This is a genomic window from Halomonas sp. N3-2A (assembly GCF_002216165.1).
Taxonomy (GTDB): Bacteria; Pseudomonadota; Gammaproteobacteria; order Pseudomonadales; family Halomonadaceae; genus Vreelandella.
The window spans coordinates 1-104579 of the sequence record NZ_CP022286.1; the positions used below are offsets into that span (position 1 = coordinate 1).

At 51.3% G+C, this 104579-nt stretch carries 99 protein-coding genes, 1 rRNA gene and 12 pseudogenes; 59 read left to right on the forward strand and 53 right to left on the reverse strand.

Going from position 1 to position 104579, the window contains the following annotated elements:
* From rrf to CEK60_RS00015, 3 genes are all read left to right on the forward strand, one after another.
* Nucleotides 1-114, forward strand: a 5S ribosomal RNA gene (gene rrf, locus CEK60_RS00005).
* A 615-nt stretch (nucleotides 115-729) separates the two neighbouring features.
* The gene (locus CEK60_RS00010; protein WP_089037270.1) at nucleotides 730-2265 is read left to right on the forward strand and encodes a class I SAM-dependent methyltransferase; all 1536 of its coding nucleotides are present in this window, start codon (nucleotides 730-732) and stop codon (nucleotides 2263-2265) included.
* A 128-nt stretch (nucleotides 2266-2393) separates the two neighbouring features.
* On the forward strand, nucleotides 2394-3737 hold the full coding sequence (locus CEK60_RS00015; RefSeq protein ID WP_089037271.1) for a deoxyguanosinetriphosphate triphosphohydrolase: 1344 nt from the start codon (nucleotides 2394-2396) through the stop codon (nucleotides 3735-3737).
* 4 nt (nucleotides 3738-3741) lie between these two features.
* Here the strand turns inward: CEK60_RS00015 and CEK60_RS00020 are convergent, their stop codons facing one another.
* The 3 genes from CEK60_RS00020 to CEK60_RS00030 are packed head-to-tail and all read right to left on the reverse strand — an operon-like array spanning nucleotide 3742 to nucleotide 5784.
* Complete coding sequence (locus tag CEK60_RS00020) at nucleotides 3742-4650, reverse strand: nuclease-related domain-containing protein (protein ID WP_089037272.1); 909 nt, start codon at nucleotides 4648-4650, stop codon at nucleotides 3742-3744.
* A 58-nt stretch (nucleotides 4651-4708) separates the two neighbouring features.
* Entirely contained in the window at nucleotides 4709-5083 is a 375-nt protein-coding gene (locus CEK60_RS00025) for a translation initiation factor Sui1 (RefSeq protein WP_089037273.1), read from the reverse strand.
* A 2-nt stretch (nucleotides 5084-5085) separates the two neighbouring features.
* Nucleotides 5086-5784, reverse strand: coding sequence for an HAD family hydrolase (locus CEK60_RS00030; protein WP_089037274.1), 699 nt, complete (start codon nucleotides 5782-5784; stop codon nucleotides 5086-5088).
* Nucleotides 5785-6032: 248 nt separating this feature from the next.
* Between CEK60_RS00030 and CEK60_RS00035 the strand changes: the two genes are divergently transcribed.
* Nucleotides 6033-6383 carry a hypothetical protein gene (locus tag CEK60_RS00035; RefSeq protein ID WP_089037275.1) on the forward strand — a complete coding sequence of 117 codons (351 nt, stop codon included), beginning with the start codon at nucleotides 6033-6035 and terminating at the stop codon, nucleotides 6381-6383.
* Between the two features lie 99 nt (nucleotides 6384-6482).
* Here CEK60_RS00035 and fba read toward each other — a convergent pair whose 3' ends face one another.
* From fba to tkt, 6 genes are all read right to left on the reverse strand, one after another.
* Nucleotides 6483-7547: a class II fructose-bisphosphate aldolase gene (gene fba / locus CEK60_RS00040; RefSeq protein ID WP_038480053.1), complete on the reverse strand. Its 1065-nt coding sequence runs from the start codon at nucleotides 7545-7547 to the stop codon at nucleotides 6483-6485.
* 64 nt (nucleotides 7548-7611) lie between these two features.
* Nucleotides 7612-8781 carry a phosphoglycerate kinase gene (locus CEK60_RS00045; protein WP_089037276.1) on the reverse strand — a complete coding sequence of 390 codons (1170 nt, stop codon included), beginning with the start codon at nucleotides 8779-8781 and terminating at the stop codon, nucleotides 7612-7614.
* 48 nt (nucleotides 8782-8829) lie between these two features.
* Nucleotides 8830-9873, reverse strand: coding sequence for a type I glyceraldehyde-3-phosphate dehydrogenase (locus CEK60_RS00050; RefSeq protein WP_089037277.1), 1044 nt, complete (start codon nucleotides 9871-9873; stop codon nucleotides 8830-8832).
* Nucleotides 9874-9933: 60 nt separating this feature from the next.
* Entirely contained in the window at nucleotides 9934-10653 is a 720-nt protein-coding gene (locus CEK60_RS00055; RefSeq protein WP_089037278.1) for an LrgB family protein, read from the reverse strand.
* Nucleotides 10643-10996, reverse strand: a complete 354-nt coding sequence (locus CEK60_RS00060; RefSeq protein ID WP_089037279.1) for a CidA/LrgA family protein — start codon at nucleotides 10994-10996, stop codon at nucleotides 10643-10645. The genes CEK60_RS00055 and CEK60_RS00060 overlap by 11 nt, the downstream gene beginning before the upstream one ends.
* Before the next feature lie 33 nt (nucleotides 10997-11029).
* Nucleotides 11030-13021 (reverse strand): transketolase, encoded by a 1992-nt coding sequence (gene tkt, locus CEK60_RS00065; protein WP_089037280.1) that lies wholly within the window; start codon nucleotides 13019-13021, stop codon nucleotides 11030-11032.
* A gap of 247 nt (nucleotides 13022-13268) precedes the next feature.
* On the opposite strand from tkt, the gene metK reads away from it, so the two are divergent.
* Nucleotides 13269-14489 carry a methionine adenosyltransferase gene (metK, locus tag CEK60_RS00070; protein WP_089037281.1) on the forward strand — a complete coding sequence of 407 codons (1221 nt, stop codon included), beginning with the start codon at nucleotides 13269-13271 and terminating at the stop codon, nucleotides 14487-14489.
* A gap of 138 nt (nucleotides 14490-14627) precedes the next feature.
* Nucleotides 14628-16313, forward strand: coding sequence for an NAD-dependent DNA ligase LigB (gene ligB, locus CEK60_RS00075; RefSeq protein WP_089037282.1), 1686 nt, complete (start codon nucleotides 14628-14630; stop codon nucleotides 16311-16313).
* A gap of 5 nt (nucleotides 16314-16318) precedes the next feature.
* Here the strand turns inward: ligB and CEK60_RS00080 are convergent, their stop codons facing one another.
* Nucleotides 16319-17257 (reverse strand): AEC family transporter, encoded by a 939-nt coding sequence (locus tag CEK60_RS00080; protein ID WP_089037283.1) that lies wholly within the window; start codon nucleotides 17255-17257, stop codon nucleotides 16319-16321.
* A gap of 178 nt (nucleotides 17258-17435) precedes the next feature.
* Here CEK60_RS00080 and metF point away from each other — a divergent pair, with 178 nt between their 5' ends.
* The gene (gene metF, locus CEK60_RS00085) at nucleotides 17436-18278 is read left to right on the forward strand and encodes a methylenetetrahydrofolate reductase [NAD(P)H] (RefSeq protein ID WP_089037284.1); all 843 of its coding nucleotides are present in this window, start codon (nucleotides 17436-17438) and stop codon (nucleotides 18276-18278) included.
* A gap of 118 nt (nucleotides 18279-18396) precedes the next feature.
* Here the strand turns inward: metF and CEK60_RS00090 are convergent, their stop codons facing one another.
* From CEK60_RS00090 to prlC, 4 genes are all read right to left on the reverse strand, one after another.
* Entirely contained in the window at nucleotides 18397-20595 is a 2199-nt protein-coding gene (locus CEK60_RS00090; protein ID WP_089037285.1) for a TRAP transporter permease, read from the reverse strand.
* A gap of 97 nt (nucleotides 20596-20692) precedes the next feature.
* The gene (locus tag CEK60_RS00095) at nucleotides 20693-21673 is read right to left on the reverse strand and encodes a TAXI family TRAP transporter solute-binding subunit (protein WP_089037286.1); all 981 of its coding nucleotides are present in this window, start codon (nucleotides 21671-21673) and stop codon (nucleotides 20693-20695) included.
* Between the two features lie 354 nt (nucleotides 21674-22027).
* Nucleotides 22028-22279 carry a YheV family putative zinc ribbon protein gene (locus CEK60_RS00105; RefSeq protein WP_089037288.1) on the reverse strand — a complete coding sequence of 84 codons (252 nt, stop codon included), beginning with the start codon at nucleotides 22277-22279 and terminating at the stop codon, nucleotides 22028-22030.
* Nucleotides 22280-22341: 62 nt separating this feature from the next.
* The gene (prlC, locus tag CEK60_RS00110; protein WP_089037289.1) at nucleotides 22342-24390 is read right to left on the reverse strand and encodes an oligopeptidase A; all 2049 of its coding nucleotides are present in this window, start codon (nucleotides 24388-24390) and stop codon (nucleotides 22342-22344) included.
* A gap of 222 nt (nucleotides 24391-24612) precedes the next feature.
* Between prlC and CEK60_RS00115 the strand changes: the two genes are divergently transcribed.
* The 3 genes from CEK60_RS00115 to CEK60_RS00125 all read left to right on the forward strand — a co-directional run bounded on the left by CEK60_RS00115 (nucleotide 24613) and on the right by CEK60_RS00125 (nucleotide 27316).
* On the forward strand, nucleotides 24613-25953 hold the full coding sequence (locus tag CEK60_RS00115; protein ID WP_089037290.1) for a sodium-dependent transporter: 1341 nt from the start codon (nucleotides 24613-24615) through the stop codon (nucleotides 25951-25953).
* A 43-nt stretch (nucleotides 25954-25996) separates the two neighbouring features.
* Nucleotides 25997-26533, forward strand: a complete 537-nt coding sequence (locus CEK60_RS00120) for a gamma carbonic anhydrase family protein (RefSeq protein WP_089037291.1) — start codon at nucleotides 25997-25999, stop codon at nucleotides 26531-26533.
* Between the two features lie 111 nt (nucleotides 26534-26644).
* Nucleotides 26645-27316 carry a metal-dependent hydrolase gene (locus CEK60_RS00125; RefSeq protein ID WP_089037292.1) on the forward strand — a complete coding sequence of 224 codons (672 nt, stop codon included), beginning with the start codon at nucleotides 26645-26647 and terminating at the stop codon, nucleotides 27314-27316.
* On the opposite strand, the gene CEK60_RS00130 is transcribed toward CEK60_RS00125, so the two are convergent.
* The 3 genes from CEK60_RS00130 to CEK60_RS00140 are packed head-to-tail and all read right to left on the reverse strand — an operon-like array spanning nucleotide 27292 to nucleotide 31356.
* On the reverse strand, nucleotides 27292-28674 hold the full coding sequence (locus CEK60_RS00130) for a sigma-54-dependent transcriptional regulator (protein ID WP_089037293.1): 1383 nt from the start codon (nucleotides 28672-28674) through the stop codon (nucleotides 27292-27294). The genes CEK60_RS00125 and CEK60_RS00130 overlap by 25 nt on opposite strands.
* Nucleotides 28667-30586, reverse strand: coding sequence for a sensor histidine kinase (locus CEK60_RS00135; protein ID WP_089037294.1), 1920 nt, complete (start codon nucleotides 30584-30586; stop codon nucleotides 28667-28669). Before CEK60_RS00135 ends, CEK60_RS00130 begins: the two co-directional genes overlap by 8 nt.
* Nucleotides 30583-31356 carry a GntR family transcriptional regulator gene (locus tag CEK60_RS00140; RefSeq protein WP_009724995.1) on the reverse strand — a complete coding sequence of 258 codons (774 nt, stop codon included), beginning with the start codon at nucleotides 31354-31356 and terminating at the stop codon, nucleotides 30583-30585. Before CEK60_RS00140 ends, CEK60_RS00135 begins: the two co-directional genes overlap by 4 nt.
* A 308-nt stretch (nucleotides 31357-31664) precedes the next feature.
* On the opposite strand from CEK60_RS00140, the gene lldD reads away from it, so the two are divergent.
* The 6 genes from lldD (at nucleotide 31665) to CEK60_RS00175 (ending at nucleotide 38439) form a co-directional block, all read left to right on the forward strand.
* The gene (gene lldD / locus CEK60_RS00150) at nucleotides 31665-32819 is read left to right on the forward strand and encodes an FMN-dependent L-lactate dehydrogenase LldD (protein WP_089037296.1); all 1155 of its coding nucleotides are present in this window, start codon (nucleotides 31665-31667) and stop codon (nucleotides 32817-32819) included.
* Between the two features lie 197 nt (nucleotides 32820-33016).
* A complete protein-coding gene (locus CEK60_RS00155) occupies nucleotides 33017-33736 on the forward strand; it encodes an MFS transporter (RefSeq protein WP_089037297.1) in 720 nt (239 codons plus the stop codon).
* Nucleotides 33737-33930: 194 nt separating this feature from the next.
* A complete protein-coding gene (locus CEK60_RS00160) occupies nucleotides 33931-34491 on the forward strand; it encodes a recombinase family protein (RefSeq protein ID WP_089037298.1) in 561 nt (186 codons plus the stop codon).
* A gap of 2 nt (nucleotides 34492-34493) precedes the next feature.
* Nucleotides 34494-37463: a Tn3 family transposase gene (locus CEK60_RS00165; RefSeq protein ID WP_089037299.1), complete on the forward strand. Its 2970-nt coding sequence runs from the start codon at nucleotides 34494-34496 to the stop codon at nucleotides 37461-37463.
* A 47-nt stretch (nucleotides 37464-37510) separates the two neighbouring features.
* On the forward strand, nucleotides 37511-37816 hold the full coding sequence (locus CEK60_RS00170) for a LysR substrate-binding domain-containing protein (protein WP_089037300.1): 306 nt from the start codon (nucleotides 37511-37513) through the stop codon (nucleotides 37814-37816).
* A 332-nt stretch (nucleotides 37817-38148) separates the two neighbouring features.
* On the forward strand, nucleotides 38149-38439 hold the full coding sequence (locus CEK60_RS00175; RefSeq protein WP_198361432.1) for an MbcA/ParS/Xre antitoxin family protein: 291 nt from the start codon (nucleotides 38149-38151) through the stop codon (nucleotides 38437-38439).
* A gap of 690 nt (nucleotides 38440-39129) precedes the next feature.
* Here CEK60_RS00175 and CEK60_RS00180 read toward each other — a convergent pair.
* Nucleotides 39130-39921 (reverse strand): DUF5677 domain-containing protein, encoded by a 792-nt coding sequence (locus CEK60_RS00180; protein WP_198361433.1) that lies wholly within the window; start codon nucleotides 39919-39921, stop codon nucleotides 39130-39132.
* 257 nt (nucleotides 39922-40178) lie between these two features.
* On the opposite strand from CEK60_RS00180, the gene CEK60_RS00185 reads away from it, so the two are divergent.
* A complete protein-coding gene (locus CEK60_RS00185; protein WP_089037302.1) occupies nucleotides 40179-40805 on the forward strand; it encodes a tyrosine-type recombinase/integrase in 627 nt (208 codons plus the stop codon).
* Nucleotides 40806-41522: 717 nt separating this feature from the next.
* Here CEK60_RS00185 and CEK60_RS00195 read toward each other — a convergent pair.
* The 4 genes from CEK60_RS00195 to CEK60_RS00210 all read right to left on the reverse strand — a co-directional run bounded on the left by CEK60_RS00195 (nucleotide 41523) and on the right by CEK60_RS00210 (nucleotide 46977).
* Nucleotides 41523-44462, reverse strand: coding sequence for a DEAD/DEAH box helicase (locus CEK60_RS00195; protein WP_089037304.1), 2940 nt, complete (start codon nucleotides 44460-44462; stop codon nucleotides 41523-41525).
* Between the two features lie 515 nt (nucleotides 44463-44977).
* Nucleotides 44978-45220, reverse strand: coding sequence for a DUF4113 domain-containing protein (locus tag CEK60_RS00200; RefSeq protein ID WP_089037305.1), 243 nt, complete (start codon nucleotides 45218-45220; stop codon nucleotides 44978-44980).
* Nucleotides 45221-45300: 80 nt separating this feature from the next.
* Entirely contained in the window at nucleotides 45301-45888 is a 588-nt protein-coding gene (locus CEK60_RS00205; RefSeq protein ID WP_089037306.1) for a TetR/AcrR family transcriptional regulator, read from the reverse strand.
* Nucleotides 45889-46020: 132 nt separating this feature from the next.
* Nucleotides 46021-46977 (reverse strand): sulfurtransferase, encoded by a 957-nt coding sequence (locus CEK60_RS00210; RefSeq protein ID WP_089037307.1) that lies wholly within the window; start codon nucleotides 46975-46977, stop codon nucleotides 46021-46023.
* 191 nt (nucleotides 46978-47168) lie between these two features.
* Between CEK60_RS00210 and CEK60_RS00215 the strand changes: the two genes are divergently transcribed.
* The 5 genes from CEK60_RS00215 to CEK60_RS00235 all read left to right on the forward strand — a co-directional run bounded on the left by CEK60_RS00215 (nucleotide 47169) and on the right by CEK60_RS00235 (nucleotide 51440).
* Nucleotides 47169-49481, forward strand: a complete 2313-nt coding sequence (locus tag CEK60_RS00215; RefSeq protein ID WP_089037308.1) for a PqqD family peptide modification chaperone — start codon at nucleotides 47169-47171, stop codon at nucleotides 49479-49481.
* Nucleotides 49482-49535: 54 nt separating this feature from the next.
* Complete coding sequence (locus CEK60_RS00220; protein WP_038484122.1) at nucleotides 49536-49784, forward strand: hypothetical protein; 249 nt, start codon at nucleotides 49536-49538, stop codon at nucleotides 49782-49784.
* A 73-nt stretch (nucleotides 49785-49857) separates the two neighbouring features.
* A complete protein-coding gene (locus CEK60_RS00225) occupies nucleotides 49858-50415 on the forward strand; it encodes a DinB family protein (protein ID WP_089037309.1) in 558 nt (185 codons plus the stop codon).
* A gap of 24 nt (nucleotides 50416-50439) precedes the next feature.
* Nucleotides 50440-50964: a DUF302 domain-containing protein gene (locus CEK60_RS00230; protein WP_089037310.1), complete on the forward strand. Its 525-nt coding sequence runs from the start codon at nucleotides 50440-50442 to the stop codon at nucleotides 50962-50964.
* Between the two features lie 11 nt (nucleotides 50965-50975).
* Complete coding sequence (locus tag CEK60_RS00235; protein ID WP_089037311.1) at nucleotides 50976-51440, forward strand: DoxX family membrane protein; 465 nt, start codon at nucleotides 50976-50978, stop codon at nucleotides 51438-51440.
* 64 nt (nucleotides 51441-51504) lie between these two features.
* On the opposite strand, the gene CEK60_RS00240 is transcribed toward CEK60_RS00235, so the two are convergent.
* The 5 genes from CEK60_RS00240 to CEK60_RS00260 form a co-directional block, all read right to left on the reverse strand.
* Nucleotides 51505-52584 (reverse strand): L,D-transpeptidase family protein, encoded by a 1080-nt coding sequence (locus tag CEK60_RS00240; protein WP_089037312.1) that lies wholly within the window; start codon nucleotides 52582-52584, stop codon nucleotides 51505-51507.
* Nucleotides 52581-53378, reverse strand: coding sequence for a prolipoprotein diacylglyceryl transferase (gene lgt, locus CEK60_RS00245; protein ID WP_089037313.1), 798 nt, complete (start codon nucleotides 53376-53378; stop codon nucleotides 52581-52583). Before lgt ends, CEK60_RS00240 begins: the two co-directional genes overlap by 4 nt.
* 87 nt (nucleotides 53379-53465) lie before the next feature.
* Nucleotides 53466-53804 carry a hypothetical protein gene (locus tag CEK60_RS00250; RefSeq protein WP_089037314.1) on the reverse strand — a complete coding sequence of 113 codons (339 nt, stop codon included), beginning with the start codon at nucleotides 53802-53804 and terminating at the stop codon, nucleotides 53466-53468.
* A 175-nt stretch (nucleotides 53805-53979) separates the two neighbouring features.
* Nucleotides 53980-54693: a c-type cytochrome gene (locus CEK60_RS22295; RefSeq protein ID WP_198361434.1), complete on the reverse strand. Its 714-nt coding sequence runs from the start codon at nucleotides 54691-54693 to the stop codon at nucleotides 53980-53982.
* Between the two features lie 144 nt (nucleotides 54694-54837).
* Nucleotides 54838-55617: a YiiX/YebB-like N1pC/P60 family cysteine hydrolase gene (locus tag CEK60_RS00260; protein ID WP_332459879.1), complete on the reverse strand. Its 780-nt coding sequence runs from the start codon at nucleotides 55615-55617 to the stop codon at nucleotides 54838-54840.
* Between the two features lie 228 nt (nucleotides 55618-55845).
* Between CEK60_RS00260 and CEK60_RS00265 the strand changes: the two genes are divergently transcribed.
* From CEK60_RS00265 to CEK60_RS00330, 15 genes are all read left to right on the forward strand, one after another.
* Nucleotides 55846-56403, forward strand: coding sequence for a carboxymuconolactone decarboxylase family protein (locus tag CEK60_RS00265; protein WP_089037316.1), 558 nt, complete (start codon nucleotides 55846-55848; stop codon nucleotides 56401-56403).
* Nucleotides 56404-56464: 61 nt separating this feature from the next.
* Complete coding sequence (locus CEK60_RS00270) at nucleotides 56465-56773, forward strand: EthD family reductase (protein WP_038484095.1); 309 nt, start codon at nucleotides 56465-56467, stop codon at nucleotides 56771-56773.
* Between the two features lie 61 nt (nucleotides 56774-56834).
* Nucleotides 56835-57401: a sigma-70 family RNA polymerase sigma factor gene (locus CEK60_RS00275; RefSeq protein WP_038486750.1), complete on the forward strand. Its 567-nt coding sequence runs from the start codon at nucleotides 56835-56837 to the stop codon at nucleotides 57399-57401.
* A 64-nt stretch (nucleotides 57402-57465) separates the two neighbouring features.
* Complete coding sequence (locus CEK60_RS00280) at nucleotides 57466-57693, forward strand: hypothetical protein (RefSeq protein WP_089037317.1); 228 nt, start codon at nucleotides 57466-57468, stop codon at nucleotides 57691-57693.
* 306 nt (nucleotides 57694-57999) lie between these two features.
* Nucleotides 58000-58209, forward strand: coding sequence for a zf-HC2 domain-containing protein (locus CEK60_RS22855; protein ID WP_332459898.1), 210 nt, complete (start codon nucleotides 58000-58002; stop codon nucleotides 58207-58209).
* Nucleotides 58196-58429, forward strand: a complete 234-nt coding sequence (locus CEK60_RS00290; RefSeq protein WP_232471535.1) for a hypothetical protein — start codon at nucleotides 58196-58198, stop codon at nucleotides 58427-58429. Before CEK60_RS22855 ends, CEK60_RS00290 begins: the two co-directional genes overlap by 14 nt.
* Nucleotides 58413-58490, forward strand: coding sequence for a DUF3047 domain-containing protein (locus tag CEK60_RS22925; protein ID WP_232471508.1), 78 nt, complete (start codon nucleotides 58413-58415; stop codon nucleotides 58488-58490). Before CEK60_RS00290 ends, CEK60_RS22925 begins: the two co-directional genes overlap by 17 nt.
* Nucleotides 58491-58782: 292 nt before the next feature.
* Nucleotides 58783-58965: a hypothetical protein gene (locus tag CEK60_RS00295; RefSeq protein ID WP_089037319.1), complete on the forward strand. Its 183-nt coding sequence runs from the start codon at nucleotides 58783-58785 to the stop codon at nucleotides 58963-58965.
* 365 nt (nucleotides 58966-59330) lie between these two features.
* Nucleotides 59331-59486: a hypothetical protein gene (locus CEK60_RS21930; RefSeq protein WP_157697963.1), complete on the forward strand. Its 156-nt coding sequence runs from the start codon at nucleotides 59331-59333 to the stop codon at nucleotides 59484-59486.
* Nucleotides 59476-59865: a tyrosine-type recombinase/integrase gene (locus CEK60_RS22930; RefSeq protein ID WP_446718657.1), complete on the forward strand. Its 390-nt coding sequence runs from the start codon at nucleotides 59476-59478 to the stop codon at nucleotides 59863-59865. Before CEK60_RS21930 ends, CEK60_RS22930 begins: the two co-directional genes overlap by 11 nt.
* A 177-nt stretch (nucleotides 59866-60042) precedes the next feature.
* Complete coding sequence (locus CEK60_RS00310; protein WP_089037322.1) at nucleotides 60043-60435, forward strand: hypothetical protein; 393 nt, start codon at nucleotides 60043-60045, stop codon at nucleotides 60433-60435.
* A 1525-nt stretch (nucleotides 60436-61960) separates the two neighbouring features.
* On the forward strand, nucleotides 61961-62443 hold the full coding sequence (gene mobI, locus CEK60_RS00315; RefSeq protein ID WP_089037323.1) for a conjugative transfer protein MobI(A/C): 483 nt from the start codon (nucleotides 61961-61963) through the stop codon (nucleotides 62441-62443).
* 1681 nt (nucleotides 62444-64124) lie between these two features.
* Nucleotides 64125-64430 (forward strand): hypothetical protein, encoded by a 306-nt coding sequence (locus CEK60_RS00320; protein WP_089037324.1) that lies wholly within the window; start codon nucleotides 64125-64127, stop codon nucleotides 64428-64430.
* Between the two features lie 13 nt (nucleotides 64431-64443).
* The gene (locus CEK60_RS22935; RefSeq protein WP_089037325.1) at nucleotides 64444-64686 is read left to right on the forward strand and encodes a zinc ribbon domain-containing protein; all 243 of its coding nucleotides are present in this window, start codon (nucleotides 64444-64446) and stop codon (nucleotides 64684-64686) included.
* A gap of 370 nt (nucleotides 64687-65056) precedes the next feature.
* A complete protein-coding gene (locus CEK60_RS00330) occupies nucleotides 65057-65545 on the forward strand; it encodes a hypothetical protein (protein WP_089037326.1) in 489 nt (162 codons plus the stop codon).
* A gap of 3 nt (nucleotides 65546-65548) precedes the next feature.
* On the opposite strand, the pseudogene CEK60_RS00335 reads toward CEK60_RS00330, so the two are convergent.
* Nucleotides 65549-65845 (reverse strand): annotated as a pseudogene (locus tag CEK60_RS00335) (integrase core domain-containing protein); the annotation flags it as partial.
* A 16-nt stretch (nucleotides 65846-65861) separates the two neighbouring features.
* Nucleotides 65862-66482, reverse strand: a pseudogene (locus CEK60_RS00340) (transposase); the annotation flags it as partial.
* Between the two features lie 60 nt (nucleotides 66483-66542).
* Between CEK60_RS00340 and CEK60_RS00345 the strand changes: the two are divergent.
* Nucleotides 66543-67713, forward strand: a pseudogene (locus tag CEK60_RS00345) (IS30 family transposase).
* A 66-nt stretch (nucleotides 67714-67779) separates the two neighbouring features.
* Here CEK60_RS00345 and CEK60_RS00350 read toward each other — a convergent pair.
* The 3 genes and pseudogenes from CEK60_RS00350 to CEK60_RS00365 form a co-directional block, all read right to left on the reverse strand.
* Nucleotides 67780-67996 (reverse strand): annotated as a pseudogene (locus CEK60_RS00350) (transposase); the annotation flags it as partial.
* 415 nt (nucleotides 67997-68411) lie between these two features.
* A complete protein-coding gene (locus tag CEK60_RS00355; RefSeq protein ID WP_089037327.1) occupies nucleotides 68412-68648 on the reverse strand; it encodes a hypothetical protein in 237 nt (78 codons plus the stop codon).
* A 307-nt stretch (nucleotides 68649-68955) separates the two neighbouring features.
* Entirely contained in the window at nucleotides 68956-69150 is a 195-nt protein-coding gene (locus tag CEK60_RS00365; protein WP_089037329.1) for a hypothetical protein, read from the reverse strand.
* A 378-nt stretch (nucleotides 69151-69528) separates the two neighbouring features.
* Between CEK60_RS00365 and CEK60_RS00370 the strand changes: the two genes are divergently transcribed.
* Nucleotides 69529-70101 (forward strand): replication protein RepA, encoded by a 573-nt coding sequence (locus CEK60_RS00370; protein WP_157697965.1) that lies wholly within the window; start codon nucleotides 69529-69531, stop codon nucleotides 70099-70101.
* Nucleotides 70102-70884: 783 nt separating this feature from the next.
* On the opposite strand, the gene CEK60_RS00375 is transcribed toward CEK60_RS00370, so the two are convergent.
* Both CEK60_RS00375 and CEK60_RS00380 read right to left on the reverse strand, forming a co-directional pair.
* Nucleotides 70885-71934 (reverse strand): ParB/RepB/Spo0J family partition protein, encoded by a 1050-nt coding sequence (locus CEK60_RS00375; RefSeq protein ID WP_089037331.1) that lies wholly within the window; start codon nucleotides 71932-71934, stop codon nucleotides 70885-70887.
* Nucleotides 71934-72926 carry a ParA family protein gene (locus CEK60_RS00380; protein ID WP_157697966.1) on the reverse strand — a complete coding sequence of 331 codons (993 nt, stop codon included), beginning with the start codon at nucleotides 72924-72926 and terminating at the stop codon, nucleotides 71934-71936. The genes CEK60_RS00375 and CEK60_RS00380 overlap by 1 nt, the downstream gene beginning before the upstream one ends.
* 1533 nt (nucleotides 72927-74459) lie before the next feature.
* On the opposite strand from CEK60_RS00380, the gene CEK60_RS00385 reads away from it, so the two are divergent.
* The gene (locus tag CEK60_RS00385) at nucleotides 74460-75710 is read left to right on the forward strand and encodes a hypothetical protein (RefSeq protein WP_089037333.1); all 1251 of its coding nucleotides are present in this window, start codon (nucleotides 74460-74462) and stop codon (nucleotides 75708-75710) included.
* A 1120-nt stretch (nucleotides 75711-76830) separates the two neighbouring features.
* Here CEK60_RS00385 and CEK60_RS00390 read toward each other — a convergent pair.
* Nucleotides 76831-77871, reverse strand: coding sequence for a DNA-binding protein (locus CEK60_RS00390; protein WP_157697967.1), 1041 nt, complete (start codon nucleotides 77869-77871; stop codon nucleotides 76831-76833).
* A 1107-nt stretch (nucleotides 77872-78978) separates the two neighbouring features.
* On the opposite strand from CEK60_RS00390, the gene CEK60_RS22515 reads away from it, so the two are divergent.
* Nucleotides 78979-79119, forward strand: coding sequence for a hypothetical protein (locus CEK60_RS22515; RefSeq protein ID WP_232471434.1), 141 nt, complete (start codon nucleotides 78979-78981; stop codon nucleotides 79117-79119).
* A gap of 31 nt (nucleotides 79120-79150) precedes the next feature.
* Here the strand turns inward: CEK60_RS22515 and CEK60_RS22520 are convergent, their stop codons facing one another.
* Entirely contained in the window at nucleotides 79151-79237 is an 87-nt protein-coding gene (locus CEK60_RS22520) for a helix-turn-helix domain-containing protein (protein ID WP_232471509.1), read from the reverse strand.
* Nucleotides 79238-80012: 775 nt separating this feature from the next.
* Here CEK60_RS22520 and CEK60_RS21935 point away from each other — a divergent pair.
* From CEK60_RS21935 to CEK60_RS00410, 4 genes are all read left to right on the forward strand, one after another.
* Nucleotides 80013-80276, forward strand: a complete 264-nt coding sequence (locus CEK60_RS21935) for a hypothetical protein (RefSeq protein ID WP_157697968.1) — start codon at nucleotides 80013-80015, stop codon at nucleotides 80274-80276.
* A gap of 84 nt (nucleotides 80277-80360) precedes the next feature.
* The gene (locus CEK60_RS00400; RefSeq protein ID WP_089037335.1) at nucleotides 80361-80615 is read left to right on the forward strand and encodes a hypothetical protein; all 255 of its coding nucleotides are present in this window, start codon (nucleotides 80361-80363) and stop codon (nucleotides 80613-80615) included.
* Nucleotides 80615-80797 (forward strand): JAB domain-containing protein, encoded by a 183-nt coding sequence (locus CEK60_RS00405; RefSeq protein WP_089037336.1) that lies wholly within the window; start codon nucleotides 80615-80617, stop codon nucleotides 80795-80797. The genes CEK60_RS00400 and CEK60_RS00405 overlap by 1 nt, the downstream gene beginning before the upstream one ends.
* A 369-nt stretch (nucleotides 80798-81166) precedes the next feature.
* Nucleotides 81167-82168 carry an Rpn family recombination-promoting nuclease/putative transposase gene (locus CEK60_RS00410; protein WP_089037337.1) on the forward strand — a complete coding sequence of 334 codons (1002 nt, stop codon included), beginning with the start codon at nucleotides 81167-81169 and terminating at the stop codon, nucleotides 82166-82168.
* Between the two features lie 145 nt (nucleotides 82169-82313).
* On the opposite strand, the pseudogene CEK60_RS00415 reads toward CEK60_RS00410, so the two are convergent.
* Nucleotides 82314-83565: pseudogene (locus CEK60_RS00415) on the reverse strand (ISL3 family transposase).
* 12 nt (nucleotides 83566-83577) lie between these two features.
* Complete coding sequence (locus CEK60_RS00420) at nucleotides 83578-84612, reverse strand: permease (RefSeq protein ID WP_089037338.1); 1035 nt, start codon at nucleotides 84610-84612, stop codon at nucleotides 83578-83580.
* 111 nt (nucleotides 84613-84723) lie between these two features.
* On the opposite strand from CEK60_RS00420, the gene CEK60_RS00425 reads away from it, so the two are divergent.
* Nucleotides 84724-85038 carry an ArsR/SmtB family transcription factor gene (locus tag CEK60_RS00425; protein WP_089037339.1) on the forward strand — a complete coding sequence of 105 codons (315 nt, stop codon included), beginning with the start codon at nucleotides 84724-84726 and terminating at the stop codon, nucleotides 85036-85038.
* A gap of 1549 nt (nucleotides 85039-86587) precedes the next feature.
* On the opposite strand, the gene CEK60_RS21940 is transcribed toward CEK60_RS00425, so the two are convergent.
* Nucleotides 86588-86752 carry a hypothetical protein gene (locus CEK60_RS21940; protein ID WP_157697969.1) on the reverse strand — a complete coding sequence of 55 codons (165 nt, stop codon included), beginning with the start codon at nucleotides 86750-86752 and terminating at the stop codon, nucleotides 86588-86590.
* Between the two features lie 89 nt (nucleotides 86753-86841).
* Entirely contained in the window at nucleotides 86842-86964 is a 123-nt protein-coding gene (locus CEK60_RS22745) for a hypothetical protein (RefSeq protein ID WP_269768684.1), read from the reverse strand.
* A 96-nt stretch (nucleotides 86965-87060) separates the two neighbouring features.
* Here CEK60_RS22745 and CEK60_RS22940 point away from each other — a divergent pair.
* The 10 genes and pseudogenes from CEK60_RS22940 to CEK60_RS00475 all read left to right on the forward strand — a co-directional run.
* Nucleotides 87061-87237 (forward strand): annotated as a pseudogene (locus CEK60_RS22940) (hypothetical protein); the annotation flags it as partial.
* Nucleotides 87238-88114: 877 nt separating this feature from the next.
* Entirely contained in the window at nucleotides 88115-88324 is a 210-nt protein-coding gene (locus CEK60_RS00445) for a hypothetical protein (protein ID WP_089037342.1), read from the forward strand.
* Nucleotides 88321-88866 (forward strand): hypothetical protein, encoded by a 546-nt coding sequence (locus CEK60_RS00450; protein ID WP_089037343.1) that lies wholly within the window; start codon nucleotides 88321-88323, stop codon nucleotides 88864-88866. Before CEK60_RS00445 ends, CEK60_RS00450 begins: the two co-directional genes overlap by 4 nt.
* Nucleotides 88863-90386 (forward strand): DEAD/DEAH box helicase, encoded by a 1524-nt coding sequence (locus CEK60_RS00455; RefSeq protein WP_089037344.1) that lies wholly within the window; start codon nucleotides 88863-88865, stop codon nucleotides 90384-90386. Before CEK60_RS00450 ends, CEK60_RS00455 begins: the two co-directional genes overlap by 4 nt.
* A gap of 310 nt (nucleotides 90387-90696) precedes the next feature.
* Nucleotides 90697-90843 (forward strand): annotated as a pseudogene (locus tag CEK60_RS22525) (YdhR family protein).
* A 498-nt stretch (nucleotides 90844-91341) separates the two neighbouring features.
* Nucleotides 91342-91728 (forward strand): annotated as a pseudogene (locus CEK60_RS22530) (RRXRR domain-containing protein).
* 240 nt (nucleotides 91729-91968) lie between these two features.
* Entirely contained in the window at nucleotides 91969-92151 is a 183-nt protein-coding gene (locus CEK60_RS22535) for a hypothetical protein (RefSeq protein WP_232471435.1), read from the forward strand.
* 180 nt (nucleotides 92152-92331) lie between these two features.
* Complete coding sequence (locus tag CEK60_RS22540) at nucleotides 92332-92550, forward strand: hypothetical protein (protein WP_232471436.1); 219 nt, start codon at nucleotides 92332-92334, stop codon at nucleotides 92548-92550.
* Nucleotides 92551-92622: 72 nt separating this feature from the next.
* On the forward strand, nucleotides 92623-93081 hold the full coding sequence (locus CEK60_RS00470; protein ID WP_089037345.1) for a hypothetical protein: 459 nt from the start codon (nucleotides 92623-92625) through the stop codon (nucleotides 93079-93081).
* 25 nt (nucleotides 93082-93106) lie between these two features.
* Entirely contained in the window at nucleotides 93107-93466 is a 360-nt protein-coding gene (locus CEK60_RS00475) for a hypothetical protein (protein ID WP_089037346.1), read from the forward strand.
* Here the strand turns inward: CEK60_RS00475 and CEK60_RS22945 are convergent.
* From CEK60_RS22945 to CEK60_RS00490, 7 genes and pseudogenes are all read right to left on the reverse strand, one after another.
* Nucleotides 93430-93711 carry a DUF4113 domain-containing protein gene (locus CEK60_RS22945; protein WP_446718658.1) on the reverse strand — a complete coding sequence of 94 codons (282 nt, stop codon included), beginning with the start codon at nucleotides 93709-93711 and terminating at the stop codon, nucleotides 93430-93432. The genes CEK60_RS00475 and CEK60_RS22945 overlap by 37 nt on opposite strands.
* Nucleotides 93712-93726: 15 nt before the next feature.
* Nucleotides 93727-94029: pseudogene (locus CEK60_RS22950) on the reverse strand (DinB/UmuC family translesion DNA polymerase); the annotation flags it as partial.
* Between the two features lie 78 nt (nucleotides 94030-94107).
* A complete protein-coding gene (locus CEK60_RS22555; RefSeq protein ID WP_232471439.1) occupies nucleotides 94108-94263 on the reverse strand; it encodes a hypothetical protein in 156 nt (51 codons plus the stop codon).
* 276 nt (nucleotides 94264-94539) lie between these two features.
* Nucleotides 94540-94734, reverse strand: coding sequence for a Y-family DNA polymerase (locus CEK60_RS22560; protein WP_332459881.1), 195 nt, complete (start codon nucleotides 94732-94734; stop codon nucleotides 94540-94542).
* A gap of 37 nt (nucleotides 94735-94771) precedes the next feature.
* Nucleotides 94772-94852 carry a hypothetical protein gene (locus CEK60_RS22955; protein WP_446718659.1) on the reverse strand — a complete coding sequence of 27 codons (81 nt, stop codon included), beginning with the start codon at nucleotides 94850-94852 and terminating at the stop codon, nucleotides 94772-94774.
* A gap of 5 nt (nucleotides 94853-94857) precedes the next feature.
* A complete protein-coding gene (locus CEK60_RS22960; protein ID WP_446718644.1) occupies nucleotides 94858-95067 on the reverse strand; it encodes a hypothetical protein in 210 nt (69 codons plus the stop codon).
* A gap of 77 nt (nucleotides 95068-95144) precedes the next feature.
* The gene (locus CEK60_RS00490) at nucleotides 95145-95402 is read right to left on the reverse strand and encodes a hypothetical protein (protein ID WP_089037347.1); all 258 of its coding nucleotides are present in this window, start codon (nucleotides 95400-95402) and stop codon (nucleotides 95145-95147) included.
* Nucleotides 95403-95709: 307 nt separating this feature from the next.
* On the opposite strand from CEK60_RS00490, the gene CEK60_RS22750 reads away from it, so the two are divergent.
* Nucleotides 95710-95832, forward strand: coding sequence for a hypothetical protein (locus CEK60_RS22750; RefSeq protein WP_269768685.1), 123 nt, complete (start codon nucleotides 95710-95712; stop codon nucleotides 95830-95832).
* Nucleotides 95833-96195: 363 nt separating this feature from the next.
* Here CEK60_RS22750 and CEK60_RS00495 read toward each other — a convergent pair.
* Nucleotides 96196-97379: pseudogene (locus tag CEK60_RS00495) on the reverse strand (IS256 family transposase).
* Nucleotides 97380-97481: 102 nt separating this feature from the next.
* Nucleotides 97482-98294 (reverse strand): AraC family transcriptional regulator, encoded by an 813-nt coding sequence (locus CEK60_RS00500; protein ID WP_089037348.1) that lies wholly within the window; start codon nucleotides 98292-98294, stop codon nucleotides 97482-97484.
* Nucleotides 98295-98394: 100 nt separating this feature from the next.
* Between CEK60_RS00500 and CEK60_RS00505 the strand changes: the two genes are divergently transcribed.
* Nucleotides 98395-99594: a YbfB/YjiJ family MFS transporter gene (locus tag CEK60_RS00505; protein WP_089037349.1), complete on the forward strand. Its 1200-nt coding sequence runs from the start codon at nucleotides 98395-98397 to the stop codon at nucleotides 99592-99594.
* Between the two features lie 958 nt (nucleotides 99595-100552).
* Here CEK60_RS00505 and CEK60_RS00515 read toward each other — a convergent pair.
* Nucleotides 100553-101128, reverse strand: a complete 576-nt coding sequence (locus CEK60_RS00515) for an HD domain-containing protein (RefSeq protein ID WP_089037351.1) — start codon at nucleotides 101126-101128, stop codon at nucleotides 100553-100555.
* The gene (tmpA, locus tag CEK60_RS00520; RefSeq protein WP_089037352.1) at nucleotides 101125-102273 is read right to left on the reverse strand and encodes a 2-trimethylaminoethylphosphonate dioxygenase; all 1149 of its coding nucleotides are present in this window, start codon (nucleotides 102271-102273) and stop codon (nucleotides 101125-101127) included. Before tmpA ends, CEK60_RS00515 begins: the two co-directional genes overlap by 4 nt.
* Before the next feature lie 98 nt (nucleotides 102274-102371).
* Here tmpA and CEK60_RS00525 point away from each other — a divergent pair, with 98 nt between their 5' ends.
* Nucleotides 102372-103235: a LysR family transcriptional regulator gene (locus CEK60_RS00525; protein WP_089040804.1), complete on the forward strand. Its 864-nt coding sequence runs from the start codon at nucleotides 102372-102374 to the stop codon at nucleotides 103233-103235.
* A 418-nt stretch (nucleotides 103236-103653) separates the two neighbouring features.
* Here CEK60_RS00525 and CEK60_RS00530 read toward each other — a convergent pair.
* A pseudogene (locus CEK60_RS00530) lies at nucleotides 103654-103950 on the reverse strand (IS3 family transposase); the annotation flags it as partial.
* Between the two features lie 16 nt (nucleotides 103951-103966).
* Nucleotides 103967-104579: pseudogene (locus tag CEK60_RS00535) on the reverse strand (transposase); the annotation flags it as partial.

The following is a 104579-nucleotide window of genomic DNA, read 5'->3' on the forward strand; positions in this document are numbered from 1 at the left end:
TGACGACCATAGCACGCGTGAACCACCTGATCCCATGCCGAACTCAGAAGTGAAACCGCTTAGCGCCGATGGTAGTGTGGGGTCTCCCCATGCGAGAGTAGGTCATCGTCAGGCACTTATTTAACAAAGAACCCAGCCAACCGGCTGGGTTTTTTGTTTGCGCGGAAGAAAAAACACTCCCTAGCCCCTATCACAAAGCGGCCACCTTCCGAAGCATGCATCGCCCGTCATTCCCGAATCACCGCACCGTCATTCCCGAGTGGGGTTATCGGGAATCCACCTTGACCTTGGCCTGCAACAGCCCGAAACCCCAATTCAACATGGATTCCCGCTAAGGACCTGCGGGAATGACGAGGCGGCGCGGAGGGCTGGGTGGCGTCATCGCCAGGTACTTATTAAACAAAGAATCCAGCCCATTGGCTGGATTTTTTGTGTGTGAAAGAAAGTCACTTAGCTGGCAGCAAAAAAAATTTACGAATTTATTCAATTATATAGTTAGTGATTGCGTAACAATCCTTCAAACTTCCCATCATCTCTCCAGTAGACCCAGTGGATCAAATACTTCACTATCAAGATTCTAACAACAGTGTTTGTGCCAGGGTTTATGTCACCGAGTGTGTGTCAGAGCTAGCAGAGCGATATGCGTATTTCTATCTGTTTCTCAGACTCTGGTGATAAGTGGCTTCGCTTAACAATTGAATAATGCGCCATTGCTTGGGAGCAGGTGTTATGTCGGATTGGACGTCTGGATACATAGCGGATATTAATTATACTTACGGTTATTACACTGAACTTAATCCTTTGCGAATTGCGCTAGGATTTATCAACGCCGGTATTCGGCCGCCAAACGTTATTAACGCCTGTGAACTAGGGTTTGGTCAGGGCATTAGCACCAACATTCATGCGGCTGCTTCACAAATCAATTGGTACGGGACAGATTTTAATCCCCATCAAGCAGCCTTTGCGCAGGAGTTATCATCTATTAGCGGTGCTAATGCAAAGCTACATGATGATGCATTTGATGAATTTTGCCAGCGTGATGACCTACCTGAATTCGACTATATCGGCCTTCACGGCATATGGAGCTGGATTTCGGATGAAAACCGCGCAGTGATTGTCGATTTTATTCGCCGTAAGTTGAAGGTGGGAGGTGTGCTGTACATTAGCTACAACACACAACCAGGATGGGCAGCCATGGTGCCTATGCGTGACCTATTAGCCGAGCACGCGGACCTTATGAGTGCTCAGGGGGCGGGCACCATTTCGAGAATTGAAGACGCGATCACGTTTGCCGAGCAGTTGGTGGCCGTGAACCCAGAGTACTGTAATGCTAACCCCCAGATTAAGAATCGCTTAGCGAAAATTAAACAAGATAATAAAAATTACATAGCTCATGAATACTTTAACCGCGATTGGGAGCCGATGGCATTTGCTAAAATGGCACGCTGGCTAGAACCCGCCAAGATGGATTGGGCTTGCAGTGCGCGATATGTAGATGCCATTGAAAGTATTCAGTTAACCAATGAGCAACAGGCCTTAATTAATAACATTCCTAACCCGCTATTTCGCCAGTCGGTGCGTGATTTTTGTGAGAACCGTCAGTTTCGTACCGATTACTGGGTCAAAGGGGCGCGCCGCTTAAGTGGGCTTGATAAAGATGAAATGCTAGATGGTCTTCGCGTGATTATGGGAGTGCCACGTAAAGATGTGCAGCTAAAAATCGCAGGGCGACTGGGTAACTTTGACTTGCCTAGCAATATTTATACGCCGCTGCTAGATGCGCTTTCATCCTATCAACCGGTATTTGTATCCGAACTTTGGAAGGTTGCAAAAGAGTATGGAGTAGGGCGTCCTGCATTGAACAGTGCAATTGCCATACTGGCATCAAAGGGTATTATTTTGCCTGCCCAGTCCGACGATGATATTTCTAAAGTAGCGTCCAAGACTGGTCGACTAAATCGTTTTTTAATGAGCCAGTCAAGAAGCACGACTGAGTTGAGTTATCTCGCAAGCCCGGTGACAGGAGGTGGTGTCGCTGTCTCGCTGTTCCATCAGTTTTTCCTGCTTGCCACGTTAGAGGGCGGCGAGGACGCTAAAACGTTGGCTACTTTTGCATGGCGTATTTTGGCGTCTCAAAACAAATGCCTGCTTAAAGAGGGCAAGCCAGTTTCAGATGAAAATGAGAATTTGGCTGAGCTTGAGCGTCAGGCTGGTGATTTTCTAGACGCGCGGTTGCCCCTCTACCGAGCGTTAAAAATTATCTGATCAATGGGGCGTGCCACTGCCATATAACATGTGTGTAGCGACGTTTGCCGCTGCACGCATGTCTTGAGGTTGAAGGCGGTTATCTTGCTTGGATTTATGTCAAAATGTTGCTCTCACGGAGGAACGCTATGACACAGATGCAATGGGACCAGTTATTATCCCCTCAACGCCTTCACGATAAACGCCCTGGCGGTGTACGTGAAGCAACCCACGAAATCGGGCGAAGTCCTTTTCATAAAGATCATGATCGTATCGTTTTCTCGGGCTCCTTTCGGCGTTTGGGTCGGAAAACGCAAGTGCATCCACTGACTGAAAATGATCATATCCATACACGCTTGACCCATTCACTGGAAGTCGGCTGCGTTGGTCGCTCGCTAGGCATGATTGTGGGCGAGTTACTAAGGGACCGCCTGCCTGGCTGGATCACACCCGCTGACTTAGGAGTAATCGTTCAGACAGCGTGCCTAGGACATGATATTGGCAACCCCCCTTTTGGCCATGCCGGTGAATATGCAATTCGTGATTGGTTTCGGCGTGCCCAACAAAGTGGCTTGCTAGATGGCTTGTCTGATGCAGAGCGTGATGACTTACTGACCTACGAAGGCAATGCCCAAGGCTTCCGTGTTATTACCCAAATTGAGTACAACCAGTTTAATGGTGGCATGCGGTTATCAGCCGCTACGTTAGGTACTCTGCTTAAATATCCCTGGACAGTACGCTACAGCGGGCGGGCTGGTAAGTTCGGTTGTTACCAGTCTGAACAGGCGCTGTTAAAAGAAGTGGCTGATGCTGTCGGGCTTCTTCCCCAAGGAGATCAGCGCTGGTGTCGTCACCCGCTTGCCTGGCTTGTCGAAGCGGCTGATGATATCTGCTACGCCCTGCTTGATTTAGAAGATGGCTTAGAGATGGGGATTCTTCGCTATGAGGAAGTGGTCGAGATACTGCGTCAGATCGCGGGCGAATTCCCTCCAGAATACGCTGAGATGGAGAGGCGGAAAGTATCTCAGCGGCGTCGAATTGCGTTACTGCGCGGGGCCGCTATGGAACGCGCGGTGAATGATGTGGGGGCGGTTTTTGTGCAGCATGAGCAAGCGTTGCTCAGCGGAACGTTAGGCCAGGATTTATTGGAGCTGTGTCATCCTGATCTGGGGTGGGGCGTTCAAGCGGCAAAGCAGTTAGCTCGTGAGCGCATTTTTCAAAATGAGCGCAAAGCCAAACTTGAAATTGGTGCCTATACAACGCTAGGGATTTTATTAGAAGCATTTATTGGTGCTGCTAATGAGCTACATCACACAGGGCATAGCTCATTCAAGCACCAGCGCGTGCTGGCGTTGATTGGTGAAAACACGCCATTGCCGTCCTGGACGCTCTACGATAGCTATCGGCGCATGCTGGATTTTATTGGTGGCATGACCGATCACTATGCTGTCGATCTTGCGCAAGAAATGGGAGGGCGCTTGCGCGGTAATTAATCTTCTATACGGAGGGTTGACGCAGGTGTTTGAGCTCCATCAGGCGTGCACGCTCAATGAGTAGATGAATCACTTTATCGTGAATGGCATCGCTCATCTGGCCAGGGGTGAGCTCGGTTAGTTGACGTGATAGCTGCTCACCGCTAACGACTAATATATCGGGGGCAGCTTCGCTAGTATCAACGTCCCAACCCGGCAAAACCAATACACCTTGTACCGGCACAGGAACACCACAACGACGCTCAAGCCATTGCGTCAGCCAACTAACACCCTGACGTGTTTTATGCAGAGGGCGGCGTTCTTGCCAGTGAGGAAAACGTAGCCGCTCACGTTCAACAGCTACGCTATTAAGCTCCTTCCCATTGCTGCCAATCGCTAATGCTCGTGCACGTGTTTCTACCACGAAAACGCCATGTGGTGTGACAACGACATGATCAATAGTAAAGCTATCGGTGGGGACGTCGTGAAACACATAATAAGGGTGGGCTTCTGGCCTCACCATGCGTTCAAGTTCTTGGCCAACGGCTAATTCACAAGCTAAACCGAGTTTAAGACGGCGAATGCGCTGGTAATCGCGCACAAGTAACAGTGAAAAAGCCAGTACTAACAGCGTGCTAAGTAAGCCATATAATGCCCACTCCAACCAGTCTTGCTTCTCCACAAACAGCATACGGCCCATGCCATACACCAGCGGGGCAAGGCTAATAATGGGACCGAGCGCACCATTTAAAAACAGGCTAGAAAAAGCTTGGTCAAGGCGGTGCCGCAGAGCTTGACCGGGTTCACGCAAGGGAGCATTAAAGGGAGACTGAACGCGTGCATCGTGAAGGCTACGCAGCGCCAAGACAATGCCACCCATGGCCGCCATGGGAAACAGAAAAATGAGTGGTAGCAGGTATTCTAACCAATTCATTGCAGTGCCTTGCCCTTTAGTGCTTTGCCTCAAGACAGAGCGCTATCACAGAAGTGTGTCAACCACCTGCTAATTTAACTTGGTAGCCTAACGATGTTAATGCTTGCTGTAACGTTTCCCGGTGATCGCCCTGAATTTCGATAATGCCATCTTTTACAGCACCACCGGTGCCACAGCGTTTCTTCAGTGTCTTAGCAAGCGTTTTCAACTCCGCATTGGAAAGCGGTATGCCGCTAATCGTGGTGACTCCTTTTCCCTTGCGACCACTGGTTTCACGTCGGATTCGCACAATGCCGTCTAAATCAGCAATGCGCGCTTGCTCGCTGGTATCTGCGCAGCGGCATTGGTCGACAGACTCGCGGCAGCTTGGGCAAGTCTTGCCTTGCTCTGTTGAATACACAAGGCCGCCGAGCTGATCACGTAATGAAGCCATACTTATTTCTCTATTGAATGTTGAGGCACTGGCATCTGCCACTTTTCATGAGTAAGGCGCTCAACGACTGCAGGTAGCTGATACATGTTGCTGATCATAATAGCGCCTTCAGGCGTAGTTTCAGCGTCTGGGTAACGATTCAAGTGAATGACGGTCATGCCAGCTTGTAGAGCGGCCCTTACGCCAACGAGTGCGTCATCGATGGCAATACAATCACTTGCTGAAAAACCCATGATACTAGCTGCATGAAGGTGAAGACAGGGCTCTGGTTTCCAGCAGTTAGCCGTATAACCGCTGAACAAACGCTTCCCAAAGTAGCTGGCTAGGCCGGTTGCTTGTAAAGCAGTATGAATTTTGCTTTCTGGGCCATTAGATACAACCGCACTCGGGTAATTACTCAATACTTCAAGTGATTCATGGACGCCAGGAATTGCCTTCAGCTCGCTTGATAAACGATTAGCTAAGTTGGTTCGCATCGCCTGCTCCATGCTAGCTAATTGAGCTTCATCGACACTACCGTAACGCTGCTGTAACTCTGCCACAATTCGTCGAAAACGGGCACCTCGAAACTCGCCGAGATAATCGGTGGATTTAAAGGGTAAGCCTACCGAATTTAGACCGATAGCCATTTCTTCCGCTAGAAGTGGCTCGCTATCAACGAGGGTGCCATCACAGTCAAACAGCAAAAGTGGAAGCGGCATTGTCATTCCTTGCAACGTCTTTCGCGCTGCCCGTGTTAGTTTAAGCCGACCATACTGCTATTGAACGGGATTTTTAGCTCTTTGTGAACACTGTTTGATAATTTTTTACAGGTTTATATCTAGGGGCCCAAGGAAAGGGCTGAGTGATAGCCTCATTGCTGGGGCAGGAAGGGCTTTTTAAAGCAACAGCACTGATGGGTAGCCATGTTTAGACTAAGCTTTGATAACCACAAAAAAGGAGAGCTTCGATGCGATTTACACCTTGGGTGTTTTCAATTGCTTTCTGTACATCCCTACTGATGGCAGGGCAAGCGCAAGCCGAAACGTCAGATTCAGATAATACGCAGCACGACGCATTAGGCGATGCGGCATTAGAGGAGAAGTACGGTATCAAGGCAGGAGCAGTTCAGCGAGATGAGCCCACTTCCAACGACGCTGAGGAAACCAGCGGCGATGAAAGTAACCATGCTGATAATGCAGAAGATACAGAAGATACAGAAGATACAGAAGATACAGAGGGAGGCACGGGAGGTACTGGTAGTGCCGAGGATGCAATCGAAAGCGGTGAGGGTGAGCAGAGCAACGACGATAATAAGTAGTGCTTTTAGCGTGTTAAGCGTCGCGAATTAGCACTACACTGCGCTGCAATAAATAAGGCGACCAATCGGCCGCCTTAAGGGGGATACGTGAAGAGAAAGTTACTTCACTTTAGGTGCCAGCTCGCCGCGCTCGTAGCGCTGGAACATTACTTCTAAGTTGACGGGTTTAATTTTGCTCGCATTACCAGCAGTGCCGAAAGCTTCATAGCGTGCAATACACAGGTCACGCATGGCGGTCACGGTTTCTTTAAGGAATTTACGCGGGTCGAACTCGGAAGGGTTCTGGGCCATAAAGCGGCGGACTGCACCCGTAGAAGCAAGACGTAAATCGGTGTCGATGTTGACTTTACGAACACCGTGTTTAATGCCTTCGATGATCTCTTCGACCGGTACACCATACGTTTCCGGAATTTGACCACCATACTGGTTAATCACTTCCAGCCACTCTTGTGGCACGGATGATGAACCGTGCATTACCAGATGCGTGTCGGGAATGCGCGCATGGATCTCTTTAATGCGTTGGATCGACAGGGTGTCGCCAGTGGGTGGCTTGGTAAATTTATAAGCCCCGTGGCTGGTACCAATGGCGATAGCCAGCGCATCTACGTGGGTTGCTTTGACAAACTCAGCGGCTTCTTCAGGGTCGGTGAGCATCTGTTCCATGTCCAGCTTGCCCTCGGCACCAATGCCGTCTTCTTCGCCAGCCATGCCCGTCTCTAAGCTGCCTAGGCAGCCTAGCTCGCCTTCAACGGAGACACCACAAGCATGCGCCATTTCTACGGCACGGCGAGTGACATCGACGTTGTAGTCATAGTCCATCGGTGTTTTACCGTCTTCACCCAAAGAGCCGTCCATCATTACTGAGGAGAAGCCGAGTTGAATGGAGCGCTGGCAAACAGCAGGGCTAGTACCGTGGTCCTGATGCATCACGACTGGAATATGCGGGAACTCTTCAACTGCTGCCAAGATCAGGTGGCGCAGGAAGGGGGCACCAGCATATTTCCGCGCGCCAGCAGAGGCTTGCACGATAACCGGCGAGTCAGTGGCGTCAGCAGCTTCCATGATGGCGCGCATCTGCTCAAGGTTATTAACGTTGAATGCTGGAATACCGTAGCCATATTCGGCTGCGTGGTCGAGCATTTGGCGCATGCTGATCAAAGCCATGGGATCACCTTAGTTGGGTTGTATGTATGTACAAAGGCAGTGAGCGTGCCATTTGTTTAAAGATTTAACCGCGCTGAGCGGCAGCCTCGAGTGCGGCGACGGCAGGCAACTGCTTGCCTTCAACGTACTCAAGAAATGCGCCACCGCCAGTAGAGATATAGGAAACGCGGTCAGCAATGGCATATTTATCAATCGCTGCTAACGTATCACCGCCCCCAGCAATTGAGAAAGCGCTACTGTCGGCAATCGCCTGAGAAAGCACTTCGGTTCCTTTACCAAACTGATCAATTTCAAATACACCGACAGGGCCATTCCACAAAATAGTGCCTGCATTTTTCAGTAAGCTGGCTAAGTGGCTAGCGGTGTCGGGACCGATATCCAGAATCATTTCGTTATCGGCGACCTGATCAACTGGCTTGATGACAGCTTCTGCGGAATCAGAAAACTCAGTGGCAACGACGACATCCGTCGGTAACGGAATGGCTACTTTTTCCATGAGTGCTTTTGCCTGGCCGATTAAATCTGCCTCAAAGAGCGATTTGCCAACATTATAGCCTGCCGCAGCGATAAACGTGTTGGCGATACCACCACCAACAATCAGTTGGTCGCATTTGTCTGAAAGGGCGGTGAGTACGTCTAACTTGGTGGATACTTTAGAGCCGCCTACAATGGCTGTCATGGGGCGCGCCGGGTTTGCCAACGCTTTTTCAAGCGCATCAAGCTCTTGGGCAAGCAGCGGTCCTGCGCACGCCTGTGGCGCAAAGCGCGCCACGCCGTGAGTAGAGGCCTGCGCACGATGAGCCGTACCGAAGGCATCCATTACAAAAACGTCGCATAACGCTGCGTATTGCTTGGAAAGCTGTTCGTCGTCTTTTTTCTCACCGTTGTTAAAGCGCACGTTCTCTAGCAGCACAACATCGCCGTTAGCCAATGTTGGCGCTGTCTTGAGATAATCGCTGATCAGCGTAACGGGGCGGCTAAGCAACTCGCCTAAGCGCTCAGCGACGGGTGCGAGTGAAAATTCTTCAGCAGGCTCACCTTCAGTAGGACGGCCTAAGTGACTCATTAGCATCACTTTTGCACCTGCTTGAGCTGCTGCCTGAATGGTTGGCAGCGCCGCGCGAAGACGAGCGTCACTGGAAACACGGCCATGCTTGATCGGTACGTTAAGGTCTTCACGAATCAGCACGCGCTGCCCTTCCAGGGGCAGGTCGGTCATTTTTTGCACGTTCATGTGAGCGGTTTCCTCGTGTTCAAGCAGATGAAAAGACATGATGCAGGCCTAGCGAGCGTTGCTTTTGGAAAGCGATGCCAGCCGCTGGGTGATATCCAGCATACGATTGGCAAAGCCCCATTCATTATCAAACCAACACAGCAGCTTAATTAAGCGTGTCCCCGCGACCCGTGTTTGCGTGGCGTCTAGGATGCCAGAGCGTGGATCATGATTAAAATCTATCGATGCCATGGGGGCTTCGGTATAGCCTAATACGCCAGCTAAGCGCTGCTGACTGGCGGATCGTAGTAAGTCGTTAACGTGCTCGGCGCTCGTATCACGACGCACAGTCAATGCGGCATCCATCGCAGAGACATTAATGGTGGGTACGCGCACGTGCAGGCATTCAAAACGACCGGACAGACTTGGCATCAGGCGACTGATCCCGACGGCCAACCCCGTGTCTACGGGGACAATTGACTGCATGGCCGAGCGTGTCAGGCGCAGATCCGTTTGATGATAAGCATCAATGACGGGCTGGTCGTTCATGGCCGAGTGAATAGTGGTGGTAACGCCGTGTTCAAGCCCTAGTGCTTCGTCCAGTACGGTGAGTAACGGGACAAGGCAGTTGGTGGTGCATGAGGCTGCTGAGAGAATGCGCTGGGAGAGTGTGAGCTCATGTTCGTTGATGCCCCACACAATCGTCGTATCCACATCGCTTTCGGCGGGTTGAGAAAACAGCAGTCGCTTAGCGCCAGCGGCTAAATGCTGCTCCGCTGTCGCACGATCCTTGAAACTACCAGAGCATTCCAGAACTAAATCAATGTCTAGTGCTGCCCAGGGCAGAGCCTGCGGATCACGCTCGCAAAGAACGTGTATGCGCTGGCCATTGATAAGCAGGCATTCACCGTCATTATCTACTTCGCCTGGGAAACGCCCATGGGTCGTATCGTAGCGAGTAAGGTAGGTAATCGTCGCAAGATCAGATAGCTCATTGATGGCGACCACTTCAATTTCTGGGTGGTTGCGCTCAACCAATGCTCTTAACACGCATTGGCCAATGCGTCCGTAACCATTAATGGCAATTCGATATGTCGAGTTTGCATTAGCCATGTCGCGAAGCGGCTCTCAAAAAATTGCTCAATGATAGCGTATTTCAACTGAGTTTGTTTTTCAGCTGACCGTGCCGATCAGCCGCCAGGCGAGTGGCAGCAACAGGGCGGTAAAAATACCGGTTAAACTCATGCCTAACGAGGCAAACGCGCCGGCCGTTGGGCTCAGTTCAAATGCTCGCACAGTGCCAATGGCATGGCCATTGAGACCCAGTGCGAAGCCAATAATGCGTTCATCGTTAATTTTAAGCAGCCGAGCAACGACACTCACGAAGGGAATAGTAACGACCCCTGTCATTAACAGCGCCCCCATGAGTAACGCTACGTTGCCGCCGAGCTGTTCAGTAATGCCGATGGCGATTGGTGCGGTGACTGATTTGGCGGCGAGTGACGCCAAAATAGTTGGGCTAGCCCCCATCAGCCAAGCAATGCCTATTGCGTAGCAAGCCGCTAGTGCGGCGGCGACTGGTAAGCAAAGTGTCAGCGGTTGCCAAAGCTCACGAATGCGCGGCAACTGTTGATAGAGTGGCATGCCTAAGGCAACGGTCGCCGGCCCTAACAAAATGGTGAGCCATGAGGCCCCTTGTTGGTAAAGCGAATAAGGCAGCCCTATCGCGACGAGTGCCGCTGCTAATAGCAACGCAGCGATTAGAATAGCGGGTAGCCAAGAAGGGTTACGCAAGCGCTTAAAGATCAGGTTGCCGAGCAAATAGGCTGCAAGGGTAAGTCCTACAGCAAACAGCGGTGTGGCTGTTAGGGTGGACAACATATCAGTGGGCATCTGATCGCCCAATTAGCCGTTGTAATAACCATAACGTGGTAATCACGCTTAATAACGTCCCTAGCAATAGCGCAATAAGTATGGCGAACCACTGACCTGCGAGTTCATCCAGAATAAAGAACACGCCAACGACGCCTGGCATAATCAACATGGCCAGAAGCGCGATTAACGGTTGTGCTGCGGCCGCTAAACTTGAAGGCACGCGCCCTAAGACACCAAGGGTGGCACATAGCAACAGCATGCCCACCACCCCTGAAGAAAAAGGCAAACCGGAGAAGTGGATGACCACTTCCCCAATTAACCAATAGCTAATTAGCCATAGCAGACCATTTAGCGCGGGCATGGCAGAACCCGCGCTAGATCAGCCTGCATGGCGTTAGCCCAGTAGCTCATTGGCCTGTTTAACAATATTTTCAACCGTAAAGCCGAAATGTTTGAACAGTTCGCCCGCAGGTGCAGATTCACCGTAGGTGGTCATACCGATAACACGACCATCCAGGCCAACGTACTTGTACCAGTAGTCGGCATGGCCCGCTTCGATCGCAATCCGCTTGGTGACTGCCTTGGGCAGTACACTTTCACGGTATTCCGCGTCTTGGCCATTAAAACAGTAGGTTGACGGCATGGAAACCACGCGTACCGCTTTACCTTGCTGTTCTAGTTCTGCTGCGGCGTCCATGGCAAGCGATACTTCAGAGCCGGTAGCAATCAAAATCAGCTCGGGCGTACCGTCACTGTCTTTCAAAATGTAACCACCACGCTGAATGGCCGCTAGTTGCGCCTTAGTGCGCTGCTGATGAGGCAGGTTCTGGCGCGAGAGCACCAGCGCGGTGGGGCCGGCGTGACGCTTCACCGCTGCATCCCAGGAAGCCGCTGTTTCAACCGCGTCACAGGGGCGCCATGTGTTCAGGTTAGGCGTTGTGCGCAGGCTGGTCAGCTGCTCAATCGGCTGGTGGGTGGGACCGTCTTCGCCCAGGCCAATAGAGTCATGGGTAAATACATAAATGGCTTGTTGGCCCATCAGCGCGGCCATCCGCACGGCGTTACGCATGTATTCCATGAAAATCAGGAAGGTCGCGCCATAAGGTACGAAACCACCGTGAAGGGCGATACCATTCATCACCGCACCCATGCCGAACTCACGTACCCCGTAGTGCAGGTAATTGCCGCTAGCGTCTTCCGGCGTGATGGCTTTGGCGCCCTTCCAGAAGGTCAAGTTAGACGGCGCAAGATCGGCGCTACCGCCGAGCAGCTCGGGCATTTGCGGGCCGATAACATTCAACGCTTCAAAAGAGGCCTTGCGAGAGGCAATGCTTTCACCTTTCTCTTGCGCCTGCTCAATGAGCGCAGCGGTTGAAAGTTCTGCCGGTAGCTGCGCCTTCATGCGGCGCTCAAACTCTTTGGCTTCGGCTGGGAATGCTTCGGCATAACGGGCGAAGCGGGCATCCCACTCCTGCTGGCGGGTTTTGCCAGCGTTACGGGCATCCCAAGCAGAGTACACGGGCTCGGGGATATGGAACGGTGCGTGTTCCCAGCCGAGTTGCTTACGGGCGAGGGCCACTTCGTCGTCACCTAAGGGTGCACCGTGTGCCTCTTCTTTACCCTGTTTGTTAGGTGCGCCAAAGCCAATGATTGTTTTGCAGATAATCAGGCTCGGCTTATCGTCGTGGCTCTTGGCTAATTCAATGGCCGCTTTGATCTCTTCCGGCTTATGGCCGTCGACGTTTGGCACCACGTGCCAGCCGTACGCTTCAAAGCGCTTAGCGGTGTCGTCGGTAAACCAGCCTTCAACCTCGCCATCAATAGAGATGCCGTTGTCGTCATACAGGGCAATCAGCTTGCCAAGCTGCTGAGTACCTGCCAGCGATGCGGCTTCATGGGAGATGCCTTCCATTAAGCAGCCGTCACCCAGGAAGCACCACGTATGATGATCAACAATGTTGTGGCCAGGGCGATTAAACTGCGCGGCCAGGGTTTTTTCAGCAATCGCAAAACCAACGGCGTTGGCGAACCCTTGGCCCAGCGGGCCGGTGGTGGTCTCAATGCCTGGGGCGTAGCCAAATTCCGGGTGGCCAGCCGTGGGCGAATGCAACTGGCGGAAGTTCTGTAGCTGTTCCAGGCTTAATTCGTAGCCGCTGAGGTGCAGCAGCGAATAAAGCAGCATTGAGCCGTGGCCATTAGACAACACGAAGCGGTCGCGATCAGCCCATTTGGGATCTTCGGGGTTGTGCTTGAGGTAGTCATTCCACAGCACCTCGGCGATATCAGCCATGCCCATAGGCGCGCCAGGGTGGCCAGATTTGGCCTTCTGAACAGCATCCATGGAAAGGGCGCGAATGGCATTGGCCAGCTCAAAACGGGACGGCATGGGGGTGCTCCTCGCCTGAAAACGGAAATAATAAAGGCGCTATTGTCGCTGACTTCCCCGGCGGCGGCAAATTCTGGAGCCACGTTCTGGGAAGAACCCCCAACAGCGTGTAGACTCTGCCTCCCGAAGTGGTAGCGAAAATTGTCGTGCCGCTTCTATATATGGGCAGGGAACTGAACTTCCTGCCATGATTTCCTGCTGATGCTGCGGTCACTCTGCAGCCGTCATACAGAGGGTCGAGAGCGCGATGAGCGAATATTCCCTGTTTACCTCCGAGTCTGTCTCCGAAGGGCATCCTGATAAGATTGCCGACCAGATTTCCGACGCGGTACTAGATGCCATTATCGCCCGAGATAAACAGGCCCGCGTTGCCTGTGAAACCATGGTGAAGACAGGCGTTGCCATTATTGCTGGTGAGATCACCACGTCTGCGTGGGTTGATCTGGAAGCGCTGGTACGTGATGTGATTACCGATATTGGCTACACCTCATCTCGCGTGGGCTTTGATGGCGCAACCTGTGGGGTGATCAACCTGATCGGCAAACAAAGCGTTGATATCGCTCAGGGCGTCGACCGCACGAAACCTGAAGATCAGGGTGCTGGCGATCAGGGGTTGATGTTTGGCTACGCGACTAACGAAACCGATTCGTTTATGCCGGCGCCAATTCACTACTCGCACCGTTTGGTTGAGCGTCAGGCGGAGCTGCGTAAAAACGGCCTGCTGCCGTGGCTACGCCCAGATGCCAAAAGTCAGGTAACGTTCCGTTATAACGCGGAAGGCAAACCCTGTGGTGTCGATGCTATCGTATTGTCTACTCAGCACGACCCGGAAATCGGCCAAGACGACCTGCGCAAAATGGTTAAGCGCGAAATCGTCGAGCAGGTGATTCCCGCTGAGTGGCTGGATGAGCATACCCAGTACCACATTAATCCGACCGGCCAGTTTGTGATTGGTGGCCCGGTGGGCGACTGTGGCTTAACAGGGCGTAAAATTATCGTCGATACGTACGGCGGTATGGCGCGGCATGGTGGTGGAGCCTTCTCTGGCAAAGACCCGTCTAAAGTTGACCGCAGCGCCGCTTATGCTGGCCGTTACGTGGCTAAAAACGTCGTTGCCGCAGGCTTGGCTGATAAGTGCGAAATCCAGGTTTCCTACGCTATCGGCGTTGCCGAACCGACGTCGGTTTCCATTGATACCTTCGGCACCGGTAAAGTCGACGATGCTAAAATTGTCGAGCTAGTGCGTGAGCACTTTGATCTGCGCCCTTACGCGATTACTAAAATGCTCGACCTGCTACATCCGATGTATCGCCTCACGTCTGCTTATGGTCACTTTGGACGTGAGCCGTTTGAGCATAGCTACAGCTGGGTAGACGACAAAGGCCAGGTGCATACCGAAACCTTTACCGCCTTCCCGTGGGAAAAGACCGATAAAGCCGATACTCTGCGCCAGGCTGCTGGTTTGTAAACCAAACCACGCCTGTTGTAAGAGAGAACGCCCCTATGGCCTACGCCAAGGGGCGTTTTTGTTGTGCGTTGAACGGGATGATAAGCCTTACGCTAAGGTTACTTTATGGATAAGGGAGGTAAGAGGGAGAGGTGGAGCATGAGACAGTGGCGTACAGCAGGCTGGAAATGGTTACTGGTTGCTTGGTTAATGAGTGTCACCTTATCCGCACAGGCCAACGTGTGCCCTGATTGGCCCCGTGAGCAGCTAGCGCAAGAGAGCCAAACACTGGCAGAGCATATTGCTCGATGGGACAGTGCCTATCACGATCAGGGCGAGTCACTAATTGATGATGAGCTTTACGATCAAGCGGTCGCTCGGCTAGCAAACTGGCAAGACTGCCTGGGTGAAGTGGCTCGGCAACGACCGTTAACCAGAGTCACCCGCAGCGCTGGCACGCTAGATCACCCCGTGGCGCAAACGGGCTTGAATAAAGCCGATGATGACGGTGTGCGACGCTTTATGAGCCGCCGAGACGATCTTTGGATTCAGCCTAAAATCGATGGTGTGGCGATAACGTTACGCTACGAGGAGGGCGTGTTGGTCGAAGCGATTAGCCGCGGTGACGGCGAACGTGGTCAGAACTGGACGGCTCGTGTACAGCAGCTTCCCGCCGTGCCAAATAGGCTACCAACGCCGCTCTCAGCCGTATTCCAAGGCGAACTCTACTGGATATTAAATGATCATATTCAGTCGCAGTCCCCAGCCTCTGGCGCGCGAGGCGCTGTTGCCGGGGCCATGGCTCAACTATCACCTTCGCGGCAAACCCGTGAGCGTATCGGGCTGTTTATCTGGGATTGGCCAGAAGGGCCGAGAGAGATGAATGAAAGGCTAGGCCAACTGACCGCGTTAGGCTTTGATACCGCCGATTACACCCATCCTATTAATGCCCAGCATGACGCCGCCAACTGGCGCGATACGTGGTTTAACGGCCCATTGCCGTTCGCCACCGATGGAGTGGTACTGAAACAGTCCGAACGCCCTGGGGTTCAACGCTGGTCATCATCGCCGCCGGAGTGGGCCGTTGCGTGGAAGTACCCCGCTCAGCAGGCGTTGGCTCAGGTGCGTGGCGTCGAGTTTCGCGTTGGTCGAACAGGACGCGTGACGCCGCTGTTGTGGCTTTATCCAGTCACGCTAGAAGGACGGCGTATTAGTCGTGTGTCGCTGGGGTCTCTGGAGCGCTGGGAAGCATGGGACGTGCGCCCGGGTGATCATATCGCGATAACATTGGCGGGTCTCACTATTCCCCAGGCAACAGAAGTCGTTTGGCAAACCCGGGAGCGAGCGGCCCTTAGCGTGCCCTCGCCAGAGCGTTATCACCTGTTAAGTTGTTTTACGCTTACCACGGACTGCGACGCGCAGTTGCTGGCGCGGCTTAGCTTCTTAAGCGATCAGTTAAACATGCAGGGCGTGGGAGAGGGCACCTGGAAAGCGCTTATGGAGGCAGGTGTTGTGACCGAACTGCTAGGCTGGCTGGCAGCAACGCCAAACCAACTTCAGCAAGCATACGGCGTGGGCGACGCCCGCTCAGTAGCGCTTGTCGCTCAGTTCCAGGCCGCACAGGCGGCCTCCTATTCTCAGTGGTTAATGGCGTTAGGGATGCCACCAGGTGGCAATGCTCAGCTAGGCGACTGGGATACGTTGGCAGGGTACACACGCTCAGATTGGCAAGCCGAACCCGGCGTAGGCCCCGTGCGTGCTGACGCGCTGGTGGCATTTTTCAGCCACCCAGACGTACAGCGGATGGCCGCTCAGCTAAAGCTGACGGGGGTTGAAGGCTTTTAACCCAATCAGAGGCCTAGCCCGGTAAGGCGCAGCATTAGGTGGAGATAGAGAGGAATGAGTAATGGCGCTAATAGCGTGGTGGTAAGCACCGCTAATGCTCCTTTTTGCGGTTGAATCCCTAGCTCCATCGCGACCACCACCACATTAGAGGCCATGGGGACGACGCCTAACAGTAACAACGCCATACCCAGTTCTGGCGTAAGCGGCCCCAAGGCTTGAAGTAATAAAACAGCGATTAGCATTACCAGCGGCCAAAGCAGGTAACGTAAGCCCACACAGGTGGCAACAAAGCGGGAGTCCCAAGCATCAAGCGTCACCTGGCTTAGGGTCATGCCGATAATCATCATGCCTAGCAGGGTGTAGGTGGCGGGGAAAACGTCAAGTGAGTTCATCAGTGCACTGGGCAGTGTCACGTTGAGTGCACTCAGCAGCAGCGCAGACAAAAACGCGTAGACCAACGGCAGTCGAGCAATTTTGATCAGACTTTGGCGCATGGAAAAGTGGCCGCGGGCACTTAAGTAAAAGCCCACTGTAAACTCGTATAGATTAATCCCTAACATGCAGAAGAGATAAAGCGTGACACCTTCTGGCGGCAGTAAAATTAGCGCCACGGGCAGGCCAAAGTAACCGGTATTGCCAGTGCCAGAAGAGAACGCTAACAGCGCCCCTTCCTGTGGCCCAAAGCGGTGCTGGGTAAACCAACGTACGGCCAGCGCCATGGTACTTACCAAGATGAATAGCGCCAGTGTTAATAGCAGATACTCCGCCGTGGGGCCGCCGTTCATCAGTGCACGGAAAATGGTCAGTGGTGCGATCAGATAAACCAGTAATGTGGCAATGGGGCGCGGATCGATTTTTAAGCGCTGTGCGGCAATCCATCCCAAGCCTACAAACCCCAATAACATCAGCAGTGGCCCCATTAGGGCGCTTGGTGCTAAATCCATTTCTGCATCCTGAGTCGTTAGGTGACGACGTCGTTGTGTGAATAGCTAAGTAGTTGCGTAAATAGCTAACATGAGCCGAATTAAAGGCCGACCGTGGAATCTTTCATTAGCTCCAGCGCGGCGGAAAGAGGAGAATAACCTAAATTATCACGATGTTAACGCTTTACGAGGAAGTCCCATGAGCAGTCAAGAGCACCCGCTAGGTATTAGCTTTGAATTCTTTCCGCCCAGTACTGATGCAGGAAGAGAGAAGTTAATGCACGTGCGCGATGAACTTGCCGCTCGACAACCGCGCTTTTTCTCGGTCACTTATGGTGCTGGTGGTTCCACTCAAGCGCGCACACGCGATATTGTGCGCACAGTTAGCCAGAGCGGCATTACGACCGCGCCACACCTTTCCTGCATTGGCAGTGAAAAAGCGCAACTGCGCGACCTGCTAGCGCAGTATCGTGAAGAGGGCGTCGACAGTTTAGTGGCGCTACGGGGAGACATGCCATCGGGCATGGGAAGCATTGGTGAGTTGCGCTACGCCAACGAACTGGTCGAGTTTATCCGTGCGGAAACCGGTGACCATTTTGATATTGCGGTGGCTGCCTATCCTGAATCTCATCCACAGGCACCCAATCTCGATAAGGATGTGGAAAACTTTGCCCGTAAAATGAAGGCTGGCGCCAACATGGCCATCACCCAGTACTTTTTTACCGCGGATGCCTACTTCCATTTTGTTGAAAAAGCTCGGGCATTAGGTGTCGAGCAGCCGATTATTCCTGGCATTATGCCGATCACTAACTACACCAAATTGGCGCGTTTTTCAGACGCCTGTGGCGCAGAAATTCCCCGCTGGATTCGTAAGCAATTGGAAGCTTATGGTGATGATAGTGACGCTATTGCCGCTTTTGGCACCGATGTTGTTAGCCGTTTGTGTGAGCGCTTACTCGATGGCGGTGCGCCTGGTCTACACTTCTACACGCTTAATCAGGCAGCACCCGTACTGAAAATTGTTGATAATCTGAGAGGCTAGAGCGTCCTTAAAGAATCTAGCCTAGCGATCAAGAAAAACGCCCGCTCGATAGCACTCGAGCGGGCGTTTTCGTTGGGCGGTTAACGGCTAGTGGTTAAGTGAATAGCCGATTGTGCCGTCATGTGATGCTGGGTGTTGCCTTATCGCCATGCTGCTTACGCTGCATAATGAACAGCGCTGCGCCAATCGCAAGGCCAGCAATATCGCTATAAATGCCGCCGTAAATCATAAACAGCGCACCGACCAGCATAACCACACGCTGTAAGGTATTTACCGGTCCAAAGAACCATGCTTGCACCATGCCTGAAAGCAAGATGATCCCCAGTGTGGCGGTCACCCCGACACGCAGTATTTGCATCGCGGAGCCTTCCATCAGCATGGCTGGGCTGTAGAAGAACATAAACGGCACGATAAACGCAGCAAGACCAATTTTGAACGAAGCGACCGATGTGCCCATGGGGTTATCCCCAGAAATACCGGCGGCGGCGTAAGATGCTAACGCCACTGGCGGCGTAATGGCCGACACGACCGCGAAGTAGAACACGAAGAAGTGTGCTACGAGCGGCTCGATACCGATATTGATCAGGCCGGGTGCCACCACCGATGCTGCTACCGCGTAGGCTGCCGTGGTCGGCATGCCCATGCCGAGCAGGATACTGATCAGCATGGCAAATACCAACGCCAATAGCTGGCTAACCCCGGCAAGGCCTAACAGCAGTGAAGAGAAGCGCGCGCCGACGCCCGTCAGTGATATAACGCCAACAATAAGGCCCGCGCAAGCACACACCGCGATGATCTGAATCGACATTATGCCCGCTAGTTGGAGGGCTCTCAAAATAGCCCGAATACCCATTTTATTGGGAGAGATCCAACTAACAACTGCCGCTGACGCGGTGGCTAGCGTGCCAGCACGAATGACGGAGTAGCCCATAAAGAGAGCGACAATAAGAATAATGATTGGCGCGAATAGATAGACTTGTTTAGCCAGCTTGGAGAATAGCGGGATTTCATCTTTACGCATGCCACGCATGCCTTTACGCGCTGCTTCAAAATCCACCATAAAGTAGATAGAGGCGAAGTAAAGAATGGCTGGAATGACCGCCGCAATCGCAATTTCTGTATAAGGAATGCCGGTGACTTCCGCCATGATAAAGGCGCCTGCCCCCATGATGGGCGGCATGATCTGACCACCCGTAGATGCCGCTGCTTCAATGGCACCCGCACTGCGCGCCGGATAGCCGACTTTTTTCATCAGCGGGATGGTAAGCGAGCCAGTCGATACCACGTTACCCGCTGATGTGCCGTTGATCATACCCATTAGGCCGGAAGCAAAAATAGATACTTTCGCCGGGCCGCCACGGGCACGGCCAGCGGCTGCGAATGCGAAGTTGACGAAGTAATCGCCTACTTTGGAGGCCTGTAAAAACGCCGCGAAAATAATAAACAAAATGATATAAGTCGATGATACCGCGGTCGTTGGGCCAAGGATGCCCGCGTCGGTATAGACCTGACTGAAGAAGCGCTGCACAGACAAGCCTGGGTAGCCTAGGAAGCCGGGCAGGTGCTGGCCAGCAAAGACATAGACCAAGAAAACCGCTGAAATAACCACCAGTGCTAAACCCGCCACGCGACGAGTAAGCTCCAGAATCAACAGTGAGCCCGCAATGGCCGCCCAGGAGATGCCGGGAGGAGCAAACGAGGTGCCTGTCGACATGCGCATATTGGTATTAAACGCCATCAGCAAGTAAGCAGCGCTGGCGATGGCGCAGACCATTAGAACGAGGTCAGCGGGATTAAAGCGGTGGCGTGCTTGGCGATAGAACCACGAGAGGGCAATCGCTGCAGCCGTGGTGGCTATCAGTGGGTAGCCGTAATGCAGTGTCTCAATACTGGGGTCGATGCGCATAGCACCGCCATTGAGTGTTTGCTGCATTAAGCCGACTTGTACAAGTGCATAGATCGCAGGCGCTAGGAGTGCATAGCTGGCCCACTTGAGCCATGCAGGGGAGGCTTGCTGATCATCTTCTGCAAAGCGAGCACCGGCAAACAGCCCGTACCCTAAAATTAGCGCACCGGCGATATGTACAATGCGAAACGACCAGGTTTCCATTGGGTACACATTGAGCGAAAACAGATGGAAGCTTGAATAGCCAATGGCCAGTGCGGCAAACAAAAAGAACTGCCAGCCAACAAACACACGGCGGTTGGACTCGACAACCTCTTCATCGACACCCTCGGCAATTGACTCGGGTATCGATGAAGCAGTTTGGGCGTCATCCTTGAGGCCGTTGGGGTCTTGATCGGTATTGTGACTCATCAGAGGTCACCCTCACAGCAAAAGCAAAAAAGAGGCGGTAGCGAACGCTGCCCCGCCCGGCCAGCGGAAAACAGGGCAGCGTGAAGAGGAACTTGGCTTAGTTGATCATGTCATCAGCAATGTCGTAGCCATTCTCTTCGTACCAGCGTGCAGCGCCCGGATGGAAGGGCAGCACTTTGTTGTGGACGATGTTTTCTGGAATGGTGGTTTCAGCGCTGCGGTGCACTGAGCGCATACGGTCATTGTTTTCCATCGTGGCTTTGGTGACTTCATAGATAAAGTCTTCCGGCAGATCACAACCCGCAATGGCGAAGTTCCACATAGACACAGCGCGTGCGTCTTCTTCCAGTGTGGTGTAAGTGCTTGCTGGGATAGTGAATTCAGCAACCGGGAAGGCGTCCAGGACGGTGGCCATCTCTTCTTCGGTAAACTCAATGATGTTCACATCGGTCTGTACTTCGAGTTGGCTAACGGCCGGAATCGGAATACCCGCTGCAAACGCGATCACATCCAGCAGGCCATCCTGCAGCTGACCACCTAAGTCAGACCAGCCGCCATTACGACGATCAAACTCAACGCCCAGCGTTTCGAGGATAGCGGGGAAGTAAGTGTCTGATGTAGAAGCGGCTGGGCCGAAGCCGATGCGCGCGCCATCAGGAATATCTGAGATGGATTCAATGCCTGAGCTTGAAAGAGCGGCAATAGAGAAAGGTGTTTCATACATCGGGAACAGCGCGCATACATTGTCCATTGCCAAGCCAGGCGCTAGCGGACTTTCACCGTTAACAGCGTCCGACGCTGGGCCCATCGTCGTTAGACCAAAGGCCATATCGCCGCTGTGTACAAGCGCTAGGTTTTGAGTCGGGCCGCCGGTGACTTCACCGCCACCTGAAACATCCAGCTCATCAGCAATAAAGTTAGCCCAGCCTGAGCCATAAACGAAGTAGGTGCCGCCCTGACTTGCGGTACCGACAGTGAAGTTATCGGGCCATTCTGAGCGGTCTGCTTGGGCAGTGCCTGCTACTAAAAGGGCACTACTGGCAAGAAGGGCGACGGTTTTAGGCATCATATTGCGCATGGCGAGATTTCCTAAGCTGTTATTGGGATTATCGTCTGGCGTGCTGGCACAGCCAGTGGCTTCAACGTTAAGCAATTTATATACAGCGATAGTCATGCCAATAGGCGGGCTGATTATTAAAATCAGCTACTTAAAGATTTCTTATTCAACTTTGGTTGAAACAAAAAAAGCGTTAAGTGTCTGGGGTTTCGCACACCATAGGTTAGTTGGTGTGTGGTTTTTCGCACACTTTTGTGAGTGAGGAGTGAGGAGTGAGGAGTGAGGAGTGAGGAGTGAGGAGTGAGGAATTGGTTGGCCCCCAACGTGGTGGAGGCTTAAATTGAAAGCGGTAGCATCAATGCTGGGAATAGGCGGTTAACGCTTAGGTTTGCCGGGATCGAGAATGCGTACTGGCTGTACATCCTGCGTTTTTTGCTCTTCGCGTACTTGGTTAACGCGGGTAGTCAGCTCTGGTGCCGTCTCATCTTCAATCGGCAACTGCTCGAAAAAATCGCAGTTAACGCATTCCCGGTAGCGAATGTTGTTTTGCTCCCAGGCGCGAATCCGGTCCATGGCCGCGCAGCGTGGGCAGGTTACCCCAGCAATAAAGCGTTTCACGCTCGACATAACAGGCTCCAAGGGCGCGGTAACAAGACAGATACCGCACCCGGTAATAGTGAAAATAAACCTCAGGCTGCGCGGATACCGCTATGGCGTAATAGTGGCTCTACGCTTGGTTCGCGGCCTCGGAAAGCGCGAAATAGCTCGGCGGCATCCCTCGCGCCGCCAGGTTCCAGAATTTCCTGGCGGAAGCGTTGGCCAGTGTTAGGGTCAAAAATCCCCGCTTCTTCGAACGCGCTCCAAGCATCGGCAGAGAGCACTTCCGCCCATTTGTAGCTGTAATAGCCCGCCGCATAGCCGCCCGCAAAAATATGGCTAAAGCTATTCTGGAAGCGGTTAAAGTCAACCGTCGGCACGACGGATGTGTGGCTACGTACGTCGTTCAATAGCGTTTGAACGTCGCTGGCGCTAGGTGCTTCCAACTCATGGTGCAGGCGCAAGTCGAATAATGAAAACTCTATTTGGCGCACCATCCCCATTGCTGACTGAAAGTTCTTGGCAGCCTGTAAACGCGCTAGCAGGTCAGCGGGCAGAGGCTCACCAGTATCAACGTGCTTGGCGATCAGGTCTAACCCTTCGCGTTCCCAGCAGTAGTTCTCCATGAATTGGCTGGGCAGTTCAACCGCATCCCAAGCAACACCGTTAATGCCAGAGATATCGGCGATGTCCTGTTTGGTCAGCATGTGATGCAAGCCGTGGCCGAACTCATGGAACAGCGTGGTGACTTCATCATGGGTTAGCAACGCGGGTTTATCGCCCACTGGGGCGGTGAAGTTGCAGGTCAGAAACGCCACTGGTAGTTGTAGGCCATTTTCAGTTTGACGACGTACTCGGCAATCCGCCATCCACGCTCCGCCCCGCTTGTTTTCGCGAGCGTACAAATCCAAATAGAAACCGGCGATCGGCTTACCTTGTTCGCTAATGCGGAAATATTGAACATCGTTGTGATAGCTAGGCGCATCAGGCGCTGCTTCCACGCGAACACCGTAAAGACGTTCGACTACCTGGAACAGCCCATCTACCACCTGTGGCGCAGGGAAGTAAGGACGAAGCTGCTCTTGTGAGATGGCGTGGCGGGCTTCGCGCAGCTTTTCGCTGGCATAAGACACATCCCACGGCTCAAGCGTTTCAAGCCCTAATTCTTCACGGGCATAGTCGCTGAGCTCCGCGACTTCTTCCTTGGCCTGGGGAACGGCGCGGCGAGCTAAGTCATTCAAAAACTCAAGCACTTGTTCGGGGGAATCGGCCATCTTAGTGGTGAGCGAGTAATCGGCGTAGGTATTAAAGCCAAGCAGGTGGGCGAGCTCTTGGCGGAGTGCCAAAATCTCTTCAAGAACGGGAGCGTTATCGAACTTACCTGTGTCTGGGCCTTGATCGGAAGCACGCGTGACAAACGCGGTGTATACCTCTCGCCGCAACTCTCGGTTGTCGGCATAACTGATAATAGGGAAAAAGCTCGGGAAATCGAGGGTGATGCGATACCCATCGACGCCTTTTGCCTGGGCGGTTGCTTTTAGCGTATCAAGCGCGCTTTCCGGCACGCCGGTGAGTTCATCAAGATGACCAATATCCTTATGCCAAGCTTGGGTAGCATCGAGCACGTTGTTTGAAAACTGATTGGATAGGCTGGAGAGACGCGCTTGAATCTCGCCGTAGCGAGCCTTTTTGTCTGCAGGTAAATCAACCCCAGCTAAGCGGAAATCACGTAAAGCGTTTTCTACTGTGCGCTGCTGAGCAGGCGTTAGCGTTGCCCATTCATCACCCTGCTTAAGCGCTTGCCAGCCTTTAAAGAGACCTTCGTGTTGTCCCATCCAGGTGCTAAACGCCGAGAGTTTTTCCAAACATGCTTGATAAGCCTCCCGCAGCTCGGCTGTGTTCATCGTGCCGTTGAGATGCGAGATGGGCGACCACGCTTGGGTAAGCCGGTCATTAACAGCCTCTAGCGGCACAGCAAAGTTATCCCAACGTGGTGGCGCTGTAGCGGCCTGTTGAGCGAGTCGGTCGATGACTTCTCGGCTTTCATTCAGCAGCGTTTCTACCGCAGGCACGACGTGTTCGGCGCGAATGTCAGCGAAAGGGGGAAGCTCGTGCGGCTCTAGCAACGGATTGCGGGACATAGGCACCTCGTAGGCATTAATTTTTTAACTCGCAACGTTTTTAATACGTTAGGGGCGCATAAAAACGCAATAATAATGACACAGTGCGGGCGGTGAGGCCGTGTTTCAATGTCTGGGCTGAATACTGTGGCTTACACCAGGGTTTGGCCTGGGCGTAAGCGCCTGCTAGTCTTGCCGCCTTTTAGTGTCGCCAACTAGTGCCACCAATGGCAGGAGCAAGTGATGAGTGAAACGCTGGAGCGCTGGGGGTCAAAGCGGGCCTTTATCTTAGCGGTAACGGGAGCTGCAGTTGGGCTGGGTAATATTTGGCGTTTCCCGTACGTTGCAGGCGAGAACGGTGGTGCGGCATTTTTATTGATCTATGTGGCGTTTGTACTGCTGTTAGGTATCCCCGTAATGATGGCCGAGATTTTAATTGGTCGGGCAGGGCGTCGTGGGCCAATGCAAGCGCTAAGTAGACTGGCCGTTGAAGCAGGTGCTACTCGACACTGGCGCTGGTTAGGGTTGTTTGGCGCATTCACCGTCTTCTGTATTTTATCGTTTTACTCGGTGGTGTCAGGTTGGTCGATTGAGTTTTTAGTCGCTTCAATAAACGGGGATTTCGATGGCGCAAGCGCAGCAGAAATAGGCGCGGGTTTCGAGGCGTTTCTGGCAAACCCAGGCCTGTTGATTTTTAACCACTCGTTGTTCCTATTTATGACCATGACGGTGGTGGCAGCGGGTGTTGCCAAAGGCCTAGAGAGGCTGAACAACCTATTAATGCCGCTGCTGTACGGTTTATTGTTGCTACTGGCTGGTTACGCCACAACCACTGACGGATTTGGTACAGCGCTTTCATGGCTGTTTTTACCGTCGTTTGGCGATGTAACGGCCACAGTGGTGTTGCATGCCATGGGGCATGCGTTTTTTACCCTGGCAGTGGGGGCCTGCGCGCTAATGGCTTACGGGGCTTATATGCCTGATGAGCAGAGCCTGCCGAAAGCTGCGTTTGCAGTTGCAATGCTCGATATCAGCGTCGCCTTGTTAGCAGGGATTGCGATCTTTTCGGTGGTATTTGCCCAAGGTATGGACCCCGCTGACGGCCCAGGGTTGATGTTTGTGACGCTGCCTATTGCTTTTTCTGAGCTGCCTTGGGGAGCGTTTTGGTTAAGTGTGTTCTTTTTATTGCTCTTATTGGCTACCTGGACCTCAGCGATTAACCTCGCTGAACCCATGGTGGCGACGTTGCAAGGGCTTGGATGGCGGCGCAGTGTGTCAACGGCCGTCGTAGCGCTGAGTGTATGGCTGTTGGGACTGCTTTCGGCGTTTTCGTTTTCTACTCTCGCCGACTTCAGGCCGTTGTTCGGACGCAATGTGTTTGAGCTAGTCAGTAGTATTCCGCCTGATATCTTCCTGCCTTTGGGTGGATTGTTAATTGCGGTCTTTGCTGCTTGGGTAATGCCCCGCGAGCAGGTTGTACAAGCATTGGGTGTTGGGGAGAGTGGCTATGTACTCTGGCGTAATATTGTACGCTGGGTGTCGATTCCGCTGACGTTTATTGTTTTGCTCGGCGGGTTGCTATAGTCCTTGAATATTTGAATCCAATAGCGTTAAGCAGGAGTGTGCAATGAGCAATGCCCTACGACCCTTTCAAGGTATTTCGCCTCGCCTTGGCGAGCGGGTTTATGTCGACCCCGCTAGCGTGGTGATTGGTGATGTAGAGCTGGGCGATGACTGTTCGGTGTGGCCGATGACGGTGATTCGGGGTGATATGCACCGGATTCGCATTGGCGCTCGCACTAGCGTGCAGGATGGCAGCGTGCTGCATATTACCCATGCCAGCGACTTCAATCCTGACGGCTTTCCACTGACGATTGGTGATGATGTCACCATTGGCCATAAAGCGATTTTGCATGGCTGTACGCTGGGTAGTCGCATTTTGGTGGGTATGGGGGCGATTGTGATGGATGGGGCGGTTGTCGAGGATGAGGTGATTATTGCTGCTGGCGCGGTAGTCACGCCAGGCAAACGTTTGGAAAGTGGCCATGTATACGCTGGAAACCCGGCGAAAGCATTGCGTCCACTTAAAGATAAAGAGCGCGCTTTCTTTCCTTACACGGCAGGTAACTACGTTAAGTTAAAAGATCAGTTCCTCGCCCAGTAAATTTTCTAATGTAGGTGCTAAGCAGTTGGCCTAACACTCTTTTTTCTTAAATAGTCATGTTGCGGCAGCCAAAAGTCTGGTAATTTATCCAGTTTTCCAGGATGCCGCGCTATGGCGAATTTTCGCACGCATATTACGGTAGCAGCAGCAGGCGGTGTGCTAGTGGCTTGTGTCGGCTGGCAGGCTGAGTGGTGGCCAGCGACTCAAGCGCTATTAATTATTGCCCTGGTAGCCTTTGGCGGTATTTTACCCGACATAGATGCCGATCGTTCTCGCTCTATCCGTTTGATTTTTAATCTTTTATCGGTGCCTTCGCTGGTGCTTGGTGTGTTGCTGTTGCAGCCCTGGTTAACACCCGGTTTGTTGCTAGTGGCGTGTGGTGGCATTTACGTTAGCGTGCGTTATTTTGCGGCGGTGGTGTTCTCACGGCTAACGGTTCATCGAGGTATTTGGCACTCATTGATGGCGGCTGTGCTGTGCGCGCTGGTGACTGCCGCGTTCAGTTTTCATTTGCTGGCACAGCCGGCTTGGTTGGCCTGGTGCCATAGTGCAGCGGTACTGCTAGGATTTATCATTCACTTGAGCCTGGACGAGCTTTTCAGCGTGGACCTAGAAGGTGCGCGGTTAAAACGCTCTTTTGGAACCGCGCTAAAGCTGGGCGATGGTCGTCGCCCACTCTCGAACGTCTTTATGCTGATTGCGCTATTTACCTTGGTGCCTTGGGTGCCGCCGTGGGACGTGTTGATTGAGTTGTTTCATCAAGGGTCGCTGCTATGGCGATAATCGTCAGCGCTTAAACTGTGTTTTTTGAGTTTGTCATAGAAGGTTTTGCGGGGTATTCCCAGGTGACGGCATACGTCGGTTACGCGCCCATGATGACGGGACAGGGATTGGCTAATCAGGCTCTTTTCAAATAGCTCTACCTGGCGCGGCAAGGTTGGCTCTTCGGTGTCGGCGTTGGCCCCTTCCAGTAGCGCATCCAGGCGGTAGTCAAAGGCTGCTCCCAGTAACACATAACGCTCAGCAAGGTTACGCAGTTCGCGAACATTACCAGGCCAGTCGTGAGCCAGCAGGGCGGCTATTGAATGGCTGCCCAGGGTGGGCGCTTCTAAACCGCTACGGTTGGCAGCGACCACGGCGAAATGCTGGAACAGCAGCGGAATGTCCTCACGCCGTTCGCGTAGCGCGGGCAGTGGCAGGGTAACCACGTTGAGTCGATAGTAGAGATCTTCGCGAAAGCTACCCTCTTCAGCAGCGACTTTGAGATCCACTTTGGTGGCCGCAATCACTCGTATATTGAGTGGCACCGTCTCGTTGGCCCCTAGGCGCTCGACGCTACGCTCTTGCAATACGCGCAACAGCTTCACCTGAAGTGCCAATGGCATTGATTCGATTTCATCCAGGAACACGGTGCCACCATTGGCATGCTCGAATTTACCAATTCGCCGTTCTACAGCGCCGGTAAAGGCGCCTTTCTCATGGCCAAACAGTTCTGACTCTATGGTGTTTTCTGGTACTGCGCCGCAGTTGATCGCCATAAACGGGCTATTGCGCCGGGCGCTACGTTCATGAATGGCGCGGGCGACAAGGTCTTTTCCAGTGCCGGTTTCGCCAAATAGCAGCACATCGGCTTCTACTTGGCTGATGCGCTGAATCATTGCTGCCAGACGAGAAATCACGGGTGTGCGGCCTACAAGGCGTGGCCCAAGAGCTGCCTGCTGAACCTCAAGCTCGGCCTTTAAGCGTAAATTTTCTAGGCTCAGCTGGCGCTTTTCGATTCCTCGCCTCACGACATCGAGTAGCTGATCCCCAGCAAAAGGCTTTTCCAGAAAATCCCAAGCACCTGCGCGCATCGCCTCGACCGCGGTTGAGATGTCACCGTGGCCAGTGATTAAGATAATCGGCAGTGTGGCATCACGGCTGTGTAATTCATGTAATAGCGCCATACCGTCCATTCCAGGCATGCGAATATCACTCACGATTACGCCGGGAAAGTTTGCTGGTAGTGCCTCAAGCGCTTGTTCTGCAGACTCAAAACAGTGAGGCGTGTAGCCAGCGAGTTCGAGTGTTTGGCTGGCGGTGATACGCAGGTGCGGTTCGTCGTCGATCACCATGACCGGCAGCGTCGACGGCTCATGCATGGTTGTTACTCTCCTTGACTGAGTATGGCGGCAGTACGTTAGGTGTTGTTGAACAGGGTAGCGTAATGATGAATCGTGCCCCGCCAGAGGGCTGATTCGCTACCTGCAACTTGCCGCCCAGATCCTCCATAATACGTGAGGAAATCGAAAGTCCTAGCCCTAATCCGCTACCGGGTGCTTTGGTGGTGAAGAAGGGTTCGAAAATTTGGCCCAAGTGGTTTTCCGCAACACCTGGGCCATTATCGGCAACGCTGATCATCACTTGCTGTTGTGCGATTTCGACACTTAGCGTCAGCATGGGTGATGCTACCTCTTTCATGGCCTGTAACGCGTTACTGATCAGATTCACCAGTACTTGCTCCAGGCGGACTAAATCACCCTCAACCCAAAGCGTTTCCTCGGGCCATTGTTGGACTACCTCGATGCCATCATCGCGTAAGCGGCTGTGAAATAAACGCAGGGCGTACTCAATACAGGCTTGCACAGAGATTGTTTCCTGGCGCTCGCTACTCTTACGAGAGAACTGGCGCAACTGAGCGCTAATATCGGCCATGCGCTGGGTAAGCTCGACAATTTGCGCTAGGTTGGCGTCCGCTTTATCTACCCGCGCCAGTTCAATAAACCGCCGGCCATTTTCAGCGTAAGCGCGAATAGCCGCTAATGGCTGATTTAACTCGTGATTAATACCGGCAGCCAATTGACCCAATACCGCAAGCTTTGCTGCCTGGATCAGCTCATCTTGGGTTTGGCGTAGATTAGCTTCTGCTCGCCGCCGCTCTTCTATTTCACCAGAAAGCCGCTGATTACTGGCGACTAAATCACGTGTTCTTCGTTCTACGCTAACCTCTAGCTCATCGCGTACCCTGGCTAAGGTCTGTCGTTCGCGCTCTGCAAATGCTTCGCGCTCTCGGCGTAAACGCATGCGTTGCCAACCAATGCCGCCGCCCAGGGCTATCACGCCATATAAGCCTCCCGCCATCAGCGCCGCAATCCACTGGGCGTTCACTACGGGGGTGAGTGGTTTTAAAATATGCATTTGCCAGCCAAACTCTGGGATGGGGCGCGTAAGGCTTAAATAGTGCCCACCGGTTAGTGGGCCGCTAGCAAAGCTAACGAGATAGCTATCGGATCCGTAAGGGGCTTCAATCTCAATGCCGGAAGGCGTTAAAGGCTCCATTGCATAGCGTCGGGTTGCCCGTAGGGTGTCACGTTGGTCGTCAGTGAGAGGATGGAGGGCATTCATGCGTAGCTCAGGGTGGCTGGCCATGAAGATAATATTGTCGCTATCGGTGACAAACAGCTCAGCGTCCTGTTCCGCCCAACCCTCTTCAACATCGTCGAGCAGCACTTTGACGACGATAACGCCGTCGGGTTTTGCATCGGGCGAGGTGTCATCAAGCCACACCGGCGCAGAAAAGTAGTAACCACGTTCAAGTGACTGTACGCCTAAGCCAAAGAAACGCCCCTGCCCCCCGGTAATGGCGTCGGTGTAGTAGCTGCGAAACGCGTAGTTTTGACCAATGAATGTATTGGGGCGGTGCCAGTTGCTGGCAGCGATGGTATCAGCGTTACGGTTAAGCAAATAGACATCAGAGACCCCAGAGGTAAAGCGAAAACGGTCAAGCAGTAAGTTGAGCGGCATGGGGTCTTGGCTGTCTGGGGAGTCTAAAAAACGTTGTACGCCTTCCCTGGTCGCCAGCATTTGTGGCAAATAATCATAGCGCAGCAGGTAACCGTTTAAGTTGGCGGCAGAAAGCCGCAGCTCGTTTTCGGCATCGTCTTGTAAGTTTGATAGCGCCTGCTCACGGGCCAGTTGAGCGGCTTGCCACATGCATAGCAACAGCCCTAGCGGAATCGCGATCAGCCAGAGTAGCCGCCAGCGATAGTCTGAAAGGCGGGGTAAGCGACTCATGCGGGTGTGCTACTAGTACCTTGGGCACGACGCAGGGCTCGCTGGGCGCGTGTTTCCGCTCTGGCCATCTCGAGAAGACCTTCCTCAACGTATACTAGGTGCTCGTGCGCCCGGCTGCGGGCATCTTCAGCACGGCCTTCTAAAATCGCATCTAGCAGGGCGCGGTGCTGCTTCATTAACTGCGAGCGCGAGTCGGGCTTTGCAAAAAGATGGGCGAGGTTATCAACGATGCTCTGCTCTAATAAATGAAAAATTCCTCGAATAGTGTGAAGTAACAGTACGTTATGAGCGGCTTCTGCAATAGCGAGGTGGAAGGCGGCATCCAGCTTTGCTTCCTGGGCGGGGTTGGCACCCACAAATCCACCGTCAAGTTCTTCAAAGCGCTGGATTAATACCGCTTTGTCCGCTGGCGTCGAGCGTAACGCGGCGTAATAAGCCGAAATGCCTTCCATCGCATCGCGAAATTCAAGCAAATCCAAATGAAATTCGTTGTGTCGGGAAAGCATCTCCAGCAAAGGGTCGGTGTAGCCGCTGTTGAGCGTTTCATTCACGAAGGTACCACCCCCTTGGCGGCTGGTAAGCAGGCCTCGTGCGGCAAGCTTTTGGATGGCTTCACGTAGAGAGGGGCGCGACACGCCAAAACGTTCAGCAAGCTCTCTTTCTGGTGGCAGGCGCTGACCAGGCTTGAGGCTACCTTCAAGAATCATTGCCTCAAGGCGCTCGGTAATCACATCAGCCAAGCGCTGCTGGCGGAGCGGTGGATAAGTCATTAGTGCAGATCCTCATAATTGGTAAGACCAATAGTAGGGGCTTTAATGGTTTGTCTCAACAGTAAAAGGCTAGCAAATTGGTGACTATTGGCACCGCTTGTTTGTTTTATAACTAAAGTATATGGCCAAAATACGCCGTGGTGCGTGATGCGCGTTTGACACGACTGCGGCGCCTCATTACTGTTGATGCAAATTTTTTGTAAATTGGTAAAACCAATTTTATCTAGGGCGTTTAACACTGACGCTTCGATGACCGTTTATAGATAGTACTTATCGATAGTGCATCTGTTTATTGCATAGGGCCTGCCATGATCATTTCATCACCGACGGACTACCGCCTAGCTGCCAAGCGTCGTATCCCCCCGTTTCTGTTTCACTATGCTGATGGTGGGTCATACGCAGAGCATACGTTGCGGCACAATGTTGAAGACCTAGCGGGTATCGCGTTGCGGCAACGGGTGTTGAAGGATATGTCGTCGCTATCGCTGGAAACCGAGCTGTTTGGTGAAAAGATGGCAATGCCTCTTGCCTTGGCGCCGGTGGGGCTAACAGGCATGTACGCTAGGCGTGGTGAAGTCCAGGCAGCACGGGCAGCGACCAATAAGGGCATACCGTTTACGTTATCGACGGTCTCCGTATGCCCAATTGCAGAAGTGGCAGCGGCAGTGGAGCGGCCCATCTGGTTTCAGCTTTATGTATTGAAGGATCGGGGCTTTATGAAGCACGTGCTTGAGCGTGCTAAGGCGGCAGGGGTTAAAACATTAGTCTTCACCGTTGATATGCCTGTGCCTGGTGCGCGTTATCGCGATGCCCATTCGGGCATGAGCGGCAAAAGCGGGCCTATAAAACGGATGCTTCAAGCTGCGTTGCATCCTCTTTGGGCTTGGGATGTCGGTGTGAATGGTCGCCCGCATGACCTAGGCAACGTGTCTGATTATCGTGGTCAGCCGACGGAGCTTGAAGATTATATTGCCTGGCTTGGCGATAACTTTGATCCCTCTATTTCCTGGAAAGATCTGGATTGGATTCGTGAGCAGTGGGATGGCCCAATGGTTATTAAGGGCATACTGGATGCTGATGATGCCCGTGATGCAGTCCGCTTTGGGGCTGATGGCATTGTAGTTTCAAACCACGGTGGCCGTCAGTTGGATGGCGTGCCTTCTACCGCGCGTGCCCTGCCTGCTATTGCAGATGCAGTTAAGGGTGATTTAGCCATTCTGGCTGATTCTGGTGTGCGTAATGGTTTGGATGTAGTAAGGATGATTGCCATGGGCGCAGATACAGCATTGATTGGTCGCGCCTTTATCTATGCGCTTGCAGCAGCAGGTGAGGCGGGAGTTGCTAACCTGCTTGAGCTTTTCGAAAAAGAGATGAAGGTGGCGATGACGCTCACCGGTGCGCGAACAATTGCTGATCTCAGCACCGAGTCATTAGTGCCTGACTCAATTCCTGCGCTTACTTAAATAGAGGGGATGCTACTGCTGGCATTAGGGTAATAGACGAATGTTGGAGTTTTTTTACAAAACCACTTGCCAAGACGGCAGCGAATCCGTAAAGTACGCATCCGCTGCCGGGGACGCACAGCGTTACCAGCGGTGATTGAAGGTGAAAACCTTCGGTTTGTCAGAGGGTTAGAAGAACTCAGCAGCAACATGCTTCGATGTCGCTACTGACCGCGCTGTTCTCCTGGCGGGTGGCCTTTATCGCGCTTGGCCTTGCAGCTGTGCCTTTTGCGGCGCTGGCATTCGTGATCAAACCACAATCGCATTCGGTAGTCGTTGTCACGAAGCCCAAGCCCAAAGCCCCCTTGCTTGTACCGGGGGCCTTGGGTGCTCTGATCGCAATGGGTTTTGGGCTTGGCGGTGGCATCGGCATTTTTACGCTAATCGGTGAGCGCTTGCGCGATGTTGCCGGGTACGGAACAGGCATCATCGGATTGACGTACGTCTTGCTCGGGGTCCTCAGTATGGCGGGCAATTTCATGATGCCCGTGATGATTTCATGCCTCGGCGATGGGCGGCGCGTCATGCGCATCGCCCTAGTTATATGCTTGGTCATGAATGTAATGGTATTTTCAGTAGCAAGCGCACTGCCATGGTCCTTGCTAATTGCATTGCCGTTATGGGCGCTTGCGGGGGGAGTGGGCTCTCCCGCCCTGCAATACCACATCGCCAGACTGGCTCCCGCACGACGCGGAGCTCTGATCGCTCTAGGCATGAGCCTGATGCACATCGGGATAGCCCTATCGGCCAGTCTGGCCGGTATCGGCTATGCCAATGGGTCGCTTTGGGTTGCAGCCCTTGGAACGGTTCTGTTTGGCGTGGCCATCATGGTGCTTCGACCGCTTGTCAATTCCGGCGTGGTGGGGCAACCCGAATAGCGGCGAGGTATGGCTAAAGTGTCCGTACGCCGCTCAGGCTCCTTAATATTGTTTGTGCCCAGTTAGGCTATAGCCTAACTGGGCGTCAGTCGTTCGACACCAAAACGTCAGTTTAGGGTTCTTATTGATTATAATTGACGCTAGTCTGCTTGGGTATTAGAGCCTTTCCTGACACTCTGGCATAGGGGGATGCTTTGCGCGGTCAACGGATTGGTTATGTTCGGGTTAGCAGTCTCTATCAGAATCCAGAACGACAGCTCGAACAGGTCGCGGTCGATCGGGTGTTCACTGAAAAGGCGTCCGGGAAAGATGTTCATCGGCCCGAACTGGAGCAATTGATCGCTTTTGTGCGTGAAGGCGATACTGTCGTGGTTCATAGCATGGACCGCTTGGCGCGTAACCTCGACGATTTGCGTCGTCTGGTCCAGACCCTGACTGAGCGCGGTGTCCGCATCGAGTTTATTAAGGAGAATCTCACTTTCACCGGCGAAGCGTCGCCAATGGCCAACCTGATGCTATCCGTCATGGGCGCATTCGCAGAGTTTGAGCGCTCGTTGATTGGCGAGAGACAACGCGAAGGCATCGCCCTGGCGCGAAAGCGTGGGGCGTATAGAGGGCGTAAGAAGGCCCTCTCTCCGGACAGGGCTGCTGAGCTTCGGCGGCGAGTCGCGAGTGGCGAACAGAAAGCAAAGTTGGCCCGAGAATTTGGTATCAGCCGCGAGACGCTCTATCAATATCTGAAAGGGGATGCCTGATCATGCCACGTCGCCGCCTGTTGACTGCCACCGAGCGAGAAAGCCTGCTTACATTCCCGGCGACCGATGATGAACTCATCCGACACTACGCGTTATCAGAGTCCGACCTGTCGGTAATCCGTCAGCGGCGCGGACAGCACAACCGGTTCGGTTTCGCGCTGCAACTGTGTTATCTGCGCCATCCCGGCATCGCGCTGCCGCCCGATGCCGTACCGCCCGCATCCTTGCTGGAGCTCATTGGCCAACAGTTGGATATCGAGCCCGACATTTGGCCACAGTATGCCCAACGGCCCGAAACCCGACGTGAGCACTTGGTAGAATTGCAGGCGTGGTTGAATCTATCACCGTTCAGCCATGTCGATTATCGACGCCTCATTGATCCGATCGCTGAACTCGCCCAACAAACGGATCGGGGTCTCGTGTTGGCTGAAGCGCTGGTCGAGATGTTACGACAGCAGCGCATCATCTTGCCGTCGCTGGATGTGATCGAGCGAATGTGTAGCGAAGCACTTACTCTCGGTACCCGCCTCGTATATGAAGCTCTGACCTCATTATTAACTGATCAGCATCGCCACGCTTTTGATCAGCTTCTGGCGATCCACAAGGAAATGTCGAGAAGTGTTCTGGTCTGGCTGCGCCAGTCGCCCGGTCCGCCCAGGCCCAAGCATATTCTCGCTCACCTTGAACGATTGCAGACTGTTCGCGGTCTGGAAATCCCGTCTGGGCTAGAACACACCATTCACCAGAATCGTCTGCTGAAACTGGCGCGCGAAGGCGGACAGATGACCGCCCAGCATCTGCGCGACTTGGAGCCGACCCGCCGCTACGCGACACTTGTGGCCATCATCCTCGACACACGAGCGACACTGACTGACGAGATTATCGACCTGCACGATCGTTTCATGGGCTCGTTGCTCAACAAAGCCAAGCGCAAGCACGCGGAACAATTCCAGCGCTCCGGCAAGGAGATCAACAATAAGGTACGCCTCTATTCGCGTATTGGGCGTGCGCTTATAGATGCCAAACAGTCCGGCAGCGATCCGTTTGCTGCCATCGAAGCGATCATGCCCTGGGCGGTGTTCAGCGAAAGCATAACAGAGGCGGAACGGCTAGCGCAGTCGGAGGACTTCGATTACCTCGCTTTGATCAGCAGCGGCTTCAACACGCTCCGACGCTACACACCGACATTCTTGGAAGCATTGGATATGAAGGCTGCGCCAGCTGCACGCGAGTTACTTGCCGGCATCGAATTGGTGAAAGACATGAACCAGCGCCAGGCGCGTAAAGTGCCAGACGGCGCGCCGACCAGCTTCGTGCGCAAACGCTGGGAAGGCCTCGTGTTTACAGCGGACGGGCTCGATCGACGTTTCTATGAGTTGTGCGTGTTTTCCGAGCTCAAGAACGCCCTGCGCTCGGGCGACATATGGGTTCAAGACTCGCGGCAGTTCAAGGATTTTGAGGACTATCTGCTGCCGCCTGTGCGTTTTGCCGATCAGCGCGAGCATCAGAGTCTCGGACTGTCGGTCGAAACCAGCTGCGAAACCTACCTGGAATCGCGATTAGCACTATTGGACCACGAGCTGGACAGCGTTGAGCGCTTAGCTGCCGTTGACGCGCTACCGGATGCGGGTATTACGTCCGCCGGGCGCCTCAAGGTAACGCCACTAAATAAAGCAGTACCCGACAAAGCTGATGCTTTGATGCAACAGGCCTACTGTCGGTTGCCGCACCTCAAGATCACCGAGCTATTGCTGGAAGTCGATGATTGGACTGGTTTTACACAGCATTTCAAACACCTCAAAAGTAGCGCGCTCGCAAACGATAGACAACTCCTTCTCACCACGATTCTGGCAGACGCAATCAATTTTGGCCTGTCCAAAATGGCCGAATCCTGTCCTGGGACCACTTACGCCAAGCTGAGTTGGCTACAAGCATGGCACATCCGCGATGAGACCTATTCAGCCGCGCTGGTTGAGGTGGTCAACGCGCAGTTTCGTCAACCGTTCGCGGCTTATTGGGGCACCGGCACTACTTCATCATCGGACGGACAAAATTTTAAAGCCGGTGGTCCGGGCCAATTCGCCGGTCATGTGAATCTCAAGTACGGTCAGGAACCCGGTGTGCAGTTCTACACTCATATCTCCGATCAGTACGCGCCATTCCACACAAAGGTCATCAACGCCACGGTGCGCGATGCCACCTATGTCTTGGACGGCTTGCTCTATCACGAATCGGACCTGCGTATAGAAGAACACTACACGGATACGGCCGGATTTACCGATCATGTTTTTGCGCTGATGCAGATGCTCGGCTACCGCTTTGCGCCGCGTATTCGAGATCTGGCCGACCGGAGGCTATATATCCACGGCGACGCCAAGCGATATCCCACGCTCGCGGGAATGATTGGTGGCCGCGTCAACGTCAAGCACATCCGGGCGCATTGGGACGAAATTCTGCGACTGACCGCATCCATCAAACAGGGCACGGTAACTGCCTCGCTAATGCTCCGGAAACTCAGCAGTTATCCGCGCCAGAACGGGCTGGCCGTGGCGTTACGTGAGCTAGGTCGAATCGAGCGCACCTTATTCGCACTCGATTGGATGCAAAACGTCGAGTTGCGTCGTCGCGTGCAGGTGGGTTTGAATAAGGGTGAGGCCAAGAACGCTTTGGCCCGCGCGGTCTTCTTGAATCGGCTGGGTGAAATCCGCGACCGCAGCTACGAGAACCAGCGCTACCGTGCGAGCGGACTCAATCTCGTGGTGAGCGCCATTATTCTCTGGAACACGGTCTATATAGAGCGAGCCATTGAAGCACTGCGCGAATCCGGGCAGGACATCGACGACACGCTGCTGTCGCACCTATCGCCGTTGGGCTGGGAGCACATCAATCTGACCGGCGATTACATCTGGCAGCAGGATAAGCGGGTCGAGCGCGGTCGCTTTCGGCCACTACGGACACCACGAGAGGCTTAGCGTACGATTTTTTCCGTTTCGTGAGTTGACCCCATGATCAACGGTTAATCGGATGGGACCGGAACTTTCAATACGTCTTCCTGGCCCAACGGATGCATGAACTGACTGATGGCGCACCGCCAGCGTTGTCTTTCGACAGCCTGCACTCACAACTTGTATGTGCCCAGGCTGGCCACGGTATCGCCCTTCTTCCGGATTTCGCTGCCAATGCAGCAGGGCTGGTGCGGGTCTTGCCGCAGGTGAGCTATGAGCAGGACCTCTGGCTCATGCGTCACTGTGACACCGAAAACAGTCCATATTCAGGGGAAATCTGCTCAGCCATTAAAGGGATCCTTCAAAACAAGTCCAAGTAGGCTACCCTTGAGCAGCACCCCGAACCCGACTTTTGCGGCACAGATCACCGAACTGCGAATGACAGGCCGCTGAACTCAGTTATGAAAAACGACAGCTGACCCGTGCGTAACCAATGATCATAGGAAAGGCACCTAATCGGTTCATAGATAGTTGTACGAGCTCTTGTGCCTTAAAACAAGCGAGTTGAGGATTTTTGGCGGATGCATTGACAACGTTCAACAAACGGTCGTTTGTTCTCTATGATGTGCTCGACTAAATTCAATTCTTTACACCTGAAAGGGAATATAAACTTTTTGTCATGTAGTCGGTGATGGTGATCGAAGAGGAATCTATGCAGCCTAAACAGAAAAGTCTTGAAGATATGCCTAATCAAGCATGCACAGCAGGTAAAAACCAGCAAAAAATCGAGCTGGATCAAAAGCTAGAGCGACTGAGCAGAGTCGCATATATCAGTATATTAGCTTTAGATATGTGGGAAGACAAAGACGTTGCTATTGCCTGGCTTGCTCGACCAAACCAGGCGTTGGATGGTCAAATTCCTATAGAGCTTTGCAAAGCTGAGTCTGGTTCGAAGCAGGTTCAGCGAGTGTTACTTGCTTTGGAGTGGGGCGGCCTTGCATAACGGACTCTTTTGATCGTAAGTGCTGAAGGCAGACACAACCTCTCATCAAAGCTAAAAAAAGGACCCTATGGTAGAGAAAAATACGATTGAAGTACTAGAGACTGCTATACGGCTCTGCATTACTGGCTCAGATTTGGTTTCATGAAGAGCCTATAGACGTGTTCGCTTACAAGATAGCCGAATATTTGGTGGTTTCTGATTGATCAGCCGAACTTATGTTCTATCTGCAGTCGTTATAAGCTGGGGCAACCTGATAACCTTCAAGCGGAAGGCGGTGTAAAAAAGGGAATGGTCGCTATTTTAGTCAGATTACGGCCAAAAGCGGTCTTTTCAGTGTCACTGATATAGCGCTCAGTTCTGCTACGGCAGAAATGAAGCGTGCTTTGCTTTATTGTCTGAACGCTGCTAGTAAGTAAAGCAAAATATGCGCAGTACTGACCGTTAGACTATAACCTTTTGTTATGATTCATATTCTTTGAATATCCAGAAATGCATTCCCAACATCCTCTTGATAGTCTTCCATAATTTTCATGAGAACAATATGATCTATCGTGGGCTCTAACGCTAATAAAGCACATGTTATTTGACATAAACTAATAGCAGTTGCGTGCGCAGGATCTGTCATTCCTGAATTACTCTGACCAACAAGCAGAATATCTTCTTTGGCTTCACATAGACCAAGACGACTTCTCATTCCCTTTGAGCCCGCATGTACGTTCTGACTAGCCCATTTCGCATGTGATCCAAGCCGACATCCTTTTCTATCGCAGTGAACCCTACACGCCTATGATTGGGAAATATATTTGAAGCCCACCCGTAGTGATCCCCAAACTTCTTTCCATAATGCGCAATAACCTTATCGTATTCCAATTTGCAACTATCTATTTCCTCTTGTGAGGCGGCTTTTGCCTGGAGCCTGTCTTCATACTTTTTGTGTTCAAGCATCCCATCGTATGAATCAACAATATCATGAAAATAAAATCTTTCAGCACACTCCTGCCCGTGCTTTACTATAAACATTGCTGTTGCATTGACTTCATGTAGCGCTCTCCACCTTGCATGAGCTGCATCAGCAAAACCAGACTTAAGAAGATGCAGAATTTCTTGAGCTATATGGCAAGCTCTTGCATGATGCCGGACGGCAATATCGAATACTAAATCATTATCCTCTACAGCAGTTGCTCGATACGATGAATTAAATTCTTCTCCTGCTTCAGTACAAATCACAATGTGGGTTTCAAGTAAATCAAATGCTTTAGACCAACGTTTAATATTACGTGCTTCGAATTCTCTGGCTAGAGCTCTGTGTTCCTCCAGCATCTTCTTTGTCGATTTTTTAAGGGTGCCTTTAATTAACTTCACTGTCTCCGGTGTTACATTAGCTATTATCTGCTTAATATCAATTTGGCCTGCTTGTTCTGGATTAGCCACTATCAGATCATTGAGTTTTTTAAAAAAGCTTTCTGTAATTCTTCCACTCAATACTCCTTAAGATTCATAACAGGCATTAGACTACGCACACCCCGATTGAATGAACTTGCCGACAAATGCATCATCCACTCTAAGTCATTAATATGCATATTTTTTAATTTATACTAGACAATGTATCCAGATTTAACTCGCCCAACTTCATTTTCGCACATCCGTTTTGGGTCGAGCCCCGACTGTAAATTAACCTTAGCACATTAGGGGCATGAATTGAGCCATTCTGTGACCTCCACCTGATGGAGGAACATGCCATGAACGTTGTGACTGAAATCGCCCGTACACCTACACCTTGGAATAAAGGCAAACTAGTTGGGCAGAAGGCGCCTCTGCGCCTTCGAGATATCTGGGCCATACGTGTGCGCCTACAGCTTGCCAAAAAGGCGAGAGGCCTTGCCCTCTTCAATTTAGCCATTGATAGCAAGTTACGTGGCTGCGACCTTGTCAATTTACGAATACGAGATATAGCCCATGGTACGTGCATATCACCACGTGCCATCGTGATGCAGCAAAAAACGCATCGACCTGTCCAGTTCGAAATAACGGAGCAAACCCGAAACGCAATTGAGGACTGGATACAGCTGGCTCAACTCAGAAGCGAAGATTTCTTATTTCCCAGCCGAATCAATAGCGCAAAGTATCTGTCCACGCGCCAATATGCCCGTATCGTGAAAGCCTGGGTCACCGAAATAGGTTTAGATGCGTCTATCTATGACACGCACACGATGCGCCGCACCAAAGCCTCGCTGATATACCGTCGCACTAAAAACCTAAGAGCAGTGCAGCTGCTCTTGGGTCACACGAAGCTGGAAAGCACCGTTAGATATCTAGGGATAGAGGTAGATGATGCGTTGGAAATGGCAGAACAGACAGAGGTTTGATAAAGATAAACGACGGCCTATTTCGAGCCGTCGTTTTCCGGCCAGTAACAGACGATAAGTATTCCCGAACGATCAACGGCCTCGATGACATGCTGGGCAGCACCATTTGCATCCATCAACTCTTCCACCAAACTTCGTTCGTGCAGCTGCTGTCGCCGGGCCGCAGGAAGCATGGATACCCAAAGGCACACGATTGTGGTCGGCTGGGGGATGCGAGCATCCAGTCGTATGAACTTCGTGATTTCCATTCTCATCTGTATTCAAATTCGCGTAGTACCGTGGCATTTTTTCACCTTTTCAACCTAGTGGCGAACAGCGAAGAATTAAGATTCAGTCGTTGCGTAATAACCAAATTTGATAGTGTTCTGTTGCATTATTTCCATCAGTATATACCTAAAACATTCATTATTCGGCCAGAAGTGGGCTTTTAGGCGATACTGATGTAACGCATCAAACAGCGGCGCAGCCTTGCTGCTTCCTTCTGCTTTGATTGGTTATGCTCTGACTTGCTTGGCAAGCCCTTTTTTCACTTTTAATGCAGCAATTTTTTTCGCGACAGCCAACTGGGCCATTTTCTCTGGGACTCTCCAAATTGACCTTTAATCTTGTTTACGGCATGCACAAAACTTGTAGTGGAAAAAGCGAAGTAGGTATCGGGAACACGGCTTACGGCATTTCACCAACGAAATCAGTTGTAATTCCGGTGGTGTAAATAAATTAAGGACTAACAATAACCTTGATGTCCGAGCCAGAGATGCTCTTGATATACGAGTAGCTCGTTCCCAAGACTGCAAGCTGCTCCTGCGACACCTTCCTCGCTGATATCGCGGGTTGCACGATCACAAATTTGAAGGTTAACTCGTGGTCGTGGCATTTGTTGCGAAGTATCTCCAGCTGCTGAGGCGTGCCTTTCAGGATTCTGTCGAAGTCATTGAGCAATGATTTCTGGTAGCGATCCATCAGTCGGTTGAAGAACTTATCACCGGTGTGAAGCCATTTTACTGATCTCGACGCCTGACCGCATACCTCGTATACGTCGGCAACGCGCGCCCCGGGTGCGGACACGCCATTAGTCATCGGACAGAATTTGCAGTGGTAGAGGTCAATGTAGATGACGTCCTTGCTTTCTCGAATTGCCACTAGATCAGCGATTTCGCCTTTACCATCATCGTTGAAGACGATTGAGTAGTCATCAGCGATCTTTGCAAAGGTAAAGCCTTGTACAGAGTCCTCACGTCTCTCCGGACGCATGGCCTCTTGATGAATTTTCGTCGTTCCCCAATTCCAAGGTTCAAGCAAACCGATAGGCAGTTTGACATCCATACTGTTGAGCGAGTAATGACGGTAATTGCCCTGCAACATGGAGCCGTCAACCTTGAGTAATACAAGTGGTTCTGCATCTAGATAGGAATCTAGGGGCATTTCGTGTGGACAAAGAATCTTCGCACCCGGGCAGGAGGTCTTGTAACCGTCCTCCAACAAATCGATAGCGATGGATGTAAGGCGACGTTCCCCACCATCGTTTCCTGCGACCAAGACGGGGATATCCAACGTCCGTGCGCCACTGTAATGGGGTTTACCAAGCTCGACATCGAGAAAGTTGAACGTCTCTCCCTGAAAATACAGCGAGATCCTTTGCTCGTTTTCAATCGCGATCGACTCAGGCCAGTCTGCGTAAAACAGGCCTTCTGGCCAGCAGCCCTTGATTTGGTCAACTCGCATAACATTTTTGAGTACATCAGCAGGGTCGATGGTGTTGTCGTTGAGCTTGACCGACATGCGCTTACACCACTCGATCCAGTAGTTGATCGGAGACGAATTCATCTCCCAAATTTTGCCTTTGTGTGAGCAGCCAACGGTAGTTCGTTCTCCACCCCAAAAACCGGTAGCGAAGATGTTGGATTTTGTAGCATTGCCCTTTTCGATGTCGCTGATTACTTGATTTATATCGCGTCCCACATGCATCGTAAAGCGTAGGTCTTTCCGGGCGCGTGAAAGTCCGACGTTCTGCAGCTTCATCAGCTGAATATCGTGGAGTGTACGGAAGGTTGGCTCACCATTGATGCGACGTGAGTCTCGGGCCACAAGATTGAGAAAGCGAGTTGCCTGAGTATCATCACCTGAGGTGTGAACAAAGAGGGTTTCCTGCACCTTGTTGTAGAAAGCGATATATAGATTCCAGTTGGTATCAATAATTTCTTCGGTCTGAGCCCACCCCACCAGAGTCTCGCGCCGGGTCACGGCAATGACTGTATCGGAATGATCGTTGATCGAAATGTACTGCAGTGTTTCTCTGCGCCCATTCAGGCCTTGCGCACGCTGTGGAGTCCAGTCTTTAGGGGAGACGCGATATGCCACAGCGCTAATTTTGGGGTTCGGGTTCAGTCCAAAAATTACCTGGGCATCATCACCGTCGGCAAACTGCTCATTAAAGTCCGCCTTCGCAATTTCCCGGCTGACTTTTTGCTCACTCACATCGCGAATGACTGCTCCCCAGTCAGCACTCTCCTTGTAAAGGGCTGCCATTTGGTGGTCGGTCTTCTGGTTAGCGATGTTGGCCACAAACTTGGCATCACCAAGAGCCGCATCTACCCTCGTCAGCCGACCAATGAATTGAAGTGTTACGGCAGGGCTTTGGTGTTGATCGTGAATGGCGGCAATTTTAAGCTCGGGCAGATCGAAGCCTTCGCCAAGCATATCTACACAGACGATGATCCGGTGTTTTTTCTTGACGATATCTGACATCACTCTGGCTTGGTTTGGCACCTTGCTATGGATCAGAACTGGCGTCAGGTCAAGATACTGGTTGTAAATCTCAAACAGGTCTGTAGCCCGCTTGTGCGACTTGGCCCGAACCATCATCAAATGGTTATAACCTGCCTTGAGGTCAGCCCGGAGCAGCCCAACAGCCTTGTCTGCGATGGCCTGGTCCGACAGCTTGAGGTTATATTCCCGTACCGGATGAAACTCGATACCTTTGAAATAGCCATCAAGCTGCGCATCCCGCAGCGGGTAGTTGTAGATGATTTTGCCAGTCAAAGCCAAACCATCTTCCCGGAATGGCGTCGCTGTGAACTGAATGCAAGGTTTGCTCCTAAAGGCTATTTTGATTCGGTTCCAACTGGCTGCCACGACATGGTGAGCCTCATCAATCATCAAGTGGCTACACATGTTCACTAACGAATCCAAGGCGGTATTTTCGAATAGCAACAATGCCTGGGGAGTGGCCACAATGATGTTGGCAGTGGCTAATTCTGCAACCTGCGCCTCCGACAGCTTCGAATCAATGGCAGCAAGAATAGGATTGCGCGCCGTGTCCGATACTGCTCCAACTGTACGCAGCGTTTTCATCTCAGCGCATTTGTTCACCAATTGAGTTCTGAGAGCGTCCGACGGTACGAGGATCAGTGTACGACTCATTTTCGCGGCAATGATCAGCGCGAGCATTGTGTCGGTTTTCCCTGTGCCGGTGGGCATGACCACTGTAGCCGTAGCGGCGGGCTCGACCACCAGATGACCAAGGGTCGCGTAAAGTGCGGCTAGTTGTGGCTTTCGTAGACCAGACGTATTGGTCTTAGGGTCGTCCAATCTAAAATTGAATAGATGATTTTGCCAGCTTTGGTACACATCCGAATGCGTTATTACTAAGTCGTCCATGGCGATTACCTGAGAACAGAAAGGATTTCTTGGCTAGGTGGCGCAATGCCCCTGTTGCACATGACTTTACCTGTTTAGGCATAAGCACAAGACCAGTCGAGCCCCGACGCGGGATTGTTGAACTTTAAGTGTCCGCTTCTGCCGAGATGTCCGCTCAGGGTCGTTGCCAGCCAGTGGCTACCATTCAAAACTCTTCAGAGGACAGTATCTGAGAGAAGAGAGGCTGTCACCTCCCCCTCACGAGCGTGCATCAGTGAAGCTTTTGAGGGAATTGAGCCATGGAGGCGAGTATCAAAAAACGACTTACGAAGAGAGAGCGTCCAGAGAGGTTTGTTTCTATTCAGTGAAAGCCAAAGTATGGGCTAGGATATAGGCTGGCTAAATTTCAGAAAAATTATATGAAATCAGCGACTTATTCGTAATACTTGGCGGAGGGACAGGAGTAGCAAGTGAGAGAGGGCATGTTGTTGCTATTTAGTGGTCTTACTGGCCAACTTATAACCAAACCAACTAGTTCAATTAATTTTTAATAACTCGCTTCTGTGTGTTGTATACCGAGGTGTTCGCCGCTCACTGCGCAGCGCCCAGGCATTTCCTTTACGAGGCAGGCCCAGCTGTACCGTCCCCTTACCCAGCTCTCGGTTGAGTTTATCCATCGTCTTCATCAGGAGTTCGCTGCGCTTAGCCGCTTCGTCGGTTTGCGGGGTTTCAGTAAGGGTGAGCTGTCGGTTAGCTTTGGGGGATAGATCAAGCAGCATTAGGCCGGCTTTGTGATAGGCGTATCCTTTTCGCCAGAACCCAGTTGAGTCTTTTACTACTGATATAGCTAATGATCTACTTAGTCTAAACCACGTAGAATATGTGACACCAGCAGGTTTGCCTGCTGCTGCGTAGCGCCACTTTTTAGTAGCATCCGTAGCCCTGACATTGAAAGCGTTAAGAAATATGCTGAGCTTTGAGGGTCGCGCTGAGCGGGAATGGAGCCTTCAACTTGCGCCTGCTCAATAACTGTTACAAAGAATGCAGTTATATCCTGAACGCTCTGCGCAGCGGCCTCGGCTTCAGATGAGCCTTGGCTGCCAAGCTCAGTGGCAGAGTTGAAAATCAAGCAGCCTAAGGCGGCCTGTTCGCTTTCTGCCTGCTCGGCAGTGCGCATCAGAAGTTTTTCTATAAAACACCAAGCACTCTCCTCTTGTGCTAGTGAGGAAGCCAATTGAGCTAGCAGCTGTTCGCGATAGCGTGCAAGCGCCTTCGTAAAAAGCGTTTCTTTATTACCATAAAGATGGTAAAGGCTACTGCGCGAAATATTCATGGCCTCTAACAGATCACGCAGCGATGTATGGTGATACCCCGAACGCCAAAACGAATGCATAGCAGCGCTTAACGCCGCCTCTGGTTGATGCTGCATCGGTCTTCCAACGCTCATGTTTCTACCTCACTGCCTGTCTAACTGACTAGCCGCCTAATATACCATGCGGGCGCTGCCACTTGCTCTAGGCCTACCTGCCTATGTCATAAAAATGCCTGCACGATTCGTACAGGCATAGAAGCAAAAGGCTTAATTGAGCAGTTCACGTACCTGTTTAATGCCTTCACTGACAAGCTGCACCGGACGGGAGTCACTGATGGTCCAGGCTGCCATGGAACCGTCGTACATGGCGATATTCTCAAACCCGGCCACTTCACTGAGCACAAACCAGTCTGTCGCCGCCCAATGCCCGGTATTGCAAAACGCGATGGTGCGCTCACGGCTATCGAGGTCGGCTTCATTGATGCGTGATTGCAGACCATCAACATCCAGGTAGTAAGCACCGTTTTGAACATTTAAGTGGCTTTGGTGCGGTAGGCTTCGTGCGCCTGGTATCGTGCCGGCCACTCGTGCGGCGGGTGATTTATTCTCACCTGAAAAATAGTCAGAGGGTCGTGCGTCTACTAACTGCGCCTGCTCTTCTCGTGCTGCCTCTACCTCTTCCGTGCTTGCCACTAACTGCTCACGTAAAGACGCTTCGAAGTTGGTCGAATCAAAGGCATCGGGGCCGCCCGTGGCCACGTCATAGCCCTGCTGCTGCCAGCCTGCAAAACCACCGTTCAAAATCGCCACGTCATCGTGACCTAATACTTTCAAGGTCCAATAGATCCTTGCTGCACTGCCAAAGTCCGTCGGCCCTGTGCCTGCTGGCACAATCACCACGTCGCTGTCGTTGCTGATGCCCAAACGACCGATCAGTGCTTCCAGGTCATCAACTTCGGGCATTAAGCCCGCCACGCTGTCACGAGTTTCACGCCAGCCGTCATCGGTGTAGCTGGTGTAGCGGCTGCCCGGTATGCGCGCTTCTCGAAAGCTATCTTCATCTCCGCCGTTATCGATGGAGGAACGAACGTCCAAAATCACCAGGGATGGCTCATCTTTGTGGGTATCTAACCACTGCGCATCCACAAGGGGCGCCATTTCCAACGCTTGAGCTTGGGCAACCACACTGAAGACACCAACGGCACTGATAACGCTGCGTTTCATGGAGACAACTCCTCTGCCAGGAAGGAACGATTGGTACAATACCCTTATCATGCGCTATAAAAAGAGAAGCTGACAATAGAGTTTGGCTATATGGCACTCGCCAAGGGCCCAAAAAAATAATCTGCGTGACGCTGTAAGTATTTTGAAAGTGGCCTCACTGAACATGAGCACAATGCAACAGGAGCACTGCTATGCCCCCTTCCACACCACGCTCGTCTGAGTCAGCGCCCACCTTCTGGCTAAGCGGTAAGCGCCATGCCGAGCAGGATCATTTTTTCCGTCGCACTTTAGAAGCTCAGCAGTGGAAGGAAGGGAATGAACACCACTGGCAGGCCGCTTGGGTAACCGGTATGCCTTTGAAGAGTGCTTTCCGGCACACCTCTCCCACGTGCAAAATGAACCATATTCCTGGTAATGCGGCGCTCACCGTTAAGAGCCGCTTGCACGAAAGCCTGAGCGGCTTGCGCGAGCGCATGCGTCACGCCTTCGGGGATGACCATGAGACCGTGGCGCGGCTAGACTTTTTTCCGCGTGCTTATGAAATGCCTCACGACTACCCGGCCTTAATCGAAGATGCCTCGGAAAACCCTCATAAACACTGGATTTTAAAGCCCACCAACGCTTCCAAAGGGCAGGGTGTTCGTGTCCTCAAGGACCCCACCACAGCCCCTCTCTCCCCCAACTGGCTGGTACAAGAGTACGTCGCGAACCCGCATACCATTCGCGGGCATAAGTACGTGCTGCGTCTTTATATGCTAATCGCCAGTATCGATCCGCTGCGGGTGTACCTGTATGACCAGGGCTTTGCCAAGCTAGCCTCTGAGCCCTGGGACCCCGACGACATCGACAACCCCTTTAGTCAGTTAACCAATCCAGATATCAATGCCTTGAATATCGAGGCTGAGATCCCTGTAGAGTTTATTGATCTAGAACGCTACCGAGAGTGGTTACGTGATCAGGGGCATGATGATGATGTGCTGTTTCACCAGCTGCGGGACCTTGCCACGCTCACGGCGCTCTCGGCAGCGGGTACCATGCGGTTACGCACCCAAGAGGATGGCGCAGACCCTATGGGCTGTTACGAGCTAATTGGCTTGGACTGCCTAGTGGATGATCAGCTGAAGCCGTGGATTTTGGAGTGTAATTTAAGCCCGTCGCTCGGTATCTGCGCGAAACCAGAGCATGGGGGTACCGTCGAAGAGGCGGTGAAAGGAGCCCTAGTGAGCGATATGCTCAGCCTTGTAGGACTGTCCCCACAGGTGACACCTCCCTATATAGACGCAGAAGCGCTGGCCGCTGAACGCAAGCGCTCAGGAGGGTTTGTGCCTCTCTATCCTGCGGCCACCTTAGATGCCACGCTGGATTACTTACCGTTCATCGGACTCCCCAGCCTCGCCGATTACCAGCTGGCTTCACCTGAGTTTCAGCAAGCTATCGCGTTTCGTGCTCACGGAGTGAGTGAACTGATTGAAGGCGACCAACTGGCGCTTTATCACCACCCAAGCGGCCTCTACTACCAGTTAAATGATAGCGCTGCCTTGATGTGGCTACTGGCTAGCGAGGGTGAGTCTATCGAGCAGATGATCGCACACCTCACCGCCGCCAGCGGAGGGCAAATAGCAAAAGAGCAGTTGATGGCCGACCTGTGGGCAACGTTAACTCCTTGGTATCAGCAAGGTCTCTTAACACTGCATACGGCTACTTCAGACGAGCCTGAGGCCTATTCCGAGCGCCCAGCGTCTACCGCGTGGCAAACCACCTTTTATTTTGCAGGGCGACAGTGGCTATTAACGGCCCCTAGCGGTTCTATCGCAGAGCATTTAGCGCGCGCCTTATCGCCATTGGCGAAAGGCATGCATGACGCCGCCTTACCCGCCGAGCCTTTACACCTATTAGAAAGCGCCAACGGTTACTGCCTCACCAACCATAGCCGCGTCATCAGTGCTCGCCTTAAACAGCCCGATATTCTGGATGCCATCACCCGCTACTGCATGAAGACTGCGTCTCGTGCGGGCGAGTTAACGCTCGACATTGCGTTACTGGGCAATACCCAACAGCAATTCGCCTGTGTGTTACCCGTCCAAATATCCCCAGGCGTACTCGACACACTGGCGCAAGTGGCCACACAGCACGGCTTGAGCGTCACCCGTGGGGCACGACTGTCCCCCCAGTCACCCGCGCGCCTTGTTCCACTGAATCTTCCGCTCAGTGATCACGACTGGACGCCTCTGCCTAATCAGCCGTTAGAGACACCTCCCGTCATCGTCCTCTCCGCTGATGCTGATACGCTGTCCGAGCCGCTCTCTTCTTTGTCTTTGCTAGGCGCGCTGTTACCGACAGCGCATGAAACAGAACACCACCTCAGCGCCGAATCGCTTCAGGCATTGCAAACGCTGTGTCAGCGCTCAGAGCAGGTATCGCTCAGCTTGGCCTCTCAGGGTCATGATCTGGACACATGGCTGAGCCGCCACGTATTACAACCCACTTCCCATGCCGCTGTGTAGCGGTGGGTAAGATGCGCCATTTGGCGCAATAATCGCGACCATAGGAGAACGACCATGTCTCAACATGAAGCAAAACGCCGGTTACTCAGCCGTTTGAGCCGTCAGTTTGGCTACACGGCTCCCGCCCTCGCGCTGGTAGCGAGCGGTCTGGCGTTTCAAGCGCACGCTGATGAGCCGACCGACAGCATGACTAACGTTCAGCAAGCGCCCATGATGCTAGCGGAAGGCGGTGCTGAAGGCGGCGGTGAAGGCGAAAAACCAGAAGGTGAAGGGGAAGCCGAAGGCGGTGCTGAAGCCGGTTAACACTGCGCTCGCTGCTTAATCCGTTGTGCTGAGCTGGTGCTTTGACCAGCTCAGCTTATTAGGAGCCTTCGCTATGCCCGTGACATCGCTGCCCGTCTCAAAATGCCAATTTCCCTGCCAACCGTTGGTTGAAGAGAACACGCTCTCGCTCACACAGCTGCAGTCGCTCGTGGCCTCTCTTGCCAGCACGTCGTATAGCCAACTATTTGGCAGCCAGTCAGTGGGCAAACATGTTCGCCACATCATAGAGCACTACCAAACGCTGCTGGCGGGATATGCTAACGCGCCCCATGTGGATCAGATTGATTATGAGCAGCGTCCACGAGAAGAGGCACTTGAAGAGAACCCTGCGGTAGCCGCCAATACGATTAACGCGCTACAAAGCGCTCTTCACGCATTGATTAATAAGCCCACGGATACCCCCTTGATACTGAACTATCCCGTCGGCCATGAGGGCCATGCGTATCCGCTCGCCTCTAGTTTAGGAAGAGAGTTGGCGTTTCTTACCAGCCATACGGTGCATCACATGGCACTGATTCGCTTACTGTGCGACACCCTGAGTGTCACGGTACCCAAAGACTTTGGTGTTCATCCCTCCACGCTGCGCCATTGGCGGCAATCCCCCCATTAACCCTTGTGCCAAGGAGTGCTATCCATGAATCGACTTACTACCCCACCACGCTCGCGTTTTGCAGCGTTGTTGCTCACCATCGGTATGGCTTCCTTTGTGGCTCATGCCACTGCCAACGACACCCATGAATGGCCAACGGAAGGCTGGACCGTGATGGCATCAGACAAAAATTATGCAACGCTATTAGCGGATTTGCATGATGCCGTCGAAGCAGCAGGTATGGCCGTAGTGACGGAAGCAGGCCCCACGGAAGCTGCCGCACAACGGGGCGAAACAATACCCGGCAACCGGGTGGTGGGCGTCTTTCGAAACGATTTTGCGGTGGCGATCCTTCGCGAAAGTGTACCCGCTATGATCGAGGCTCCCATCAGGTTCTATGTCACCGAAAACGAAGACGATAATGAAGGCCATCGTGCAACGCTTTCATGGAAGCACCCCAGCACCGTGTTTGCGCCTTACATTACCCAAGACACGCCGCGCTTAGCCCATGCGGCAGAGACACTAGACACGCTGTTCCAAGACATTGGCGATAGCGCCGTAGCGCCATAAGGGGTGATGTGATGCAGGCTTTAACGCTTTTATTTCTGCGAGTTTCGTTAGCAGGTCTGATGTTGTCTTGGGGAGCGAATAAGCTCATCAATACCAACGGCAGTGTGGCTATTAGCGAAAAATTTTACTTACCCTTTATGTCGGCCGAGCTGCTTATTCTGTGCTTTGGGGCCTTACAGCTCTTCTTAGGGGGGCTGGTGTTACTTGGGTACCTAAGACGATATGCCTACCCCATGCAGGCACTCATTAATGGGGTATCTTTCATCGCTGTTTTCCCCTCGATTATCGACCCCTTAGGTCTCTATCTATCTGGTACCAATCTGCTGTTTTACCCTTCGATTACCATTTTTGCAGGTAGTTTGTTACTGATGGCATTTCCTGCTTTTGACCGCTACTCACTGGATACGGTTAGGCAGCGTCCGGCCACAACCTGGAAGGCTGGGAATCGCTGCCCAAGAGACTCCTCCCCGCTTTAGCGCTAGGTATGCCGGTGACTTACCGCCATGGCACCTAAGTGCCATGGCGCTCTATCCAGTCTCCTTACCCATAAACGCAATGCGTTGCATTGGTCTGGCTGATCATTTGGTAAATATCCATCTCGGTGACCGGCTCAGCGCCTTCCTCTTCAGACACATAGAGCGAGGACAGTGACCAAACCTGGTCGTCTGATTGTTCAAACCACTGGTTCACCTTCTCGGCATCTAATAAAGCCAGCTCGTCTTCCTCTATTAACGACTGAGAAAGCAGCAGCGCCTTCAGCGATTCCAGGTTGGCTTGCTCATCGTCAAGGCTGTTGAACACCTGCACGACCACATCACCCTCTTGGCCACTGCCTACCTTAATAGGCTCATCAATGATATTGACCGGCGTTCCCGTAGGCACGTTATCGAAAATTGAGCCAATGTCTTCCGGATACATCCGTATGCACCCTCGGCTGGCCCGCATGCCAATCCCGTCGGGCTGGTTGGTACCATGGATTAAATACCCAGGTATATCCAACAAAATAGCATGCTCACCCAGCGGGTTATCTGGCCCAGGCGGCACCACGGCGGGTGCGGGTTCGCCACGCGCCGCCGCCTCTTCACGCATAGAGCGCGGCGGGTACCAAGCAGGATTTTCAAGGCGCATGGTCGTTTGTGTGATACCCAGCGGCGTATCGTAGCCATCACGACCGATCCCGATAGGATAGGTCTCAACCCTAGGGGCTTCCCCTTGAGGCACATTTGGATAGTAATAGAGCCTTAATTCCGCCACGTTGATGACAATTCCCGTGCGCGGCACATTGGGCAAAATGTGTTGCCTGGGAATGGTGACAGCCGTCCCTTCCCCTGGCATCCAAAGGCTCACCTCGGGATTGGCCGCACGGATCTCTTCGTAGCCTACTTTGTGCGTTCGTGCGATATCAATCAGCGTGTCTTCTTCATTGGCAAGCACTTGATAGTATTGACCGATGACATCGCCACTGTCAGGCAGCGGATAGTGGTGATCGGGCACCGTCGTTTCATCTGCGCTCACCCATATCGGCCACGTCAACACGCTCAGTAATGCGGCGTTACGTACCGCCGCGACACTCTGTTTCAACATCACTCGTTTTACCTTCTGACACATAACAGCACTCATTGTGTTACCTCCTTAACATTGGCGGCAGGCTGATAACGTGACCACAGCATTAACCCCAGGCCCCCCACTATCATCGGTAGCGTAAGTGCATGGCCCATGGTGACCCAGTCGAAAGCGATAAACCCAAGATGGGCATCGGGCATACGTACAAACTCCACCGCAAAGCGGAATACGCCATAGCCGAACAGGAATGCCCCGGATATCAACCCCCTTTGGCGAGGGCGACGTGATAACCAGAAGAGCACAACAAACAGAACCAGCCCTTCTAGCAGCATCTCGTATAGCGCAGAGGGGTGGCGTGGTTCAGGCCCTACCTGCGGGAAGATCAGCGCCCAAGGCACATCCGTCACACGGCCAGGAAGCTCTTGATTAATAAAGTTGCCCAACCGCCCAGCGCCTAAGCCAATGGGCACAAGAGGAGCAACAAAGTCAGCGATATCGATAAACGCCAGTCGCTTTTTGCGCGCAAAAAAGAGCGCTGCCGCGATCACGCCAACGAGGCCACCATGGAAGCTCATGCCTCCATCCCATACCCGCAATACCCACAGCGGGTCGCTTAACCACTGCTCCATGCCATAGAAAAGGGCGTAGCCCAATCGGCCGCCAACAATCACGCCAACAGCGCTATAAAAAATCAGATCACTAATGTCATCTTTACTTAGGCCCAAATAGTCTGCACGCCAACGTCCCAACCACCATGAAGATAAGAACCCCACCACATACATTAATCCGTACCAATGAATCACCAGTGGCCCAAGCGCCACGGCAACGGGGTCAATCGCCGGATAGTCCATTGCTTTCTCCGTTTTTCTAACAGGCATACCCTGATGTCACGGGGTATCCCCATGAACGCCAAGCGGTATGAAAAAGCGTTTAAGATGCTAAAAAGACAAGAAAAAGCGGGGAGGTTTTTCTAATTGCTCAGGAAGGGATTGCGGGTAAGGCACCTTCATCAGCCCTTGTGGGGAAGGTGTTAGCACAGGGCCTGACATCACGCAGGTACTCGCAGGTGCAAAGGGAGAACAGGAGGCGTCGGTATGCTCGGCGGCCTGCTCTAATGCAGAGAGAGAAAGGCAGTGGGCATCAGCAACACTAGACACTGACACAGGCGCATCGACTAAGCAGCTGCCTTTAGCGATGCTGCTCACACTGGCTCCTGACAGCATAACGATGACCACCATCATCATGGCAGCCAGCTGCTTAGCTAGTCCGTTACGCATTTTTCGCCATTTCAGCCAACCTTCGATGTCTAGCTACCAGTGTCTTTTAGCCATGTTCTTTTTACCCAAGCGAGCAAACGCGGGCAAATGTTTTTACCACAAAAAGAACAGTCAGTCCAAAAGGCGGTTTCAGCTCAAGGCTAAAAGCCGCCCTGCTTTTCTAAATCCTGCGGGTCTACCTATTACAGTGCCCATCTACCTCGCCTGTGAAGCGTTGTTGTGCGTGAACCACATAAGCCGCCAAGGCTGCTAGCTCCTCAGAATCCCAGGGGAGTGGGTCTGCTGCCATAGGTGCTACCATACAAAGTTGAACCATTTCATCTGCATGAACGGTCTCCATGCCAAACATATTGATACCCATCGCGACTGGATGAGGGAACGGCTGGTTAAACGTTGTCTGATAGGCCTGTTGGCCGTCACCGCCGTGACAGCTAGCACAGGAAAGCCCATTCGTACTGAGCGATGTGTCGTTGAACAACGCTGCACCATGCTCGATCAATGACTTGGGATTCTCGCCGTTTTCATCGTAGCCGGGCACATAACCTTCGGGCCGCGATACTAATTGAGTGCGCTCATTGGGCTGAACACCTCCCTCTGATGCACCCTCCGCGCCTCCTTCCGGTTCACCTTCAGCCTCTGCTTCATTCTCACCTTCTGCTTCACTCTCAGCGTTAGGCCCACCTTCAGGTTGTGCCTCAGCCTCTGCGTGATGACTTGCCAACAAGAGTCCACTCGAAGCCGATTGATCGTTAGCGACTAAGTTTTTCTCATTGGCCGTAGCACTTAATGCGACGCCTCCTACCACAAGTACTAATAGGGGGGCGGTGTAACGCACATGGCGACGAAGCCTATTCAGCAAATCGCTACGCTTTTGTTTAGTGATTGACATGGGGTTCACCTCTAGAAGTCAGCCTTGTTGTGAAGAGCCATGACTTAGCGGTCTCAGCCCAACACTTGCTTGGTTGTTGTTAGATATGACATCAGTAAGTGAATGAGCACACGGCTTCCTTACACACTTTGATTAAGTTGAGGATTAATCACTCGGTTTCTGCCAGTGCAGCTGATGAGCATCGAACCCATTCATCAATCTCGGTTTCACGATTTCAAAGTAAGGTGACAAATCAAAGTCACGCGGGGTAAATAACGAATAGTGGCGTTGGGTCAGAAGAAGATCACTTGTTCCTAACGCATCAGCGCTAGTGGCTAGCGTATCGTTCTCGATAGGCAATATAGGGTAATAAATCGATTGAAAGGCCTGGGCGATAAGTGTCGAGCATATTGCCCGCGTGGGATCACCGCTTCCTAGCGTCAAAAAGTGCTTCCGCCAGTGCTGCGGCACGGGAGGCAAAGGAAGAAAATAACGTGCTAAATCAATGATATTGTGCAAATCATATCGATACCCAAGACGGCTGCCGGCAAACTGAATTAACGCCTCCACCTCACTCCCCCGTAGACCAACAGGCCGACATATTCGTAAATGACAGCCGTTAAATTCACTCAGTCCAATCATGCGAACTCCCTCTGCCACATCGGCTTCGATAAAACATTCCCCTCCTTGAGCACCCAAACGGCGGGCATGTTCGTCCCCCACGTATAGCGCTGCATGAGACCAGGACGACTGCGTTAAATATTTAATAACAACGCTGAACCGCGATGAGCCTTCTACCAACAAAACATCACCGGGCTTTAAAAGCGTGGCAATGTGGTTCTCAGTCGGTCCCGCGCTTATCTGTTCATGTCGAGGACACGACAACCAACAACTCATCATGTAGCCAATTCTCTGTAGCACGCTTTTCATATCACACACCGTCATATTCAGTGCTGGTACTGGTTGGTGCTTTACATAGCACTATCTTTACAGTGCGATAATCGAAATAGAATACTCGACAACACCACCTCTTTACCTTGGGCAGACACCAAATCACTAATTCTGGCTATTTTGAGCATTCCCATTGTCAATTATGAACCAATTATTCCATAATCATTAAGGCAGATTGACGTCACAGCAAAAAAGATCATTTTTGATCAGAAGGAGTTTGAAATGACTGATTTTTCATTACATACCGCTGAGAGCGCACCTAAAGAAGCTCAAGCGAACCTTCAAGCCGCTGAAAAAAAGATGGGCTTTCTGCCTAATCTCTTTGCCAAAATGGCGGAAGCACCGACGCTGCTTGAGGCCTATCTAACGCTTGACGGTATTTATGCCAAAACCAGCTTAAGCCCTGTGGAACAGCAAGCGGCCTTGCTCGCCATTAGCGCTGATAACCACTGCGAATTCTGCGTGGCAGCTCACACCGGAGGAATTAAGAAAGCCGGTGCCGATGATGAAATCATCAAAGATTTACGCGCACGCAACACTCCTAACGATGCCAAGCTTGCCGCCGTGACGCGCTTTGCCCGGCATTTGAACGCACAGCGCGGTTGGGCTGAGCAAACCGAGATGGACGCTTTTATTGAGGCCGGTTTTACTCAGCAGCAGGTGCTTGAGCTGGTAATCGCCTGCGCGCTGAAAACACTTTCCAACTACACAAACCACGTTGCGGGCACACCGCTTAATGAAGAGCTTAAGCCATTAGCTTGGGAAGCTCCTGCATCATAACGCATGCTTACCTGTGGCCGCCTGGCGGGCGGCCACACACTACTTTTATTCGGAGACAGTTATGATTGACGTTATGGTTGCTTACCCTAATTCCGATGACCTCGCTTTCGATGATAGGTATTACATAGAGAAGCACGCCACACTGGTCAATAACTTATTGAGCGAGCATGGGTTACGCTATCTTCGCGTACACCGCCGCCTCGACCGTCAATCCCCTTACCACTTGGTCGCACATCTGGGGTTTGACTCAGCTCAAAGCTTCGAATCAGCGTTTGCCACTGTAGGTGAACAGTTGCTTGCCGACATTGCTAATTTCACCAATGTTGAGCCCGTGCTGCAGGTGAATGAAGTGATCGACACTCCCACTTAGGTCGATATACACCTATGAATGAATATTGTTGCTACCCAATTTTACCCGTGAGGATTCTGCCGTGACGTCCGCCAAGCAATCGACTGAAGAGCACATTGCTATGCTGCGGCCCAAGCTTGTCGCCTTCGCGCGCTTGCAGCTACGAGACAGCGCCGCTGCTGAAGATACAGTGCAGGATACGCTGGTCACCGCGTTAGAGAAGCACCAAACTTTCTCGGGGCGTTCGGCTTTCGAAACCTGGGTATTTGGTATTTTAAAAAATAAAATTCTTGAGCGATTTCGTTATGAACGGCGCTACCTCTCTTGGCAAGATGATGAGCTTAGCGATGAAGACTCATTTGAAAACCTGTTTAAAGAAAACGGGCGTTGGCAAGCCGCCAGCAAACCTATCCCTTGGGGTGATCCGGACCAAGTACTCGAAAACGCAGCGTTTTGGCGTTTACTCGACACCTGCTTGATGGTGCTGCCGGAGAATATTGCCCAGGTATTCACTATGCGTGAGTTAATGGGGCTGACCACCCAGGAGATTTGTGAAGCATTAACGCTTAGCGATGCAAACTGCTGGGTAATATTGCATCGTGCACGCTTACGGCTGCGTGATTGCATTGAAAAAGGCTGGCTAACCTAATGAACAAACAGAGAAAAACGCCCATTTCCGGTCAAAAGAAAGCATATAGTAAACCTGCTAAAAAATGACAGCCCTGGTTAAGAAATCACTCATTGCACTGGCGTTTCTAGCCGTACCGGTGGCTTGGTTAATCGCCAACGAACACACCGCACGGGCAGAATCGGATCTTAGCGTTATTGGCAACGGCACGCCGGTAGCGGTTCAAATTCATGATCATAGCTGCCCTCTTTGCCAACGATTAAAGGCCAACGCTGAAAGTGCATTAGCCCATATGGATGCTCCACCGGCTTAGCGTATTGTGGATATCAACACCAAAAAAGCGCCGACTTCGCTAATCAGCATAATGTAAGCCATGTCACGATATTGCTATTTGACGCTCAAGGGCAACGCCAAGAAACCATACAGGGGGTCACGGGTGTTAACGTGCTACGCGACTCATTTGAACAGCTGAAAGCATCGCGACACTAGGGTTGTTTGAGGATCTGTATTACAAATTGTGTCAACGCCTCCATTTGTAAGGAATTTAGTTTTAAAGGCACCAAACGTTAGGCGATAACTCAACGCCAACCAATACTCGTGAGAGGGTTACGCTATGATGATGTGCAGAAAAGCAACGCGTTTAATGTCGCTCAAACAAGATAGAGCGCTCACCTTTGGTGAAAGCACCGCGCTACGATTTCATCTCTCAATGTGCGGTGCCTACCGTACCTGTGCCCGCCAGTTTGACCTGCTACATAAAATCAGCCGCCACCATCCCGACATACCTCGTACATCAAACGATAAAGGTAACCGGCATGGTTCGCATTAATCGTATAAATGCGGTCTTGATGATAGAAGCTGGTTTATGCAGTTCACCGCTTCTCGTAGGTGCGGCAAGCGCCCAGGAAGTACATTTCACGCCCAATCAGATCATGACCTGGCCCACCCGCAGTTTTGATGGTGAAACCCAATACGCTGTCGTTGAGAAATCAGGCCGCCGGGTGCTGGCAAGCAAACCACACCTACCTGGGGCTGGACGAAAGCACTAAAGCGGGCGATGACTACCCCGCTCGCGTTTACGTTGCGCATAAAACGGGGCTCTTGCCTTGACAGGTGGAGACGGTGAACTATATGTGGGCGTCTACACAACGACAACTCAGGACCTTGGACGCCTGCCCAACAACAAGCGGCTCTCGATGTAATGAGTTCTGGTTATTCAGGCAGCTCCTTAATGGCGTATGTTTGTACAGCCACCGGACGCGGCCAAGCCAGTGTTGAGCTTAAACTAATCAAAATTAGACTAAGTATGACCGTTCCTGGAATTGCGCCTGAGGCCATATTCGATAACGCCTCCGTCAGTATCACAAGGATTATCAGCATTAGTACAGAATAAGGAAGCCCGATGGCTAATCATGCAAAGCCTAGTCAAATCGAGCCTATAGCAAGCCGTGATCTCGCCATGCCGCCGATGGTCAGCGCCAGCAATGTGGCCATAACCCATGACGCTATCCCGGTGCGTATTTCTGCCTTACCGATCCCGCGTAAACGGAATCCCGCGTGGCGCCACATCCAGGCCCAAGATTAGAAAGTGTCCCGTGACAACAAGCGGAGTCAGATTAATAGGATTGTCCAGTTTTTTATTGGTGTGCCAAAGCAACCCAAATATGCGCCCCCGGGTGAAGACAATACGAATAAGCGCAAGGTCTATCCCGAACACCGAACAGTTGCATTGCATCGACTTCGTTCACTGGGAAGGCCTTACCGGGAGCGTTGTTCAAAAGGCATTGACGTTCTTACGCGATCAGCTAGATTTTAAGTTAAGTGCGGCGTCTCGCAACGTTTTCAGGGCACTCTTCGGGGCGTGGCCCAAGAAGCTATGATGTTGGGCCTACTGGACCGTGAAACGCTGGAGTGCATCAAGTCGATTAAGCTGGCTAAATCACAGAAATCGTGTCGCAGAAAAGCGCACCCACGTTTATTGAAATGGTGACCCGCGATGTGCACGTCACGGGTAAAGGCAACAAGGACCGCACGCTAAAGCTGGCAGACGGCACTTGGCAGCGTCTTATGCATTACCTAGAGCATTACCGTGGCCGTGATCAATAAGCGATTAGAAAAGATATGCCAGGAAGTGAATCAGCGACTATCTGCTCAGCTAGACAGTGAGCACATTGACATCGCGCCTCACGATTACCGACGGACATATACGACTACCCTGCTTGAAGCTGGTTTGCCGCTCCGGGCGATCCAGAAGTTGTTAGGCCACTCTACGATAGCGCAACTACCGAGACCTATCTGTTCGATGCCACCACCGGTTACCGGGATGATGCCGCGGAGATTTTTAATAAAGCCTTTGCGTTTACACCTGAAAAGCGAGCCAATGAAATCAGCATGCACACCCAAACTGAGACATAATCGAAGTACGGCCGCAACGCTAAAGCAAGCGCTCTATCACAACGTGACCTCAACAAAATGGCCCAGATGACGAGCCTGGTTTACTGCTGGCGCTATATAGACCATACCCAAGTCGAAGCCGGCGAATTCTAGCAATGCGGGGTTGGCTTTGGACTAAAGCCAAACATTGATAAAGAATATTCCAACGCCTACAAAAAAACGAACGAACGGAAAACCAATATTGTTAATCGGCTTAAAGCGACTTGGCATGATGAAGATAGATTGCCTAGTGCTCGGCCTTCCATGTGATGATTTTTATAACAGTCCTACGGCGGCTAAAGATATTTTTATGTTAAGCAACGGTACACACAACGTAGATGGAAACCTAGAAGTAGGCGTAAGGCATGCTACTGTATTACCTCAGCCCTTGGGTTTATTTCATGGTTATTATATTTCAAAGCCAGATAAAAACATTAGTAAAATACTGAAAAAAGCTGTGATAATCTTTACTGATATAGTCTACGGAATATTCGTTTTTGTTGTGATAGAAAATATTAATATATCCATCAGAAAAGTTCAGGATGAAATCGTAAAAGCATACGCGTTGTTTATCTCGATAATAGTACAAGCGCATATTCTAAAGAGTCAAGTCCATACCTAACACTCTCACCTAGCGATTTAGAGCAATATATCTTACCCAAAGAACGTTAAATGGTAGCCTTGTTAATATATAAAATAATTAAAAAAGTTTCGTATAACATAGAAAAATAATCTTTTAAAAATCTTAATACGAAAACTTTCTCAAACTCCATCAACCCGCAATTATGTATATTAACAGCACGGGCGCTGAAATTTTGAGGATATCGCCTCAAAAGAATAGAGTGCAGAAAAACACTTAAAAGCCAGCATAGCATTTATCTCAACGTTTTGGCTATCTATACCAAGCTTTAAAGCGGAAAAAAGCAAACGAATGATTATTACTTTAAGCACCCCTAATTAAATCATCACTACGGAATTTAAAATTATAAATCACATGCTTTTAGAGAATATATATAATCTAAAAAAAATTTCCTTTTAAGTATATGACCTAAAAAGCGTCTCCTTTTAAAAACCCTATGGAAAGTAACGATAAAAAATTTAGCACTTACTAGGACTAGACTTAACCCCTTATATCAACCAGGCCAAAAAACTCTCAATGCATTAAATGATAAAAATATAAAACGTATCTTTTTCAATTTAGTATTAGCCCCGATCAGCATCACTTTCTATACAGCGTCCTATAATGGATCAAAAATGATGAAGATCGACTAAAATAACTTCTTAAGATAAATGACATGTTGGTAATTTTTATTTATTCTACTATCTACGAAGACAACCCATTTGATAATATTTTAAGAACGTCTAACCATCACTTTAAATTTTACCTCTTTGCTATTCAGTGCTTATCTAATAATAGTCCGGCAACTTCATCTACAGTTCTTAAAGATGCACCCCGACCAAGATTAAAATATAACTATAAAAAACAAGAAAATCACTAACATAGAACTAAAGAGGCTAAAAAAAGATTCAACCTCCTTTACTGTTAGTTATAAAAACAAGGTTTATTATCCTAATGAAACTACAAAAAATCGTACGCATGATAAAATAATATTTCGGATGGAATTACAAATCACCAGCATTCGATCTATATTAAAAAAACACAGAAACACTTAAAAAAATATTAATCTGAATAAATCTTACTGCACGAATTTAACACCTTTCATAAATCAACATTTTATTACGCATAATAAGTCGCTTGTCGCAGCCCCGTAGTGAGAACCGGTTTTAAACCGCCCTACCTTCTATACTGGTCTATAAACCTCAACTTACGACCTGTAAACCAATTGGTTTTAAAATATAAACTTCTTGTTTGGTGTAAACCAAAATTGATCTACAAAAGCGAATTTGTCATTCGTAAACCAATCGAAAAATAACCATTGATCTACGACTGCTAACTTTCCGCTTTTTGAGAAAACCTACAAACATCAACTTAATGTTTGTAAACCAATAGCTAGGAGTCTCAAAAAAACTGCTATCTTCCCTATTGACCTATGATCATCAACTTCTATATTGTAGACCAATCTATTGGTTTACAAAATTGTAGACCAATAGATAATTATTGGTTTACTATAGTACATAGGTTATCTATGGATATTATGACATCTGCTGAGAAAACACGTTCGGAATTGTACAGCATGCGCGATTCACTAGCGGCTGAGCTAGATCGCATACGCAATCATGCTCAAATAATTTGTGATTTGCATTGGGAGAATGTCCGAGAAGAAGCAGATCGACGTGCGCCACGCTTTATAACTCGCATACGTGTCACAACAGGATCGCTTCAATGCCAGTGGCTGCGAGCCGGTGGCAAGCCACCTTCTGAGCCAGGGGGTAGAATTATGGCGACACTGGTGCCAAAGGGTACTAGCCGCTTCAATCCACGATACAAACAATCCGCATTTAATTCGGCCGAACCGTGGGAACGTGAAATAATAGATGAAACAGAAATCAACTATGCAATGTTGCGGGAGCGCTACATGGCCATATCTAAAATGAAAAATGATTTAGATAAAACTATAGGTTTAACTAAAAAGAGTTTTGAGCGTATAGGTTTTCCATGGGATCAATAGCGAGAAATAATTTCATTGCGTATGGAATTGCCGTGCATTCGCGATTTCATCAATTCTGTGCAATGCACAATAATGCTGTGGCGAAGAATTATAAAATCTATAGTTACCTACAGGCTTTTATTTTTTCAATGGTAGCTATAGTCTTTATTTCCTGGTTTTCTAATATCCAGATAACGGCTAGCACAGAGTGGATAGTAGGCACATTGCTAATAGTGATCCTAGCAGTGACTATCGCTTTTTTCGAAGTCGATTGTTTACTACGGAGCAACTCCAGTACATTAACGAATTGCCACACAATTTTTTTGACTGATTTTTACAACAGTGAAAAACGCTATCGCTCTGAGAGCTCATCCTAAAGGATTTTAACCTGACCAACTCTTTCTGAACAATGATGCTGAAATCGTTATTTTCGATACCAAACCCCGTGATCAGCTACGGATATATCCAACCGATATAAAGCAGATGCAGATCGTCAAACATACGACTGAACTATCGAGTCTCTAATCACGCCGTATTTTCAGGACTGCCTGTATCCGCTGTGTTACTCCCCGAGTTACTCATTTTCTCCCCATCAAACTGCGCTACTGATCTCTAGGATGCACTTAAGGGTATCCTAGCGTCCCACCATTATTTAAAAACACTGATATAATCGCTCGATGAAAATAACGAGCATTTACTGTAATCTATCAAACGTTAAGTTAACAATTAACTGAATCAGCATCTAAACTACTGTATGAGGCGTTGTTACATCCCAATCTGCTCGACACAAAACGTATGTCCCTGGTTCACTCTCTATGGAGTGACGTCCAAGAAATATGTGATGTATGTGTTCTACTTGATATTAAAACATTTGAAGAGTTGCTATCACTCCAGTGCCCGTTCTATACAATCATACCTGCTAGTCACAATAGTCACTGGATAGCGGTTAGGTGTGGTTCCCATGTATTCGCATTGGCTATGCAAGAGTTATCAACGGGCTGTATTAAACAAATCGACGATGTTTTGCTGTTCCATATTATTTAAAAACTTTCGTAGGAATATCAATTCATTAAGAGCAACCTCTAAATGAAGAATCTAGACACCCAGGAATACAGCACTGGTTATTAGAGTGCTGCAATCTCAATAATCGGTGTATTTTACAAACGTTCTTTTTTCATTAGTTGGATTTTACGTCATCAGTGATAATCGGCATGTTGAAATAAAATTCCTATGCACTACAATTAGGCACATAATCTCTTTTAGTAGAGTAGCGTGGATTTTATTAATTTCTTTTTTTCCGCAGCAATGCACTTTTTTAATTATATTTTATTTTCTAACCACTTATTGTCGATTTGAAATTTCAAAAATAAACCGTAACGGTATTAAGTAATGCAGTAGGTGTAGGGGCAGTTTCTATCATCGGTTTAGGGGCGTTTACATATTCTTCGATCAGCCAGCAAAATCAGGCACTCGACAATGTGAACCAAACCCTCCTGGCGCGGGCAGAACAGCAAGGAATTCCCAACGCCAACACTGATCTGGACAGCTCGGTAGAACGTGCGTTATAAGCTGGCTATGCAGGTGCGTGAGGCCGAAGAGTGCATAACTCGGGATCCCTCTCTACATTCTCGCCCGTGTATCCCTCGGTGGCTGGCAGCATTTCGAACGGCAAGGGCTGTATTAGCAAGATAGGAGAACAACGATGCAATGTTCATGCGGCGCAAGCGCTGATCTAAGCACACAAGTTAACCAGAAATGCGATGCAGAGCTTCGCTACTGTGCCTGCGAAAAGTGCGGGACCATCAGCGAAGCGGTACTGGTGTTACACGGGCACGATGTGTGCTGGGACGTGTCAGGGGATGCCGTGGCAAGGCGTTGGTTCAGTACGCTCACGTCAGAGAGTGCCGAAGAGCTATTTCAGTCGGTGACAGCGCTACAAAACGTCCTACTGGGTGATAGCGACGACGACCCAGGCGATCTGCACACCCAGTTCAGCTTTACTTTTTGAAAGTAAAAACCGCATGCTGGCCAAACACATTGTCGATGCCAGCTGGAGCAGGCGAATCGAAAATCTGGCATACAAGGCAAGGGCGGAGGGTAAGCAGCTGGTCAACATTGATCAGGGGTTTTCCATCTCGAAAACCTACGCGAGCTGTGGGCATAAGGTTGAGAAAATGCCTATCGACACTAGTCGCAGGGATTGCCCTTGCTATGGTAACCGAGGTGTTGATCGAAACCTCGATGCCGCCCGCAATATCTTATAAGCAGGCACCGCGATGTTAGCTTGTGATAAGAGTTTAAATATCATACCGAGGAGCACTCGGAAATACCCGCCTGTGGAGTTTGAATAAAATCGGCAATGCCAAGGCATTGAAGGCAACTGACAACGAAGCAGGAACCAGGAAATCCACCACTACCATCTCTAATTTCGTGGTCGGGGCATGCCAAATCCGTCACTGTACCGTTTAAGCCGTACCAATTAAATTTTGGTAATCGCATTGCTGAGTTAACATATTGGTATGACTTGGGCTCATTAACTCAGCACTAGAGAAATGAAGAAAACGCTCACCCTCGCATCTTCATTAACCGCCCTCACCTTCTTAGCGGGCTGTGCTGGCACACCCAGCGTACCTTATGGGGGATCCTAATTACAGCGAAAGCAACAGCCGAGCCTACAACCTCGCTATGGTGGGTGGTCTACACGAAGCACGGGATACAAAGCAAGGTGAAGACGAATACAGCTCGATGATGAGCGACCTATCGAATGATGCTGGCACGGCGCTATCGCTCTCAAGCTCTGCTGGTTTTGGTTTATCAGGTGGAGCGTCACTGGGGCTTGGCCTAGTGTCGGCGCTGCTATCTGGCCCTGGCATGATGCAACGTGATAGGGCATTTGCATTTGTCCCAACTAGTGAAGCCAATAGCCCAGAACATGCAACTGAAGTTATTCGCAATCGCTTCTATGAGGCTGTACAGAGCTTGACCGACAATAGCAACTTCCTCATGTACTATAAAGAAAGTGACAAAAATATCCATTACTCTCGCCAGCACAATCTTTTCGCCATTGCCTTAGTTAGCCCGATTCCAGCAGAACAGCCCCCTGGCAAAGATCTTTGTGTATAGTGGTCAACTAATACCGGACATTAATTTAAGGTTTTTCTCAGCAACCACGGGAGGCAGGCCATCGTTAAACGAGTGAGGGCGCTGCTGGTTGTAGTAACCTATCAGATAGCTACTAACGTCTTTCTTGGCCTCAGGTAGATTTCGATATCCCCACGCCGGTATCCACTCTGATTTCAGGCTCCGGAACAGCCTTTCCGTCGGCGAGTTGTCCCAGCAGTAGCCACGTCGGCTCATGCTTTGTTTCATTCGATAGCGCCAAAGTCGTTGGCGGAAATTGCGGCTTGCATATCGACTGCCCTGGACGCCCTTCTAAGTGTCAAGTGGCGATTTGCGTCTGATTGATCTCCCGATGACGGCTGCGCAGCACATAATAGAGCTCCCAGGCAATATAGCGTTTCAGGCATCGGATGGCTTCCAGCTTGGAGTGACCCTCTCCCACCCGCCGGGCAATGTATGCCTGAGTATCGGCATCCAGACGTAGCCGCCTGATGGCGATGATATGCAGCGCACTATTGGCAGCGCGATCACCACCCCGGTTGAGCCGGTGCCGCTGCGTCTTACCTGACGAGGCAGGAATAGGACTAATGCCACAGAGCGCCGCAAAGCTGGCTTCTGAGCCAAGGCGGTCCGGATTATCGCCTGCCATGATCAGTAGCTGTGGGGCCGTCTCGTAGCCTACTGCTGTTCGCGACACAAACTTTGGTGCCAGCTCATCGACGATAGCCTTGATCATGACCTACAAATCGGCAAGCTCGTCGTGCAGTTCCAGGTAGCGGCGTGCGAGGGATTTTAGGGCGATGCGGTAAGCCATCGTGACATCCCGGTACCCGTTCAAATCGGGACGCCATGCCGCCAGCGCCCGAAGCAACTGTATTCGCGCCATGTTCCTCGACAGATCGCGCAGCTCCCCTGGTGCCGAGACCACTTGAGTCTGGATCGGTAGATTCAATCGGTCAGTGCAACATAATGCACACTGGTAACTATCGGGGCTTTCAGAATGCCGAAGCAAGTATCAAAGACCAGGGGACTGACCTACCAGCAGAAGCAGGAGCTATGGGCTCGATGGAAGAAAGGGCAGTCGCTTAGCGAGATCGGAAGAGCCCTTGGAAAGCATGCTGGATCGATTACTGGAATGCTCGCCATACACGGTGGTATTGCCCCGATGGGACGTTCCAGGTCAGCGAGGGTACTTAGCAGCTCTGAGCGCGAAGAGATTTCAAGAGGTATCTCAGCGGGACTGACATTGACTCAGATCGCCGACTCGATTGGACGGTCTACCTCAACCATCAGTCGAGAGGTAAGTCGGAACGGAGGAAGAAGCCGGTACAGGGCGAACGTGGCAGATCGGCGTGCCTGGACCCAGTCGAAACGTCCGAAAAAATGTCTTCTCGCATTGAATGAGTCCCTTCGTGCAGCCGTTGCCGAAAAGCTGAGCGTTGACTGGTCTCCAGAACAAGTAGCAGGCTGGCTAAAACGCCAGTTCCCGGATGACAAGTCGATGCATGTGTCTCATGAAACGATTTACCGAAGTCTCTTTATTCAAGCTCGAGTAGTTCTGAAGAAAGAGCTTGTTAAACACCTCCGATCAAGGCGCGGTATGCGTCGATCACGGCACAGTAGCTCTGAAGAGGCAGAATCCCGCACCAGCATCTCAGATTTAGTTTCTATCCGTGCTCGGCCAAAAGAGGTTGAAGACAGGGCTGTTCCTGGCCATTGGGAGGGAGACCTGATATCAGGATCCAAGAATTCACATATTGCGACGCTTGTAGAACGGCAGTCTAGATTTACGATGCTGGTTCATGTCGGTGGCAAAGATACGGAAAGCGTTGTTTCGGCGCTTTGTCGGGAGATCGGCCAGCTCCCCGAGGAATTGAAGTGAACCCTGACTTGGGGTCGAGGGGGTGAGCTGGGTAACCACAGGAAATTTACGCTTGCGACCGACATGCAGGTTTATTTCTGTGACCCGCAGAGCCCCTGGCAACAAGGTAGCAACGAAAACACCAATCGGCTGTTGCGCCAGTATTTCCCGAAAAAGACTGATTTATCGGGCTATTCCCAGGAGCAGTTAAATTGAATTTGCCAGGAAGCTGAATGAACGGCCGAGGAAAACGCTCGACTACCTGACACCTGTGGAGAAGCTGCAAAACATATTTGCGTTGACCGGTTGAACTCACCGTAGCCTTTTTTAGGATGGTTTTTTCCATCTCAAGACGTTTCCAGCGAGCCTCAAGCTACTGAATACGCTGCTGTTATGGGGTTAACGCTTTGCCCTTAGGCGTTATTCCTGGACGCTCGTCCGCAAGCTGGTGAACCCAGCGTCGAAGGGCGCTTTCACCGACACCCAACAAGCTACAAGCTACAAGCTTGGGGATAGCTGTAGCCTTGATCCAGTACCAGCCTGGCAGCTTCTTGCTTAAATTCAGGCGAAAAAGTACGTCGTCTCTTGGTCATCAGACACCTCGCTTTTGGTGGCCATATTACCACCTATGTTGATGTCCGGTTTTATTGAACCACTACATAGACCTATACACTGTTCGCCTCAAATAAAAAACCAATGTTGGTGAGTTTCTTACTCATTTCCTCATGATCTATAAGCGTTTTTCCCACATCTGGATGACATTCAAAACCGACTTCACCAGAGTTTTACCCGGCTGAACAAAAACGGGCAACCACCATTTTTTCTTAAGCCACTGCCCTGCGGATACGCGAGCTGAGTATTTTTGGATTTTCGCTGGTGGTGATGCCTGCTTGGTGGGAGTGGTCACTTTTGTTGGCTGTATGGCTACCTGGACACGCTCTTTAACGCCTAAGCAGCTCGCTAACTCTTGAACAGTCGTGGTCCCGCGAACAGATTATCCAGGAGGCATTACGCATCTTGGGTCATCGGACTAGAAGCTCCCTCTGCCGCAAAGGCAAGCGACATATCCGCTGCTTGAGGCTGCTTTTCTACCACTAGCAGCCTCTCCTCGGTGACGGTTCCAAATAGATCTTTCCAACGTTCAGCACTGGCCTGACCATTATCCGTCACCACCACAATATCCATCATCATCACCAGACACGTCACCTGCGCGGGACTGGTATTGTCACCATCCACCAGGAACACACGCCCCAATCTTTCAAATGACCGTTTGCTTCCATATTCACGCCCATCTCACATAACGCCAGCTAGCCAAGATGAAGACTTTGGACGACTCACCCCACAATTTGCTGCGGCTCGATGAACGTGACGGCAGGGCCTTGTTCGGCTGGATGAACCATCGTTCGGAGTCCTGGCAACGATGGTTCACCCACAAACCAAGCGCCTGCTCATTATCTATAATGGCCACTCCTCGCTTGTCGATGATATCGCCCGCCTGGATGAACACGTACTGGCCAGTCCCAGGGTTCGACTCTCGCTCTTCTGGCGTCACTTACAGCGCAAAGCTGTTGGGTGCCTGCTTCGTAGACGGATTGAGCTCAATTACGCTGCCGGATACGGTCGCATCCGCTTTTTCGAGTCGCCATTGGAATACGGGTCGATGCAGTAACAGCACGCCAAGTTCGCATATATCGTCGTTATCATCGTCATCCCAATTATCTTTCCAGCTGTTGTAGTGATTGCTCATTAGCGTTAAACCTTTGTTGTGTTGTTGGTAGTGCCAGTGGATGATTGAATAGCACCCTTAAATGTATCGTAATTTTGTAATACTGTAATACTGTTTACTTTCTCGATCTCGATGACTGCTTACTCTCTTTACTGAGCGTTAATTCTTGCCAGCTCAGTTCAGAGGAGCTTACGGTTGGCTCATCACCGTTCCGTAGTGCAACGGTGATCAAGCTATGCCACGTTAAGTGATTCGCTCGCGGCGTATTGGAACTGCCTTCTTTAGCGAGCGATACGGGTAAGCCAGGGGCATAATCGCGGCGGGTATGCCTGAGCCGTTAGAGCTGCGCTGCCTGAAAGGCTATGGCTATGGCTATAGCGGGTAAGCGGAACTGCGCCAGTGGCTCCTGACTTGCTGCGTTGTCGCATACGCACCGCCAGCTTTCGAGGAGCCCATAGTCCTCCAGCGTTGGATGAGTCGTTGCTCACCTCGCTGAAAGGCTTTGCTGAGAAAATCCAGGAGTCGGTGCCCGATCATTACGGTATCGGCTACATGCACACAATTTTGTGTCAACAGGGGTTACCCCTGTGCAAAACCGATACAACACGCCATACGCAGTTTTGCGATAGCATGGCTAATCAAATCGGCGTAGGCTCACTATGGGACGGTCAACAATTTGTTGATCAGCCGCTGCCCTATGGCGCTTTTGCCCGGTTGATCTTCGCCTACTTTAACAATGAAGCCCTGCTCCAGCGCACGCCAGAAATTAGCGGTGGTCCCAATGCTTCTACTTTTCTTCGCACACTGGGTACATCTTCAACGGATGGTGGTAACGTTAGCTATACCACAGGTTCAGACGCTGGCAGCGTTCTGGCTCACGCTAGGCTACAGCGTTCAAGACAAGGCCTACACGCTGAAAGGCGATGTCATAGAGGGGCCCGGAATCATCCGAGTGACGAACCATGTGGCTAGAAAGCATTGTTTTCAGTGACAGGTGTTACGAAAGTTTCGTCTGAACATGCCGTGTCGGTAGATATGCGAGCGTTTCATGCTTTAAAGGGAGTCTGCACTGGCCTTAGACCTCTCTACCTAATGCTCACCGAGCGTTTGTACCGAGTTAAGTGTAGTTAAACAATTTTGCGTTGGCACCAACTGCATGCTCAATTTGGCACTTAATATACTGGTGAAAATGGCATGCGTAATTTCAAGCGTGATTTTGAAGGTGCTGAAGCGGGTCCAAGCAGTCTATCCGAAGGCCAATACTAACGTAGATAAAATAGGGGTTCGCCTAAAACACTCTTTGATTAGGAACTAAAGCGTAATATCTTAATAATTAGCTTGCTATCAAGCTGCGCTGCATACGGTGCAGATTGATTTTCTGAGAAATACATAGCTTTATACTGACAATATCGATAGGTCGATTTGCATCGTGAATAAAAACGCAATATAACGGTATATTCTTTCGGCATGCCGAAAAGGCGGTCATGAACCCACAAACAATTTTAGAAATTCATGACCATCGCGTTGCCTATCTTGTTTAACAAACCTCTTTACTGAGGATATCGTTGATATAGAAAATTGTAACGACCTGTCCACTTAACCCGTGGTGGCCTTTTGCTATGACAACTTTATTGCCGTTGTGATTGGCAAACCTTTAGTTCGAAGCAAGAGGTAACGTCGATGGTCGTTGAACAGCTATTTTTGGGCATGCCGAAAAATAGCTGTAAGCGCGGCTAGGAACTATTTTTTGTGTTTCTAAGAAACACTGCGCTGATAGAGGGCTGTCACTTTATCTAAGGCTAACGTTTGGCCGTCATTTTGGCGAATCCAGAGAGTACCTGTTGGTTCATTACCTTCAGTTTCAGCTAACCATCCCTGTAATAATGTGCCACGAACAGACTTTCCAGAAATCAACTTCCCTTCAACAATGTATTCTATCTCTTCTGGCTTAATTTTTTTCGCTGGCTTCCTTTCGAAGTGGTAGCGGGCTACTTCAGCTTCTGTAGTTGAATGGCTTTGTCTAGGGGCAATTTGCTTACTTTTTATCTGTTGAAGAATTTTTTTAAGCTCAGCACGCGAAGCTCCATTATCATCTTGAAAGTTCTTTATTAATAACTCTCCTTGACTGGGCTTTAAGCTGTTTATCTCATCAAGTAGAACTGCGGCTCTGCGATCTTTGAGCTTACCCTTTACAAGCAAAATTTGCACTTTCTCAGATAATTTTAAAAGCGCTATATGCTCAGAAATATTAGAACTCGTCATGCCGAGATCTTCTGCTATTCGAGTATATGTAAGCTTTTTTCCTGTAAGGGAGGATTGACTTTTAATAGATTCAATTGCTTCAGCTACTTCTATAGGATTGAGATTATTGCGCTGAATATTTTCAATTAATTGACGCCTTAAACGATCAACATCCTCCGGCCTCTCTACAAGATTAACTTGTATCTCATCCCAGCCCAATACGTTTGCAGCTCGGAAGCGCGTCTCACCTACCTCCAGACGATAGCGTTTTCCAGACGATATGCGCTCACTTTCAGGAAGCGGCGATATAGTGATAGGCTGTAAAAGCCCTACCGACTCCATAGATTGTGCTAAATTAATAACAGCATCTTCAGATACAGGACTTTGGCGTACTTGCTGCTCGACCAAGATATCTTCTACTTTAACTTTTTTGGCGCTTTTCTGTAGTTCGCCCTGCTGTTTAATATGATCCAAAGTGCCCATCTGCGTTTTAAACTGATCGTCAGAGGATTTCTTAGACAAGGAGTCCAGCATATCACGATCAAGAAATGTGTCAGTACTCATCACGAAATCTCCTCAGGGCTGAGCCTTTGCTGTATAGCTTGGATCACACGATTAGATGTAGTGGCATAGTTAAAACGGTATTTTTTCGTACCAACCTTCCACCGTTCGATTACGTTTTCATTTAGGGAAGTACGCGCCAGTGTTTCAGCAAGTGCTTCTGTGACTTCTTTACTTGCCGTCAAAGCGCTTCCTGTGCGCCGTTGATACCAAATTGGCATGCCTTTATATACAGCTGCATCTAGCGAACTACGAACACCAATCTCGTAGGGAATAACTGCATCGGGATATTGTGTAATCAGCTCTTGCTGAGTTTCCTGGGCGGATAAACTACGACGGTTGTACATATTGGTTAATATTCCCGATATGCGTAACTCGGGATTATAAGCATCACGTATCGTGGCAAGCGTTGGAAGCATTCCACGAACACCATCTAGGGCAAAGCCACTGACATTTATAGGAATAACTACATCAGTAGCCATAGCGATTGATGCACTTTGCAGGTTACCTAACTGGGGAGGAGAATCGATTAATATAAGATCATAATCATTTCCATATTTACTTAGAAAATGGTTGAGATTATTGCGGGGCCTTGGTATCACTTCAATTTCGCGACGCATGCAATCCGCTAGAACTTGGTCATTGACAAAAGCGGGGATCATATCTAGACCTGGTGGCCCCGTAAGTGCTCTTAAGTTAATGCTTTCTAAGTCGTAAAGCACCAGATCAGACGATATTAAAATTTGTTCGATACCCTGCTTTTCACTGCCACCTTTCCGTGCTTCTTCCCTCACTTTCGCAACAAACCCCAAAGCCTCTTTACCTAGAATGGTACGAGAAGCATTTCCTTGCCCATCCATATCAATGAGCAATGTTTTGAGACCTGCTTCAGCGGCCATCCATGCGGCATGAACCGTGAGTGTTGTTTTTCCTACCCCACCTTTTTGGTTGGCAAACACAACCACAGGAGGTGATTTTGTCCTATTTTTAGTCATCAGATTTCCCATTGAATAGTTATACGCGTTTAGCGTGCACCATTAATGGTGCACGCTTTGGAAGATCATTTCTACCCCAAGAAGAAATTTGTTCTTCCTATTGTAGATATTTCCTGGCCACCGGATGAATAACATTAGGAAAATGCCTTAAGCCCAAGAAAAAACTCCAGTTAACCCGCCCTCGCATAAACCCTCGCCCGATTGTGCTTGGCGCAGGTATGGACTTGACGTATCTGACTATCGACTCCATAGGCCGCATGATCGCCAATCCTTGCTTTCTCAAACGGACGCGGTCGAATCTCAAATCTACAGCGCAAACAGATAGCGCTATCCCGCTACTAGAGAGGCAGAAAACGCTTTGAGAGCTCAAAAACGGTTCAAAATGCGCGCGTGAACTTTAAGCACAAGCTGTCTCAACAACTCAGATGACTACTAAGCGATGGTGGTTGAGACAGGGATACCTAGCCTCTGCGATGGAGGTCTGTTTAAGGCCGGTCACGCACCGGTTACAACCTAAAACGTGGTAAAGCCGCTTAGCGACTCAAGCCGGGGAGCAGACACGCTCCTCCAGCCAGGTTCAATGCGAACGGTTGTATAAGAGGTCACGTCCTGTAGACGCTAGCCACCCTCCGCAATCCAATACGGTGGCTTAGATGGAAGTCTCCGCGATTACTGATAACACTCCTATGGATTCTACGGTGCACTTTCTATGGATTCTGTAGCGTATCGACCACTTATCCACAGGCCTGGCCTATGCAGAGCTGAGTAGATTGGCTGCTCATGCGCGAGTTTCTATGGATTCAGCGACGCAATATTCATGAAATACTGTTGTTTCTATAGACAGTGCAGCGCATTTCTATAGATTGTAGGGTGCATTTTCTATGGATTATAAAGCGCATATCTGAGAGAAAATTCCAGAAGTGATGACTTTCTACAGATTCGGAGGCGCATTTTCTATGGATTCTAACGCGCAATAACCATGGATACTGTGATGCAGTTTGTATGGATAGTACAGTGCATTATGCCGCTGGAAGTGCTCATCTAAAGGCTCTGATGCCGTTCCCCTTTTATCCTTTTATCCTTTTATCCTTTTCTTAAGTCCTTTACCTGTTGAACAACGGGCCACATAAATATGTGAAAGAAGTATAAATCTTAAGGAGATGCCTTCAGCATGGCTCCCATGCAGGCGTTTATAGCCAAAATGCACCGTACCATCCATAGAAATGTATTGGACACTCAAAAATGCGTCATGCCGTCCATAGAAATGCCTAAACAATTTAAAAATGCGCCATATCGTCCATAGAAAGACTTCGCCACGAGCCAAAATGCGCCACATCATCCATAGAAGGACTTCGCCACGAGCCAAAATGCACCGTATCATCCATAGAAACAGAACGTTTTTACATCCCACAACTCCAAGAGTAGTAGATGGAATAGATTTAATTCGCATATTGCGCCGTATAATCCATAGAAATATGCAGTGTCCAAGCCTACACTCAGCTCAGGATAAAACACAAAGTGCCGGAGGGCAGTGTGTCAAGTAAAGATGACTGGAATCGAGTCAGAGCCAGCCTAAAAGGGACTCGCAAAAACGATGTAGTCGATAGAAGTGATAGTGCAAATCTTGAACTTGATTTGGCCCCTCCCCTTTCTGGCAAGCCAGAAGACGTTGCTGACCTTCCATTGCTCAAAATGCATGAAGCCGCCACCCCTGTTGATATCGTAAAAACAGCTAGCGGCCAAGAACTCCGTGACTTTCAGTCTTCTCTTACAAACACAGTAGAAGAACGTGAGAACACATCAAATCTATTACATTTTTGGGAACGTATACCGCGTTACCACTGTGGCCACATACGAGGTGTAACAAGCAGTACAGATGCTAAGAAAGTTGATATTGTTAATTACACATTTGAAGACAATGGGGAACGATATACGCTCGAGATGACCCCTGCCCAAGTGCGTGTTGAAGAGAATGGGGTAGAACAAACGCTATTTTGTTACCCGGACAGTAGCGATGAGCTGATCGAGTTAGCGTTGATAAAAATTGCGATGGAGAATGGTGATATTCTTGAAAACAATCCACCGGCTCGATCAGGGGGAAAATTAGGGCGTTTTCCAAGCTACGGTGTACATTTCACTATCAATCAGTTGATGGAAATGTTGCGTTCTTGGGGGAGGAGCCGTACCCATGCTTCTATACGTCGTTCCCTAGATGTTCTACACAAATGCAATTTATCTATTGAAGCAAGCTCTCATCAAGGTGTTAGCGCCAGTGCTCCTATTCTTTCTGAGCTGATTTCGTATAAGCAAAATGGTTTTCGTGGATACGATCGAAACGGTTATTGGACAGTCCGATTTCATCCAATCGTAAGTTTAGGTATACATGCAGGCTTATATCAGCAGTTTAACCTTTACCGTACAGCTACATTAAAGTCGAGTGTTGCGCAGTCAGTAGCAAAATTGATAGTGCTTGAGGGGCGCAATATTTCTACTTCAACACCTTACTCATTGTACTTCAGCCGATTCCGAGAAATGACAGGAATGCTCAATTATAAGCGTGTTGGACAAGCTCGTAGCAAATTTTGTACAGATATCAAAGCTCTAATTGAAGATGGAATGTTAGCTCACGTAGAATTTGTTGAAATCAAACGTGGTAAGCGTGTTATTGATATAGAAGCGCGTATGTATGCTAGCCCAACACTAGTAAAAGAAATGAAGGCTTCTCATAAACGTGCAAAAATTTTACAGACACGCAGGCAACTTCGTTCTCAATTAGTTAATTAGAGCTTAGCTAATGCTTTCCTCCCTGAATCGCTAGGCGGCCACAAACGAGACTTCTCTTATCTTAGGTCCGCAGCCCGTGCGTGATCGAGCCGATGCAGGTTCGGATGGATAGAGGCCGTTGTAGATTTACGCGTTTTTTGCTAATTTTCGGCCTGCCGAAAATTTAATGCACGTGTTATAGATAATACGTGCATACTTATATGAAAACACGTTTGAGTGCTTAAGCTACATTGGTTGTTATACGCTTTGTAGATCGCTACCCCGCTCTGGCGAAAACAAAGATTCCCACGGTGCTCAAGTGAGACGTTGAACCGACGCCGAGTCGTTTTAGCGGTTTCCCGCTGCAGGCGGCTTTGCCTCACTGCTTACTTCATAGGGTGACCGGGCGGACACGCCCTTAATATATTAATAACTCCAACATGACCAGCCGTGTCCACAAAGCTGAATTCAACACGTGCATATCTTGGCTAGCTACGCCGATTCCCCCGCCAACAGATTCCTGGATTTGGCGCCCTGGCTATTTGATGGTGCAATTTGCCACTTTTCAGGCAGTACAATAAAGTGGTTTTAGCTAATTGTGGCAGAAGCCTTATACAAGTAGTTGTGTTGGGCTCTGATAAGCTGTGCCTGAACCGTGTCTTGACCTTCTTCTCGTTGCATAGTTGTACTTTCTCTAATAAATCATGGTCTGCTGCGACTTTCGCAGTGCATTCTATTGCTTCTTGAAGTTGTTGAGCGGAGCCAGACAGCTGTCATCGAAAAGCGTGGCAAAGCGAGCCACGTCTATGTCAATTCCCACGGCGCAGCCAGTCGACGCCGGTACCACATAGTCGCACTCCGTCTGGATCAAGACGAACCAGCGCCTTACCTGCTATCTTATGTGACGTTCTTAACTGCCCATAGCAACTCACAGCTCAGCCAAAACAGCTTGAGCAGACTGCCTAACTAATCGAGCTTGATCTGTTTGAAGTCAGTGTAGCAAAACCTATCGCACTGGCCTTTCTTATTCTTTAAACACGGAAAGTTGGTGCGCTTTAATGATTTATACGTTCAATTATGTCTGCCTAGTGTATTGGGCTGAGAGCAGTAATGAGCTAACTATTCAGTTTAAACTATCCTCTTACTTATCTTTGTCTCGTAAGTACAAAGCTCGCTGGGCATAACGAAGTTCTTCTTTGATGGTCGTTAAAGTACCTGTCTGTTCGTAATGCGCCTGCTGGAGCTTGACCATTTCGAGCTGCAAATGGCTCAAAGTCGTCTGCTCATTTTCCAGCTGCTGCTCCAAATGTGCCACCTTAGCATCGCAAGTTGCCCGTTCATTCACTAGCGTGGCATGTGCTTTGTTGAGTTTGTCATAACGTGCCTGAATATCTTTAAAGCGCTGTTCGATCACTGCCAGTGCCTGCTTGGTTTCGTGACCATCCTCAATCGCCTGCTGGGCTTTTGATCGCGCGTCATCACGCTCTTCGCTCACGGTGCGGTGTGACACACTGAGTTGATCTAGCTGCTTGTTCAAACGCGCCAGCGTGGCTTTCTGCTGATCGTTTTGGGCTTTTACATCCTCATACCGCGTTTTAAAGGTTTGCTCTGAGGCCGTCACCTTAGCCAGGTCGCGTTCGGCGATCTCAAGATTGCTGTGCAGGCGCTCATTCTGGGTTTCCAATTCATCCATGCGCTCTTCGGCATGCTGGCGCTCACGCAGTAGCTGCGCGCCCTCCTGGCGCGAAAGTGCGAGGTCGGTACGCACCTCCTGACACTGCCGCTGTGTCTGTTTCAGTTTCAACTCTAACCCTGCAACTGACTCCTGCAGCACTTCCGCTTTCGTGATGGCTTTGTCGGCTTCTTTGAGGACTGCATTACGCTCAGCTTCAAGCGCTTCTCTTATCCGGGCAAGGTCGGCTTTTGCGTCTACCTGTGCCCGTTGCCATAGCTCAGTGGCCAGCGTGGTGAGATACCCTTGAATGGCTGACGGTAATTCGCCACTCTCTTCTGCCTTGTCGCTCTCCTGCCGCCATGCTTCTAAGTGCGCCTGGATCGTGGAGAACGACCCCCGTTTTAGCTTGGCCCGGATGTTGGACGCCGTAGGGTTGGTGCCAGCGGCTTGAAGGTCGTTAGCAACACTAAATACATCGACTTTGCTGATCGTGGCGCGGTTGCTCAAAGGAATCTCCAATTAAATATAAGTGTAGTGTAATAGTGTATTATCAGTATTACTAAATTATGGCATGACTATTTATTATATGCCACCGCTTAAGCGTCTTTAAGAGTATGAAGCTGGCCGAAGTAAGGCTGTTAGCAGCGATATGCCTGACCATCAGCCACCAAAAAAGACGACACAGCGATATATCTATGATGTTAATGGCCTAACACTCTCTGCCCGCCGCGCGTAGCGTAGTGGTTAAGGTCAGCTTTTTTAGTGGTTCAATAAGCAAGTGTATTGCGGACGAAGCGCTCGCTATCCATCCACATCCAGTACAGAAGTTTGGATAGCATATTCACCGTATTTTGTTGACATCCTCCGACCATTAATTAGAGAGTGTAGTGGCAGCTTCTAGGTTATTACCTTCCTGGTGTTGCCCGTCGCCTTCAATACCTTGGCAATGGCAATGCCGGTCTTACGCAAACTCACACAACCATGGCAGCGTTTACTGCCGGGGTACCAGTGGCCGATCTGGACGAACTCGCTCCTTGCCCAAGATGCTTTTTAGTCAAGCTGGCACACCAACTCTCCCCTGCCAACATAACTTATGGCTTGGATGAATGGCGATTTTTGACCATGTTCTTAACCTGCAAACTCTCCGCGGCGATCACTTGGTTCTTGTTAACGATCTGTCGGGTGAGTTTATGCAGGTGGTCAAGTCACGTATCAGCGATCTTGGTGTGACAGCGAGCGACTTTTACCCGTGCTTTTACACGATTGTTTTAGCCTTTTTGCTTATGACTTAATTGCCGCTACGCCCGCGCCAGCTTCCTCTCATACCGTGCCGTATGACGCGAATTGTTAACCCGCTGACCATCACAAGCTTTTTAACCCTAGGTCGATACTTATCATGTTAGGAATGACAGTCAGCGCCACAGTATTTACCTTGCATAGACAGTTGATGAAGTAGAGACCTGCTGCGTCCTTGGACACGGTGACGGTGCTGGACGTTGCAAGAAACTCACGGCTCCAGCGAATGTTCAACGGCTTACGATACTTGACGAGTGTGATCTGGCCATCACGGTACAAGACGCTGAACTAGCAAAGGTGGCTGACTGAAGATGCTTCTTGAATTTAGAGCTGTATTACTCTGCCCGCTTGACAAAAAAAGTGTTTGAACACGCTTTGCTGGTGGCGCAGGAATTTGCAGCGGCACCGAACGTACTTCCACCAGAAACGCAGTATCAGGCTGCTTTTTTAACTGTGTGAGAAACGCGCTAGCGTCGTGATGGCCGATCTTTTACTGGCGCTGATAAAACGCATTGGTGTGATAGCGCAGCACTGCATTCCAGACAAGCCGAACACACCCAAACGCCCATGCCAGCAAGATGGCCTGTTGGGGGGGAGAAGCGGTATTAGTAGGCGCGTTCGATTTTCATATCTTAAGATTTAGGCAGCTTTATGTAAGATTACGAGTTGCATGGTGTTTTAGCGGACGCCCGCTATCCATATCTATCCAATGCGATCGCTTGGATAAAGTATTCCGCGCTTTTCGATAAATTTTCGGCATGCCGAAAAGTAGTTCTTGGTTAGGCTCAACCCCTATATTTTCGGCATGCCGAAAATACTTAAGAAGCCTGAGGCAATATTTTAAATTTGTTGAAATGTGTGACATCAGCGCAGCCAAAAATATTCGAACCGCCGGATTGGTGGGGTTAGCTCTGGGAGCGATTGGATAGTTTCCTAAGAAGCTAAGGGTGGAGGGACGTCAATCGCTTAATCTAATAATGAGATTAACGCCATGCGTATTCTCACTCACGATCAATTTTGCCCCGCTTTCTTTGCTCACTAACCTGGTGACGCCGTTTCTGAATGCCCACTATTAACGTGGTCGATGCCCTGTAGGCTGAGGGCTGGTCCCCCGTGCGTGCCCAACAAACCAGCGTGCGTCAGCAAGAGCGCCGTGACGTCTTGCTACACGATCCGCTTTCGCCAAGTCCCTGACCGTCAGTTGGCGGTCGGCGACAGTATTACCAAACTGATGCTGACCAGTAGCTATGATCGCAGTGCGAACTTTTAGTTGGATTTGGGGCTATTTCGACTGATCTGAACCAATGGCATGGTGACGCCGGTAGGCGACGTCGGCGGTATTCGGGTGCATCATGTTAAACACATCGTGGATGAAATTCTGGAAGCTCGATGCAGCTCCGCTACCAAGTGCCCCGTATTGCCGAAGGCGTCGAGGCGTTTCAATCACGTTGATTAGCAGAGGCGAAGCCCAGCTGTTTGCCGAGTCTGCCTTATCGCTGCGCCATGGCGTCAACTGGCAACAGAATATCCCCATCAAATCCATCGACATAATCGAAGAAATACGCAGTGAAGACGCCAACAGTTCGCAGTGGAGTAGTTTCCACCGTACCAAGTAAAACCTATTTAAAGGCGGCTTACGTGGACATTCTCAACCCGATTGTACCACCCGTACTCGACCCGTCGACAGCGTCTCTGAGGACGTGCGCCTAAACCGTGCGTTATGGAAGCTATCCGAGCGCTTTGCTGAGCAAGTATCTCGTCCTATACCACCCATTGATAAAGAGTTCCCTAGTGACCTGATAGATGCCGGAGAGCCCCTCGCCACCTACCACCTGAACAGCGAAGTGACAGGCGCCCATCTTGTGCACCTCGCCAAGATGAGCGCCAACAAACGCGTGCATAAAGGCAATAAACTCGGCGCTCTGATGAGGCTCACCGCTGCTTACAAACTTTAATGCCCTACTACGCGTTTGAACTCTTCAGCACACTACTACTTGATACCCAGCACAGGCTAATCGGCTTTGATGAGCTGTTTCGGGGCACAATTTATGCTACCAGTATCTACCTCCGCGAGGCCATCAAGCAAGCCATTGAACATAACGTCGTTGCCGCGATTCTCTATCTACTCATTATGTAGCAATATGCCGAACGAAGCATCACCCAGCACCTCAAAGTTGCCCTAGGCTTGGTGGGCATTTGAGTGCTGGATCATGCAGTGGTGAGCCATGAAGGCTACACCTCGTTCGCCGAACGGGGATAGCTGTAGACCCACGCTAACCGCTTCGCATAGACGCTGCCTGCTTCCCAGCCTCACGCTTACACTGACCGACAGCATTGGACGGCGCCTTTTAGGCAGAGCTTTTTTCTTTTGTGGTTTTTTCTTTACTGAGCAGATTAATGGAATGAGAAGGAGGCTTAGGTAAGCAAAAGGTTATCAGGTAAGTCAGTGTGAGCGTTGAGAAACGGATGTTGTGGTAAGGTAAATACACTGAAATAGGAGCAGCGCATGGCCAGCAATCATCACGATACCGGGTATAAAGAGCTATTCAGTTACCCTGAGTTTGTCCAGCAGCTGATTGAGGGCTTTGCGCCTGCCGAGATTGCCGGGCTGATGGACTTCACAACACTCAAGAACCACAGCGGCAACTACATTACCCCGCTGTTTGAAGAGAAATTCGAGGACGTGGTGTGGTCGGTGGAAGTGACCTGGCAGGGCACTACCCAAGACGTGTTTCTCTATATTCTGCTGGAGTTTCAGTCGAGAGTAGATCGCACGATGCCGATTCGATTGATGCACTACGTGGCTTGCTTCTATGACCACCTGCTCAAGAGTGGAACGACAACCCCGCACAAGGGCTTGCCGCCCATTATGCCGATTGTGCTGTATAACGGTTCTGAGCGCTGGACAGCCCGGCAGGATATTTACGAGATGGTGCATCCTGAGCCGCCTACATTCTTGCAGGTCTATCAGCCGCACCTGCGTTATTACCTTGTTGATGAAGGACGCTATACTGATGAAGAGTTGAGCTTACGTCAGACGCCGTTAAGCGGTGTCTTTAGCATTGAGAATGCGTCGACGGATAGAAAAGGGCTGCAGCAGGCCGTTGATAGGGTAGTCGCGATTATTCAGGCCGACCCGAATAAGGAACGCATCGACAAGATTGTTACCCGCTGGCTTAAGCGTCACCTGCAGCGGCTCAGGGCTCAGATCAACCTGGATCAGCTCAATAGTGTGGTGGAGGATAAAGATATGTTGGCAGAGAATTTAGAGAACTGGGCGCAGCAAGAGCGACGAGCAGAGCGCCAGAAGGTTTTGCAAGAAACTGAGCAGAGAGTAAGGGAAACTGAGCGACGCGTAAAGGAAGCAGAGCAACGTGCGTTAGAGGAAAAGCGTGAAACGGTTCGTCATCTGCTGGCGTTCGGTGTGCTCAGTGATGAGCAAATTGCCGAAGCGACAGGGCTATTGGTTGATGAGGTTGGGAAGTTGCGCATCGAAGATAAGCACTGATCCTGAGCTTATCCTTCCTTTACGCACAAAAAAGGGCAGCCACAGAAGGGAGTTGCCTTATATGTGTTTGCTTGTTTTAGTTTTTAGGGGTATACGGATTTAATGGTTGATGGGGCACTTTCACCCCACCAACCTTATACCATTTTCAGATGGTTGTTAGATCGACCCCGTAGTTGAGTTCCTCTGCGAAGCCCGGCAGTCCGTAACTGAGGTTTTTTTTGGAACGGAGTGACCTTCGCAGTCGGCGCCTTCTTCTTGTGCTTCGTAGTGCAGAGCATTCGTGCCCGCATCACCTCGAAGGTGTAACCACGCCCGTCACGGTACTTGTCCTTCGCCAGTCGGTTGATCGACTTCGTATAGGCGTTGGTGACGGGCATGTCCGCCTCGAAGTAGGTCATGATCTCTTCGCGCCAGTTGCCCACCGCCCTGACCAGATCGCTCCAGATTTCCCTCTGGTCTTTCGGGATGGTGGCTATCCACTCGTCCATGACGGCTTCTGTCTGGGGCCGTGTGGTGGCGTCCAAGATGCCGTAGAAGCGTTCCTTATGCTCGTAGGCGGCCAGCAGTTGCGGGAATGCGCCTGCCCAGGTCTCCATGATCAGCCGTTCTCGGTCTGAGACTTCGTGAGCACGTTTCAGCAGGATTTTTCGGTCTCCCTTCAGGGTTGGCTTTGGGAGGGTTTCAGCTCCTTCCTGAGGCCCTTGCGTACCTTCTCCAGAGCATCGTTAGCCATGCGCACCACATGGAACTTATCGACCACGATGCGGGCCTGTGGCAGCACCGCCTTGACCGCTGCTCGGTAGGGATTCCACATGTCCATGCTGACGATCTTGACCTTCTACCGGTCTTTTATCTTCATCAGGTAATTGGTCACCACGTCCTGACGGCGGGTGGCCAGCAGGTCGAGCAGGGTCCTCTCCTCGATGTTGGTCAGGATACAGCTCGTCAATGCCGAGAATGCGGGTCGTCTCGAAGCAGTGCCAGCGCCCCAGAAATTCGGCGCGGGCATTGAAAATGTCGCGTACCGTTTTCTCGTCCAGGCCCATGGTATCAGCCACGGAGGCGTAGGGGTGATTGAAGGCTTCCTTCTCAACGTACTCATGCAACCGCAGCGTCATGCGGAAGCCGTCCACCACCTCCGGTAGCTGGGGCCTGAAGGTGGTCTTGCAGGCCCGGCAGGTGTACCGGCGACGAACTACCCAGAGGGTGACCCGCTTGCCGTGGATGGGCAGGTCACGATAGGGAACATCATGCTTGCCGAACCGCACGAACTCACCCTGCACGCCGCACCCCTCGCAGGCTACTGGTGTAGGTGCTTCAAGCTGAAAATGTATGTCTTCATTCTGCTCCTCAGAATCCACCAACTGGTACCCAGGAAGGCTTAACGAATTAATCATCTCCCGCCTTGATCAGAAAAACAGGTAGGTGACGTAACCGGCAATCATCGCCATAGCAAAAATGACTGCTAAAAACGCCGCTAAAAGCTTCAGCGTGAACAGAGAGCGCAACAGAATGAGCTCAGTCAGACTGGCTCCGGCACTGCCGATGATCAACGCTAGCACCGTCCCGGCACCCACGCCTTTGGCCATCAGAGCCGCTGCCAGAGGTATGACGGCTTCAGCGCGAATATACAACGGCACGCCGATAACAGCGGCAACTGGAATGGCAAAGGGATTATCTGGGCCTGCATACTGCTCCAATAAGTCAGTGGGCATGAAACCATAGATCACGCTGCCAATCGCAATACCGATGAGCAGGTAAGGCAACACATCGATAAAGTCCGACCAAGCTTCCCGCCACACACCACTGTACTTCCCTTCTTTCTTAACCGTGACAGTGGGTTGACTGTCACAGCATTCGCTAGACGTAGAGACTGTTGCCTTCCTATCAGTCCCGCAAGAAGCCGTCTTCGGAGTGGTGTCGCAGCTGTTGGTGCCGCAATTCGATGCGGTCGGTGTAGCATCGCACTGGCTTGCTGATGAACTACATCTACTGCTCTCTTGTGTCGCCATCCGGCGCACATAACGCTCGAAGCCAAGCGTGTGAAGCAGCCATCCGGCACCTACCGCGACCACCAAAGCGGCGAGCACATAGATAGCAGTAAGTGTCCATCCAAACGTGGCAACCAGCAGGCCGACGACGATAGGATTCAGCAACGGAGATGAGAAGAGAAACACCATCATCGGCCCAAAACCGGCCCGTGCCCGAATCAACCCTTTCAACATGGGGATAGTCGAGCAACTACAGAAGGGCGTTATAGCTCCTAAACCAGCAGCAAGAAAATAGCCTCGCTTCCCACTGGAAGTCAGTAACACTTCCACCTTGGATGGTGGGATGTGACGTTGAAGAACTCCGACCAGCAAGCTAATGCCAATGAATAAAACCGGTAGCTCGATAGCGAGAAAGGCGAACATGCCTAGAGCTTCTTGGAGTTGAGGTGACATTCAATATTACTCCTATATTTCTAGTTTTATCGAAATCATGTGCGCAGCCTACTTGCGCTTACCGGTCCTGTAAACTATAATTCTAGAAATATCGAATTATTGGGGCGTGCTATGGATCACGAAAAGGTTGCAGCCAGCTTAGCTGAGCTAGGGAATAGTCACCGACTGTCCGTGTTCCGCTTCCTGGTCAAAGCTGGCCATGATGGGGCTTCGGTCGGAGATATCCAGAAGGGGCTGGGTATTCCTGCTTCAACGCTATCACATCACCTTGGTCGCATGGCCAAGGTAGGGCTAATCCGGCAGGAGAAACACAGCCGCACCATTGTATGTATACCCGAGTATAAGCACCTAGAGAATTTGATCGGTTTCTTACAAGAGGAATGTTGTGCAGGTGTCCGGATTGCGCATGATCCAGAATCGCTTTGACGCTTGCCCACCTCGCTGCCCTCCCTAGTCAGCATCGTTATGAAGACACGGGCGAAGGTGGAAACAGAAAATTGGCAGTAGAGTAGGCTGAAGAGAATCAATCAGATAATCCGCTGAGAAAGATTATCTTCTTTACATCTTTGGCATTTTATCAACCAGAAATTCCGGATACCCGTTTTTAGATCGATAGCTCTTTATCCGCTGGCCCATCTTTGTGCGGCGGTGAAACCGCTTTACCGGGCGTCTCCTTGTTGGTAGTAATGCTCGTGCTAGGCCGCAGTACCCGATGCTTGGTCGATTGCCTCTGGTAGCGTTTTAGTACGCGCCTTCATAGGCACTTCCTCAGTAGTCTCCGTCTTTTCTGCTTTTTCCTTTTCACTCCCGCTTCCCGCGCCTCACGATATCAGAGTGCCGACGCCGCCGCTGTATCCGCCGCGTTCAATAAGGTGTCATTCGATAAGTGCGCATAACGCTAGGTGGTCTGGATCTTCCTGTGGCCCAATATTTTATGCATTTTGTAAAGTGAATGTCCTTGGTTGATTAAGAAGCTAGCAAAGCTAAGGTGCAGATAATGAAGATGAAGGTCTCCTAGGCCTTCCTTGCGCGATGCGGTATCGCACGACTGAAAAATGGAAACAAAAGGCTGTCTGCCTTCGGATTGGGGAAAGGTAATCGTTATTATCCATCGCGTCACTTTGGTCAGTAGTGATAACAATTCCTCCAAAATTAAAATATATATCCCGGTTTAACGCTTTATTGTGCCGGCACTGCGCACATCTATTGGGTGAAAGTCCCGAGCATTGACGTTGGGAGTAGCTGTTAGCCAATACAGCAAGGGTGTCCACCGCTAGGTGGAATCCGAAGGAAGCCTGCGGCAAACCGCCGAGCAGGGGAATAAGAATCTCATAGTAGGCAGGCTGCGTGGAGTTAATGTAAGAATACAAAGATCATCCCAACACGGCAGCGCAGCACGTATATGAGGCGGCTACATGGCGGGAAAGATGTGTGACTTATCCCAGGAGGGCCGTCGGGACTAAACCAACCGCCCAACGGGAGTGAAAGCAAGGGCATGGGGGAGGCCCGCAGCGCCATAGTAGGTGGCAGCATCCCATCTAAGGGCCAAAGAAAAGTGAAAGGCCTCTCTGTAACCTCTGAACAACGTGATGACAACCGACCGCAGTTTGCCGGTAGCGGTAGACCGGCCGCAGGCCAGGGACCTTGTGAACTCTGCTACCCGGTATCCATGGATAATGTGCTAGATAGCGCCAATATGGCGGATGCATGGGAGCGGGTGGAGTTTAACAAAGGGGTCTCGGGTCCCGATGCACACATCATCGAAGAGACCGCCCGCTCACTGAAGGTATCATGGCCAGAACTCAAAGAAGAACTCCGGACTGAGACCTATCAGCCGGGGCCGGTCAGAACGATTTACATCTCTAAAGAGAAAGGGAAGTATCTCATGCTGGGGATTCCCAACGTGGTGAATCGTCTGATCCAGCAAGCCAGCCATCAAGTGCTCAGTCCTCACGACGAGAAGAACTTCCCACCGTCAAGCTTCGGCTTTAGACCGGGCCGGAGCTCCTGGCAGGCGATTGAGTAGGCCCATAACTACGTCAAACATGACCATCACATCGTGGTCGACATCGACCTGGAAAAGTTCTTCGAGCAGATCAACCATGACTTCTTGATGGCCAAGCAAGCGAAACAGTTCCATGACAAGCGCCTGCTTGGTCTGATTCGCAGATACCTGCAATCGGGAATGATGATGGGTGGACTCGTCAGGCAACGCGATAAATGTACGCCTTAGGGGGGCTGAGCCCCTTGCTCAGTAATATCCTGCTTAAAAATCTCGACAAGAAACTGGACGCCAGAGGCCATCGGTTCTACCGATATGCTGATGCCTGCCAAGTCTACGTCAAGAGTCATATCGTGGCCGCCTCGCGCAGCAGATTTCTGTGACACGTTTTCCTTAGAACGGCCAATCCCCGGTTCTTTTACAGTACAGAGACGGTCAAACGCTTCAAGCGACGGGGCAGGCAGCTGCCCCGTGGGCATGACTTAGAAGCGATTGAGGTCAAGCTAGCCCGCCTCAACAGCTACCTTCAAGGCTGGTCGATTTACTTTCGTTTGGCGAAACGTGCCGGCTGTTTGCTGGTCTCAACGGCTGGATTCAAAGCCGACTACGAATGGGCCAGATGAAACTGTGGTTCAAATCGCGTACGCGGGCCCGGAAGATGATCCAACTCGGTCTTCCGGTGGAGTGGAGTAGATCGGTACTGCCAGCACGAGCGATGGTGGTTCCCGGCCTCGCTTCACCGCACGCGGTATGCGATAAACAAGCGCTGGTGGCACGCTAAGAGCTTCCGTGGTGTTAGTTTCTACATGAAGCGGTTCGCAAACACTTACGGAGCCCTATGCTTGGTGGTGTGGGTGGACGGGAACTAGCCCCCGTCCACCCTGATCATAATGTATATCGCAGTATTTGGGTAAATTTTCGGCATGCCGAAAATTGCTATTGTTGGGTAACGCCACTCTGCTGGAGATAGAGGTCGCAGAAATAATAACCGAAGGGTAAAGATGGTGACGATGTTCGGAGTATAGGACTCTACGATAATCGTGTAACCGCGGCAAAGTCTCAATCTTAAATGAAGCATAATTTTCAGCATTTGTTTCCGATGAATTTTTGGCATGCCGAAAATGCTCAGGAAACCTGAGCTACCAAAGTGACTGCTCCCTACTCTGAGTCGCTACGCAACCACGGATGAGGAGAAGTCACTTTGGTGGCGTAAAGCATCTAACTAAAAGGAGGTCTGTAAGGGTTTACAGCATCTGATGATCAAGCTAATCTAAAAATGCTGCAGCAAAATTTGCAGCCTGGGTTTAGCAGCCTAGAACCACAAAGGCGCACAAGCGCCGTCACTTAGTAATGGCGCTTTTTTGTTGCTGTTATGGCGGCGGTGCGTGGGGCACTTCGGTGCGCCGGCTTCCTTTGTGGCCGGTCTGCTAACCTGCGTACCGTCGCCTCCATTGTTTAGCAGTAGTGGGGGTGGCTCTTCATCACAAAGGAGTCATACCTATGGCAAAACGTCTGTCTTGTCTTGCAAAACGGAGTCTTTCTGGCCGCGCTGCCGCCCACCGTGCAATGGCACGTGCCACACTCTTCACTGATCATAGCCTTCGCGTTCGCTATCAGCGTTATCAACATCACATACAAAAAGCCCGTGATTTAGATGTCACAGCTGCATCTTCACCACGTTCTGCTACTGTGCAGGCGGAACGCTCATGAGCCGTCGATCAATTCATTCGGTTGCCGCTGAACCGCTCAACACGTTGTTAGCAGAAAAAGCTCTTCATAACACACCATTTACGGTCTGTGAGCTGCGTGATGCTTTACTAGAACAGCCCGATTTAACAACAATTGATCACAAAATGCTGCGTCGCTACGTACGTAATCAAATCAATCTACGTGTAAAGCGAGGCGAGGTGGAGTGGGTGGGTGTACACCCTCATTTTAAGCAGCGGCATTTTTATAGGATGGTTAAGGCTCAGGCGGATGCTCTTTGCATAGGAAGTGACCCCGGCTCCAAGAGTGTTGAGCCCCTCGTGGCTCTACTGAGTCGCGATAGTGAGCAACTGCGTGAACGGATGGAAGCTTGTGACCTACAGCTTCAAGCATTACAGGAAATCGCCAAGAAATACCCCAGCGCACGAGATAAGATCATACCGTTGTTCGAGCAGGAAAAGGGGCAGGCGCGCGCGTTGGGTGAAAAGTTGAAGGCCTACTCGAAAGTGCAGCAGAAGCTGGCTGAGGTGGGAGATGATGTATGACATGGCGCGACAAGCTTAACCTTTCAACGCCGCATCCACCATTACGTGACTGGCAGCAGCGATGCCTTTCCCTGGCCCTTGCTCAGCTATCCCCCGAACAACCACACTTTCTCTGCCAAGCCACTCCCGGTGCGGGTAAGATGCTGATGGCCGCAGTGTTGGCGAATCAACTGCTTCAGCGTAACGAGATCGACTTTGCTCTCTATCTCGGCCCTAGTCGAGAGGTCGTGAGCCGTGCTGAACAAATACTTGCAGACGTTACAGGATTTGCCATGGCTGGCGATTTAGGCGCACGCGGTGGGTGCTACACGTATCAATCACTTCGCTCTAGGTTGCGCGCATTTCAACAGTTGGGTAAGTGCCACCGGGTCTTCTTGATCTGGGATGAGGGTCATCACGCGGGACGGCTGCCCGGCACTCAGCAAGGCGCAAATGAATGGGGCCAATCATTGCTGCTGTTGGAACATTACATGACATACACCTTGGCCCTATCGGGCACCCCGTGGCGAACTGATGGTAGCTGTTTACCGCTACTTCGTTATTTGGATATACCGGCCGACGAAGAAGGAAGTGATAAAGCGGGCGAAGAGGTACTGCTCAAGCAGTGCTTGATACCGGATTTTGTTTATACACTGAAAGAAGCCGTGCGTGACGGGGTCTGCCGATTGCCTTATATCAAGTTGATTGATAATCAGTATATTCAACTCACTTTGAACCACGCCAACCACAACACACCGCCCACGCTAAAACAGTTTGCAAGTATTCCGCGTTTGTTGCGCCACCCAGGTATTAGTTATGCGGACTTGCTACGCCATGATGCGCCCATGGAGCATGTGTTGACCAAAGGTATGGAGACCCTGGCTGCCCTTCGTCAAGCTCAGCCCAGGGCGGGGGGGCTAGTGATTGCTGCTAATATTGAACACGCTGAGGAAATCACTGAGTGGCTGATGGATAGAGGGGAAGACGTGTGTTTGGTCACCAGCAAAACGCCTAACGCGCACGCCAAGCTTCAGGAGGTTCGTGAATCCACACAAGCATGGATCGTCTCGGTCGGCATGATCAGCGAAGGTGTCGATATCCCCCGATTACGCGTGTGTTGCTATCTCAGTCATATCCGCACCGAGCAGCACTTTCGCCAGGTGTTAGGGCGGATCATTCGACGCATGGAACTTCACGATCCAGACTGCTACCTATTTGTACTCAATGAAACTCTCTTACGCCACTATGCGCACCGTATTGAAGATGACCTTCCAGATGAAAAGGCTATTGTGACAGTGGTTCCGACTGAGCAGTGGCCATCTGACAGGGGAGGCGGCAATACTCACTTGGTGGAGGCGCAGCATAGCGTCATACACTCTACTGACGATACTGCTGTATTGACCCCCGACGACGCATCGGTTGTGTTCGGGGTATCTGCCACTACGACGGCGTCGACGGCTGCGAAGGCTCGATCTCAGTGGGAGCACGACATGGCGTTTTCGCAACGATTTATAGAGCACCTTGCGACGTTGAAGCTCTGAGCATGGCATCGCCACACCCAACGTTTCTTTGTGGCGATGCCAACGATAAGGAGGTCATCGATAAGGTAAGGCTTGCATAAATCAGTGCTTTGTATTTATTAAAACGTTGGTGGCCTAAAGCGGGAAAAATGTGTACACCGCGGTCCAAGGCTGTATTCCTAGTGCTGTGTGTTGACGGGGGCTCGCTCCCCTCCGATCGGATAGTGGAGACGTTCAGCAATTAGAATCGACATATGTAGTTAACATGCCAACAGTGTTGCAGGTTTATTTTCCCTTTAATTGGCCGTTCGAGGATGAAATGGAAAAAACGATGGTAACTCTTGCACACTCGATTAACGAAGAGCCGGGGCTAATTTAGAAAATTAGGACTGAAGATAAGGAAAATAACCAAGCAGGAGGTGTGTATCTGTTTCAAACCCGCGAAAATGCCAGCGCATATCGTGAAAAGCATACTTAAAAGATATGGAGGCAGTGGGATCGAAGCACAAACCTTCACCGTTAACCAAGCACTATCGAGCATCAACAACGGCCCACTTCTCTAAATAAATCCAGACTATCACCAAACAGCTGAGGAAGCGTGTGTGATGGGGGGAAGCCTACTTTTTAAGCTCATATACAGAGTGAGATCAATACAAAAATGTACGTCAATCACCTCCGGCTGAATCCGGAGGTTTGTGAAAGCAAGCTTGGTTGACCAGGGAAAGCGGGCAAGATAGCCACTACGTTGATAATAGGCCTTTAAGACTCACCCTCGGATGCTTCCTCAGTCCGTGGCACTGAAAGTTCAGGATAGTGCTGGCGAAAGGCAAAGTGCCGAAGGTTCTGACCGCTGCGGCAACGCAGGAGTTGGTTATCAACCTTCCCGAGGTGAGACGGGGCGCGAGACCCGCTACACAAGACCCGTAAGGGTGCGTTTTAGGAGGAAATCGCATGGTGGTTTTCGTATTAGCAACCGTTGATACTGCGCAGCGAAAAGCGCGCCCGGTTGCTGCTAAAGCATGGCCGCGCTGTGGTGCATAAGCGCTATCCGTTCACGATCCGGCTGAAAGACCGATCAGGTGGCGACACGCAACCGCTGCGCCTAAAGCTCGATCCGGGCAGCAAGATGACCGGCTTGGCCGTGGTGCGGGAAGCAGACGACGGCCAGCATGTACTATGCCTGTTCGAACTGGTACATCGCGGCTTTTAGATCAAAAAAGCGTTGCAACAACGCGCCGCCTTTCGGCGTCGCCGTTGCTCGGCCAATTTGCGTTACCGTGCGCCACGGTTTCATAATCGCACCAAACCGAAAGGTTGGCTGGCGCCGTCGTTGCAGAATCGGGTCGATGCCGTGATGGCCTGAGTACAGCAGTTCAATAAGCTGGCGCCTATTACCGCACTGGATCAAGAGTTAGTGCGTTTTGATACCCAAAAGCTGGAAACCCCGAGATCAGCGGCGTTGAGTACAAGCAAGGTACCTTGTTAGGTTACGTGGTGCGCGAATACTTACTGGAAAAGTGGGGCGTGAATGCGCCTATTGCGGTGCCTCCGACTCCCCGCTAGAAGTTGAACATCTCGGGCCGCGCCTAAACGTATCAGCAATTTGCCCCTTTCGTGCCATGACTGCAACCAAGAGAAAGACGGTCAACCGCTTGCCGACTTCTTTACTTTGTCGAAAGGGCTGCGTCGTCGCCTGAAAAAACAAGGCCACACCTCCAACGCATGGCTGGAGCGGGTGCAGCGCCAGCAGCAACGCCCACTACGCGATGCCAGTGCGGGCGATTAGCGCTGTTGAACGCGCTCAAGATTACTGGATTGCCGGTGACTGTACGGCTGGGCGGTGCCGACACTGACAATCAAGGCCACCGGACGTGGCAGCTATCAGCACACGCGCTTAACGAAACATGGCTTTTCGCGTGGCGTACTAATGCGTCAAAAGTAGGTTCAAGGCTTCTAGACCGACGATATGGTCAAAGCTGTCGTGCAGACCGGCAAGAAAGCGGGCACCTATAGCGGCCTTTTCGCGGTGCGTAAAACGGGTAGTTTTAACATTCAAACTGAAAATGGTGCCGTACAAGGCATTTCGCACAAACACTGCACCGTTATTCTGCGTGGTGATGGCTACGGCTACCACCTCTTACCATCCATTAACCACAAAGGAGGAGCGGGACAGGCGGTGGCGTAATTCAAGTCGTCCTGCAGGCGACGCGCTATCCCTCCTCGCACTAAAAGTACGAGATATCCCGCGTAAAATCTGATGAATCACTTGCATGCTGATAATGCTGGTCGTAGCGCCAGCGAAGACACTCACACTGCTGGCGCAGCACATAAGGATAATGTCGCCCCGTTTCAGCCGCCCGTGGGTCAGGTGGCTTATCCCGCTGCTTCCCTGGAAGAGATCGCTCCTAGGGTAGACGATATTTTGGAAGCCGCGAAATTACTGGCTTCAGCGGCAAAGAAGCTGGAGAAAAGCCGTCAGGAGGAAAAAGAGGCCGAAAAGAGTGCAAGAGCGCTTCAAAAAGAAGCAAATGAGGCTTTCGATGCTCGGCTGGCAAAGTGTGAAACACCGGAGGCACGCTCCTTCGAAGACGTGCAGAAGGATTTGCTAAAAGCGCTTAAGAGACTTGATAAGGCCGTGGGGAGCGCTAGCGAGGAAACAGGAAAATCACAGGACGCTTACAGGGAACTGATCAGTATCATTACTCCATCCCATTGAGTGTTAAACGGCACCGGAGAGAAGCATGCAAAACAGTGTCTCAAGTAATTGTGTGATTAGTCTGCCCCAGGCATTGGCGAACTATAAAAGGATTCTGTCAGCCGCTCAAAGACTTTCATCGTCAGTTAACAAGACGGAGCGCAAGCGCGCCGAGGAGGCCAGGGCTAGGGAACTGACGAGTCGCCTTCGCGAGGAATCGAAAGCCGCTTACAAGGCCTTAGCGGAAGGTGATTTTTCGGGTCAGTTGCGAATCGAAAAGACCATCCAGAGAGATCTCCATAAGGCCAACAATGATGTCGATCGTGCGATTGACGGTGCTAATAAAGAAATAGAGAAATCTGAACAAGCTTACGCGGATTTACTGTCGGTTCTCAGGGGAGGATGATTATCGTGATGTCTGTCTACTGCATAGCGGGCAACTCCCCCCAATGCGTGGTGTAGCTCGGAGCGCAATGTCCAGGCGTTGCCTGCCTGGGGTAACCCTAGCTGTATCGTCCCTCGACCTAATTCCCGGTTGAGTTTGTCGACGGTGGCCATCAGCCTTTCGCTGCGCGTTGCGCCGGCTTCAGTGTGCGGTGTTTCCGTTAGTGTCAGTTGGCGGTTGGCTTTGGGGGATAGATCGAGGAGCATCTCGCCGGCTTTGTGGTAGGCGTAGCCCTTACTCCAGAGCTGTCGCAGACCTTGGATAGCGGCGTGAATTAGCTCGCGGCTGTCGTCTGTCGGACGGTCTAATGTTACCACCACACGATTGCAGTACTAAGGCAAATCAGGTCTAAACGCATTGGTGCGCACAAACACCATGACGGCACTGGTCACGCTGTGCTTCTTGTGTATCTTTTCACACGCTCGGGCGGCGTGCTGACGAAGCATTTCTCGCAGATCGTGGGGGCTATGGGTAATAAGCCCGAACGAGCGGGAGACCATAATCTGCTGCTTGGGCTGGCTCATATCATCCAGCTGAATGGACGGCTGACCGCGCAGTTCCCAGACAATCCGTTCTTGTACCACGCTAAACCGAAGTTGTATCTATTTGGGGCCGGCTTCACGAAGCTGCCAAGCGGTTTCTATTCCCATCACGCGTAACCGTTCGCCGGTGCATTGTGCAATGCCCCATAGCTCGGTTGTCGGCAGCTGTTTGAGCAGGGCTTGGGTGACAGGGCTATCCGTCGTTAACAGGCACACGCCTTGATCTCTGTTGCCCAGGTGTTTATTGGTGGCGTGGTTGGCCTGCTTAGCCAGCACATGGGTAGGCGCGACGGAATCCCCGTCTATTGCTTTACCGTTTGACGTAGCCGATGCCCGCGCGCTTCTATGGTTGAAGGATTAAACCCCTAAAAGCTGACAAAGCTTTCGTCGATGGAGTACACCTCGACATCCGGCGAAAGCTCTGTCAGTCACTTTGGTGGCGCGGTGGCTCATATCACCGTAAAGAGCATAATTATTTGATAAAAGATTGGCTTAGCGGCGGATAGACGGAGATAGTAGGTGTTTGGCGGTGCCCATCTCAATCCCCATTGCTTTAAGCCCATCAGAGCGCGCAACGACACACCCGTCGTTGTTTGAGAGCATGCCTACAGGTCCCCCCTTTAGCGTGGGATTAAATACCCTCTTATCGCTGACGTAAAAATTATTGCAATCGACCAAGGCCATCATAACGGCGTGGCACCTGGCATACTGTGCAGTACATGGGTTACCACGCCCCAGATATGGGCTTCACGTCCATCGGTTGATAAGCAGGATTGCTTGCGCTCAGGTAGGTAGGTTTTCCCACACGCTTTAAGCGCTTAACGGTGAGTTCGCCATCGAGCGCACAAAGAACGTGGCGGCAGGCCGTTTAACGACATAGTGATGCAGATCAATCTCTGCATCTAGATGATCATCGGCAGGACTTGGAAACCCTGCCTGTACGACGCAGGTGAATATAGTCAAGGGTTGCGGAATAGGATTTAGGGAAGCACTGCGTACCCATGATGCAGTGGTAGTCATACGCAAAGTCTCTCTATGTGCTGTATTTATATTCAGTATTTAGAAAGACTTCGCATCCATAAACCCTAAACGAGGATTTACCACTGACTATCTGGTTCTTCTCCAAATTCTTTTAAGGTTGGCGTTGCCAGCGCATCCGCATGGGCAGTGTAAGGCGTTAATCCGTCAAGCATCACCGTTTCCCAATCGCTAAGGCCCACCGCCTCAAAAGGCTGGTGGTGTTCGCGCACGGAGCCCTCTAGCCTCTTTAACGGCGGGTTTTGCCGGTCAACGGCGTTATCGTTTATGCGATGGCGCTCCAATGACTTATCCGTCTGATGCGTTTTCTTCGACATAATGAAGTCACTCGCAAACTAATCCAGGTGTTCTTTACATCATGGCAGCACACGGTAGGCTGTCAACGCATGCTTTTTAGTCTGCCACCGATCACTCCAACGGCATTGTTTTTAATAGGGAATATCCAAGAAGGGATGTGTAAGACAATAGCTCGCCGCCATGGCGCTCTGTTCACCGTCACTGTCTCAGGCGGACATCATCATCGGTAGTTGGAATATTCAGAATTTGGGGTAGAACAACGATAAACGGTTCGACAAAGTGGCCCATGTCGCGGGGCACTTTGACATTTTGGCGATACAAGAGCTGATGAATGAATTAGCGCAGCTTGAGGCCAAGATAGAAGCCATCAGTGGCGAAGCGTGGTCGAGCATGGCCAGCCACGCGCTTGGTCTTAGCACCTACCGTAAGCACTATGGTTTTTTATGGTGAGACTCGGCGGTGTCTTATGAAAGTGGTACGGTGGTCTATATCGACAGTTGAGACGTGTTTGCTTGCGAGCTATTTTCGACACAGTTTCGCAGTAATCGCACGGGACAGGCATTTGCCCTGGCCAACGTTCACATTACCTATAGCAGTAGCATCGGTGACCGGCTACCGGAAATCGATGCCCTAGCCAGCTGTTGGCAGTGGTTTAGAGGAAGTGCACCCGGTTACGCCGCGTTTACTGGCGGGTGATTTCAATCTACGCCCCTCTCACGATGGTTGGGCACCGCTAGGCTAGGTAGGCGCCATTCCCGCGATTACTGACGGTGTTACAACGCTGGGCCTGTCAGCAGGTGTTTGGAGCAATCTTTACGATAATCTCTGGAAAACGCCGGGGCAGCTGACGATCAGCTCCCATTTCCTGAAGTGCTTGATCCGCCTCCAGCGTTTCTGGGCGGACTGGAGCAGTTTGAAGACCATTGCCAGGCTCATGTCCCGGGAACCGCAGTACCGGCTGCGCTTCGTCCTCAGGAGGGCCGTGGTGAGCGTGGACTCGATCGGGTTGGTGGTGCGGATGTGCACCCAATGCTCTGCTGGGAAGTCATAGAACGCCAGCAGTTCGCTCCGATCCTTGGCCGGGCAGTCCATCGCCTAGGGGTACTTGGCGCCAAAGCGCTTCAGCGTTCGGCCGAAGGCCTGATAGGCTGCCTCCCGCGTCTCGGCCATCCAGATCTCGTGTAAGTCGGCTTTGACCTTGGGCTGCATCGACTTGGGCAGCTTGTTCAGTACGTTTGCCGTTTTGTGGACCCAGCAATGCTGATGTGCCGTGGCCGGGTAGACCTTGCTCAGCGCCTTCTAGAAGCCCAGCGCGCCGTCACGGATCGCCAGCCTCGGCGCTTCTGTCAGACCACGTTCTCGCAGGCGCGTGAGCAGCTCTTTCCAACTGGCCTCCGACTCTCGATGACCATCTTCGACGGCTATCAGTTCCTTGTGGCCATGTGCCGTGATACCAACGATTACCAGCAGACAGAGACGATCATCCACGCGGACGTTGCTGTAGACGCCATCTGTCCACCAGTAGACGTGGCGGCGGCCCGCCAGGTCCCGCTGACACTAGGCCTTGTGTTTGTTGAGCCACTGGGCTTCCAATCGCGAGACCGTGTTGGCCGACAGGCCCTTCGCCTGGTCACCCAGCAGAGCCGACAGCGCCTCCTGATAATCGCCAGATTGAGCCAAGTAATTAGCTCCTCAACGCTGCGGGCCCGCTTCAGGTAGGACGGCAACAGTGTGCTGTTGAAGCACGCCTTGCCGCCACTCCGGTCCCGCACCTTGGGCACCTTGACGGTGACGTCACCGATACCGGTCTGCACGGTGCGCTCCGGCAAATAGCCGTTGCGCACCACAGCTTGATGACCGTCCTCCAAGGTCGTGTTGGAAAATTGGGCCAGGAAGGTGGACAGTTCGGCTTCTACGGCCTTGGCGATCAGGTTTCGGGCCCTTTGGCGCAGCATGGCGTATCCACTCGTGTTGATTGAGATCTTGGTCGTGATCAATCAACAGGATACGCCACCCTTCAGGCCTCCTTCCGTACACCAGAAATCACCATAGCTCCATTTCTCCTCTAACGGCCGGTATCGGAAGTCCCGTGCACTGCCTCAAGGAATATCGGACTTGTGACCAATCAATCCACGCGCTTTGCGCCAGTCTGAGGGTGACAGGCCCGTCGCGGTACGGAACATGTAGCCGAATGCCGAAGGGGAGCTATAGCCCAGGTCGAAAGCGATCTCCGTTATGCTGCGGTTCTGCCCCAACCATTCCAATGCCCGGAAAAGACGCATACGCTGACGCCAAAGGCTTAGGGGCATGGCTAGGTCGCTGTGGCAGCGCCGTATCAATGTGCGCTCGGACATACCGTTGGCGTGGGCAAGGTCTGCCATGGATCTCGTATCCGCGGGATGGTCGTAGAGAGTTTCGCAAAGCCGTCTCAGCTTGGGGTGGGAAGGCCAAACCAAGCTGGCCTCGTCATGGGGCTCGCGTTCCAAATGTCGTAAAACGGTTTGATGTAATGCGCAGCGGTAGCTTTGCGATGCAGCATCGGATGGCAGGCCGTCCAACTCTATGATCAGGTGGCGCAGCAGAGAGGAAACCGAGAGCACGCGCACTTGTGCCGGCATATCGATCGCTTCTGTGGAGATGTAGAGCGTGCGAAAGGCCGAGTCTGTCAAGGCCGCCGTCGTATGACGAACGCCTATCGGAATCCAGGCCGCTTGTTCTGGTGTGATCACATGCCAGGACTCGGCAAGCCGGATAATCAAAGTACCTTGCGTCGCATAGACAAGCTGATGCCATGGATGATTGTGCATAGGAAAAATCTCGCCACCCGTCATGTTCTGCGCCCGAAGGTGTAGTAGGGCAGGTAGGCTTGATATTGGTGCTAGAGAGATTTCGTTCCAGTCGCGTGCGCTCATAAAGCTACTTTGGCAGATTTTCGAGTTTTTTTGGCAAATTATCGTGTGTAAGACAATCCCGCTGTCTTCTAAACTGGCGTATACAGATTAGGAGAAGGGAATGTCTACTCATTTTATATCGCAAGTACGGATCATCACCGGTTCTTCTTACACTCGAGTCATGGTTGCGGGGATGTGCGCACTCATTGCCACTGTTGGGTTTGGACGGTTCTCGTTCACGCCTCTTTTGCCGATGATGCGGGCGCAGGCGGATATGAGTGCAATGGAGGGAGGTATGTTGGCTGCCTCCAACTATGCGGGCTATCTGCTTGGCGCAATTATAGCCTCCACTATTCGTGATTTGCAGGTCAAGTGGCTACTTTATCGGGCTGGACTGTTTCTGGGGGTGGTAACCACGCTCGGTATGGGAATGACCGAAGATGCTGCAATATGGGTTATCCTGAGGTTTATCTCGGGCATCGCCAGCATCACCGGGCTGCTTCTGGCGTCGGGCTTGATTTTGAACTGGCTGATCCATCAGGGACATCGGCCTGCGCTTGGTTTGCATTTTGTGGGTATGGGGGTTGGCATTGTTGCGACCGGAATCGTGGTGATGGTTGCCACACCTTACCTGTCATGGGATGCACAGTGGATCACCTTTGGTCTTCTCGGCCTGGTTCTCTCCATTCCGGCTTGGTTTTGGATGCCGTCTCCTCGCTCAGCCTCAAAACCGCATAGCCAAGCACAGTATGGCCAGCAACATAGTGGCCTGACAATCTGGTTGTTGAATGCAGCCTATGCCACTGCTGGTGTCGGGTATGTGGTTTTAGCCACGTTCATCGTAGATATTGTGTCACAACTGCCGTTCTTCACAGAGGGGGCCACCATGGTCTGGGTCATGGTCGGGATTGCCGCCATTCCTTCCGCCTATATCTGGGACCGATTTGCTGATGTATGGGGGAGTATTGTGGCGCTCATTCTGGCATTCGGTTTGCAAATCGTGTCGGTTCTTTTGCTGATGACGGATTCAATGTGGGCCAATCTCGCCGCAGCTATTTTCTACGGCGGGACATTTGTCGGCATAGTGAACATGACCTTGACTGTTGCGGGTAGGATGCAGCCCAAAAATCCCGCCCGTGCAATGGCACAGATGACCATTGGATATAGCATAGCCCAATTCATCATACCAGCAGTCTCGGGCTATCTTGCCCGTGAAAGCGGCAGCTACGCTAGTGTGTTGCCCCTATCTGCCATCATACTTGGGCTGGGTGTGGTTCTGCTCGTGGTTGTCCAGTATCGATTTAATAAAGGAAAGCTTTGACTCGAATGCCCTGAATTCAAGAAATAAGTGTAGTACTTGCTATGTCCTTGACTCCTGGTTCTGTTCAATAATACCTGTGCCTGAGTTCGATAGTTGAACTGCTTCTGAGGGTGGTCATTCAGCTGCATGTCTGCTTTGCACAGCTCGACGTAGGTGACCTAGCAGAATCTCTTAAGAAAGTAGTGCTGTGTCGGGCAGGTCACGTTGCGCTCACGCTTCCTGGAGCAGAGGAGGGGGCAAAAAATTGGCCTCTGCGGCCACCGCCTTGCTTATCGTTACGTAGTCAGGGAGCCCCTAGTCACTGTGTAAGGTGATGGTCTTCACGCATCCCTGTGAGGCTTCAGCAGTCTTTTGCTTCCGCTAAGGCATACTTTTCGAGATAGAGTAGATCTCCAAACGGTACATCGTCAGTACATACACCAGCTTCGCGTGCTATCCTCACATTTCGTTAACTTACTGATTCCAAAGAACTGTACCTTTCGCTCAATTACGGTTGCTTTTGCTTTTGCTTTTTTATCAGTAACTTATTTTTTTAAAAACGAACTCATAATCCCATCCTCTCAAGATATGGAGTCTCCGGTAAAGCCGGGGCGGTCCAGTTGGATAGTTCAATGGAAACCCTTCTTCACCTGTATTGTTCAACTGCGAGAAACGCTCATCCATTCCTTTGGGCGTCTTGATTAGCATCTTCTGGCTAAATGAAAAGCTGTCTGCCTTTAAAGCGCTTGGTCTTATCATCATGCCGAGGGGGTAATGGATAGTCGTTAGCTGAAATTCTTTGACGTATACATATGCTTAAATAAAAACACTGCTTGAGAGTGCTTTATGCAGGATCAGCGACGAGATACGGTGCGGGCACGATATAGTTTGCAAAATTGAGTTTTGGTAAGCCGCTACCATGACATGGTAGGCACCGCTCAGCTGAATGGCCGAGCGGCTCTGTCTTTGTGGGGGGCGGTCATCTCGCCTGGTGATGTCCCTCAATCAGACGACGTACTCTCGGAGCGAAGTGGGCAAAGTCTGGTGTCTGGCGTCCGGCTTCCTTGCCGGCATCGTCCAGCAGGCGTACTTTTAGAATCGCCTTCAGGTGAGGGTGTTGCGCGAAACACTCTACTTCGTCGGCTGTCATGGCTCCACCCTGCAGGCGAAGGGAATGCTGCGATGCGGTAGATAAGGTGTCGGTATATGCAGGGTCAACCGCACAAAGGTAGCGCTTGGCTGCCACGTGTTCACGAATACAAGCGACTACTGCCGGCGGTAGGTGCTGTTCCACTAAGGCAGCGCCGGTGCTTTCGTGACAGCGATCCTCGGTATCGGTGAGGGCGAAGGTGCCGCGGTCCCCGGCGAAGTGGCCGATGTCGTGGAGCAGGGCACCGACAATTATCTCATCGCTCTCACCTTGCTGCTCCGCCAGCCAGGCCCCCTGCAGCATATGCTCGGCCATGGTAACTGCTTCGCCTAAGTAGCTCTTAGCACCTTGCTCGGCGAAAAGGGAGGCGAAGATATTAACAACGTTATCCGGTGTGTGAGTCATGCATCGTCTCCTTGAGCGGAGGTTTCGAGGCAACTCAAGGTGGATAGCAGGCCATCACGATCGGCATAGCAGCCCTGCAACCAGCGCGATCCTTCTCCCGAGTATCCGGTGCGCGCGTGCAGCACCCTGGTGTTGTCGACCAGGAAAGCCTCGCCGGGGGCAAGCTTGAAGGTCACACCCATCTCGGGGGATTCGAGGATCTCTCCGAGGCGACGATAGGCAGCGTAGTAGTCGACCATGTCGGCGTAGGGGATGTCAGAGAAAGGTGCCGCGGAACGGTTGTTGAAACGAAAGCCGATCAATTCGCCGTCCGGGGCGAGCTCGATTAGCGGACGCCGAGTGCGAAGGCAAACGTCGTTGAGGCCGCGATACTCGAAGCGGGCACAATAGCCAGCTAGCAGTTCGAAGCTGCGAGGGTCCTCCTCGCGCAGACGTTGGGCGGCGCAAAATCCGTCTACTACCCGATTGTCGCCGCCAGCCGCTGAGTTCTCCAAACAGTAAAGCAACTGTAGCGTGGGTACCGGATCTCGATAGGGGTTATCAGTGTGAGCCGGTAGTCCAAGACTAGTAAAAGCCAGGTTGGTAGGAGCGATTTCGCTACGTACCTCAAAGTAGCGGCCGTAGTTGGTTTCTCGGACAAAGCCGAACTGGGCAACCACGTCGAGTAGGGCACCGTCCTCGATGGGGCCACCCGTGAGCTTGCCGAAACCGTAACGGCGAATGCCGGCGAGCCACCGGCGTCTGACGGCAGGTTCGTTGCTGAGGGCAGTGATATCTACGCAGGGTAAGTGCTCGGCCAGTGAGGCGTCCCATGTTTCGTATTGCTCGTCGAGCCAGCCGCGTTGGGAAGGCAGTTCGAGATCATAGGCGTGCTGCCAGAGCCAAGCACCGTCATAGACGAACTCTCGGGATTCCGGAGTTATGGTCACGATTAGGCGTCCTTCTTGAACCCGCGCCTCAGTTAGTCTAAGGGTGGAAGGGATATCGGCAAGGCTGATCAAGCGCTGGCCGTTATCGGGAGAACGCGTGGCAGCATCCTGAGCGTTGTCGCGCAGCCATACTGCATGGAAGCGACGTTGTTCGCCTTGCTGGAAGGTTAGCAGAACGGCCTGGCCGTTATCGATAATTTTGACAGTCTGAAGCATGAGACTTTCCAGTGGATGAATGTTGTGCGGTAGTATTTGACGTTTCCACCGGTATAATTACAATCAATGGTTTTTGGGGTGAGAGGTATAAATTTATTATGGCTCAATCCACCATTCTACTTCCTTCGCTGGAGTGGGTGCGGGTTTTTGAATCGGCAGCTCGCCTGGGTAGCTTCACGGCTGCGGCCGGGGAGTTAGGGCTGACTCAGGCCGCCGTCAGCCAGCGTATCAGGCACCTGGAAAAGCGGCTCGGCGTATCTCTTTTCGAGCGTCAGGCGCGGGGGGTGGCACTCTCTCTCCAAGGCGAGGCATGGCTGCCCCATGTGCAGCATGCGCTGGAACGGCTGACCCACAGCGCCGACAGCCTCTTCGCGGCACCGCGTACTCGATTGAGTCTGATGGCATCGGTATCGTTGATCGAACTCTGGGTTGTCCCACGTCTGGCCGCTCTACAGGCCGAAGTTCCCAATCAACAGCTGATTCTCTCAACCATGCATCGCTGGCCGGACTATGCTCAAGCTGAAGCCGACCTGGACATTCGCTTTGGCGAAGGCGTCTGGACTGAACGGACTAGCCATTATCTCTTTGGGGAAGTGCTCACGCCCATGGCTTCTCCTGCGCTTTTGGCTAGTGCTGATGACTGGCGCCGCTTGCCGCGGATCGCCGTGGCTGGGCCACGCTTGGGCTGGCGAGAATGGGATCAGAGGGTGGAGATGGGGCCCGGATCCATACCTATGATGCGTCTGGATAGCTTAGTGCAGGCTCTGCGTGCTGCTGAGGCGGGCGCGGGAGTTCTATTAGGTTCGCTAGCCCTGTGCGAGTCGGCTCTGCAGGCGGGGCGGCTGCGCCGCACGAGTCCGGAAACGCTAACCATGACCGAAGGATACTGGCTGACCTGGCGCAGCACCAGCTTTGCTGAGCACGAGTTCGAGCGTGTGCTGGCGGTTCTGCGCACCCAGTAGGCGTTCACCTGGGGATAGTGCTGAACTGGTTAGGGGTAGCTAGCGATTACTCCATGCCAATTATCGCCAGGTGAAGGACTTGGGCGTAGAAATGCGTTGGGCTATCGGCCTAAGCGTTGGCCGAGCTGTAAGCGAGTGCCACTGGTGAGTGACCAGTAGGTGCTAATGCTGTGCTCGGTATTGCTATCATGCTAAAGGATTATGGGTAGTCGTTAACTGGTGGCTTTCTGATGCTTTAGTGTGTGTTTATAGCACCTTACTATATCCTTCTAAGAGGGAATCCCATGACTAATATCCAAAAACGCAACTTGTTGTTGCAGCTAGCGGCATTTAGATGCCTGTTGGTTGTGAATACCACACAGGCTACTATTTCCTCAGCTGTAGCTAATTCCGAACAAGATAAATCGCCCCGAGTATTCTAGACACCCGTTAGGCTCTTAAAGTAACGCCTTTCATACTCAACCAGTGACAAGCTATCATTTGTGCCGTGTCGGCGCCTTGGGTTGTAAAACATTTCAATGTAATTGAACACGTCACATCTAGACGCTTCGCGTGTTGAATAAATCTGTCGCTTTATTCGCTCTTGCTTGAGAAATTGAAAGAAGCTCTCAGCAACGGCGTTGTCATGACGGTTACCACCTCGACTCATGCTTCCTACCAAGTGATTCGCCTTCAGGTAGCTTTGTCAGTCTCCACTGCTAAACTGGCTTCCTTGGACGCCCTTCTAAGTGTCAAGTGGCGATTTGCGTCTGATTGATCTCCCGATGACGGCTGCGCAGCACATAATAGAGCTCTCGGGCAATATAGCGTTTCAGGCATCGGATGGCTTCCAGCTTGGAGTGGCCCTCTCCCACCCGCCATGCCTGAGTATCGGCATCCAGACGTAGCCGCCCGATAGCGATGATATGCAGCGCACTATTGGCAGCGCGATCGCCACCCCGGTTGAGCCGGTGCCGCTGCGTCTTACCTGACGAGGCAGGAATAGGACTAATGCCACAAAGCGCCGCAAAGCTGGCTTCTGAGCCAAGGCGGTCCGGATTATCGCCTGCCATGATCAGTAGCTGTGGGGCCGTCTCGTAGCCTACTGCTGTTCGCGACACCAATTTTGGTGCCAGCTCATCGACGATAGCCTTGATCATGACCTACAAATCGGCAAGCTCGTCGTGCAGCTCCAGGTAGCGGCGTGCGAGGGATTTTAGGGCGATGCGGTAAGCCATCGTGACATCCCGGTACCCGTTCAAATCGGGACGCCATGCCGCCAGCGCCCGAAGCAACTGTATTCGCGCCATGTTCCTCGACAGATCGCGCAGCTCCCCTGGTGCCGAGACCACTTGAGTCTGGATC

What these genes read in the sequence shown, in the direction of transcription:
- CEK60_RS21935 (WP_157697968.1), top strand. Translation starts at nt 80,013, where the DNA reads ATGTTAAACACATCGTGGATGAAATTCTGGAAGCTCGATGCAGCTCCG.
- CEK60_RS22295 (WP_198361434.1), bottom strand. Translation starts at nt 54,693, where the DNA reads ATGTCAATCACTAAACAAAAGCGTAGCGATTTGCTGAATAGGCTTCGT.
- CEK60_RS00420 (WP_089037338.1), bottom strand. Translation starts at nt 84,612, where the DNA reads ATGTCACCTCAACTCCAAGAAGCTCTAGGCATGTTCGCCTTTCTCGCT.
- CEK60_RS00235 (WP_089037311.1), top strand. Translation starts at nt 50,976, where the DNA reads ATGCAGGCTTTAACGCTTTTATTTCTGCGAGTTTCGTTAGCAGGTCTG.
- CEK60_RS00445 (WP_089037342.1), top strand. Translation starts at nt 88,115, where the DNA reads ATGGCAAAACGTCTGTCTTGTCTTGCAAAACGGAGTCTTTCTGGCCGC.
- CEK60_RS00220 (WP_038484122.1), top strand. Translation starts at nt 49,536, where the DNA reads ATGTCTCAACATGAAGCAAAACGCCGGTTACTCAGCCGTTTGAGCCGT.
- CEK60_RS22560 (WP_332459881.1), bottom strand. Translation starts at nt 94,734, where the DNA reads ATGATGGCCTTGGTCGATTGCAATAATTTTTACGTCAGCGATAAGAGG.
- CEK60_RS00155 (WP_089037297.1), top strand. Translation starts at nt 33,017, where the DNA reads ATGTCGCTACTGACCGCGCTGTTCTCCTGGCGGGTGGCCTTTATCGCG.
- CEK60_RS00200 (WP_089037305.1), bottom strand. Translation starts at nt 45,220, where the DNA reads ATGCTGCTTGATCTATCCCCCAAAGCTAACCGACAGCTCACCCTTACT.
- CEK60_RS00095 (WP_089037286.1), bottom strand. Translation starts at nt 21,673, where the DNA reads ATGCGCAATATGATGCCTAAAACCGTCGCCCTTCTTGCCAGTAGTGCC.
- CEK60_RS00120 (WP_089037291.1), top strand. Translation starts at nt 25,997, where the DNA reads ATGAGCAATGCCCTACGACCCTTTCAAGGTATTTCGCCTCGCCTTGGC.
- CEK60_RS00125 (WP_089037292.1), top strand. Translation starts at nt 26,645, where the DNA reads ATGGCGAATTTTCGCACGCATATTACGGTAGCAGCAGCAGGCGGTGTG.
- CEK60_RS00455 (WP_089037344.1), top strand. Translation starts at nt 88,863, where the DNA reads ATGACATGGCGCGACAAGCTTAACCTTTCAACGCCGCATCCACCATTA.
- CEK60_RS00310 (WP_089037322.1), top strand. Translation starts at nt 60,043, where the DNA reads ATGATGAAGATAGATTGCCTAGTGCTCGGCCTTCCATGTGATGATTTT.
- CEK60_RS00470 (WP_089037345.1), top strand. Translation starts at nt 92,623, where the DNA reads ATGAATCACTTGCATGCTGATAATGCTGGTCGTAGCGCCAGCGAAGAC.
- tmpA (WP_089037352.1), bottom strand. Translation starts at nt 102,273, where the DNA reads ATGCTTCAGACTGTCAAAATTATCGATAACGGCCAGGCCGTTCTGCTA.
- fba (WP_038480053.1), bottom strand. Translation starts at nt 7,547, where the DNA reads ATGGCTTTGATCAGCATGCGCCAAATGCTCGACCACGCAGCCGAATAT.
- lldD (WP_089037296.1), top strand. Translation starts at nt 31,665, where the DNA reads ATGATCATTTCATCACCGACGGACTACCGCCTAGCTGCCAAGCGTCGT.
- CEK60_RS00140 (WP_009724995.1), bottom strand. Translation starts at nt 31,356, where the DNA reads ATGACTTATCCACCGCTCCGCCAGCAGCGCTTGGCTGATGTGATTACC.
- CEK60_RS00225 (WP_089037309.1), top strand. Translation starts at nt 49,858, where the DNA reads ATGCCCGTGACATCGCTGCCCGTCTCAAAATGCCAATTTCCCTGCCAA.
- CEK60_RS00010 (WP_089037270.1), top strand. Translation starts at nt 730, where the DNA reads ATGTCGGATTGGACGTCTGGATACATAGCGGATATTAATTATACTTAC.
- CEK60_RS00015 (WP_089037271.1), top strand. Translation starts at nt 2,394, where the DNA reads ATGACACAGATGCAATGGGACCAGTTATTATCCCCTCAACGCCTTCAC.
- CEK60_RS00080 (WP_089037283.1), bottom strand. Translation starts at nt 17,257, where the DNA reads ATGGATTTAGCACCAAGCGCCCTAATGGGGCCACTGCTGATGTTATTG.
- ligB (WP_089037282.1), top strand. Translation starts at nt 14,628, where the DNA reads ATGAGACAGTGGCGTACAGCAGGCTGGAAATGGTTACTGGTTGCTTGG.
- CEK60_RS00195 (WP_089037304.1), bottom strand. Translation starts at nt 44,462, where the DNA reads ATGGACGACTTAGTAATAACGCATTCGGATGTGTACCAAAGCTGGCAA.
- CEK60_RS00230 (WP_089037310.1), top strand. Translation starts at nt 50,440, where the DNA reads ATGAATCGACTTACTACCCCACCACGCTCGCGTTTTGCAGCGTTGTTG.
- CEK60_RS22745 (WP_269768684.1), bottom strand. Translation starts at nt 86,964, where the DNA reads ATGACTCTTGACGTAGACTTGGCAGGCATCAGCATATCGGTAGAACCG.
- CEK60_RS00295 (WP_089037319.1), top strand. Translation starts at nt 58,783, where the DNA reads ATGGCTAATCATGCAAAGCCTAGTCAAATCGAGCCTATAGCAAGCCGT.
- CEK60_RS00185 (WP_089037302.1), top strand. Translation starts at nt 40,179, where the DNA reads ATGAACGTTGTGACTGAAATCGCCCGTACACCTACACCTTGGAATAAA.
- CEK60_RS00280 (WP_089037317.1), top strand. Translation starts at nt 57,466, where the DNA reads ATGACAGCCCTGGTTAAGAAATCACTCATTGCACTGGCGTTTCTAGCC.
- CEK60_RS00105 (WP_089037288.1), bottom strand. Translation starts at nt 22,279, where the DNA reads ATGTCGAGCGTGAAACGCTTTATTGCTGGGGTAACCTGCCCACGCTGC.
- CEK60_RS22540 (WP_232471436.1), top strand. Translation starts at nt 92,332, where the DNA reads ATGGTCAAAGCTGTCGTGCAGACCGGCAAGAAAGCGGGCACCTATAGC.
- CEK60_RS00505 (WP_089037349.1), top strand. Translation starts at nt 98,395, where the DNA reads ATGTCTACTCATTTTATATCGCAAGTACGGATCATCACCGGTTCTTCT.
- mobI (WP_089037323.1), top strand. Translation starts at nt 61,961, where the DNA reads ATGGATATTATGACATCTGCTGAGAAAACACGTTCGGAATTGTACAGC.
- CEK60_RS00055 (WP_089037278.1), bottom strand. Translation starts at nt 10,653, where the DNA reads ATGCCCACTGATATGTTGTCCACCCTAACAGCCACACCGCTGTTTGCT.
- CEK60_RS00380 (WP_157697966.1), bottom strand. Translation starts at nt 72,926, where the DNA reads ATGACTAAAAATAGGACAAAATCACCTCCTGTGGTTGTGTTTGCCAAC.
- CEK60_RS00215 (WP_089037308.1), top strand. Translation starts at nt 47,169, where the DNA reads ATGCCCCCTTCCACACCACGCTCGTCTGAGTCAGCGCCCACCTTCTGG.
- CEK60_RS00330 (WP_089037326.1), top strand. Translation starts at nt 65,057, where the DNA reads ATGGGGGATCCTAATTACAGCGAAAGCAACAGCCGAGCCTACAACCTC.
- CEK60_RS00210 (WP_089037307.1), bottom strand. Translation starts at nt 46,977, where the DNA reads ATGAAACGCAGCGTTATCAGTGCCGTTGGTGTCTTCAGTGTGGTTGCC.
- CEK60_RS00205 (WP_089037306.1), bottom strand. Translation starts at nt 45,888, where the DNA reads ATGAGCGTTGGAAGACCGATGCAGCATCAACCAGAGGCGGCGTTAAGC.
- CEK60_RS00045 (WP_089037276.1), bottom strand. Translation starts at nt 8,781, where the DNA reads ATGAACGTGCAAAAAATGACCGACCTGCCCCTGGAAGGGCAGCGCGTG.
- prlC (WP_089037289.1), bottom strand. Translation starts at nt 24,390, where the DNA reads ATGTCCCGCAATCCGTTGCTAGAGCCGCACGAGCTTCCCCCTTTCGCT.
- CEK60_RS00025 (WP_089037273.1), bottom strand. Translation starts at nt 5,083, where the DNA reads ATGGCTTCATTACGTGATCAGCTCGGCGGCCTTGTGTATTCAACAGAG.
- CEK60_RS00130 (WP_089037293.1), bottom strand. Translation starts at nt 28,674, where the DNA reads ATGCATGAGCCGTCGACGCTGCCGGTCATGGTGATCGACGACGAACCG.
- CEK60_RS00375 (WP_089037331.1), bottom strand. Translation starts at nt 71,934, where the DNA reads ATGAGTACTGACACATTTCTTGATCGTGATATGCTGGACTCCTTGTCT.
- CEK60_RS00490 (WP_089037347.1), bottom strand. Translation starts at nt 95,402, where the DNA reads ATGTCGAAGAAAACGCATCAGACGGATAAGTCATTGGAGCGCCATCGC.
- CEK60_RS00500 (WP_089037348.1), bottom strand. Translation starts at nt 98,294, where the DNA reads ATGAGCGCACGCGACTGGAACGAAATCTCTCTAGCACCAATATCAAGC.
- metF (WP_089037284.1), top strand. Translation starts at nt 17,436, where the DNA reads ATGAGCAGTCAAGAGCACCCGCTAGGTATTAGCTTTGAATTCTTTCCG.
- CEK60_RS22750 (WP_269768685.1), top strand. Translation starts at nt 95,710, where the DNA reads ATGAATGAATTAGCGCAGCTTGAGGCCAAGATAGAAGCCATCAGTGGC.
- CEK60_RS00405 (WP_089037336.1), top strand. Translation starts at nt 80,615, where the DNA reads ATGCCCTACTACGCGTTTGAACTCTTCAGCACACTACTACTTGATACC.
- CEK60_RS00020 (WP_089037272.1), bottom strand. Translation starts at nt 4,650, where the DNA reads ATGAATTGGTTAGAATACCTGCTACCACTCATTTTTCTGTTTCCCATG.
- CEK60_RS00515 (WP_089037351.1), bottom strand. Translation starts at nt 101,128, where the DNA reads ATGACTCACACACCGGATAACGTTGTTAATATCTTCGCCTCCCTTTTC.
- CEK60_RS00290 (WP_232471535.1), top strand. Translation starts at nt 58,196, where the DNA reads ATGGTTCGCATTAATCGTATAAATGCGGTCTTGATGATAGAAGCTGGT.
- CEK60_RS22855 (WP_332459898.1), top strand. Translation starts at nt 58,000, where the DNA reads ATGTGCAGAAAAGCAACGCGTTTAATGTCGCTCAAACAAGATAGAGCG.
- CEK60_RS00525 (WP_089040804.1), top strand. Translation starts at nt 102,372, where the DNA reads ATGGCTCAATCCACCATTCTACTTCCTTCGCTGGAGTGGGTGCGGGTT.
- CEK60_RS00475 (WP_089037346.1), top strand. Translation starts at nt 93,107, where the DNA reads ATGCAAAACAGTGTCTCAAGTAATTGTGTGATTAGTCTGCCCCAGGCA.
- CEK60_RS00175 (WP_198361432.1), top strand. Translation starts at nt 38,149, where the DNA reads ATGCAGCCTAAACAGAAAAGTCTTGAAGATATGCCTAATCAAGCATGC.
- CEK60_RS00165 (WP_089037299.1), top strand. Translation starts at nt 34,494, where the DNA reads ATGCCACGTCGCCGCCTGTTGACTGCCACCGAGCGAGAAAGCCTGCTT.
- CEK60_RS00365 (WP_089037329.1), bottom strand. Translation starts at nt 69,150, where the DNA reads ATGAGCAATCACTACAACAGCTGGAAAGATAATTGGGATGACGATGAT.
- CEK60_RS00425 (WP_089037339.1), top strand. Translation starts at nt 84,724, where the DNA reads ATGGATCACGAAAAGGTTGCAGCCAGCTTAGCTGAGCTAGGGAATAGT.
- CEK60_RS00410 (WP_089037337.1), top strand. Translation starts at nt 81,167, where the DNA reads ATGGCCAGCAATCATCACGATACCGGGTATAAAGAGCTATTCAGTTAC.
- CEK60_RS22960 (WP_446718644.1), bottom strand. Translation starts at nt 95,067, where the DNA reads ATGACTACCACTGCATCATGGGTACGCAGTGCTTCCCTAAATCCTATT.
- CEK60_RS22935 (WP_089037325.1), top strand. Translation starts at nt 64,444, where the DNA reads ATGCTGGCCAAACACATTGTCGATGCCAGCTGGAGCAGGCGAATCGAA.
- CEK60_RS00115 (WP_089037290.1), top strand. Translation starts at nt 24,613, where the DNA reads ATGAGTGAAACGCTGGAGCGCTGGGGGTCAAAGCGGGCCTTTATCTTA.
- CEK60_RS00035 (WP_089037275.1), top strand. Translation starts at nt 6,033, where the DNA reads ATGCGATTTACACCTTGGGTGTTTTCAATTGCTTTCTGTACATCCCTA.
- CEK60_RS00320 (WP_089037324.1), top strand. Translation starts at nt 64,125, where the DNA reads ATGCAATGTTCATGCGGCGCAAGCGCTGATCTAAGCACACAAGTTAAC.
- lgt (WP_089037313.1), bottom strand. Translation starts at nt 53,378, where the DNA reads ATGGACTATCCGGCGATTGACCCCGTTGCCGTGGCGCTTGGGCCACTG.
- CEK60_RS00240 (WP_089037312.1), bottom strand. Translation starts at nt 52,584, where the DNA reads ATGAGTGCTGTTATGTGTCAGAAGGTAAAACGAGTGATGTTGAAACAG.
- CEK60_RS00250 (WP_089037314.1), bottom strand. Translation starts at nt 53,804, where the DNA reads ATGCGTAACGGACTAGCTAAGCAGCTGGCTGCCATGATGATGGTGGTC.
- CEK60_RS22945 (WP_446718658.1), bottom strand. Translation starts at nt 93,711, where the DNA reads ATGCTCCTCGATCTATCCCCCAAAGCCAACCGCCAACTGACACTAACG.
- CEK60_RS21940 (WP_157697969.1), bottom strand. Translation starts at nt 86,752, where the DNA reads ATGGAACTGTTTCGCTTGCTTGGCCATCAAGAAGTCATGGTTGATCTG.
- metK (WP_089037281.1), top strand. Translation starts at nt 13,269, where the DNA reads ATGAGCGAATATTCCCTGTTTACCTCCGAGTCTGTCTCCGAAGGGCAT.
- CEK60_RS00050 (WP_089037277.1), bottom strand. Translation starts at nt 9,873, where the DNA reads ATGGCTAATGCAAACTCGACATATCGAATTGCCATTAATGGTTACGGA.
- CEK60_RS00135 (WP_089037294.1), bottom strand. Translation starts at nt 30,586, where the DNA reads ATGAGTCGCTTACCCCGCCTTTCAGACTATCGCTGGCGGCTACTCTGG.
- CEK60_RS00060 (WP_089037279.1), bottom strand. Translation starts at nt 10,996, where the DNA reads ATGCCCGCGCTAAATGGTCTGCTATGGCTAATTAGCTATTGGTTAATT.
- CEK60_RS00265 (WP_089037316.1), top strand. Translation starts at nt 55,846, where the DNA reads ATGACTGATTTTTCATTACATACCGCTGAGAGCGCACCTAAAGAAGCT.
- CEK60_RS00090 (WP_089037285.1), bottom strand. Translation starts at nt 20,595, where the DNA reads ATGAGTCACAATACCGATCAAGACCCCAACGGCCTCAAGGATGACGCC.
- CEK60_RS00270 (WP_038484095.1), top strand. Translation starts at nt 56,465, where the DNA reads ATGATTGACGTTATGGTTGCTTACCCTAATTCCGATGACCTCGCTTTC.
- CEK60_RS00450 (WP_089037343.1), top strand. Translation starts at nt 88,321, where the DNA reads ATGAGCCGTCGATCAATTCATTCGGTTGCCGCTGAACCGCTCAACACG.
- CEK60_RS00030 (WP_089037274.1), bottom strand. Translation starts at nt 5,784, where the DNA reads ATGCCGCTTCCACTTTTGCTGTTTGACTGTGATGGCACCCTCGTTGAT.
- tkt (WP_089037280.1), bottom strand. Translation starts at nt 13,021, where the DNA reads ATGCCGTCCCGTTTTGAGCTGGCCAATGCCATTCGCGCCCTTTCCATG.
- CEK60_RS00260 (WP_332459879.1), bottom strand. Translation starts at nt 55,617, where the DNA reads ATGACGGTGTGTGATATGAAAAGCGTGCTACAGAGAATTGGCTACATG.